This is a genomic window from Aliivibrio logei (assembly GCF_001691055.1).
Lineage (GTDB): Bacteria > Pseudomonadota > Gammaproteobacteria > Enterobacterales > Vibrionaceae > Aliivibrio > Aliivibrio salmonicida.
Map to the genome: position 1 here is coordinate 112,620 of NZ_MAJU01000031.1, position 115,343 is coordinate 227,962.

The window sequence follows — 115,343 nt, forward strand, 5'->3', positions numbered from 1 at the left end:
GTAGCACTTTTTTGCTGTGGTTTGGGTTGCCTTAATGTAAAAAATATAAGAATACTGTTAAGGGCTGATGAAATTAGGTGTATATACTTGATTATTCATCATAAAAAAGAACAATACTGCCACCACGAAGAGCACTCCCGACATTAAAAGTAAACCCAATGCCTACATTATCTACTAAATCGATCCATTTACGCGTATCGATTAACCATGCAATATTGAACTCATAGTAATAATCGGTTCCGAGTGGCTTATTTACATCGCCGCCAAGATCAACACGTTTGGCTTTTAGGTACAATACTTGAGCAAACTGGTTCCATCTGGTCATGTTGTAACGTAATTGTACGCTATTTACAAAACGCCACACCTCAGGATGAACCTCTGAGCTGTAGTTTGATGAACCACCAAAACCTTGTCCGTTAGCATAATGATAACTGTTGTTAAAACGCCATTCTCCCCATGGCGCGACTTTTTTATATTCGAAGCTCATTTTAGGTTCAATCATAAATACATTCGTGGATACGTTATAAAAGATACCATCTAAAGCGGGAGAAAACTTTTGACTGTACACACTATTGTAGCTGTGTGAATTACGGTAATGCATCAAGTGTAGTGCAGTACCAAATGAGATGGTCCAATTTTCTGCAAAAATATAATTTTGTGCGTATTCGGAATACAGTCCGAACACTTCATCAACATCTGAATCAGGGATCGCTTTATTTTGAAACTTGACATCAATGTCCGTATTGACGTAAGAGGCTCTTACCGTTACCTCATGAGACCATAAAGAATCTGCATCATCATTTAATGTGAAGGTGTACGGCAACGAATAAACCGTCATTTGATTTCGTAATTGAACGGAGTCTGAACTTCCTAATCCGTTATCTGGATTTTCATCTTTAGAAATATATCGATTGGGATTAAAATCTGCAATCCCAAAGGTGATCATGTTGCTGTCGGAGAGAACAAGAGCCGTGGCAAAAGACTCTTCAAACTGTTGTGCAGGCGTGAATTCACGAGCTGAGGCTTTATTTATTGTTTGAATAAACAGAAAAGCAATAAGTAAAGAAAATAGGCCTCGCGTCATTCGTGTACCCTTTAAAAAATCATCTCTATAATTTAGTCTAAAATAATGCTTTATTCCACTAAAAATCAGAGTGTTATTCCCTATTTTCCTAAAACTGATAAGACAATGTATAAATAAAAAAGCACGCCATTACATTTGCGTAAAGTAGCGTGCTTTAAGGTGACGTATTTATAACCTATTGCTTATTTTATAAAGCCACCAGTTTGATGGGTCCATAATTGGGCATAAATACCGCCGAACTCAACGAGTTCTTTATGAGTTCCTTGCTCAACAACTTGACCTTGGTCCATGACAATTAAGCGATCCATTGCGGCAATCGTTGATAGACGATGAGCAATAGCAATAACGGTTTTTCCTTCCATTAATTCATCTAGGCTGTCTTGAATAGCCGATTCTACTTCAGAATCAAGTGCAGAGGTTGCCTCATCTAAAATCAATAGGGGGGCATCTTTTAACAACACGCGAGATATAGCAACTCGTTGGCGTTGACCACCAGAGAGTTTCACACCTCGTTCACCAACTTGTGCATCATAGCCAGTACTGCCATAAGAATCCGTTAAGGTTTCTATAAACTCATGAGCTTGTGCTTGTCTGGTTGCTGCAAACAACTCTTCATCAGACGCATCAGGACGACCATATTTGATATTGTCACGAATAGAGCGATGAAGTAGGGAAGTATCTTGGCTCACCATGCCTATCTGACTACGTAGTGAATCTTGAGAAACATCGCGAATATCATGGCCATCAATAGAGATAGACCCTGATTCAATATCATGGAAACGAAGTAGCAAGTTCACTAATGTTGATTTACCCGCACCAGAACGTCCCACCAACCCTATTTTTTCTCCTGGTTTGATATCAAGGTTTAGATTATTGATGACTCCCTTGTTCTCGCCATAATGGAAGTTAACATTCTTAAATTGAATATTTCCATGCTTAACAGAAAGTTCTGTAGCGTCAGGTTTATCATTGATGGTAATTGGTTTGGATAAGGTATTCATTCCATCAGTCACTGTGCCTAGGTTTTCAAATAGGGAGCTTATTTCCCACATGATCCAATGAGACATACCATTGATACGTAACGCTAAACTGATCGCAATCGCGATAGCACCAACAGATAGTTCATTATCAATCCACAGCATGATAGAAACCGCGGTAATTGAGAAGACTAATAAGTAGTTAATGATCTCTACAGAGATATTAATGCCAGTAGCTAAGCGCATTTGTTTATGAACAGTCACTAAGAAATCGTCCATGCCTTCTTTCGCGTATTCAGTTTCGCGCTTACTATGACTGAACAATTTGATCGTATTGATGTTGGTGTAACTGTCAACAATGCGTCCTGTCATTGTAGAACGAGCATCGGCCTGCTTCTCTGAAACAGCTTTCATTCTCGGGACAAAGTAAAACTGAATCGCAATGTATGCCGCAAGCCAAATAAGCATAGGCAGCATAAGACGCCAATCTGCCTTTCCTACCATCACAATCATGGAGGTAAAATAAACAGAAATATAGATAAGCACATCAAGTAGCTTCATTACGGTTTCACGGACCGATAATGAGGTTTGCATGACCTTTGTTGCAATACGACCAGCAAAATCATCTGAATAAAAAGAAACACTTTGTTTTAAAAGGTATCGATGCGCTTGCCAGCGAATAGCCATTGGATAATTACCCAATAACGTTTGATGTGTAATGAATGAATGAATCAAGATTAAAATTGGCATCCCAATAACAACAAGAATACCTAACCACATTAAGGTTTGTCCTTCCTGTGCTAAAAAGGTGTCTCTGTTATGAGTGGATAGCCAATCAACTAATTGCCCCATAAACCCAAAAAGAGACACTTCAACCATGGCGATGATAGCACTAAGTACTGACATGCCGATTAAAGGAACTCCGAACCCTTTGGTGTAATGGCGACAAAAAGCATACAACCCTTTTGGTGGTTGTTCTGGTTCTTGTTCTGGGAAAGCGGTAGTGATCCGCTCAAAGAATTTAAACATACTTTAAGCCTATAATTATAAAGAAATTGTTTGTTTAATTTAATGAATAATTAAATCAGGAATACGTGTGCAGATTTTGCTTTCTACATGCCGTTAACATAACCTAAATAGCGTATTTATGTAATCAATTTTGTAAATTAAATCAACGTGTTTAGATAAATAAGTGGTCGCAAGGGATGTGAGAGAGGTATGATAAAAGAAATACAAATTATGATGGTTAAACCAATGAAAAAGATCCCAACAAATATTATCACCGGTTTCTTAGGGGTAGGGAAAACAACCACTATCTTGCAGTTATTGAAGAACAAACCTGAAGGAGAATCTTGGGCTGTTTTAGTCAATGAATTTGGTGAGGTGGGTATTGATGGTGCTTTCTTATCTGAAGCAGGGGCATTAATAAAAGAAGTGCCTGGCGGTTGTATGTGCTGTACTGCTGGTTTACCTATGTCAGTTGGGATTAATGCGCTATTGCGTCAAAAACCAGATCGTTTAATCATTGAGCCAACAGGCTTAGGCCATCCTAAAAAGATCATTGCGATTCTCCAATCTGAAAACTATGAAAAGTACATTGATTTAAAATCAACCATCGGGCTTGTAGATCCTCGAAATTTATCGGATGAGAAGTACATCAGTAATCAAAATTTTAATGACCAACTCGGTATCTCTGATGTGATCGTGGCAACGAAAATGGACATGGCTTCAGACTACGATAAATGTTTATTTTCTTCATGGGCAAAATCGTTACCTCACCAACCAAAGACCGCGACGATCAATCATGGTGAACTACCTTTGCACTGGTTAGATGAAGACAGAACGGTTGAATTGACGATAGAAGAGCATCATCACCATCATGCAGAGCAAGATATTGTGGAAATGATACTGGAACCTGGGCAAAAATTTCTTCGTAAAGAAAATAAGGGTCAAGGCTATGTTAGCTGTGGTTGGTTCTTTGGTGCGGAATCGGTATTTGATTTTGATGAGCTGTTTTCGATGTTGTCGGATTTAAATGCAGAGCGAATTAAAGCGGTAATGAACACGAACAAAGGCTTTTATGCTTTTAATGTGGCAAATCGTGTGGTGTCAGTCAATCAGTTAAGTCTTGATGGCATGGAATCAAAACTAGAAGTGATTGATACTCAATTATTGCCTTGGGACACGTTAGAAGAAGTATTACTGAGTTTATTGATTAACGATAAAAAGTAAAAATGTTGTTTTTATTAATATAAATGCATAAAAAAAGAGACCTATGATTGGTCTCTTTTTTATTGGATTTAAAAGAATTAACGCTTGTTTTTTAAGTAACGCTTACGACGTTCTTCTTTTTTCTTAATTTGTTGTTCAACTTTAAGCGCTGCTGCAATTTCAACTGCTTCAAGTTCTGCAGGGATCATTTCAGGAAGTTCTAGTGTTAATTGGCCTAATGTACCCGAGCGAAGTTCATGAAGTAGAATTTCAGACGCTTTATAGATATTAATTCGTCCACCAGCTTGTAAGCAACCACGGCTACGACCAATGGCTTCCATTAGTTCTACATCGTTATCAGGTAATTCATCCAAGTTATAACGCTCTTTTAAACGCTCTGGGTACTGTTTTGCCAAATACTCAACCGTATAGAAAGCAACTTCATCGTAATCCATTGCTGTATCTTTAACAGCACCTGTAGCAGCAAGACGGAAACCACTGTGTGGGTTTTCTACTTTAGGCCATAAAATCCCAGGAGTATCAGAAAGAACAACCCCATTTTGCAAATTAATACGTTGTTGACGACGCGTTACTGCTGGTTGGTTGCCGGTTACCGCAATCATTCGTCCTGCTAGTGTATTTATGATGGTTGATTTACCCACATTCGGAATACCCATAATCATGGTACGAACGTTTTTTCCCATCGCTTCACGGTGCGGAACTAATTTACGGCATCTTTCCATGATTTTATGGATTTCATCGGGATTACTGGTTGTCACTGCCATTGCTGTGACACCTTGCTCTTTCTCAAGATGTTCAATCCAAAGTTTAGTCACTTCTGGATCGGCTAAATCACGCTTGTTCAATACTTTAATACAAGGCTTATCTTGACGTAGAGAGGCGATCATTGGATTCTCACTACTGAAAGGGATACGAGCATCAAGTACTTCAATGATCACATCCATTTTAGGGATCACCTCGGCGATCTCTTTTTGAGCTTTGTGCATGTGACCCGGATACCATTGGATGGACATAGCGTGAATCCTTTAAAAATCAAAAACGCTATTTTAACGGCAAAGTAGCAAGAGTAAAGGGAAGTTACGCTGTGTGGTGGTTTTGTTGTTGTAATGACGCTAATTTGATTAAGTAATAACCTTGAAAATCAAAAATGGTAAAAATAAGGTGGCTGGTTAATCAAACGTTACTTATATTTCTGTAAGTGTCGCAATTAATGACTTAAATTATTAGTAAGTTATTGAAATGATGACATACAACTGGTTTACTTGTTACAAGTAACATTGATTGAGAGTTTTATGAGTAATTTACATACACAACGTAAAACGCGACCGACATTACAAGACATAGCTGACCGTGTTGGCGTGACAAAAATGACGGTTTCTAGGTTTATTCGTGATCCGAATTCGGTCGCAGAAAAAACGCGCGAAAAAATATCCGCGATGATTAATGAGCTTGGCTATATTCAAAACCGCGCTCCAGCAATGTTATCTAAATCTTCCAGTAAAGCAATTGGCATTATTCTCCCATCTTTATCTAACCAAGTCTTTGCCAATTTAGTTCAAGGTATTGAACAAGTAACGAAAGAACGTGGTTATCAAACACTGATTGCGCATTGTAATTATGATGAATTAGAAGAAGAGGAACAAATTGCATTTCTACTTTCATATCAAGTGGATGGTTTAATCTTAACAGAAACGAAACACACCGATAGAACTCGTCAAATGCTTAAGTCCGCAGGCGTTCCTGTTGTTGAAACGATGGAATTACCAGAAAACCCAATAGACATGGCGGTAGGGTTGGATCATATGGAGGCTGCATACCATGTAGTGACCCAAATGATAGCCAGTGGCAAACGTCATATTATGTATTTTGGGGCTCGTTTAGATACTCGAACCAAGCTGCGCCGACAAGGGTATGATAAAGCAATGATCGAAGCGGGTTTGCTTACTCGTCATATTTTGACTGATGAACATTCAAGTTTTACGTTAGGTGGAGCCTTGTTAATTGAAGGGCTTGAGCTTATGCCAGAGCTTGATGGTATCTTTTGTACTAATGATGATATCGCTATTGGTGCAATGATGGAATGTGCGCATAGAGGTATTTCGGTTCCTAATGACATCAGTATTGTAGGTTATAATGCGTTAGATATTGGTCAAGCTATCTCGCCAAGACTGGTTAGTGTTGATACGCCTCGTTTTGACATTGGTAAAAAAAGTGCAGAATTATTATTAGATGCTTTAGCGAATAAAAGACAAGATCAGAAAGTGGTCGATATGGGCTTTTCATTGACCGAAGGTGATAGTCTGTAATCAATGACAACGTAAGATAATCATAGATATAAAAGAGGGCTTATTATGAATAAGCCCTCTTTTATTTATTGGTGTTTTTTATTTAGAGACTCATTTAGCTATACAAGAATGAGGCGCCTTCATCAGCACCAGAGACGTTATCTCTAAATACTTTAAAAATGTCTCTTCCCCATGTTTGTTGGCTTAGTTCTGTATCACAGTGCTCAATTGCTCTAAGGTTCGTATCTGAAAGATTATTAACGGTACCTTGCGTTGCATCTAGACGGATAATATCACCTTCTTGAATTAAGCTGATTGCACCACCACGAAGAGCTTCTGGAGACATGTGAATTGCTGCTGGGATTTTCCCTGATGCACCAGAAAGGCGACCGTCAGTCACTAAGGCAACTTGGTAACCTGATTTTTGAATATTACCTAAAATTGGCATCAGTTTGTGAAGCTCTGGCATCCCATTCGCTGCTGGGCCATTGAAACGGACAACTACGATACAATCTTGATTTAGTTCTCCACGTTTATAGGCGGCTTCGACCTCATGCTGGCAATGAAATATTTTCGCTGGGGCTTCAATAATGCGATGTTGTTCAGCAACGGCAGAAACTTTGATAACAGATTTACCAAGGTTTCCTGATAGCATTTTGATGCCACCAGAACGTTGGAATACAGAACCTGATGAGGCGATGACCGCAGGATTGGTTGTTTCTCCACAGTCATGCCATTCTAGCTTATTATCAATTAAGCTTGGACGTTTCATGTAGTCAGAAAAATCACCAAAAGCGGGCAGTGCATCGGTATTTAGTAATCCATTTTCATTCAAGCGCTTCATTAGCATTGGTACGCCACCAGCACATTCAAATTCATTAATATCAGCGGAACCATTTGGATAAACATTAACAAGCAGTGGAACAATATCCGATAAATCGCTGAAATCTTGCCATGTAAGATGAATGCCCGCCGCGCGAGCCATCGCCACAAGATGAATAGTGTGGTTTGTACTGCCACCAGATGCGAGTAAAGCAACGACACCATTAACAACGCTTTTTTCTGTAATGACATCACAAAGAGGGCGATAATTTGATGAATCAGCGGTCATTGATGCAATACGTATTGCTGCGTGTTCTGTTAATGCGTCACGTAATTCGGTATGAGGAGCAACAAAAGCGGAGCCGGGAAGCATTAATCCCATCGCTTCAAAAACGAGTTGATTTGTATTTGCTGTACCATAAAATGTACAAGTCCCCGGGGAATGATAAGAACCGCATTCCATTTCTAATAAAGCATCACGTCCGATTTTACCTGCTGCATATTTTTGACGAACATCTACTTTCTCATCATTAGTGACGCCGGTAGACATAGGGCCCGCAGGTATAAAAGCGGTAGGTAAATGAGCATACGTTAATGCGCCCATGACCTGTCCAGGTGCTATTTTGTCACAAATACCGAGTAATAACGTGCCATCAAACATGTTATGGCTTAATGAGAATGCCGTTGCTTGTGCAATTAAATCACGAGAGAAAAGAGACATATCCATGCCTGCTTGTCCTTGTGTTACACCGTCACACATAGCAGGGACACCTCCTGCTATTTGAGCTGTGTGTCCATACTGCGCCAAGATTTGTTTAATTTGGTCAGGGTAAGTTTTGTAAACTTGGTGTGCGCTAAGCATGTCGTTATAAGCGGTAATGATCGCTAAATTCATGCTTGTTAAATTCAGAATGTTTGCTTTTTCAGTAGAACAAGACGCGGCAACGGCGTGAGCTAAATTACCGCAAGAGAGTGACGCTTTTCCTTTCCCACTTAGTTTTTGTTCTTCTGTTTTTTTCATGAAAGCAGCGCGAAGGGTTTGGCTACGCTCTGTAATTCGTTGAGTTACCGAAATAATCGTTTTATGAATCATAGTGCTACCTTTATGCTGTTGTTTTTTCTTCTTTTAGATCATTTAGCGCCACAATAGAATGCTTAACGATGGTATCAATGTCAGTGTCTATATCGACAACGGCTACTTGATCTTCATTATCAGGGCGCTCTAATGTATTAAATTGGCTTTCTACCATATTAGATTTCATAAAATGGCCCTTACGTGCGGTCATTCGACTCATGATCAGATCAAAACTGCCATCAAGAAAAAGGAAGGTTACATTTTGGTTTCCATCGCGGATTTGATCTCGGTAACTTTTTTTCAACGCTGAACACACAATAATGCCTTGTTCATTCTTACTTTCTAAACTGAATGCAGCGTCACGGATACGCTCTAACCAAGGCTTACGATCATCGTCATTAAGTGGCTCGCCACGTGACATTTTTTGTATGTTAGCTTTTGGATGTAGGTCATCGCCGTCAATAAATTTTGCGCCAAGGTGCTGTGCTATTTTTTCGCCAATCGTACTTTTACCACTTGCACACACACCCATTACTATAATGCTGTTACCACTCATACTGACTCCTGTTTAGTAATCTGAGCGAGATCTCATTTTTGATAGATACTGATAAATTTAACTTTATATTATTTAAGTTACGGGTAACATGTTACCCGTAACTCTTAGGGCTGTAAACTAAAAATAACCAATAATAAATACAATATTTAGGTGGATAAAATGGAATTGATTAGTCAAAGTAGTGATCCTGTTTACTTGTTATCAATCGCGGTATGTTCAATTATCGCGTTGCTAATATTAATAATGAAGTTAAGAATTCATGCGTTCGCAGCATTGACATTAGTTAGCTTGGGTACCGCTCTGGCAGCGGGTGTTTCTGTTGATAATGTTGTACCAACAATGATGTCTGGTTTTGGTGGCACTCTTGCTTCTGTAGCTCTGCTTGTTGGTCTTGGGGCGATGATTGGTAAAATATTAGAGGTGACTGGCGGGGCGAAAGTGCTGGCAGATACACTGATTAATCGTTTTGGTGAAGATAAAGCGCCACTGGCGTTAGGGGTTGCCTCTTTACTGTTTGGTTTTCCAATTTTCTTTGATGCAGGCTTAATCGTAATGATGCCTATCATCTTTAGTGTTGCCAAACGCTTTGATGATTCTCCAATAAAATACGCATTGCCTTCTGCGGGTGCATTCGCGGTTATGCATGCGTTTGTTCCCCCTCATCCTGGTCCTGTTGCTGCATCTGAATTATTGGGCGCGGATCTTGGCTTACTATTAATGGTTGGTATTCTTGTTGCGATTCCAACATGGTATTTTGGGGCGTACTTATTTGGTCTATACGCAGGTAAAAAATTCAATATTCCATTGTCGAAAGGAATATTCGGATCAGACGTTATTATAGATGAAGATAAATTACCTAAATTTACGACAGTACTTGCGATTCTAGTGATGCCAGTATTGCTTATTTTTATGGATACCGGATTAAGCACGCTTGCCGTTGCTGGTGTTATTGATGGTAAAGCACCATTAGTTGAATTCTTGCGTATGCTAGGTAAAACCCCGGTAGCACTTCTTATTACTCTATTAACTTGTTTGGCTGTATTTGCAAAAGATTACGGTATGAAGCAATTAGAGAAATTATGCGGTGATTCTTTAGCTCCAATCTGTGCTGTTATTTTAGTCACTGGCGCTGGTGGTATGTTTGGTGGGGTTCTACGTGCAAGTGGTATTGGTGAGGCGCTTGCGGGTGTTTTATCTGACACAGGAATGCCAATTATTCTTGCTGCATTTTTAATATCTACTTGTTTACGAGTGGCTCAAGGCTCTGCAACTGTTGCTCTTACGACAACGGCAGCTCTTATTGCACCTATTGTTGCTCAAACGGCGGGCTTAAGTGAATTTGACTTATGTTTCATTGTCATCGCGATTGCTGGTGGTGCAACGGTGTTGTCTCACTTTAATGATTCAGGTTTCTGGTTGGTTTCTCGTTTGCTTGATATGGATGAGAAAACAACACTTAAAACATGGACAGTAATGGAAACATTACTTGGAACGATTGCATTTGCGATTGTGGCTGTCCTAAGCGTTATCTTATAAGGTTAAAAAATGAAAACTATTGAACAACGATTGAAAGAAATAAAAATTGTCCCAGTTATTGCGATTAACAGTGCAGAACAAGCCTTGCCATTAGCTAAAGTGCTTATGGAAAATGGATTACCTTGTGCTGAAGTGACGTTTAGAACAGAAGCCGCAGTTGAATCAATTCGTTTAATGCGTGAAGCGTATCCTGATATGTTGATTGGCGCAGGTACAGTATTAACCGCTGCACAAGTTGATCAAGCAATTGAAGCTGGCGTTGATTTTGTTGTGAGCCCAGGGTTCAATCCAACAACGGTAAAATATTGTCAACAACGTAATATGCCGATCATCCCTGGAGTAAATAATCCAAGCTTAGTCGAGCAAGCAATGGGAATGGGACTAAAGACATTAAAATTCTTCCCAGCAGAACCATCTGGTGGCATTCCAATGCTAAAAGCATTAACAGCGGTTTATCCTGTTAACTTTATGCCTACTGGCGGAGTGAGCCCAAGTAATGTAAATGATTATTTGGATATTAAATCGGTTGTTGCTTGCGGTGGTACATGGATGGTACCGACAGATTTAATGGATAAGGGTGATTGGGATAGTATTGCCGAATTAATTAAATCTCTATAAGTAATAATGCTAAAACTCACGATACATTTTATCGTGAGTTTTGTTCCATCTGTCCGCTATCAAATAATGATTAAATATTTATTTGAATGTATATTCATTATTTGATGAGTTGTAATGCACCCATCCTCTATTTCTTTTCTATTGTTCATTAAGTGTTTTTATGTTTATGAAATCTCGACCTGAACCGATCTTAATCATCACCACCTTTTTAGCCGCTGCTGGTTGGGTTTTTTCAAAAGAAGCGATTCAAGGATTACCTCCGTTTGGTTTTATTGGTATTCGCTTTATATTCGCTTCATTATGCCTTTTACCTTTTTGCTTTAGTGCACTAAAAAAAGCCGATGGACAAGATTGTTTTCGTTCAATGGGGGTGGGAGTATTACTTGCGGGTTCCATTTTTTGTTGGATCTACGCTATCTCTATCAGCGATACGTTAGGTGAGGGCGCGTTTATAATGAGCCTCTCCATGCTGTTTGTTCCTTTATTGGCGTGGCCATTGTTTGGTTCTAAACCACCACGTGCATTTTGGTATTCATTACCGATTGCATTTGTTGGTTTGTTTCTACTGTCATGGAGTGATGGATGGAATATTGCAACGAGTCAACTTTGGTTTATTGCCGCCGCTGTTGGGCTTGCTACGCACTTTAATTTTAACAGTAAATATTCGGCCAGTTTACCGACGATATTACTCACTACATTACAGCTATTTACTGTTGGTTGCTTGGGCGTAGTCTTGTCGTTTTTCTTGGAAACCTGGCCGGAAGAGGTAAGTTTAATTACCTGGAAGTGGGTATTATTAAGTGTCTTACTTGCTACAAGTTTACGTTACTTAATGCAAACTGTAGGTCAAAAGTTAGTCAACCCAACGAATGCCGCTATATTGATGTTACTTGAACCTATTTGGACAATGATGTTAAGTGTATGGGTATATAATGAATCGATGCCTCTTAATAAAATCCTCGGATGTGTATTGTTATTGCTGTCTTTATTTTTCTACCGCTTTAGTCAGGTTAGACCAAAATTCCGTCTTTGAGGCTATGCGGCTTTATGTGTTTGCTGCTGTAGTGGCAGAGGCTTGCCCAAATGAAAACCTTGAAAATAATCAATGTTCAAGGTTTTCATCTGTGTGTATTGGGCTAGTGTTTCTACGCCTTCAATCACAATTAATGCATTCTCTTTTTTGGCGAGTTGGATAGCAGATAACAAGGGTAATGTATTTCCTTCCTCATATTGTATCAAAAGCGTTCGGTCGATTTTTAAAATACTTGGTTTTAAAAGAGAAACTCGATGCTCACAAGAAGCTTCTGAACCAAAGTCGTCAATAGCGACATTAAATCCGTGCGATTTTATGTTTTCTATTGCGGAACGTAATTTTTCTTCATCATTATAATGAAACTCGAGTAACTCAAGAGTGACTTGTTGTGGGGAAAGTCCTAAATGTTTAATTCGATATTCAAGTAAAGAGGTGTTCATGTTTGGTATCTTATCAGCATGAAAATGGATTGCTGATTCGGGCAGTATATTAAGAAAAAGTAAGCTATTGCTTTGGGAGAAGAGGGCAAAATTACGAATATGAATAATACGACTAAGGCGTTCGATGTTTAGTTTTTGCTCGATAGTTTTAGTGGTGTCCTTAAAAAATAAATCAGGTCTTATAGAGAGCATGTTTACATCATAAATACGTAATAAAGCTTCATAACCAATCGCTTGTTGGTTAACATTAAAAATAGGCTGAAATACGCTTTGCAATAAATAGCCTTCATATTTTGAATAGAATGAACCATCCTCGTCCAAAAATAAATACCCTTCAAATTGCTCCTGAGTGACTAATAACATGCTTTACTCCATAAAATAGCATCTGTTATTGATATATTAATCACCCTTGCTTATCAAGTTATGGTTTGTTATTTACGAGATGAATCACAGAATGAATATTCTGTAAGTAGCTTATTTCTATGATTAATTAATTATTTTTATACAGTTTAATATCCATATAGAAATGGATTCATTAAACAATGATTTAGCATTTCTATATGTTATTAATTACATACTGCCTACAACTGCTTGATTTTATCAACTAAGCTGAAGAGTGGTTTAGATTTCATGATGTTTCATTGAGAGACATCATGATTATTCATAATATAGAGTGGACAAATTTTTTATAATGAAACGATTTTCTCATTTATCATCTCTGATGTTTAACTTATTTGTATTAGTAGTCAGTACTTTTAGTAGCAGTTATGTTTCTGCTGCTGATATTACTATTGATATTACTTCCGATGAAACGGTCTATGAGAATAATACGAATGTTACGTATCAAATTACGGTAACAAATATTAGCCCGAACACAATTAATGATATATCAGTTCAATCTAATTTTATGTCCGTAAAATCAGGGACTGAAAATGCTTTCGAGTCAACTTCTATTTTAGGAACGTCTACTTTTTTATCTAACGAAGGTGATTATAATTCAGCTGGGGATTTAAACGTTAGTAATGCGAGATTAAGAAGTGGAGGGGTGTTAACTTACACAATAAAAGCATTAACCTCCAATATAATAACGGGCGATATTTCGGTTATCGCAACAGTGACTACACCAACAGAAACGGTGAATACCCCTCCAATTACCGTAACGCCTGCACCTTATGCGTACACTCTTGATTTATCTGTTAATAAAACAAATTACATTATTAATAATACGTTGACCTATACATTAAAAGTGGAAAATATTGGTAGTTACAAAGTTCAAAATCTTTCTATTAATCAATTATTTTCATCTCTGACTGGTGAATCGATAAGTGGAATGGTTATTCCTAATTTTTCTAGTGTTGTTATTAATGCTACGACGAGCGGGGTTGAAACTAATGCTGGTTTATTTTTACCTTCTGGTGATTTAGCGGTAACTGAGGCCACAATAGATATCGGTGGCAATATAACTTATACCATTCAAACCGTTGTTTCAGACAGTCTTGTCAGTGACATTGTCACTTCTGCGGCGGCGCTGACTAAAGACGGAAGTGTAAATAGTAATGAATTAATAACGCCTCCAGCTATTGGGGAGTTAGATATCACATTACATGAATTTGAAAGCACCAATAGTTATCTTGTAAACAATGAAATGAGAATTGAGTTAACCGTTAAAAATACTGGTTCAGGCATTGTTAGCGATTATGTGGTTCAACATAATATTAACGCTCTGATTTCTGATTTAGGCAACGATTTAGATCAAGCTCGATACGATAGCTCAGATGTGAGATCTAATCCTTATATTTCTTGGACGAGCAAAGTTACGTCGATAGGAAATAAATCCATCTCGACGTTAAATACAAGTGGAGAAGTGGCGAATCAAATCTTTGATGATACGGTTTCTGTATATCCAGATGAAGATATTAGTTATTTAATTACGGCTAAATTAACCCCTGTTACTATCGGTGAAATAGAAAATTTAACGGCAAGAGTACTTAAAAATGATGGTTCTTTGGCTGACCCAATTAATACTATTTCTGGAGTTATTAAGCCTGAATATGTTTTAAATTTAAGTGATCCTGAAATTAGAATATCAAAAACAACAGCGGAAAGTGAGTATATTCCCGGAGGAGAGGTTGTTTATGACATTACGGTTGATAATACGTCGAACAAATATTTTGCGAACAATCTGATTATTGTTGATAAATTATCTTGTATTCAAACAGAACAGGCAGGAGGTGTTGGTAAAGGTAGCGCCTTTAGTTCGTGGAAGTTAGATGTTGTTAATGGATTTGATTCAGAAGGTACTGATGCAGGTGACTTCAACTATGGCGCAACTAAAACAGGTGATTTAACCATATCACCTGATATTGCGCCTGGTAAACAAGTACATTATAAATTAACCGCGACAGTTAGTGACACCAGTATCGGACCGATTATTGATAATAATCTGACTTGTAATGATGATATTTCAGAGACGGGAACTGGGGTTCAAATGCCAGATGACAGCTTGTCAGTTACCAAGGATGTCGATGATTACTATTATTCTTCAGGGCAACGATTAACTTATACTATTAAAGTCACTAATAATGGTGATGGTTTCGCGGATCAAATATCGGTAATAGATGATCTAGCATCAATAATGGTAACGGATATTTATGGTCATAGTGTGCCTGCTTATTCCTCTTGGAGCATCACGGCCAGCGCGAAACATATTGATGGTACCGCCGCAAGTTCAACAGATACAGGGTTTTCAGGAGTCATTACCTCGCCAACGATTTTAGATGTGAAAGCAACCATTGAACCAAAAACAATAATAACTTACACGATAAGAGCGAGAACGATACCAACAGCTAACGGTGAAATTAATAACCTCGTTACTATTGATGAGAGAATAATTGCTGACAGAGCATCTGTGCCTAAAGATTTTGCAGTTTCAATTGAAAAATTTGTAAAGGTTGATGGTGCTTCTGCGTTTAGTCGTGAGCAAACGTATTACTCTAAACCAGAAAATACGGTGACTTATCAACTCGTGGTTAAAAATGATAAATCTAATGGCTATGCGACTAATGTAAATATTACTGATGAAATATCGAGTATTGAAGCAGATATGTTAGAACCCGATAATACGCCTATGACGGTGTTCAGTAGTTGGACGATTGAGAATGAAGTTAATATTATAGATACATCGGATCTTTCTGCTCAAGAGCAAGCAAACTTAATTGCAGCTACCGATACAGAGGTTGCTGTTGATAATCAAAACTTAGATACGACAGCTCAAATCCCGCCTAACGTTGAAATTATTTATACTATTACCGCTAATATTGATCGCTCTGATGAAAATAGAATAGTTTGGGGTCGATTTAATAATATTGCGACTGTAGCAACACCAGATAACGGCCGATCCAATTCAGAGAATGCTTGGGTTATACCTAAAGATCCTGATGTGTTTGTCACAAAAACAACCAGTAACGATAATTTTGAAATTGGTAAAGAAGTTGTTTTTAATATTTATGTATTTAATAAAGGCGCAGGGTTTGCTAACGATGTAGATGTTTTTGATGATATTGATGGAATGGGAGTATTTAACTCTGGTTGGACAATTGAGGCACTAACAGACTCTCATTTGAAATCGGGAAGCTATGCCGATAATAAATCGACATGGCCAGACGGAGGCAATATTCAATCAAAAGTGGATATTGATCCTAAAGAGTCATCAGGTAGTTTTGATGGCATGGGCTATGTTGCTTACAAAGTTACTGGAATAGTTAAAAATGACTATTCTCCTTCTGAAATATCTAATACCGCTGAAATTCATGATCCTGCAACAGGTACCGACCACTCTTCGACTGCCGAAGTGGGTAAAGATATTGTACTTAGCCGATTTAATGTTTCCATATTGAAAACGTCGGATAAAGTAAAAGTTACCCCAGGGGAAGACATTACTTACAGCATTACGTTATACAACAATAGTAAAACGGTTACGGCTAATAATTTAACCATAGTTGATTATATGGCGGATATTAAAGCGGTATTAGCGAATGATAAAGATGATCATTTTGAAGATGATAAAGAGCAATCTCCATTTGAATATTGGTCTATTAAATTAGATGGTGAAGCAACCTTTGGTGCACAAAATAACGATAATTTTATTTACCCTGAAATTGGGTCGTCAACGACACTTAATTTAAACCCTCAAGAATCAAAAACATTTCAAATTAAAGCCAGAGTAAAAGATAATTTTGTGGGATCTGATAACCTTTCTGGGACACGAACTAATTTATTACCTAATGATGCGTATGTTTATCGTGATATTGGTGAAGTAACTGAAGCTTCACATGTTTCACATCATGAAAATGAGCGAGTGTGGCAAGGCTCTGATACGATTCGAGAGCTTTATGTTAATGGCAGCATTGAACAATACTACACCCCAGGTGACACATTAACTTATACGATTAAAGTACTTTCAACGACCGGATATTTAAATGATCATAATGTTGATGAGAATATAAAAGGACTTAGTGTTCAGTTAATGGATGGAACCTATGCCAATCCATTCTCTGATATTTTTAGTGTAAAGGTTGAAAAAGAAGACAGTGATGGTGGTGCAGGAACAACAGACGGCACATTAGATGGTGTAGTTGAAGATGATAAAAATATAGACACAACGATAGATGTTGCTGGTGGTGATTATGTTTTATATACGGTTGAAGGTATTGTTAGGGATGATGCTGTTGGAAATATTATTATTGGCGGAACAACATTAAGACCGAATGAATTCCATTTAACGTTTTCTAAAGAAGTGGATGAAATTAATTATGAGCCAGGTGAGACATTAACCTATCATTTGATTATTACGAATAATGGGAAAGGTAATGCTTATGATATTCCTGTACTAGATGAAATATCAAAAGTAGAGGTTGAATTAATAGATGGCTCTTTTGGACCTGCATTTGAGCCTAATTGGACGATAGTAACTCAAGTCAGTGGTGGTGCGGTTGGAGGTAACGCCCAAGTTGGTACAGTTGAAGATGGAAAAGACATAGATACCAATGCATCGATACCAATGGGAGCTACGATTGATTATGTTGTTACCACAACTGTAAACCCTGCTGCTGTCGGAGATATAACTAATATTCTGACAGTTAATGGGGATCATGTAAGTGTATTGTCAAAACCAAATGCTCAGAAATTTGATGATGAAAAAACGATCCTTGCTTATTATGATACTGATGGAGCAACGATATTGCCAAGTGGATTAGATGGTTATAAGCCTGATGGGTTTATCGAGTATCAAATTGAAATTCGTAATGATAATAATGTGCATTTGAATGATATTTCTATTGTTGATGAAATCAGCAAGATAAAGACTCAGTGTTACGATTTAAGTAATGGTACAACCGTTAGCTGTAGTGCTTTTGACCGTTGGACCATAAGTTCAGAATCAGATGGAAGTTCAATTTCTAATCCCGGTATTGTCGAGAATAATAAAGACATAAATACAGAATTTGATTTAGCTTCAACAGGCTCAACATTACTTCAACCATTTGTACGTTATACAATTAAAGCACATATCAGAAAAGAAGCGGTTGGCAGTTTTTATAATTCAGCTAAGATCGACAACAAATACAAAATAACTTCTGATCGTTCAATTATGTTACCTGTGAATCTAATTAAAACTCACTTAGGTTATACCGATAGCTCTTTATCAACGAGAAAAACAACTTATAACCATACCGTCAATGGTGAACAAGCGGTTTATCATTTACGTTTAGAAAACACAGGTAATGGTCTCGAATATGGTAAATCTCTGATTGAGAAGTTTTCTGATTTACAAGTTAAGTTAGCTCAAACGCTAACAAGCCAAGCTGATAATCAGCAGGGACCAGTGTATGAACCGAATGGTTGGAAGGTAACCGCGACAACCTCTAATGAATCAATGACATCAATTGGAAACTTTATTGGAGGGAATAATGTTGATATTGATTTACCATTTATATCTATTGCTCCAGGTGGATGGATTGATTTTGTTATGGAATCTCGAATCCGTGAGGAGACTTTAAATGACTTTAGAGTGGTTCCAACTTATGGTTCGAGTGATCTACAAGCGGTTCGTTTTAATGTTGAGCCATCAAATTTAGTGGTATCTAAAAAGATCATTTCTATTGATGGTAATCCTTATAGCAGTGGTGATTTTTATAAACCGGGAGATACCGTAGAGTACCAATTTATAGTAAATAATGATCAACCAGTCTGGAATGATAACACTGTTATTCAAGATTTAATTTCTAACATAAAAGTAGAAGTGATTGGTGGGTCAATAGAATCAGCATTAATGAATACGAATATTAGTCATGTAATAACAAGAGGCTTAGACTTAAATGTTGATACGAAGCCATTGAGTTACGATCCGAGTAGCAATCTAGATATCCAAGAAGCGGACGGTCTTGATATTGGCCCAATGGAAGAAATAACATTTACGATAACCGGTGAAGTTCGTAAAGATGCGGTTGGTATTATTGACGGAAATACTGCCATTGGTGGAACCGACAGTGTCACCACCAGTACTATTCCACCAGCAGAGCCTATATTGGTCTTTGAAAAAGTCGTTACGAATACAACCGCAGATGGAGGTTCATGTTCATTTCCTTCAAATACAGGCAGTGGGTGTGAGTATAACCCTAATGGTCAGGTTACTTATCAAATAACCGTAACAAATGAAGGAGAAGGTATTGCTAACGATGTTCTGATTAAGGATCTTATTAGCACGATAAATACGTCGGATGGTGTGACTGCATTTTCTTCAAACAGTGTGAATTTGATTGATAGTCCGAGACCCTCTCGTTTTTCTATTAGTGGAAATTACAACGGTAACGGTGATTTAAATGCGACCTTTGATCTCATGCCAACAGATACTGTTGTATTCGAGATTAATGCGCTAGTTACAGGGGTAGCCACTGGTTCAATAACAAATACAGCAACCATTAATAGCGATACGACTAATAGCGTTATATTAAACGCGGGTACTGCAAAAATAATAGCGACAAAACAATCAGATATTGCCACCTATACACCGGGACAAACTATTAATTATACGATAGGGATTCTGAACAATTCGGATACTAACTCTGAAGTTGCCATTATCGACGAAATTTCCAGTTTTTTAGTGGAGACAGCAGACGGTTCAATGCAGCCCGCATTAGATTCATGGTCAATTTCTTCTCGTGTTGTTACTGATGGCGATCATGATTCTGTTCCTAGTTATACCGATATCAGTAGTTTATCGACCTCGGGAAATATTAACTCAACGATCAAAATGGCCGGAGAAAATGCCGACTCAACAAGAACGTTAGTTGAAATTATAATCACTGGTACCATTCGTAAAGACGCTATCGGCCAGTTTACGAACATTGTTTCAATTAATGGTAGTAATTATCGCGTTAATGTGGGGTACGTTGTTCCTGAAAAAGGAGAACTGTCGGTAACCAAAAGTACGACGAAAATGCCAGCAACCTACATTCCGGGAGAATCCATTGGGTTTGATGTCGCCGTTGAAAATACGGGGTTGGGTTATTTAGCCGATGTAAATATTTCTGATTTAGTGAGCAATATTACCACTGATTTTGCGGCTCAATCACGATTAGGTAACGTATTTGAGCAATGGGACGTTACCGATATAGTTATAACGGGTGTAGACCCAGCATTATCTCAACCTATTTCAGGCACTGAGATCACGGGTACGAACGGATATGCTATTGATTACAATATTGCCCCAATGCAAACGGTCAACTTACATTTAGAAGGTAAGGTTAATGACAAAGCAATGGGTGACATTACTAATGAAGTGGTTGTCACAGACAGTGATGGAAATAAAAAAACAGCACAAGCAACGTATACACCAGAGAAGGCCGCGTTAGTCGTAACAAAAGTCGTAGATAAACCAATATATGAGGCTGGCGATACACTGACTTATACGATTGAAATAACAAACACGACGGCAGCTTGGGCAAAAGACGTAAAAGTAACCGACTTCTTATCAACGATAGAAAGTACAACTATTGATGGTTCAGTCGTCACTGCATTTGTTCCTAATTCAATTGATATTATAGGGACGTCTTCAACGGGAAATTCGGTAATACCGATCATTAATAATCATGATATTAATGGCACGATTGAAATTGCGCCTAATGATACCGTGACTATTATTGCGAGTGGTCAATTGTTGGATAATCTTCATGGTGAAGTTAAGAACATTGTTACCGTTGAATTAGATGGCATCGTAAGTATAGCAGAAGCGATAAGCATTCCTATTATACCAACGGTTACTTTAACAAAAGAAGCACCTATTGAGTTCTATGTCCCAGGAGAAACGTCTGATTATGTTGTTACGGTAACAAATGAAACTAATGGTTTTGCTGATGACATAAAGCTACAAGACATTATTTCTGGCCTTACGGTTGAAACGGTTGATGGAACCATTGAATCTGCCTTTGATTTTTGGACTCTTGATGTTGAAGTGTTGGACCCAAATACCGTCATCACAAGAACGCGTTCGACTTTTAATGAAGACATCGATGTCAATATCGACCTGGCACCGTTAGATACAGTGACATTTACTATTAGTGGCGATGTTAATAAAAACGCAGTTGGAGTGATTAAAAACACCGCAACGATGGCGTTTAATGGTATTTCCGTTGATAAAGGAGCTGAACTTAAACCTGAAGAACAGAAAGTGACTTTTAATAAGACACTTAAAGACGGTTCAAAAGAAGGTGCATATAAAGCCGGTGAAGAATCAGAGTTTCATATTACGTTAATAAATGATGCTGCGAGTTTTGCACAAAACATTCAAATAACCGATTTAATCACGGATCTACAAGTCGAGACTGTTTTTGGTGCTACAGAACAAGCCTTTAACTCATGGAGCATTGATTACCGTATTTATAATGACAAATACGATACGACAACGATTAGTTCATTACCTATTGGGGATGATATCGATGTTATTGTCGATTTAGCACCAAGTGCAACGATTGAATTTATTGTTAAGGGGATCGTAAACCCGAAAGCATTAGGAGAAATCAGCAATACGGCCACAATGAATGACGGAATTTCAAATATTGATTCAACAGCGTTATTGCAACCAGAAAGTGTTGTTTTGGTCGTGAAAAAAATCGCAGATAAAAACGAATACACGAACGATGACAATGAAATTACCTATACGTTGGCGGTGACCAATAGAGGTTCATCAGATGTGTCTGGTGTTCAATTAGTTGATGAAATTTCGACGCTTCAAGGGGCAAATGGAAACCCTTTATTTACTGAATGGACAACCACGATTAAAGAAGTTCCGGGCTTTTCTGTGGTGGCGACTGAAAGCTCTATTGACCTTAATTCTACTCAAACTTTAAAAGCGTATGAAGGTAACGGATTTATTATCACCGTTGTAGGAAAAATAGGTAAAGGGCTTGATGATGATATTACAAATACGTTTATCGCAACAGCGCTTGGTGGAGAAACGGCTCAAGATAGTGTGACCGTTCATGTGAAAAAATTTGCAGATAATGAAGGTCAACTAGAGGTAACAAAACAAGCACTTAAAGACTCCATTCAGGTAGGAGATGTCGTTGAGTATGAAGTGGTTATCGAAAATAATAATGAAGCTGAATTTAAAAGTGTCAAATTGGAAGATCGATATCCATCAGGCTTTCAGTATGTAGAGAATTCAACGGAGGTTACAAACAGTGGCCCTGACGGTGTTTTTGATACCGCAGATGACGTGTTTACTAATCAAGAGCCAGCAGTAACTCAAGTTTTATCATTTTCTATCGGCGATATGCTTGCGTATGGCGCGAGTGGTTCAACCGTGCAAGAAAATGTCAGAGTCCGTTATCTATTACGAGCCACGGTAGGTACTACATTTGGTCAATATGTCAATACCGCTTATGCAATGACCCCTGCGGAAGGAATGACAACAGGACCGTTAGAGATCAAATCGAACATGAGCAGTGCGACTGTTGAAATTACACCCGATAAAGTATTCGATACAGCATCGATTATTGGCAAAGTTTTTGAAGATAATAATGGAGATGGATATCAAGCTGATGCAACCGCTTTTGATATTAAATTAACCGCTAATATCGCTCATAGTAATTACGTCACAGGTTCTACGACGATAGAAATTGAGGGTGAAGAAGAAAGCCTAAAAGAAAAAGGCATTGTTCCTATTAATCAAAGCATTGTAATTGATCATCTATTTGGGTTATCGAGAAATAGAACGCTACCAGAAGGGAATATAGCGGTTGTCCAATTTGCGACAAAAAACAAAGATAAATTCGATTTTACCGTAACAACGGTTGACGGTTCTCATATCTCATTCAGTAAAGAGGGTGTGATAAACATAGAGCATTTAGGAAACAAAAAAGATCAGCTTGCTGCAGAAAATCTGAAAATAACCCGTAATCTATACAAGGATAATAACCAGTATTTATGGGAAATTGTCATTGAAAATATGGGGATCTATGAGGACGGTATACCAGGTGTAAGATTGCTTACGGTTGAAGGTATCGTTATTGAAACCGATGAATATGGGCGTTATCACGTGCCAGATCAATGGGTTCTCAATAAGAAGGGAAAACAATTCTTAGTTAAAGTTGACACTGATTCATTACCGACAGGAATGAAAGTAATCAGTGAAAACCCGAGAGTATTAAGAATTTCACCAAATCAATTAACGAAATTTAATTTTAGTGTTCAAAAATAAATAACTCAAAACTATAAAAATAAAGAAGTTATTAGGAGAAGTATGAAGTTATTCAATAAGAGTCATGCAACGTTATATGCACTGTATGTATTCCCATTAATGACGCTAGCAAAAGAAACAGATGACTTACAACAGCTGGATTCCAACGCGATGGATATTTCAGTGGATGTTAGTGAGCAAACAGACAGTTCTCGTATTTATTTAGATGAGGGGGCAATCTGGGCGAGTCGTGATATTACCAAGTTTAATCCTGTTTTAGATTTAAGTGCGACGGATGAAGTTGAAGTCGACGACGGGAAACTTATTAATCCATTAAACTTTTCCGTTGACACTAATTACAGCTATTACATTAGCTCTTGGCAGCTTGAAGTATATCGTGGTGCTGATCGCCACCTGTCTCAGCCTTTATCTGTGATGAAAGGTGAAAAGCTTGCCAACAGTACCGATATTGAATGGGACGGCTCAACAGATATTAATTACAGATTTAAACTTGGGCAGCAATTGTTATTCCGATTAAAAGTGTGGGACAAAGATGGAAATATGGATGTGACAACCATAGGGGTTGTCGATACCGTGCGTCCGGATAAAGAATTGTCTATCGATAAAAACAGTAATGAATCAGAAAATGGTCGTCACTTTGGTCGCTCTACATTAATGCGTCACAATATACCGACGTCTTCCGGTTTAGCTAAGTTTATTGGAACGGGGCTAAACGGGGTAGATAAAGTTATTATTGGAGAAGATGAGTTTGATGTTGTCGAAGGAGGTTTATACGCTGAAATATTCCTTCCAACAGATGCATATCGTTTTCCTACGACCGTTGTTTTTGATTCAGGAGAAGAACGTCGTTTCTCTCTTTATGCTCGTATTCCAGACACTTATTATGCACAAGCGGGTCTAGCGGATTTTTATGTTGGGAGAAACCGTGTTGGAGGCAGTACAGGTGCTCTTGAGGTAAATGATCAGTACGTAAAGGATATTTATAATCAAGGTCGAATTGCGTATTTTGGACAAGGTAAATTTGGTGATAAATTGCGTGTTGTTGCCCATGTCGATACTCAAGAAAATACAGTGAAAGATATGTTTAAAAACCCTTTCGCGGCAAATGATACCTCAACTGTTTTTGATATCGTCGATGGCGATGATGAAATGATGTATGGGAATTATGGCGATGGCGCTAACATTCAGAAAATTGTTAATACCAAAGGCAAAGTGTATTTAGATGTTCAATACGATAAATCTCAATATTTATGGGGTAATTTCAATACAGGAATAACAGGGACGGATAACGGGGATTACAACCGAAGCTTATATGGTTTTAAAGGCGACTATCGTACACGGGAAACCACGAAATTTGGTGAAGACCGTTTAAATCTCGTAGGCTTCGCTTCTCAATCTGATTCACTTTACTCTCACGATGAATTTTTAGGTACAGGTGGGTCTTTATACTTCCTTCAACACGGTGAAGTTATCCCAGGTAGTGATAAAGTGTTAATCAAAGTGATGAATAAAGACAGTGGGATCGTTGAAAATGAAATCCCATTACAATCTGGTCGAGATTATGAAATTGATGAATATCAAGGCCGTATTATCTTAACAAGGCCGCTGTCTGATATTGTGTCTGATAGCTTTGGTTCTGTTATTGATGATTCCCCTCGTGGTGGCTATGAAAACTATCTTGCTGTTGATTATGAATATGTCCCTAAAGGTAAAGATGCCCGTGATGCGCTGGTTTATGGTGGACGAGTAAAAGGGTGGTTAAATGATTACATTGGTATTGGTGCCACTTACGCATCAGAAGAAAAAGACACGCAAAATTATGAGCTATATTCAACAGATTTAATCTTGCGAGCGACTGAAGGAACATACTTAAAAACGGAATTTGGTCGAACAAAAGGAACCCAAGTAGATAGTAACTTTGTGTCTTTTGATGGTGGTTTAACTTTTACTCCTATTTCATCTGGCATGGCTGATGATCGTGAAGGCGATAATATTCAAGTTCTTGGTGTCGCAAGTCTTTATGATTTAGCCCCTGATCTTTTCGGTGCCGTTGGTAATGATGTGAAAGCTTGGTACAAATCAAAAGATGCGGGTTATTCATACGCAAGCCAAAGTGACGATCTTGAACAAGAATCTTATGGAACAGAAGTTCGCTTACAAGTTAGTGATAGAGTTCAAGTGTCTACCCGATTTACATCAATGGAAGAGACTGAAATTGATGGAACGTTAGAAACCGACACAGAGCAAGTTGAAGTTGAAACTCAAATTTTAGTGACTGAAAATATTAAAATTTCGCTTGCTGGGAAACATATAAAAGAATTGAATCAAAACAATGAATCAGGCACTGGTAACCTTGCTGGTGCAAAAGTTGAATACCTTTGGGATAACGAAAACAGCGTTTATATTAAAGGTCAAAAAACGGTTGATGCCACTGAAACTTATGATGATAACGACAGTGTCACTGTTGGTGCAGAAACTCGCGTATTAGATGACTTGAGTCTTGGTGGTGCCTATACCGTCGGGAGCCGAGGAGATGCAGCAGAAGCAACCGTTACTTATGATGTAACTGACGATTACTCAACTTATGTTACTTATGTTGATGATAATTATGAAGACCAAAACAACGTCATTTTAGGTCAACGAGCAACATTGACGGATTCTGTTGATTTCTATCAAGAAAATCAGTTTGTTAATGAAAATAACGGAAAAGGCCGAGTTGATTCTTTTGGCTTTGATAATGAAGTTACTGATGATATTGATATTGGAATTGCTTATCAACAGGGGGAGATTGATTATAGCGATAATCCTGAAAACACCATTACAGGTATCGTGAATCGAAGAGCTGTTAGTTTTAATATTGGTTTGGATCTCGATGACATCGTTCTAAAGCATAAAATTGAGTATCGAGTAGATAAAACTGAAGAGACAAATGAGAAAATTGAACAATGGGTAACTACCAATAGTTATACACACCATTTAACGGAAGAATATACCTTATTTGGTAAATTTAATTATTCTAAAGCGATGAATGATACGAATAACGAATTGCTTGAGCGTTTTATTGAATCAAGCATTGGTCTTGCTTATCGACCTATTTATAATGATAAATTAAACCTATTAGCTCGTTATACCTACTTGGTTGATTTTGATAATTTAAACCGCGATGTCGAATACTCTGATACTGAAAGCCATATTGTAGAAACAGAAGCGATTTACTCATGGGATGCAAATTTAGATTTTGGTACTAAGTTCGCATATAAAGATAAATTTGAACGATTTGATAGAGCATCAGGTGTCGGTGTTGATGTAAATAGCCAAATTTACCTTACTGGTCTTAGCGCTTCTTACAGAATAATGAAAAACTGGGATGTAACGGGTGAATATCATTGGAAAGTCGATACTCAAAATGATGAGTTAGAAGAAGGGGCTTTACTCTCTTTTAATAAATACGTTACCGAGAACTTTAAAATCGGGGTTGGTTATAACTTTTCCAATTTTGACGATAATTTAACGAATGATGATGACTATAACGCGAGTGGGGTCTTCATTAACCTCATCGGTAAGATTTAGGGACGATGACGATGACGATGAAATCATTACTGCTAGGGTTTAGTTTTTTTTCTCTCTTTGGGTGCAGTACAGATACTTATGTAAGTAAAGAGAACATAGACAAATACGACGAAAGAGTTCAAAAGTTTTTGATTGCAGAATGCTTAGTCCCTCAACGAGAAATACAAATGGCAGTGGCGGAACACTTTGAATTTGATAAGTCAGAACTAAAAGAAACAGATTATGCCTCTTTAAATCAATTTGTTAATAATATTAAACGATTTAAAGGTCGAATTGCTATTGTTGGGCATACGGATTATCAAGGCTCTGTTAGCTACAATGAAGAGTTGTCTCGTCAACGTGCAGAATCGATTAAAGCGTATTTGTCAGAGAAACTCGTTGTAAATAATTATGAGTGGGAAGTCAAATATTATGGAGAAAAACGCCCTTTTATTAAAGGACGAAGCTTAGAAGCAAATGCCGCCAACAGACGTGCTTATTTAGTTTTTGAGCAAACTATTGATAAAGAGTTGAACCCGGCTTGTTTGCCTCCAGAACCTAAAAGAAAAGTATATGTAACAATGGCATCTCATTTTGATTTTGATAAAGATGAACTACAGAACACTGATAAAGTAGAGTTGGATGAACTAGCATTGAAGCTCACCGGATTAACGGGGCGAATTTTAATTGCAGGGCATACGGATTACCAAGGCTCACAAAGTTATAATGAGCAATTAGCAAAAGAACGTTCCATTGCTGTTCAAAACTATTTGAAGAAGAAGGTCGACCCATCTCAATTTATCTGGGAAATAAAATCGTTTGGTGAAGATTCTCCTATTATTGAAGAGCGTTCATTAAAAGCCAATGCCGCTAATCGACGTGCGTTTGTCGTTTTTAAAGAAGGCCCATTACCAAAAGAAAAGATCGAGTCACTAACAGAGAAGTAATTATTGATTAGTTGATAAAAGAGGAAAGGGCGTTCATTAATTATAATAAACGCCGTTTTAGTTACGCTGTCACTGTTACTTCGTAAGAACCAAATTTACGGATATTAATGACACCCGTATCAAACAGAAGATATTGACCTTTAATGCCATTTAAGATACCGGTTACTTCAGGATTCTTATCAAAATTATGACTGATGATTTTGACCGGGAACTCGTTAACAGGAAAGTGAATATTTAAGATATTTTCATCCAATAACTCCACTGAATCGTCACCATGTTCAGCTTGAATTTTTGCGATGGCTTCTTCAACTTGAGGTAATAGCTCTAATGCGGCTTCTTTTAAAGCAAGGGGGTTATTGTTACCTTTTAATAACGTGCGCCAATTTGTTTTATCGGCAATCAATTTAGCTAATTCAATTTCGACTAAACCTGAAATCAATCGATTCTTTGCTTTCGCAATTGGTAACCCTTGTGTTGCACCTTGATCAATCCAACGAGTTGGAATTTGAGTATGACGCGTGATCCCAACTTTTAGACTAGAGGTATTGGATAGATAAACATAATGGTCAACAAAACAGTTTTCTTCGCCCCATTGAGGTTGACGGCAAGTTCCCTCCGCGAAATGACATGTTTCTGGTTTCATAATACACATGTCGCAGCTTGCCAATTTCTTCATACAAAGAAAACAGTGGCCTTGAGAGTAACTTTTTTTCGTTTTCTTACCGCACGAACAACAAAAAATATTGCCTGTATGTGTCAGAGTTAATGTTTGGCCGATGAAGGCATTAAGCTCTATTTCCTCATTACCAACAGGAAGTCGATATTGAACCGCACCATCAAGTAATGACGCGCGCATTTTTGCTAGTGTTCCAGTGATTTGAATGCTCATAAACTTTCTACTTTCTTCTTATTAGGTTAAAACCATTGTAACAAAGTCATGAGAGACTGTAAGAGCTCAAATGAAGATTTATGTGCAAGGATAAACGACACTTATGCTATAATCCGCCGCATTAGACCAGATTGACTGGTTATTCATCAATAATACTCGAAATTGGAGTGGCAGCTTTTGCAATTTAAAGATTTAGGTTTAGATAATCGCCTATTAAAAAATCTCGCTCATCAAAACATTAAGAAACCAACTGAAATTCAACGTAAAGCCGTACCTGTTGCCATGGCAGGGAAGGATGTTCTTGCGTCGTCTAAAACTGGTTCTGGTAAAACATTAGCATTCGTATTACCGATGCTTCATAAATCACTTAAATCGAAATCATTCTCTAAGAATGACCCTCGTGCTGTGATTTTAGCACCAACACGTGAACTAGCAAAACAAGTGTATATGCACTTGCGTGCAATGTTAGGTGGTTTAACTTACGATGCTGCATTGATCACTGGTGGTGAAAACTTTAACGACCAAGTGAACGCATTACGTAAATTCCCTAAATTTATTGTCGCGACACCAGGACGCTTAGCGGATCATCTTGAGCATCAATCTCTGTTCTTGAATGGTTTAGAAATGCTTATTCTTGACGAAGCTGACCGTATGCTTGATTTAGGTTTTGCTGAGCATTTACAAAAAATTCATGCGGCAGCAAATCACCGTCGACGTCAAACGCTTATGTTCTCTGCAACATTAGACCATGAAGCCGTGACTAAATTTGCAGGCAACATGCTAGATAATCCTAAAGTTGTTTCTGTTGGTTTATCAACAGATCAGCATGCAGATATCACGCAAAGTTTCTACTTGTGTGATCATTTAGATCATAAACAAGCGTTGTTAGATAAAATCATTGAAACGGAAAAATACTTCCAAATCATGATATTCACAGCAACACGAGCAGATACCGATCGCTTAACTGATTTACTTAACGAACGTAAATTAAAAGCGGTAGCATTAAGTGGTGATATGAACCAAACCGCTCGTAATAATATTATGAGCCAGTTTGAACGTCGTGCACATAAAATCCTAGTAACGACTGATGTTGCTTCTCGTGGTTTAGATTTAACCAGTGTAACTCACGTTATCAACTTTGATATGCCAAAGCATATGGAAGAGTATGTTCACCGCGTTGGTCGTACTGGTCGTGCTGGTAAGAAAGGGACAGCAATTTCTCTTGTCGGACCAAAAGATTGGGAAAGCTTTAAGCGTATAGAGACATTTTTACAACAAGACTTGGCCTTCTCTGAATTCGAAGACTTGAAAGGTAAATTCAAAGGTCTTAAGCCAAAACATAAACGTGAGTTTGTGAAAAAAGGCGATGATAAGAAAACGGCTGCAAAACGTGGTTCTTATACTCCTAAAAAATCGAAAAAACGCGATAACACATTCCACACTAATGTGGCAGTGGGTGAGCAAGTATTTATGCCAAAGAAAAAACCAAAGCAAATTGTTGTTGATGATGAATAATCATTAAATGATTTGATAAAAAAGGCACAAGTAACTAATTACTTGTGCCTTTTTTTATTTCTAAATAAAGCATCATTGATCAGCACAAGATGCTTTACGTTTTATATTATAAATATTCGCAAAGGTAAGCAGTTTCAATTTCAACATTAACATCGAAAGAAGAACTTCCTTCAACAGAGAAGAATTCACCCGACGAAAAGGTAACCCAATCTGTATCAGAGCTACGCTTAATTGTAAGTGACCCTGTCACTACAGTCATTTTCTCTGCGGTATTTGTACCAAACGTATACGAGCCTGGTAACATAACACCAACAGAGATGGCGTTTTTATTTTGCTCAAAACCAATGGATTTTACACTTTCATCAAAATAACTATTAACGGTTAACATGTTACATCCTTGTTATTAAATTCATCCAGACAATATGATATATAAGTGATTTTTTCAACTGTTAGTTTTATTATTTTACGTAACCTAACGCTTGAATTTTTTGACTTGTTCCAATCGTTTGCATGTATTCCATAAAGTCATTTGCTTCTTTAGAAATAGTATTGGTTTTATATACAAACAAGAATGGGCGAGATAAAGGGTACTTGTTCTTTATAATCGACTCCGGTGTAGGTAAAATACCATCAATCTTAACGATATTAAGCTGGGCAAGATCGCCAATAGAACCGGCAGAAACATAACCAATGGCATGAGGGTTACGTGATACGATGCTTTTTACCATGCTTGTGCTGTTAACAACAATAACATGGTCACTAATATCAGATACCGTAAATGAATTCACTTCTTGTGTTAGGCCTAAATGGTTTTCAAAAGAAAAACGAGAACCAGATGCGATTTCTCTAGTAATCACGGCAATTTTCTTATCCTCACCTCCTAATTCTTTCCAATTAGCAATATCACCATGATAAATTTTCCAAATGTTGTCTGCAGAAAGTGTTGTAATTGGATTATCAGGATGAACGACGATAGCGATAGCATCATAAGCGATTATTTTTGAAGACAGTGTACTTTTCTCTGAACTTGATAACTGTCGAGAACTAATAGCAAGATCTACGGTATTGTTTACTAACATATTAATACCAGCACTAGAACCGATACTTTGAAGATCTATCTCATGAGATGACGTTTGATTGTATTGCTCAATAAAAGGTTCAAGTAAGGTAGAGACAGAAGTAGAACCTGCAATTGTGGTATTCGTATTGGCGGCAAATGAACTTGAGCTAAGAAGTATACCTGCCACAAGTGAGGTGTAAGAGAGCGCTTTCAACATATTTTTATCCATTTAGAAAAAAGAGCATAATAAAACGGCAGTGTTACACCATTGTGACAAAAAAGAGTTAAGCTTGTATTTGTTCTCTGAACTCTTTAGGGGTAGAACCATTAACTGCCTTAAAAGTAGTACTGAAATGAGCGGCGGTTTTAAATCCTGTTTCGTAAGCAATTTCTGTGATCGTTTTCTTTGTCACCCTAAGCTGAGTTGCCGCATAATTAATTCGTTTTACTTTGACTAGATTGGCAAAAGACAATTTATCGGATTGTAGTTTTCTTTTTAATGTTGATGCCGACATACCTAATTTAGGAGCTACTGCATCAATGGTTAAATCTGAAGCGATATTTTGTTCGACATAACGGATTAGCTGTTGAGATATGGTTAAAACAGAAATTCGGTGTATGAAATCTAACAGCTCTTGATGTTGGTTGACCATTTCGCTTAAGACTGCCAACGTCATAAATTCAATCGTTTCAGGAGAGGGTTGCCCTTCGAGTTGTTCTCTTAATAAAGAAAGCAGTTTAACAATAAAGGTATTTTCTTGTGTGAAGATGAAGGACTCACGAGTGGAGCGAAAATGGTCGTCAGTATTAATATAACTAATAAATTTTTGGAAAACAGACACATCAATAACAAGAGACTCTGCCTGGAAATTCCCCGATGATGTTGAAAGGTCAATTTTGGATATATCACCAGAGCTGTATAATAAGAAATCGCCACTTTTTAAAATGATAGATTCACCAACTTTATCTTGATAGGTGAGTTCTCCAGATTTAATCATAAAAATGCCATTACGAACAACTGGATAACGATCTGATTTTCGTCTCGTTTGAGAATTGAATTCATGTAATTGAACTGGAACCATCTTGAATTTCCTCTTATATGCTCGATATTTAGTGTAAACTTACTTATTGAAAAATCAAGATTATTAGCCATCAGTATCGATAATTGATTGAATTATCGTGATTAAGTCTACATTAACAATCGGTGTATTATGAGCAGTCCTCGTTTACGGAAACAATTTGATAAATTATACGATCGCTATATTAATAATACGTCTGGTACACAGATTGATGAGATAGCTGATTTGCTTTGCTGTACGCGACGTAATACCCGTATGGTATTAAATAAAATGAGTGACGAAGGTTGGATCTCATGGACTCCAGCGGTTGGACGAGGAAAAAGTTCAGCATTAGCGTTCTTTTCTTCTCCTGAATCAGTAAATTATGGGCTTGCGAAGAGATACATTAATGAAGGTAAGCTAGATGTTGCTCTTGATATTTTAGAAGGCAATCAAGATGTATTGCTTGAATTGATCCATGGTGCTTTAGGGGTTTCTCATGAGAAAGGAAAGCAAGTTGTTAAGCTTCCTTATTATCGTCAGTTACAAACCTTAATGCCATCTCTTGCAATTCGTCGTTCAGAGCAGCATTTAATGCAGCAACTATTTAATGGATTAACTCAATTAAATAAACGTGGTGATATTGAGGGTGATATTGCCCATCATTGGGATATGTTAACACCAACACATTGGCGATTTTTCTTAAGACCAAGTATTGCTTTTCATGATGGAAAACCATTAACGTTTCAGGATATTAAAGATACATTTTTCGCATTGTCGTCTAATTTCGTGTTTAGTCACATACAAGAGGTTACGAATCCAAATCTTAATGTGGTTGATTTCATTCTGACGACTGATGATTATTACTTTGATAGTAAATTAACTCAGTTTAATGCGAAAATAATTCCAAATACGGCTCATGAATCAATCACCTATGCTCGTTCTCCTATTGGAACCGGGCCATACAAGGTCAGTGAAAATTCAGACAAAAAACTTACGTTAATTGCAAATGAGCATTACTTTGGTTATAGACCATTGATTGATTCTGTTGAAGTATGGACGTTACCTAATATAGCACCTATTCAATTAAAATTAGGCTTTGAAGTTTATGAAGGGGATCACTCTGTTAGTTATGGTGAACAAGTAGATGCAGATAGAGGGTGTACTTATCTATTATTAAATCGTCAGTCAGGATTGGCTGCTGATTCGGATTGGAAAGAATACTTATCGCAAACCATTACGCCGTTACTATTATTAAATGAATTACAAAATGCGAATATGAATGGCATTGGATTATTTAACGCTTACGGGTTATTACCTGGGTTACAGCATTGTTTGAATAGAAAGAAAATTGCTTTTATTCAACCAGAGAAAGGAAGCATCGTCAGATTAGGGTATGAAACAGAACATCCTCTCTATCCTTTACTTGGGGCGATTATTAAAAGACGTCTTGCATTAGACGGTATCAAACTCGTTATAAAAGAGTTTGATACGATGGAATTATTAGATTCCGAATGTACAGCACACATTGATATTTGGTTACGCGGTATGAGTCTAGGAACAAATAGACCAGAAGCACTATTGTCGTGGTTATTTGCTTTTAATGAAATAGAAAGAGCAATGCCTAAAAATGAATTTGAGCATATTTCACAATTGATATCAGAATGGCAATCAGAACCACATCAATCTTTCCCGGTGAATCAAATTTGTCGATATTTAGTGGAAACAAATCAGATAACGCCTTTATTTCATGGATGGATGGGGATCAGTGAAGATGCAACAAATAGCATTCAAAATGCGTCTTGTAATGGACTTGGTTGGTTTGACTTCGAAAAAGTGTGGATTAAACCGGAAATGAACTAAATAGTCCGTACTCATACATTGAGTACGGACTATTACGTTAAGTACGCGAGCGTTACTTCTTAGGTTGGTAAAATGTACGAATTGCTTGGGCGAGAGCGGCTTTTACTTCAGGAGTAATCGTACAAACAGATGTTGTTGGTAATACGTCAAGCAATTTACCAACTAATTGATCTAAAGGTGCTGGTGTTTTTGCTTGCCAAGAGGCTAATAAATCACGATTTAGATGAGAAGGAAGTGAACCTAACGTTCCGACATCATTTTGATTATGAACTAATAATCCTGCGGTTGTGCCTTTATCAAGAGTTAATACTTGATAAAAGTAAAGCGTATGATAATCAAGTTGTAATTGATGTTCTTTTTCTGTTGTTTCTTTTTTTGATACTAAATGTGATTGGAGAATATGAACGTAAGTATCGATGACTTTAGTTACGAATTGGTTCGCAAATTCACTCCCATCTGCCGATGTTGGATTAAATCCTTCTAAATAGAAGTGACTTACGCCACGGCGTTTTTGTAATGCAGGGATATCGAAATAGGTATTTCCCAATTTTCGTCCAGAGAGATAGTTTTCTTTGGCTGCTACTTTTAATGTTTGATCAAAATATTCTTTGTCGTCTTTATCTATGATTGACGGATTGAGATCTGCCATAATGCGCCAATAGCTTTGACCGTCTTTATGTGTGGTCCAGCTGATATGGATGTGAATAGAAGGTGCAAAGGGAAGTGAAGGGTGAATGATAGTAGAAAGAGCCGTTGCACTATCATAGTGTTTTGTGTCGTCGTTCTCATAATGGATTTGCGATACATTTATAGAGGCGCGATTAAAAATACCATTGGGCAATGCTTCAAAGCGCATACCTCCCCCGTGCAGACCTTCATCTCTTAACCATTCCACTTCTTTAAATGTCGTATTGCTATTTATGCTATCACTAACGTTAAGTAATTTAGTTTTGAAATAAGTTTGTACTTTAGTCAGTAGACTTAACACTTCTTGAGCTTTTTCATTAGTTGCATTGCTTCGCATGTGACATCCTGTAGACATAGTTCATAATGGGTAATTAATTTGACGCCGCTAGTGTAGAGTATTTTGTTCTTGTTTTCTTCTTATGAATTCACTTCACACCACTATTAATAGAGGTCCAAATGGCAAAACCAAATAAGAAAGGGCCGTCTAAAACGGTTCAAATTTATTGTATAAAATGTAAAGCCAAACTGTATAAATACAGGAAAGGGGGAAAAGGTGCTTTAATGAAATGCTTTGTAGAGAGGATAGTTGATGATTTTACCAGTGTTGCTGGAGAGTGCCCTAATTGTAATGCAGTTTTTGCTAGAGAAATGTTAATTCGGGGAGTGCCTGCATATAAAATCATCGGTGGAAAAGTGTCAATGAAATAAAAGTCGCAGATGTCTCATTAAAAGAAAAGATTCGTATTCGATTCAATTTATAATATACTGATTCAATTAGCCTTTATATCAATCATGAATGCTAGCAACCATTAAGTAGGGGATTTACAGTGTTATATCAACGTCTTTTTATCTTCATACTTATGATGGTAAGTTTTTCATCAAACGCCGCTAGTTTAGCAAATAAGATTGATAGTTTTAAAAAAGAATTTCAGAAAAAAGACGCCGTTGAAATTTATGATATACGCTTGATTCAAAAGGAATACCCAACCGTTTTATTGTCTCCAGACACCTTGTTACCCCAAACTGCGTCGTACCCTTTTAAGTACATAAAACAGTTATATAAAAGTGCGAATAAGTGCAGTGGCCCATGGCCGGTTAGCCCATTAGTAGGTGAACCTTTAGTTCTTGTTAGAGCCTTATGCCAAGGGATTAAATTGCCTACAAGCTGGTTTGCACGATCTGGCATGATTCATCCTGGTGGCGGTTCTTATGCTTATCGTTATGCTCAAATGTATCCCTCACGTAAAGATTCATTGGCTAAGTTCATGCACATTAAAGAACGAGTAGTCGCGCCTAAAGGCACGTTATTGCACCATTTACAAACAATGGATGATAACGCGATTCGAGCGATCATTAGTGGTTCAGATACCATTATTGCCGATGGGCTTCTTTGGATAAGAAAAGGAAGTCGTTATTATCTCTATCCAATGAAGCTAAAAGAACAGAACCTGAATAAATTTGATTTAGAAATGTCCTTATTTCAACAAGATTCAAATTGCTATGTCCGAAATGGTAATGTGTGTTGGACAGAAAAAAGTGATTCTCAAACGTTATCTTACGTTGTGTTATGTTTAGTGTTCATCAATTTATGTTTGGCGATTGGTTGGGGTATTTCTCAGTGGAACAGCAAAAGAAGAGATATGAAAAGTCGAATGCTGGTTCTTCAGATATTAACGCACGAACTTCGTACTCCTATTGCAAGTTTGGCATTAACTGTTGAAGGATTTAGGCGACAATTCGAATCATTACCAGAGTCTTTATACGATGAGTTTAGGCGTTTATGTGAAGATTCAAGACGACTACGTCAATTAGCAGAAGCAAGTAAAGATTATTTACAATCTGACGATAAAGGGTTTTCTACAGAGTGGATCCCATCGGTAGAGGAGTGGCTAGGTTATCGCTGTGAAGAATACAGAGAAGCCGTCACCTTTAAAATTAACTATGATGCATCAGTAAAGGTAAATATTTATTGGCTAGGTAACTGTATTGATAACTTAATCAGTAATGCGCACAAATATGGTGTGCCACCGGTGATATTAAATGTCACAATAGAGTCAAAGAAATTAATAATAGAAGTCATTGATAGCGGCTCTTTAACAAAAGCGAATTGGAAAGAACTTAAAACGCCATTTGTGAGCAAAGCTGGTTTAGGTTTAGGCCTAACAATTGTTGAGTCAATGATAAAAAGAATGGGGGGAAGCATGACATTGCAAGGACCCCCAACCACATTTATTTTGGAGATACCGTGTGAAACAAACAATCCTACTTGTTGAAGATGATCGAAATTTAGCTGATGGCCTATTGGTCAGTTTAGAAGAAGCTGGGTATAACTGTATACATTCTGATAATGCAACGGATGTATCAAGCTTTTGGGCAGAGGCCGATATCGTTATTCTTGATCGCCAGTTACCAGAAGGGGATTCTTTAACTTGGTTACCTGAATGGAAACAAATTAAAGACATACCAGTGATTTTACTCACTGCGCTTGTTTCAATAAGAGATAAAGTGACCGGTCTTGATTCAGGTGCAAATGATTACTTAACAAAACCTTTTGCAGAGGCTGAGTTACTTGCTCGTTTACGTGCACATTTACGCTCTCCTGAATCAGAAGCTGAAAATAAAACGCAGTTGGTTGTGGGTGTACTTTCAATCGATACGTCAACGCGCGATGTCATCAATGGTAGTGACGCGGTAACGTTAACCCGTACTGAATTTGATCTATTATTATTCTTAGCATCCAACTTAGGTAAAGTGTTTACGCGTGATGAGTTGTTAGACCAAGTATGGGGCTATAATCACTTCCCTACAACTCGTACTGTTGATACGCATATCCTCCAGCTTCGTCAAAAAATTGTAGGGATTGAAATTGAAACCCTGCGTGGTGTTGGTTACAAAATGAAAGCGTAATATGTTGAATAAAAAAGTTGCGTTACTTTTAGGTTTTTTATGCATCGCTCACAGTAATGTGAGTCAATCTGCTGCGTGGTTTAGTGACCAATCAGCACTTTCAAGTGCGCATAAACAATTTTTAGAAGGTAATGCGACCAAAGGTTTTTCTACTGCTATTGAAGTCTTACAAAATACTACGGCTGATAATATTAGGCAGAATATAGACAAACTGTTGAGCGCCTCGATTTCTTCGAATTGTGGACGAGATTTATCGACGATAGTGATCCCTCATTGGCTCACATCGGTAAGTGTTCGACGAATGGTTATTCAAACCCCTGGTCGAGTACACCATAGATTGCTTATTCAATTTGATAGTGAAAAAGACATTGCAGCATTGTCTTTTGTTCGATGGCCAGAAGAAGAGTTACTGATCAATCCAACAAAAACGGTAACACCGACACAAGATACCGATATTAATCAATATTCATATTCTAGTGAATCATTGAATAATCGGGTCAAAAATGGCTTATATAAATTGACCATTATTTCTAATGAGCCTAATGTTCAGTGGGATACTTGGATTGTTCTTAATACACCCAAAACGGAAATGGAAGTATCCTGGTTAGGTAAGGAAAAATGGAAAACGACTCAAACGGGATTATTAAATAGAAATTGCCCATTACCTGAAATGGCTATCGGAATTTATGACCACCAAGATAATGAATATATTAAATTGTGGGAAGATCTGTATGAAGAGCGGTTCCCGCAAAGTTTACCTGAAACAAATGTACTACCCGGTAGTTATATTTTAAGCGTTTCTTTTAACCATAAGCGATTTCAAGGTCCGATTTCTATTCAAGAAATTCAAGCAATTACAAAAGTCATCAATTTCGGTGCAGAAGACAGTGTAGAGAGTAACTGATGTCAGATTTACCAACGTTAACCCATGAAGAGCAACAAAGAGCTGCTGAGCAAATTCAAGAAATGATGCGTCAAGGCATCAGTACTGGCGAAGCCATTAAAATTGTAGCGGAACAAATCCGTGCAGAGATAGCTGAAAAACAAAAGAAATAAACAATTAGAATAAAGATAAAGCCGAGACACAATATCTCGGCTTTTTTATGAAATGACCTTTCTAAATATGTCATTTTTTTGATAAAAGTTCGTTATTTTTCTTAAAGTAATCATTCAACGTGTCGATAAGATAAGTAGTTAATTATTTTAGGTTTATAAAAATGAAACAGTGGATAAAAATTGGCTTACTTTCGAGTACAGCACTCGTGTCGAGTCAAGTACAAGCAACCAACTTTAGTGTTGATGGCCGTATTGATGCGATGGGGGGAGCGGGTACTGCTTCTGCTGATTATTTAACCGGTGTTTTTTATAACCCCGCCCTCGTCGCTATTTATAGCCGTAAAGATGATGCAGGCTTATTGTTACCAAGCATTGGGCTTCAAGTTGTCGATAAAGACAACATGATTGATGATTTAGACAATTTAGTTAAAGCTTATGATAAATTAGATACAGTCGGAGCATCTCAAGCATTGGCCGATTTATCTGGTGACGCAGCACAAATCCAAATGGGTACAGCGATTGCTTTTGCTATCCCTAACCGTTACTTATCGATGAATTTCTTTGCTAAGGCAACATTAGAATCTGTTTCTATTGCTGATGTTGAAAAGCAAAATTACGGTTCAAGCATAGATCCTGCAATGGCGAATGTATTTGATATTAGTTATGCGACGGTTGATGCAGCAGCAATAGGTGTTGCCGAGTTTGGTGTTGCTTTTTCTGGCTATACAAACTTTTTAGGACAAAACTTTACTGTAGGTATTTCACCAAAAATCCAAAAAACGTATACATTTAACTACAGCGCATCAGCGGTAGATTTTGAATTTAAGGACATGAAAGATAACTATGAATCGGGTGATACTAGCTTAAATTTTGATGTTGGTACTGTTTGGTTTAATGGCCCTTGGCGTTTTGCTCTAGCAGGTAAAAATTTAATATCTCAAGAAATACAAACCAAAGAAACGTCTATAACGGTAGGGCTTACTGATGCCGATATTGGTAGACTTAGTGGAGATACGAGTTATACCGGCGGACCAGGAAAGCAAACACGCCTTAGACAATACACGTATAAGATGGAACCTATTTATACGGCAGGTATTGCTTTTATGACTAATTACTTTGTCTTAACCGCTGACGTCGATCTTAATGAACAAGAACGATTTGTAGAATTAGATGACAACATGCAAATGTTACGAGTTGGTGCTGAGTTTGATTTACTTTATCAAATTCAATTGCGCGGCGGCTTTAAGAAAGACCTCGCTGGTACTTATGATGATGCATTAACCGCTGGTATTGGTTTTTCACCATTAAATATGTTCCATTTAGATCTTGCTGCTATCTATTCAAAAGACTCTACTTATGGTGTTTCGGTTAATATGGCTTATGAATACTAATCTTTACTAGATAAATAGGTAACCACTTGTAATAATAGGGTTACCTTACTTAAGATAAGAATTGTATTATGACAGAAAAAGCAAAGATAGGCATAGTAACGGTAAGTGACCGTGCTAGCGTTGGTATTTATGACGACATTTCAGGTCCTGCAATTATAGAAACATTAAATGATTATTTAACATCAGAATGGGAACCCGTGTATGTGGTCATTCCTGATGAACAAGATATCATTGAAAAAACGTTAATAGAATTAACGGATAATGAAAACTGTTGTCTAGTCGTGACAACTGGCGGAACGGGTCCATCAAAACGCGATGTAACCCCTGAAGCTACTGAAGCCGTATGCGATCGTATGATGCCTGGTTTTGGTGAGCTTATGCGTGCCGAATCATTAAAGTTTGTTCCGACCGCTATCTTGTCTCGTCAAACTGCGGGTTTACGTAAAGATTCATTAATTGTTAATTTACCAGGGAAACCTAAATCTATTCGTGAATGTTTAGACGCCGTGTTCCCTGCAATACCATATTGTATTGACTTGATGGAAGGTCCATTTCTTGAATGTAATCAAGACGTAATCAAGCCGTTTCGTCCAAAAGCAAAATAAAAAAAAGCCAACTCACTTGAGTTGGCTTTTTAACATCCTTTCTCTTTTCTCAACTTCATTAGTGCTTTTTTCTCTTTTAGCTTTTCTTTGTATTCCTTTCCATCACTAAAACTGAGTAATTTATTCACATGTGATAATGAACGGTTCAAGGTTTCACATCCTTTAGGTTGATGATACTTATAGTATTTAGCCATCGATTTTGCATGTATGTTTGGTGAAAACAGCAAAAAAATTAAAGTGTAACCAATAGCCTTCATATTTATACCCCTTTAAAATATTGAATATTACGTAGTCTACCCACAATTAGGGAAAAGTGGGCTAATATGTGTAAATTTTAGAATTATCTCTTTAATTAAAGAGCACTTAAGTAATTAACAATAATATAAGTGTTATGTAGATCACTTTGTAAGCTATTTTTGACTGTCATTATAACCGTATAGAGTATTTCAAGTTATACTTCATTAATTATGAACTGTGTACTACGAATATGAAAAGCATAAGCGGTTATCAATGGTAGATCTTTATATAAATAAAAAATTATTTGGATGCTATGTATCATTGTTATTCACCAGTGTACTGATAAATACGAGTATTATTAAATGTCATAAAAGAACCTATTTTGACTTTTCTGTTTTTTCTTACGATTCAGGTATATTTTATATAATGCATACGAATACCCCTTGGTTTTCATTAGTTAAAGAGACGGATCAGCACCAAAAGGAACGCATCATAAAATGGGGGCATAATAAATGAAATGGATAGAGGGAGCCTCATTAAGGCAGAAATTATCATTTCCAATCATTGCCTTTACAATGATTCTATTTGTTGTATTTCAGGGCTATCATTACGTTAATACCTATAATATACAAAAAGATAACTTAATTAATCGAATTAAAGTATTAGGCAATGGTGTTGGCGTTAATTTACAATCAGCCTTACGGCTTAATGATGATATTGCAGCCACAAAAGTTCTTCATGCTTTCAGTGCAGACAGTGAAATTCTACAAGTATTACTACTTAAGAATGACGGGACGTCATTTGCTGAATATAGAAAAAACAATCAGGTTGCCCAAGCTCCAAATAAAGAGTTACAGCGTCGTCTTTCTGTGGATGGCTTTGCTATTGGAGACCATTCAGTTTACCTTTTTATGCCTGTGTTATTAAATAATGAAAAAATAGCAAGTATACGATTAATTGCATCCAAAGATGAATTAAATAGGACACGAGATGAAGCCTTAAATATTTCGTTTACTATGTTTAGTTTAATTATTGTTTGTGGGTATCTTTTTATTGTTAAAATTCAACAATGGATAATTACCCCAGTAACGAATTTAAATAAAGCGATGCAAGGGATTATAAATCGTGGAGAGTTTACTGTTAGGCCTTGTGTAACTATTCATGATGAAGTCGGTGACCTAACTTTATCATTTAACAAAATGGCGGATAGATTAGAAGAACGACAAAAACAGCTCAGTTTTGTTTTAAATAAAGTAGAGCAAGAAAGGGACTTTGGAGAGCAAATAATTACCGCAGTGCAACATGGATTGTTTGCCGTGGATAGACAAGGGAAAATACTTTTATCAAATGATGCATCAAAAAGATTATTTTCGACAATAACATATCATCATTTAGTCGATCAGTATTTTTTAGACATTGTTAAGCCGGTAGAAAGTAAAACGCTTCTAACTATTATTGAAAATTGCACCGAAGTGGATGACGTATTAATCCAAACAACGAGCGGAAGTGCATTACAAATAACGACTAGAATATTAGCAAATAAAAACGAATTGTTATTTTCTATCATAGATGTAACAGAAGCAATTAAAAGTCGTACTCAGCAAAAATTAGCGGCTAATGTATTTAAAAACAGCCAAGACGGTATTCTTATTTTTGATGTCAAAGGGAGCTTAACGCTGATGAACCCAGCATTTACGGAGATGTTTGGTTATGAGATGAGAGAGTTAAGCGATTTATCCATGAAAGTTCTATTTGATAGTTATCTCTTCTCGACGTTAACAAATTTGATTATAGAGTCTTTATATAAATTTGGGCAATGGCATGGTGAAGTATTAGAAACCAATAAATTTGGGGTGAAATTACCTCTTTATATAAAAGCATGCAAGATTCTAGACGACGAACAACATGATCAAGAAAGTTATATTTTCATTTTTACTAATTTATCCGACATAAAAGAAAAAGAACGCTTAGATCACCTAGCACATCATGATTTATTAACAGGACTTCCTAATCGTTCTAAGTTTTATAATGAGGCTAATCAATCACTTATTATTGATGGTGATGTAGGGTTATGCTATCTTGATCTTGATGGTTTTAAACATATTAATGATACTTACGGGCATGATGCTGGTGATGAAGTATTAAGAGTAATCGCAAAAAGATTAGAGAATATGGTCAGAGCTAAAGACATAGCATGTCGACTTGCCGGAGATGAATTTGTCTTGTTCATTAATCCTGTAATCGATAAAAATCAGTTAATTGAATTGGCTGATAAAGTCATCACTTCAATCCAGTTACCTATATATCATCAAGGTACCATTTTATTTGTAGGAGCAAGCATTGGTATTACCATCGCAACTTATCAAGAAAACAGAAATCTGGATAAATTGCTAAAAGAATCAGATCGTGCGATGTATGAAGCAAAGCTTTCAGGAAAAGGGCGTTACGCATTTCATATTATGTGACAAAAACTTAACAAATTTGAGTGAAAGCTATTTAACTTATTATTTAAAATGTTATATTAGGCCGTCATTCACTTTTAAGTTAAATAGGATTATGTAATGGAAATTTTATTATTGGTTGCTTTTGTCATCGCGGGCGCAATTATGGTAAAAAAAGAAAAGTCAGAGCAATCAAAATAATATAGATATCCCTTTAAAACACATTTTTATATCTATTGTAAACCAAGATAAATAGTTAATTTATCTTGGTTTTTTATTTTTATCTCTACAAATTTAATGTCATATCAACAACACCATCAGCCATCTGAACATCAATCAAGAATCCAAAAGACTGCGCAAGACCGATCATTCCTTGATTAGAAGGCATTGTCATACCCGTCATTATTCTCGTACCATGCTGTTTACTGTAATTAATGATTTTAGTCATGAGTATCTTGCCCAATCCTAACCCTTTTAAATCTGATCTCACTAAGACTGCAAATTCAGAATTCACATTATTTGGATCAGAAAGGGCTCTAACGACAGCTAAAATGACTTCTTCACCATCAATCTGTTTTGTGGCAACAAAAGCCATTTCACGATCGTAATCAATTTGAGTAAAATTCGCGAGAGCTTCATGATTAAACTCACCGACCTCAGAAAAGAAACGTTTATATAAATCGTCATGAGAAACTAGGGAAATGAAGTGTGCATGTTTCGGTTCATCTTCAGGAAGAATAGGGCGAAGTAAAACGCTTGAGCCATCTTTCAATTTCGCAAATTCTTCAAGCTCATTTGGATAAGGTCGAATTGCGAGACGTTTATGAATATCCCCACTAAAATGTTGAACTTTCATTGATGAATCAACAATTGTCAGATCCATTCCAGAAATAAGCAAAGGATGGATATCTAGCTCTACAATTTCAGGACAATCGAGTACCATTTGGGATAAGCGAACAAGAAAGGCACTCAAGTCAAAGATACTCATTTTATTTGGTGTATTTCTATGTTGAATAATGTTTTCTTTAATGGCGTATTTAATTAAGTTCTCAGCAAGAGCCATGTTTAATGGAGGCAGGGCAACCGCCGCATTATTATTGAGATCCCATTCAGATCCTCCCTCCCCCAATAAGATCACAGGACCAAAGACGGGATCTTGACACACTTTAATTCGTAATTCTTGAGATCCAGAACGAGTTGCCATTTTCTGTACGCTTAAACCAGAAACTCTTGCTGCTGGGTAGCTTAGCGACACTCTATCTATTATAGATTGAGCCGCGTTAATCACTTCTTCACGTGTATTTAAGTTCAACATAACCCCCTGAACATCGGATTTATGGGCAATATCTGGAGATCTTAATTTTACAGCAACAGGGTAACCAATTTTATCGGCGACATAGGCTGTTTCTACTGGTTCTTCAGTGATCCAAGTATCAAGCGTTTTAAATCCATAACATTCATAAAGCGTTTGAACTTCATGAGTATCTAAACTAACAATATTTTTAGTTACGCAGTTATCTAACCATTTTCTTGCCATTATGGCATCGTGTTTACTGATATGGCCGGATGAAACGGGCGTTTCTATCAGTAATTTTTGATTTCTATGATATTCAACAAGATGCAAGAATGCAGAGACACCACTTTCAGGAGTTCTATATGTTGGTATTCCCGCTTCTGTAAACAATAAACGGGCTTCTTTAGAAGAGGTTTCTCCAGACCAATTGGTCAAAATAGTGAAATGAGTCTTTCTTTTATGATCGCGAATTAATTTGATCAACGTTTTGGCTGTTTTTTCTGCATTAGAAACGGCAGAGGGGCTGTGCATAATTAAAAGTGCATCACAATCTTCATTATCTAATACGGCATTAACCGCATCACAATATCGTTTTTCATCAGCATCTCCACCAATATCAATAGGGTTTGAATGGGACCAATTTTGAGGTAATACATCATTTAATTGAGATATCAGTTTCTCACTTAGATTGGCTAACTGTCCTCCTTGCTGCATCAGGCTATCTACTGCCATAATTGCGGGACCACCGCCATTTGTGACAATCGCGAGGCGATGACCTCGAAAAGGAATAGGGTGTGCAAGCGTTTCAACCGCAGCAAACAATTCATGAGTATTCGATACACGAAGCATACCTGCGCGTCTTATTGCTGCATCATAAACAGCATCTAAACTTATCTCGCCATGAGTGTGCAATTGAGCTGCTTCACTTCCAGCGACAGATCGCCCACTTTTAACTACCAATATACGGCGATTTCTTGCCGCCGCCCTTGCAGCAGACATAAAGCGTCGAGCGTCTTTGATTGAATCGATATAAAGTAAGATAGCTTCTGTTTTAGAGTCAGTGCAAAGCGTGTCAAGTAGCTCGCTAAAATCAATATCAAGCCCATCTCCCAGTGAAACAAACGCAGAGAATCCAATGTTTTTCTCATTGGCCCAATCTAATATCGTTGTACATACCGCAGCTGATTGAGAAATAAAAGCAATGTTCCCTTTTTTGGCATTAATAGGTGAAAATGAAGCATTTAGGTTTATCCAAGGAAGAATAATCCCAAGGCTATTTGGCCCCAAAATACGCATATCATATTTGGTTGCGATACGTAATGCTTGAAATGGTAATGGCTCGCCAATGCCATTGGAGTGTAAATTCATATCAGAGGATAAAATAATAACGCATTTTACGCCTTTCCTCCCTAATGCTTCAAGCAACGCTATATTCCGTTGAGAGCTTGTACAAAGCACCGCAAAATCAGGGGTAATCGGGAGCTTTTCTATTGAATCATAAGCGAGAATCCCACACACGGATTTATAATTCGGATGTACGGGCATTATAGGACCATCAAATCCACCTTCTAAAAGGTTTCTCATGACAATATGCCCAGCTCGATTAGAGTGAATAGAAGCACCAATAACGGCAATTGATTGAGGACGTAAAAGCTGTTTCAAATCCGACATGTTTACTCCTTTTATTTCTTTATAAAGAATAAGATAGCTGAGTAAATTTGATTTGACTGTCTTAATGTGAATAAACAAAAGATAGCGCACAAAAAGGACTTAATTTTAGTTAACACCAAGGTATTTCTTGGTGTTGAGCACAAAGATAACAGTTATTTAAGTGGTTTTATGGTTTGTACTTGATTGTGAGTAGCATCAAGTGCAGAATTAAGGCATCAGCATGACTATATATGTGAATTTAAAATGAAAAGAATCATTCCGATTACGTTAACCGCGCTACTTGCCGGATGTACCAGCAGTTCGTACACAACAAATATTACAACGGATTCATCAGAAGAAGTGTATCAAGTTACTCAACCGATTGAGCAAGAAGACACAACATTTGATGAGACTGAAATTACAGTAGCCTCTGAGACTGAGAAACCAGTAGTAAAATTGACACCTGAAGATGCGGTAGTTGAATCATCTGACAACGCAGTGAAAATTTTACCACCTACATCAAAGCAAGATGAAATGAATAACCGTTATGGGTATACACTTCAAATCTTAGCGTTGAGCCGTAAAACAGATTTATCTTCATACGCTGCAAAATTGCAGGGTGAACAACCAGTATGGATGAATAGAAAAACAGTGAACAACATGCCTTGGTATACCATTTTATATGGTGACTTTTCTACACCGGCAGAAGCACGAGAAGCCATAAAACAGCTACCTGCTGAGATTCAGGCTTATGGTCCTTTTGTTCGTAGTATTAAAAGTATTAAAAATTCAGAAAACCCTGAATTACATAAATTAAATTAATTTTAAATAGGTGCAGTTAATTGCACCTTTTCTTTTTGCAGAAGATATTATGACTCACATTCTTTTACTTTGTGGCGGTAGCGGTACTGAACATGAAGTTTCATTGGTTTCTGCCAATTATATAGCCCAACAACTGTCTGAACTCAATACATTTCAAATCACACATCTTGAGATTAAAGATGGCAGTTGGTTTCATATTGAATCTGGTTTGAAATATGAATTACGCTCAGACAAAACGTTACTTTGTAATAATGAAGCGACAGCCCCTGTTGATTATGTAGTTCCCTGTATCCATGGTTACCCTGGTGAAACAGGCGATATCCAATCAATGCTTGATATGTTTGCAATTCCTTATTTAGGTTGTAACGCAGAAGCAAGTACAAACAGCTTTAATAAGATAACATCGAAGCTTTGGTACGACGCGTTAAGTATTCCAAATACGCCGTATTTATTTTTGACTGAAAACAACCAAACCACCCATGATGAGGCATTAGTTGCTTTTGACCAATGGGGCAGTTTGTTTGTCAAAGCGGCATGCCAAGGTTCATCCGTTGGTTGTTACCACGTAACGTCAAAAGAACAAGTAGTTGAAGCGGTAAACAATGCATTCACTTACTCAGAGCAAGTATTAGTAGAAAAAGCAGTCAAACCAAGAGAACTTGAAGTTTCAGCTTATGAAATTGATGGCGAACTTTATACTACTTTACCTGGTGAAGTTACTGCTCCTGATGGTGCTTTCTATACGTATGAAGAAAAATATGGCAGTGGTAGTCATTCAACCACAACATTAGACGCTAAGAATTTAACCGATGAACAAATCGAGTTAATCAATAAATACAGTCGAAAAGTATTCACTCAAATGAAATTGAAAGACTTATCTCGCATTGATTTTTTTCTTACCGATGAAAACGAAATATACTTGAATGAAGTGAATACCTTTCCAGGTATGACACCAATCTCAATGTTTCCAAAATTGTTAGAACATAATGGCCATTGCTTTAAAACCTTCTTGCAAAAAGCCATACTGAACGCATTAAAATAAAACAAATAGCCTGATTTATATCGGGCTTTTTTTTGTTTGAAATATTTTCTTCTGCTCTTCAGAGCGCTTAGTTTGACCTATATATTGATTCGGCATCGCCGGGCTTATCCAACGACCCATTTCTTGAATCTCTTGAATTGAATATCCTTTCTTTGATAGTTCTTTTGTTGCCCCAACACGAGCAGAAAGGCCTGAGAAATTAACCGTATGATTTAATAATATATTCGCACGTCTAAAGATACGATAAATCGAAGAGTCATTGAGATGGTTTAATGAGAGGTTTTCATGACGATCCATTGATCGAAATAGGTAACCCTCTAGAATTTGTGATGCTTCTAACCACCTAGTTAGTAACTGACTTATTTTGATTGAAAGCGGATAATAATATTCTTTCATTTTAATCAACCCCAAACCTTCATCATTAAAACTAACGTCCGTAACTTTCAAGTCTCTAAGTTCCCCGCGTTTTAATAATAATTCGAACATTAAATGCCAGATCGCTAGGTCACGAATGTCTTTCAATTCAACTGACTCAGAAAGCTGATACTCTAATTTCTTCAGCATTTGAGATGTTATTCCTTCGGTCTGTTTACTGTCATCTTTTTTTGCCAACCTAATGCTTCCAAGGGAGGCTTTAACTTGTGCATTTTTTGTTGGATCTTTAAATTCAAACGCGATGTGAATATGAGAAATTGAAATTAATGACCGACGAATAGAAGACATTTTCTTTTCTTTCGCTTGTTTCTCTATAAATATACGAATTGCAGTAGTCGAGGCGGGTAGAGCATTCACTTGATGAAGTTGACAAAAATGAACAAAATTAACCCAATCATTTTTAAATGAGACTAAACTATTATCTGAATAGTCTTTTTTCAATATTGACTGTAATTCTTGAATTGTTAATTCATCATTTAAAAAAGTAACGGTATTCATGATGTTTACCTTATAGTAACTAATCTAATGCACTATAACACGATAATTTAATCCACATAAGATCACGGTTCTCAGTTTTTAATGTATTTTAACTAGAAAAAAGGCACTATTTATTAGATGCTTAATCTATAAATTATCATCAACATCCAAACAAGAGTAATGAGTATGCATAAATCATTATACAGAGGATTTTTCATTGAGAACAAAACAGGAATCCCTGATGGTTGGAAGGTCTTGATTAAAAATAAAGTGCTACAAGGCCACTTAAGTGCAGTAAAGAAAAGCATTGATTGGTGGAATGAAACCGGCTCTATTATTCAACCGAAAGAATTCGGTGATATGGGTGAGGCGACTCTCAATGAGAAAAAAAGCAAAACTCAAACAGAAGAATATAAAGGTTATGCTTTAAAAAATGACACTGGTGAAATGAAGGAATGGTATTGCCTGTACCAAGGTAAATTAGCAAAAGGCAGTATCAAAGCAATAAAAACCTTTTTGGATAAACGAGTAAAATAATTTACAATCAGTCTATTACGAATTTATTCATATCGAGATTATTATGTCTTTAGTATATTCAACAGATATCGGCCGCATTAAACAAGAAGAACCTAAACAAGAACGCCCTAAAGGTGATGGAATTGTTCGTGTACAACGCCAAACTAAAGGCCGGAAAGGCAAAGGTGTTTGTATTATTTCTGGGTTAGATATGGAAGATGCTCAATTGAAGTTATTAGCAGCTCAATTAAAAAAAGTATGTTGTTGCGGTGGCGCGGTTAAAGATGGTGATATTGAGATCCAAGGCGATAATCGTGAAAAGATTAAAGAGTTTTTAACTAAGCAAGGACATACCGTTAAATTAGCTGGTGGTTAAAATAATCCGTAGCTATCAACAAGCTAATAATCGATAGATAGATACGAAGTATTATTTAATGATTATTAGCTATTTTATGGTAAATACGATTATAGTTAAATAGCTTCGTTATGAACATTGGGATAGTACAGGGCAGAGAAAGCAGACAGATGATGATCCATTACATTAACCCCAAACCATATTTAACATAATATACATAATGCGCACTCGTATAGTGATTCTTCAGACCCTGAAAACACACCAAGTAAGCCCATAAAACTAATGCTAAGCATCTGTAATCCTTGGTGATTCAACTTTTTTGCTAAGTTCTCCCATAGCTGTTTTGCTTGGGACGTTTTACATTTATCAGCCGCTAAATAAATCATTACCATTTCTGGATCTAACTTTGTTTCTTCTGCTAAATAAAGTGCTTCATTTTCAGATAGATACAATCTTCCACTTCTAATTCTGCTTATCTTTGCCTTATCAATATTCAAATCCGCTGCTATTTGTTTGTCTTGTATGTAGTTTTTTGCAGTTTTATAGGCATCTAATAGTTTGCTGGCATACATAAAACGTCTCCTTTTTTCTTCATTCTAGCTCATTACTTGTACTTTTGTGCATCTTGCGGTTGCACAAGAATACAATTACAGTTGCACAAAGATACAACTTATTAAGTATTTACACCGTCATGCAGCGTTCTACCTTGTCTTTATTGCGTGTCGGTCTTTTATTTTGCTCGGCTTGGCTCTGTACCGTAACTACGCGGTTGAGTCGAGCCTCCCAACTTTCGCAATCTGTTACGGGGTTTGTTATGAGTAAGAAATTTGAATTATCTGAGCCGTTTGATTCGGTTCCCACGCTTTCATGTGATGGTGTTGAGTTTGTTAAATCACCAATTGATTCATCTTATGGGCTTTTGCTTTGTGGTGTTGATAATTCGGGGCTTTCTCTATCTTTTACATTTGATGTGTCACAACTGACTTTTTCTAAGCAAACTATTGCGCATGAAATCTTTGATTACGTTTTATTTTCAACTGCTTCTGGTGAGTTTGAATACGTATTTGATAACGATGAAATGCTAATTCAATTCTGTGAGTTTTACGGATTGGAGCGTTAATTATGAATCATTTAAGCGTTTATCTAATCAAGGGGCTTTTAGAGCTAGAGATTGACAATGATGAATCTATTGTAAATAGATACGTTTCTTTCTGCGGTTATGACATCAATAGTGAGTTTGTTCTTGATACAAGTATGTTTAATGAACATCATTTGCAAATTTCAGAAAATACAAATTATCTTCCTAGCTCCCTGACTGTTTCGTCATTTCTTCATTACTTATCGTTTTTTTCAGATAAATGCACTCTTCGTTCTGAGTTAGGCCATCACCTAAGATTTATTAAAGTATCCGGCCCAACGGTTCCAGTTCGCTTTGATTTTGAAGTCATTGAAGAAGTTGAGGGTTAATTATGCTTAATATTATTGATGAACCATTTAATCTACTTGTAACCCCTGTTAATCCTTGGAAACCTTGGCAAGTTGGTGATGAATCAGTTTTACCTGCTTCTTACTTTCAAACGAATGATAGCAAGCTTCAAGATTTTGAATTGCCTTGTGGCGGCGTTGGTAACTCTGATTATTACAATCTACGTCAAACTGAATGGCGTAAACCTGTATTCTCTGCACTTCGTAAACACCGTGACTTCGGTAATCATATGCTGAATACGTTCATTTCTGTTTGCAAAAATAAAGACTACTTTGAATCACTTCGCTTGGTTGAATCTGCAAACGATCGCCTTTGTAAAAATGGCTATAGTTCTGCATTGTCTGACGATGAAATCAAAGATTTAGCGTCTCGCAAGTCCCAAGAATTTAAAAAGCTAATTGGTGAAACTAAATCTGATTCTCTTCGATTTATGACTATTTGCTATTTAATAGATAATTTAGGCTTGGCGTTTTCTGACCTGACAATTGTACGCGCAATGAATGCGGGTGAAATATTCGCGCTGGTCAATCGTGGTTGTGATGAAATTTGGCTTCGTCGTCAATTAAGAAAAAAATGTGCTTATGAGGTTGAACAAGTGGCGCGTGACTTGTCTCTCGTTCAACGTCATAAGCAAGTATATTGTTCTGATTTCTCTGTAGCTCGTCAACGTTCGCGCAAGGCATCAAACAGAACGGCATTAGAACAAACAGTCGCTTATGATTCAGAGGATATGAGTAATAATTTTACTCTTGCTGAATTATCAGATAAGTCTGTATCCAATCCTAAAGTTCGACGTTCTGAGATGTTTGTTCGTCTGCGTGGATTTGAAGAAGTAGCGCAAGAGTCTGGGCATCAAGCCGTGTTTTATACGCTAACCTCGCCTAGCCGTTTTCATGCGGTATCTAAGGGTGTAACAAATCAAAACTGGCTTGATGCTGATTCGCCAACCGCAAAGGACACTCACGCTTATTTACTGGGTGTTTGGCAAGATTTAGGACGTGTTTTATCTAATCATAAAATTAAAGTTTATGGTATGCGCATTGCTGAACCGCATCAGGACGGCACGCCGCATCATCACTTTTTGTTATTTATGGAACCTAAAGACCGTCAATTCGTAACGTCTCAATTTAACCGTTTAGCTTTGCTAGATTCGCCAAATGAAAAAGGCGCGAAAAAGCACCGCTTCACATTTGAAAATATTGATTTTTCAAAGGGTTCGGCTGTGGGTTACGTGGCTAAATATGTAAGTAAAAACGTGGATGGTCAGCACATACAAGATGATAAAAATTCGTCATTGAATGGTGTTGATGCTGCTGAACGTGTTGTGGCATGGTCTCGAGTTAATCAGATTAGACAGTTTCAGTTCATCGGTGGCCCTAGCGTTTCCGTGTGGCGTGAAATGCGTAGATTGAGAAATGAATTTAATGAGGATGACGTCATGCTAAACGACTTGAACGACACTGAGCATTATCTATTAGAAAAGGTTCGTCGCGCTGCTGACGTAGGTGACTGGAAAGATTTTTGCTTTGCTATGGGTGGCGTGTTTGTGAAACGTGCTGACCAAGAAGTGAAAATCCATTATTCAGTTCAAGAAACAATTCAAAAAATGCTTGAGTCTGGTGAAATTTCGCCTACTCGTTTCGGTGATATGGCTCAGGGTCAAATCAACGGTTTAATGTTTAGAGATGTTTTTCTTCTTACTCGCTTCCGTTCGTGGAAGACAGAGAATAAAGAAAAGTTTGAATCTGCACAAAGACAAATTATGACAGGCGTTGTTGATTGGTTTGACGCGCTTGAAGCTGAAAAAGAATATGAACGTATGTGTGATGCTCAATATTCAGAGTATGAAGCGCATATGCAATACATAGATGAATGCGAAGCTATTATGCTCTGCTCTTCTGAAATCTATGATGCGTGTTCGGTCGGCGCAGCCGTGCCGGATACGTATTATTGATTTCCTTGGACTTGTGTCAATAACTCCCCGTTCAACAAATTACTAATTATAAGGTTACGAAAATTATGAAAATGGAAGGCTTAATTTTAGATGTTTCTGACATCATTCAAGAAACAAAAACAGTTCACGGTGGTACTGACAAATTTACAGTCGGTAAAATCAAACTAATTACAACCAACCCAACGGCGACTATTGAAGTGAAAATCAATAAAGAACTTTGGTCTGACGGTAAAGGTGGTGAAGCCCTTACCGCTTGTGTAGGCAAGCGTATGGACTTTCAAGTTGAATATAAAGAGATGGCTTTTGGTAATGACCAAAACAAGCACGTTGCTATTAACGGGTTCCATTTATTCGCCTTACCAGTGTTAAATAAGTAATTAGGAAATAAACATGACTGTAGAGCAATTTGACCAACTTTGGTTATTGGTATTTTGTATCGCCCTAGTTCAACTGGTTGCTCTCGGTTGTATATTTGGGGGTCAAAGATGATTGACGTTCAATTCATTGTTGGTGCTTTGTTCACCGCCTTTATTATCGGCTTCTCGATTGGTAAGCAATTATTAGTCTTCCGTCAAGTCGTCGAAAATATATCTTAAATAAAAGTGAGTAAATATTATGAAAGTTTCAAATAAAGCGTTATTAGTTACAGCCGTTCTTCTTGGTTCTTCTTCTGCTATGGCTGCCGACCCTCTTCCGTCTGCCGCTATCGCTGCAATGGGTGAAGTAAGCACGTTAGCCGATTCTATGATTGCATTAGCATGGCCTATCGTTATCACCATTACATTAGCGATTATCGGTATTTCATTGTTTAAAAAGTTCTCTAAAAAATCAGTATCATAATTTAGTTCTTGGTGGTTACGGCACCAATTCTTTATCTTCCATCCTTTCAGTTCTTGAGCATTCACTATGAACATTAAAAAAATACTCTTACCTTTAATTCTTATCATGTCGGGTTATTCTTTTAATGCTTTCGCTTTATCAAAAGTTACCTCTGTTCATCCTGTCGCTACTTCTTGTTATAACGTTGGTGACATCATTAATCCAAGTATAGGCGCATCTTGTCTTGTTGGTTTAGAGTATGAAAGTGGTAGTGATAAATATGTTATAAAGTCTGTTTCTTCAATTTCATCTACTCGTATACATATGAATTATTCTCGTAATAACTCATATCATAGCTCTCAGTCCTATGTAAGTATGTCTTCTGGTGCGTCCTGTAATGGCAATATTGACCCTGACACTGGTGTCTGTGAATCGGCACCTCCTTTTTGCTCAAGTCCTATAGTTGAGGAACTTCGTCAAGAAGCTCAAATGTCTTGCGCACTTCAAAATGGTACGTTTTCAGAGGATTGTAATCCAGAGACAGAATCATATATTCCTTATTGTGATATTCCGCCTCCACCTATTGATAAGTTCTGTGATTCTCCAGAGGTTGCAGCAATGAAATCAGACGGGCACGCGTCTTGTGTTGCTCAAGGTGGTTCGTATGCCTTCGAGTGTAGTAATGAACCTGAGTCTTTTACTGATTCATGTAGCAATATTCCACCAATACCGCCCGACCCTCCCATTGACCCGCCGGAGTGTGTACCTGCACCTGAGAATAATTGGTGTGATAATCCAGAGCCCGATAAATGCATTATTGGCTCCCCATCTTGGCCTGAGTGCGAGCCGTGGCATGGTGATGACCCTACAAGTCCTCTTGACCCTGTTAAGCCTCCGACAGTTGACCCAATTAACCCAACGCCACCCAAGCCCGTTAATCCAGTAAATCCACCCAAGCCACCAGTGGAAGGTGTCCCGTTTAATGATTCTCGTGTTGTTGATGCAATTCAGAATCTTAACCTAGATATGAATTTTGGTTTTTCAGATGTTAACAACGCGCTTCAACTCCAGACAAATATATTAAGCAGTAGTAACGAACTTATATACCAGGGCTTAAAGCAAGATTTAGAAATATATGAAAATAACAAATTGCTTCAATTGAAAAATACAGGTGACATTGTTGATGCAATTGGTTCTATTCCTGAGCCTGTTCCCTATGATGATTCCGGGGTAATAATGGCCATTGAGGAGCTTGGTAATAAAATTGGTGCCGGTGATTGTGTGCCGACTGAGGATAATAATTATTGTGAAAATCCACACGGTTTAGACCAAGAATATATAGCAACAATGTTTGGTCAACTTAATGAAAAGCTAGATTCTGAGCTGTCGGCTGCTGACAGTACAATTTTAGACTCTATGTCTGAGCTTGCGACTAAGCCCCCTGTTGATGAATCTACAGTAAGCCCTTTTCTTGATTGGAATATATCAATACTTACATCTAATAATCAGTGCGTATCAATGGACTGGTACGGTCACGAATTGACCTGTGAATTTTCTGATAATTTTAAATCTATATTTGGGTTTATTCTTTTTATGATGACATTGCACACTGTGATTGGAATATTAATGGAAGACATCACACCTAATGTATCTGAATATAAGCATAGACGGAGATAATTTATGCCTGCACCAGTATTTCTATTACCTTTGATTGCCGCAACTTCTAAAGTACTCCGTATCCCTGCAATAGCTGTTTTTTTTGGTGGGTTGGCCGCTCAATTGGTCGCTTGGTTCTCTGTTTTTGTATCAAGAAATATAGCCTTAAATCTTGCGGTGATTGCCTTTGTTGTTGGTTTGGCGGTTGCTATTGCTGCCAGTTTTTGGTTAATGCTTGAGGGGATTAGCTACGTTTTACCTCCTGAGTTTTCGCGTGCTATGGGGATGATTACACCATCAAATGCGATCCCTTGCTTGTCTACTGTTGCCTCTGCAAAAATCGCTCGTTGGGTTTGGATGTGGCAGATATACGCTATTCACAGGGTTACTGGCTAATGGCTGTTTGGTTTGTTACTGGAAAGTTGGGCGGTGGTAAGTCCTTGGTTTCGGTTCACCGCATTAGATTAGCACTTGAAAATGGTGCACCTATTGCAACGAATATTGATTTAAACCTTAAAAATCTGATAGGTAATAAATCAAAAAAGTGTCGGGTGTATCGTATGCCTGATAAGCCTACTCTTATTGATTTTGAAACTATAGGCAATGGTAACAAATCATATGATGAATCAAAGAATGGCCTTATCGTTTTAGATGAATGTGGTACGTGGTTTAATTCGCGTTCTTGGGCTGATAAGAGCCGCCAGTTTGTTATTAACTGGTTGCTGCACGCTAGAAAACTTGGATGGGATATTATTTTCATCGTTCAAGATATATCTATCGTAGATAAACAGGCGCGTTTAGCTCTGGGTGAACACGTTGTTTATTGTCGTCGAATGGATAGATTAACCATTCCATTTTTAGGTGCTATTTATCGCATGGTTACAGGTAGTAAATTGCCATTACCTAAAATTCATATGGGTGTTGTTAAATACGGTGACGGTCAAAATGCAATGGTTGTTGATAAATGGACAATGATGGGTCATTCCCTCTATTCCTGTTATGACACTAAACAAGGGTTTTCTGACCATTACGATAGTGGTGTTTACACGGTATTACCGCCCTATTACACACACGGTAGATATTCAATTATTTGGACGGCTAAAAATCAAATGAGAATGACAAAGATATATTTTAAAAAGTATTCAAAAATAATGATGTTTACTGTTGGCGCGTTGCTTTCTTATTCTTATGCGTTGCTTACCGCTCCCGATATTGTTCCCGACCAAGATATTGAAATAGTAGATACAACCGCAAAGGATAAGTTAAGTAATTTATTGAATGGTTACAAAATTACCAGTTATTCAAATTTTCCCAATCAACCCGTTAAATTCACGTTAAAGAATAAAAAAGGTGAACCACTTTATTCTGACGATTTAAATTCAATGGGGTTTGATTTCGATGTTAAGTCACGTTGTCACATAATAATTATTCAAGGTGAAAACAATGAAAGCCTTTATTGCTCTTAGTTTATTAACACTTTCTTTTTTCTCTACCGCATCAACTCCAGTTCAAAACTTTGAGACGGTAAACTCTCCAATCAGTGATTTTGTACGTTGGTTTTCTATTGAGTCAGGTCAAACGATTGTTTTGGGTAATGGCGTTAATGCGCTGGTCTCCGTTAATGCCGTTGGCCTAACTCGCGAAGAATTGGCACCGTTTTTTTCTGCCGTTCTTACTGCTCACGGTTATGAGCTAAAAAAACAGAATGACTTTTATACCGTTGTTGTTGATGCTGAAAAATTAGAGCTATTAGAACCAACGACAGCAAAATTATACAGATTACTTCATGTTCGTAATAATACGGTCACGCAGTTAATACAATCAACGTTAAACGGCTCATTAGCTCAAACAAATACAGAATCAAAGCAACCAGTTAATAACTCAAGCGTGGACATACTACCGACAACAAACGCGATCATAGTGACAGGCACAAAGAAACAAATAGACATACTCGATGCACTTATTCAGGCGATAGATAAGCCACAAAGACAAGTCTTTATTGAATCCGTAATATCTGAAACTGAGATTAATGACGCGCAAGAAATTGGCATTGATATGTCTTACCTTACCTCGTCGGGTTTTCAGTTGGTATCAAGTCCTCTAGGCGCGTTTGATGCCCTTACAGATAGTCACGCAATATATAAAGGTGGTAATTTTTCAGCATTAGTAAAGGCCGTTTACCAGTCTCAAAACACAAAGTTATTATCAAGGCCGAATATGCTTATTTTAGACAGGGAGCGCGGTTACATTACAGTCGGTCAAAATGTCCCTTTCCTCACGTCTACAGAGACAACGGACGGGGGTAATGTAACACAACAAATTGAACGTAAAGACGTGGGTGTATCGCTTACAGTGACGCCTCACATAGTTGGTGAGCATATTATCTTAAATATCAATCAAGAAAGTTCGAGCGTGAGTAACTCGGCCATTGCCTCGGACATTATTACAAACACCAGAACGTTGCAAACCTCGGTTAAAATCAAAGACGGCCAAACCATTGCATTAGGTGGTTTAATCTCAAATGAGGAAAAGAAAAGCGTATCAGGCGTACCGCTATTGATGGATATTCCGTGGCTTGGTGAGTTATTTAAAAGTACTTCGACGGATGAGGTTCAAAAGGAATTGAAAATAATAATGAAAATTACCGTTATAAATTGATGCTATCATTTTCTTGCCAGGATTAACCGGTGATTTGATTTATTGCTATCTTTTTTCGGTTATAGATTTTTCTCGAGATAAAATAATGCTATCATTTTCAATTTAAACCAAGCCGGTGATAAGGTGTAAATGATGGCAATTACAATAAGACATACAGAAAAGCATGAAAAAATGATAGATGAACTCAAGTTGCTTACTCAGAAAAATACATCATCAGGTGCGTTAATTGATGGTGGTTACTTGGCTTTGAAATATCAATCTTTATATCAAAACGAGCGTGTTAATTCTCAAGAGCTACAATCTAAATTATATAAACTTCAAAGAAAAGTCGATGATTATTTATCCTCGCTTGATTCCTTGCGCGGTTAATATGACGAACTGCGTGAGGAAAGGTCTTATTGCGTAGCAATGTAAGCGGAGCGAAACGCTGTTCTTTCACTCTGCTTGAAATAATTTAAGACCTAAACGCCCCCTCTTAAACCTAAATTTAAAAAGACCGCCACCCTGCTAGAATCGCTCTTAGTATTTATAGCTAACACTTCATTGATAATTCTATCCATTAAATCACCATAACCACTTGTAATTATTGATTTTTGTGCGCTTAACATCAAAGTTTAAATACATATACTGTTTTTATGGAGTTACAGTGAAACATAAGCTATTTTGTCCAGTTAAGTGTTAAGTTGACTTGGAGTACGTATTCATGAACAAGGTTTTATATACAGGTAAGATTAGAATTAGGCATCTACTTATTTTAATCACTAGCTTACTTTTCTCGTTCAAGTTACAAGCAGATTCATTAATTATGTGCCCTAATGGGAGGGTGAATAATGGTGACAGTTATGACCATATCAAAGCTAAATGTGGGCCTTATTATGGTACTTCTATGGGGCTTAGAACTATTGATGGCAACAAATTTGAGTATAAGATTTCAAGGTTTAGATTTAAAGATGGCACTGAAGTAGCATTTATTTTTATAAACAATCAGCTACTTGATCTAATCATAATTAAGTAAGAACCTAACTGATAATTATGTTATTAACATGGCGTACCCCCGATTTGTATCACGGGGGTAAATTCCACCTAATTTCGTTAACTCTCCATTTCTCATAAAAGACGATTTCATATAGAATATGAAGAAATTAAAATAATGATATAATTAAAATGACTAATGATGAACTATTTAACCTAACTGATTGGTATCATGAAAATGTTATAGATAACAATTTAGTTTCCATAATCAATCAATCAAACTCTCATATTAATAATTTACTAAAAAATCCGACTAACAGAAAAACGACTCTTGAAGTTGTCTTTAATGACATAACAGAGGCATTAGTTAAAATGGATCTAAGTACTTTATCAATTGACGATAAAAACATCTTGATAAAACTAGGACTTAATAATATTATTTTAGACCCTGCTTTTTTCTCATTATCAAACTTATTATTAACTAATGAATCAGATCTTCATACAATATCTGCACGCTTTATTTCAATGTCAAATATAGTTAAAACAGCAGATGCCAATTTTCGTTCACTAAAGCATACGTTACCTCAACTTTTTGAACCTAAAAAACCTGATGATATTAATCCTGAAAAAGTATTTACTCGTTTAACTTTTCATAATGATGCATCTATAAATAACGTTGTTAACTTAAAAGAATGGTCATCTAGTTGGAATACAATTGCTAGAGGTTATTCAATGACTTTAGGTAAAACGCCTGAAGAATTTGAGATCATAAGCGCTTCCAAAGGCTCAATTATATTTGATCTCCTTTTAAACCTTGAAACTGTCAATATGATTGGTGAAACATTTAATCATATTGCGGATTTTGCATTTACGATGATTGAAATTAAAGCTGCTTTAAAAGGACTGTCATATTTTAAGAAAAACGACGTTCAAATGTATGAAGATTTAAAAAAGAAATTGGATGCAGATATGGATAAGAAACGCGATAGTATGGCAGATGATATTGCTCAGCGTTTATTTGATAAGCATGCAATTGACAAAGAAAATAACGAAGTAAAAGTAAATTTAAAACATGGTGTAAAAGAATTATCAAAATTTGTAGATAAAGGTGGAGATGTTTCTTTCAAATCTAATAATGTTGAATATGACGAACAAGTATTATTAGTAAATGATGCATTACTAATGTTACAAAACAGTTCAAAAGAACAAAAACTTATCGAAGATAAAACAACAGATATCGAATAAATTTCAAGCACTCATAATTAAATGAGTGCTTTTTTTAGTTTATTTTAATATTTGCTATTGCTCTAGATAATTTCAATAACTTAGTTAAAGTTCGTTTATCCATATCACTTTCTATTTCCAATAAAGCAACAGCTGTTAAAATCTGTTGTGGCTCTAGTTCTCTACCTGTTGGTAATCTCAATCTACCTTTCACAATAGAAAAACCTTGCCAGTTATCTCCTACCCCTAATTTACGTTCACAATACATACGCATAAGCCTACGACACTCAGGTGGGATCTCTGACCCTTTGTCCCAATTGTTGACCTGCCTCACAGTTTTAAAACATAGTTCAGCTGTCTTTTCGACGCTTAAACCACACTTATAAAAACGGAAAAAGTAGTTATTTGTCATCTGGTTATATTTCATTAGCCAACCTTTCATTTCTGAAAGATTGGCGATGATATTATAAATGAGACAAATCAGAGCTTGATTTTACATAAGCACTCATAATGCGCATTGACGCGATAAACAACATTGATTGATAAAATACTGTTGTCTCTGAATTTTGTCTGATTAAATGCAAAATCTGATGGTTCTCTTAATGTGTCTTCTAATTTTCTAGTATAAACCTAAAACATAAGATACTTTGTCACCTTAAGTTGGTTAGATGTAATTTTCAAAAAAAGGAAATATCGTATATGAATAATCCAAATAAATTTGAATATGTTGGTTTTTGGCCTCGTGTCGGTGCATCACTACTCGATACCATTATTCTATTGGCAATTATAATTCCACTAATGTACCTGTTCTATGGGGATAGATATTTCTATTCAACGGATTCATTTTTAGGCTCTGCTGATGTGCTAATCAATTACATTTTTCCTTTGATTGCTATCCTTCTATTTTGGACATACAAATCAGCGACTCCGGGAAAAATGGCAATTAAAGCCGTTATCGTCGATGCCGATACAGGAAAACAACCAACAATGAAGCAATACATTATTCGTTATGTTGGTTATTTCGTTTCAATGCTTCCATTCTTCGTCGGTATTATGTGGGTTGGCTTGGATAGTAAAAAACAAGGATGGCATGATAAAATGGCAAACACGGTGGTTATTCGCCAACAAAACCACAGCGTTAAAAATGTGAAATTTAGTCGTTAATCATCATATTCAACATAAAAAGCCCTCGTCAAGAAGGCTTTTTCATTTGATTATGATTAACCTGCGGTACATAATTTGGACTTCATTATGCCGTTATCATCATCCATTGTATTAGGATCTCTAAAGCTATCATCGTTTTCAGACAATGAGTATTTTGATTTTAACTCTATTGCATTTAGAAATAACCTTGGATCATTAATGTTACTCAGTATTAAAGTATCCGGTAAACAATCATCATCAATATAGTCAACAAAATCAGCCGCTGAATCGAAAGTTAAAATATCCAAAGCTAATCGATCTAATCCATACAAACCACGATGTATCATATCCGCGGAAAAAACCAATAAATCACCGGCTGCAAGTCCAATCTTTTTTCCTCCGGATATATCCTCATGGCTTTCGTGTCCATTTTCTTCTTGTCGGATATCAAACTCTTCAGCATTATCCCAACGTTTATGTGTTCCTGGGATGATCTCCATACCGAGTTCATCAAACAAAGGAATTCGAAGATGTACGACTTGTGTATCGTGAATTACTTTTTTTTGTACTTCTACATCATGATCATACTGACAGTCACGATGCCAAAAATCTTTTTGTTGAGGGTTTACTGGATTAAAGAACAATTGAGTATTCATAAAAACAGGATTTGTGGGGATAACCACATCGACTGCACTCATTATTTTCTTTGAGCTAATAAAATTAAACAGTTTTACCCTATCGTTGAATTCTAAGTATTGGCTGCCAGTAATTAAAGACGAATTGAATGCTTCTTCTTGATAAAATTCTGCGTTGTCTTCTTTCCATAACTCATGAAATTTTAATATAACGTCTCTAAGATATGACATTTCAGATGCCGTAAAATAATTTCTAATGACAAAATAACCTTGCTCTTCATAGCTACTTTGTAACTGACTTTGATTATCTACCATTTAACAACGATGACCTCTATTAGATTATTAGAACTGAACTGCCATTCAAAGATACCAGCCTTATTCTTCGCTGCTGCATAGTACTGGTTAATTTTGGTCATTCAAGCTTAATCACACAAAAAGTGCAAAATAGAATCATCGCTTCTTTTTTTATTCAAAGTAGGATAGCTGAATTAGCCAATATTATCGTTTTAAAGTAGCATTTAGCAGATTTATTCTGTCGTGATTACTGGTAAATAATGGGAATTTTAACGCCATTTACGATTATGTTTTACCTCTTTGAAAAGCTATGTTTACTCCAGTGATACCAAACCTCCGATTAAGAAGAAAAATTACAGTATTCTCACCGCATTCCTTCTTCTTATGGTATAAACTTGGCATAATATAAACACAACTAAATAAACAGGCATAATTATGAGCACTGCAAAAACGCTATTAACTCGTTGCGATTCTAAATGTGAACTATGTGGTTCAACCTCTTCACTTGCACCATTTGCTGTGCCGCCAATGACAGATATCAATGTAGATAACTGTGTAATGATTTGTGATACTTGTACTGCACAAATTGAAGACCCAGCAACTATGGATGTAAATCACTGGCGTTGTCTAAACGACAGCATGTGGAGCCAAGTTCCTACTGTTCAAGTTATTTCTTATGTTCTTTTAAGCAAGCTTGTTTCTGAGTCTTGGGCTCAAGATTCTCTAGATATGATGTACGTTGAAGAAGACGTTAAAGAATGGGCTGAGAAAGCACTTCTTGCTGACGGCGAAAAACCACGTGATATCAACGGCGTTGAGCTTAAAAAAGGTGACGACGTAACCGTTACTAAAGATCTTCCAGTTAAAGGTACTAACCAAGTTATCAAACAAGGCACTGTTATCCGCGGTATCAACCTTGGTGACGACCCTCGCCTAGTTTCTGGTAAAGCTAACGGTGGTCAATCTATGTATGTAATCGCTGAGTTCTGTCGTAAAAAGTAATTCGTTACTTCACAATCGATAGACTAAAAAAGACGCTTAATTGCGTCTTTTTTTATGTCTGAATTCCACTGATTTTAAGTGCAAATAGTCGAAAACGGCGTTATTTAACCTTTCATTTTGCCCCAAAATTGCCCCAAAACAGAATTTTCAAATATCGTTTTGCCCCAAAATGAAATATATCAAAAGAATACCTGTTTGTGTGTCTAAGTTATTTCGTAACTTCTACAGTACAAGTATAAGAAGGCACTTCTGTTGTTAACTCTTTATTATCTAAAGAACTATCCATTATATAAAGCTCATACCCAATCAACCCAATAGCAGAAACACTTAAAACCACGGGAATTAACACATCAAGGATAACCCAGCGCCATGATTGACTCCTCACCAAGCTGTGATACCAATTATCGAAACGATGCATAGAAGCAGAGACTCTAATATTTTCTATTGTTTTTTGTTGGTTATCAATTACGTTAACCAAGTTATTAAAGCGGTCAGAAATAACACTTGCCGTTGTACCTGGTGTTGATTGGTCATCTAAACCTTTTACCCAATCTTCTATTTGTTCCCATTGATTCTTATTGTTTTCAACGCCAGATAAAAACTGTCGTTGATTTTCTAACATCCAAATATAAAAGTTAGAATTTTCCTGTTTTCCTCGATTATCTTTCGGATCATTTCCCATGCCGGCAATCATACCACTTGAGCCACGGTGTTCTTCATGTTTAGTTCCAGTTAATCTAACTCTCCAAAGTTGAAAACTATTTTTTACCAGCCAAAAATAATGTATCGATTCATAAATGACGACGGCAAGCAAAATCATATATACTAGTTCTGAAGTTAGCTTGAATAACCATACAATATGGATTGCCTTTCTTCTGAAGACAGATAGCATTCCTACCAAAATTCTTCAACTTGAAGGAAGTGTAATCGTTCGAACTCCTGCAGCTTCTGAAAATAAAAAAGCCACATGGAAATGGTTAAAATACCCAAAACTAGAAAGTAGAATACCCGATAAAGAAAAAGCATTTATCGAAGCTTGCCAATTCAGAGAACAGCTAAACAATAATGTAATGAGATATTTATTAAGCTCAGATAAATTATTTAAAAAAGACTACTCTAAGTGGGCTCTTTGGATGAAAAAAAACAAATTATTTGAAGCTACACCGTCACAACGTAATCCAAAATTACCTCGATGTTTAGTTCACCATAAAGAATTGCTATGTTTATGGGTATTTGATAGCTGGTATATTTTAACTCTCAGCTACCTAGCTGAGATTATAGATAGTAAACCTAAAGGTACTATGATTTATTATTGTGATATTTTTGATGAATTATCAATGCGATTACCACTGCACCCTAACTTCTCACAACTTGAACAATCCTTATCCTCAATCGTTAAGACTCCTGAGGAAAAAAGTACAATTATCAAGGAGCATATTATTGAAGAAGCTCTTATGCCCTTTAGAGAAAGTGCACAAGTTATTTGTTTAAATGGTGGATTCCAACGCTTAGAGAATTTATTATTATCAATCAGCTTTAAGTAGATTCCTTATAATACTTGAACTCAACCCCACCCGTTAGCTGCTGCATACAACTACGAGTTAAGTAATACTTCTTCAACAACGAACTTGCCCAGCTTGATGACAAACCGCACCTATCCGCAATTTGTGACGGCGTCACCTCTTCACCCTCTTTAATCGACTGCAGAACAATTAACTGTGTCTTGCTCAATTTAAGCAGTCCAACTTGATGTGGTACTGAACGTGCGCATTTCAATAAATTTTCTGAAATATGCTCATTTTTGGCTAAATTTGGCATGATTTTACTACCCTCTGTAATTAACAATGAGAATTGAACTTTCGATTTGATTTGAATGATCTTTTAAACGATCTCTTAAACAACAAGATCAGCACTAAGACAGTGGTAACAGCAATTATGGTGACGACCCTCGTCTAGTTTCTGGTAAAGCTAACGGTGGTCAATCTATGTATGTAATCGCTGAATTCTGTCGTAAAAAGTAATTCGTTACTTAATAATCAGATAGACAAAAAAGACGCTAATATGCGTCTTTTTTTATGTCTGAATTTTCTTCATGTTAAATGTTAATCACGACTCCATTCATAAACATCAGCCTCCCCTCTATCTCTAAAATAGGTAGGATGAAGCTGCATGAATTGATCTTTCTTTAAATCACCTAGAGGCCAATTTGAGAAATCTTCGGATAATGAAAAATCTTTACTTTTAAGATATAAGTTTGATAACTTTCGCCAAACTTGCCTAAATAAATAACGAGTTCCATCGTCGTTGCAAATCAATGATGTTGTTTCTGGTGTTAAATCACCGACTTGAAGCGTTGCTTTTATTTGCGATTTTGGCTGACAAACCGCTTCATGAATAACAACAACCTCAAATGTATTGGTATACGTTGTATCAACGTAAATGGACGTATTGTTAGCCCTATTTACCCTTCTTAATATTAATTGCTTTGTATCTTTTGTTCTACCAACCTGAAGACCATTTGAAAGTGGCTCGTAATAACTCCAAGACCAGCTCCAATCAATATTGCGAGGAAAATAGTTTAATTGTGATGAGGAATGCAACCATAATCCTGCTGGTAATACGATTGAAATTAATAATATAAATACCGCTACTGCTTTGTACATAGGATGACCAACAAGTGATAATACTTTTATTTCCATGATCTTATCCTATATTAGCTTTACTTTCAAAAAAGCCAAACCATTCACAAATACGCATAAATACGCAAATTGATTTGTATAACCCCCGTAATATTTTTAATAATGTGCGTATTTATTGAATTAAATAAAACAAGAATGTCTCTTTTTTATTTAAACGTTAGATTCGATAATGTTACAACACAATCATTAAACCCCTAGATATAAAAAAGCCGAGATATTAAATCTCGGCTTTTAATCAGAATATCAACTCGCTACATTAAAGATGCTTACTGATTTCAATACAAGTTGCTTTTGCATCACCAAAAAGCATCTCTGTATTTTCTTTGAAGAACAATGGGTTTTGAACTCCAGCATAACCTGTGCTCATTGAGCGTTTGAATACGATAACATTTTTCGCATTCCACACTTCAAGAACTGGCATTCCCGCGATTGGACTGTTTGGATCTTCCATCGCTGCAGGGTTAACCGTATCATTCGCGCCAATAACAAGAACCGTATCAGTGTCAGATAAGTCATCGTTGATCTCATCCATTTCAAGAACGATATCGTAAGGCACTTTTGCTTCTGCAAGTAGTACGTTCATGTGGCCAGGTAAACGACCCGCTACTGGGTGAATACCAAAACGAACATTGATACCTTGTGCGCGAAGTTTTTCTGTAATTTCGTGAACTGGGTATTGAGCTTGTGCTACCGCCATTCCGTATCCAGGAGTAATAACTACTGACTTAGAATTCTTTAGCATCTCAGCAACTTCTTCAGCTGTTGTTTCACGATGTTCACCTTGCTCTTCGTCATCAGAAGAGATAACCACGTTTTGGCCAAAACCACCCGCGATAACACTAATGAAAGAACGATTCATTGCTTTACACATAATATAAGACAGAATCGCACCAGAAGAACCAACTAACGCACCAGTAACAATCAAAAGATCATTTGAAAGCATGAAACCCGCTGCTGCTGCTGCCCAACCAGAATATGAATTCAGCATTGAAACAACCACTGGCATATCTGCGCCACCAATTGAAGCAACTAAATGGTAACCGAACGCAAAAGCAATTAGAGTGACTAGAATAATTGCAAACATGCTGCCGCCAACACTAACAAAGTAGTAAAGGAGTGCAGCTGAAGCAATTAATGCCACTAAGTTTAATTTATGACGGTGTGGTAATTGAAGTGCAGACGAGCTGATCACGCCACGTAACTTACCGAATGCAACCAAAGAACCCGTAAAGGTCACTGCACCAATAAATATACCTAAGAACACTTCTACTAAATGGATATTTAGCATTGCGCCAGTAAGTACACCGTGATCGATGTAGCTGTTATAACCAACAAGTACCGCTGCCATACCAACAAAGCTATGAAGAATTGCCACAAGTTCAGGCATTTCTGTCATTTCAACTTTCTTAGCGTAATAAAGACCGATTGCAGCACCGATTGCCATAGCAACGATGATCCAACCTGTTCCCGCTGAATCAGGACCAAAAATGGTCGCAATTAACGCGATAGCCATACCTGTCATTCCGTAATAGTTACCAGAACGAGCGGTTTCTTGTTTAGACAATCCTGCTAAACTCATGATAAATAGAACGGCAGATACAATATAGGCTGCTTGAACTAATCCTGCTGACATTATTCTACCCCTTACTTATCTTTACGGAACATTTCAAGCATACGCTTGGTTACAGCAAATCCGCCAAATATATTAATACTTGCGATAAGAACTGCAATAAATGCTAAAACAGAAACAACGCCATTACCTTGACCAACCTGAAGTAATGCACCAACAATGATGATACCTGAGATTGCATTAGTTACTGACATCAGTGGTGTGTGCAGTGAATGACTTACATTCCAAACAACATAATAACCAACAACACAGGCTAAGATAAATACAGTGAAGTGAGCTAAGAATTCAGCAGGAGCGACAGAACCAACCCAACCAAAGGCTGCGATACCAGCACCAATCATTCCATATTTCTTAACTGGAGACATTGGAACTTCAACTTTTGGTTCAACTTTCGCTTTTGGTGCAACTTTCGCTTGAGGCTGAGCTGAAACTTGAATTGGTGGCGCAGGCCATGTTACTTCGCCTTCTTTAACCACAGTGACACCGCGAAGAACGACGTCTTCAAAATCGATGTTGATGTTGCCATCTTTCTCTTTGCATAAAAGCTTAAGAAGGTTAACTAAGTTTGTGCCGTAAAGTTGTGATGATTGCGTTGGTAGACGACCAACCATATCAGTGTAACCTACAATTTTCACGCCATTGTCTGTTGTAATAACTTGGTCTTTTACTGTGTACTCACAGTTACCACCATTCGCGGCAGCCAAATCAACAATTACACTGCCCGCTTGCATGCTATCAACCATTGCTTTAGTAATTAGCTTTGGTGCAGGACGACCAGGGATCAGTGCGGTTGTAATGATGATATCAACATCTTTAGCTTGAGCTGCATATAACTCTTCTGCTTTTTTGTTAAACTCATCAGACATTTCTTTTGCGTAACCATCACCTGAACCTGAATTTTCTTTGAAATCTACTTCAAGGAATTCAGCGCCCATTGATTGCACTTGCTCTTTTACTTCTGGACGAACATCAAATGCTCGCACAATAGCACCAAGACTACCAGCAGCACCGATAGCCGCAAGACCAGCAACACCTGCACCAGCAACAAGTACTTTCGCAGGTGGAACTTTACCAGCAGCGGTAATTTGGCCAGTGAAGAAACGACCAAACTCATGGGCAGCCTCTACAACAGCACGGTAACCCGCAATATTAGCCATTGAACTTAATGCATCTAACGCTTGCGCACGAGAAATACGAGGAACTGAATCCATCGCCAAAACATTAATGTTTTTAGTCGCTAATTTGGCTAAAAGTGCTTCATTTTGAGCAGGCCAAATAAAGCTAATTAAACTAGCTCCATCTTGAAGTAATTCAAATTCATCAACACCTGTGGCGTCATTGATTTGAGGTGCGTTTACTTTAAGAATGATTTCTGATTTCCAAGCATCATCTGCAGAAACAATAGTTGCGCCTGCTTTTTCAAATGCTGCGTCATCAAAGCTTGCTAAAATACCAGCGTTTGATTCTACAGCAACTGTAAATCCAAGCTTTAATAGCTGCTCAACTGTTTTAGGAGTGGCAGCAACACGGGTCTCCCCCGCGAATACTTCTCTAGGTACACCAATTTGCATAGTTATTCCTTGGCTATTGGCATGAATTGATACCTTCGTTTTATCTAACATAAGGTATTAATTCAAGTGTTTTGTAATAAAATGACATGATTTCATTACATAAAAATTGTTATCTGTTCATTCTCACTGTATTTCAGTAAAAAAACAACATTTTGATGACAAATAGAGGTCAAACCACTTTCGCTTACTTATTGATTTTAATCACAAGTATAGAGTAAAAAACATACGGAAAAACAATCTATATCAATTCATTAACACTTATTTGAAAATAGAATCGCCCATTTGGTCTATTAACATTTTGGATTTCCTTTCCATCAGTTCATCAGCGTTAGTTTTTGAAGAAATCACATCAGAACGAATAAAACGGTGCTCTTTTATTTCACCATTTATTTCTTTCGTTATTTTCCCTGCAATGCGAAATTGCCCATTATCAGGTTCTGAATTTGGATAGATGAGAAAAGAGTGATACTCAATTGGTGTGATTGTTGGCTCTTTTTTAGAAGAAGATGAGCCGAATATACGAGAAAAAAGCCCCATTTAATTTTCCTTTTTGAAATAAGGCTTATTATACCTCAACAGAGCATAGATGCAGTAGGATACTGAGAGCAATACTCTGATTAAGTTTATGTAATGTTAAGTGTTATAGTACTATTCTTCGTCAGTGAATAAATCAGCGACTGGCGTGATACGAATTTCAATTCGGCGGTTTTTCTTTCGTCCATTGGCATTCATATTCGAGGCAATAGGTTCCGCTTCACCAAAACCATACGTATTTATTCGATTAGCATCAACGCCTTTCTGCTCCAGTAATGCCAAGACTGAATTTGCTCGCTTATTGGATAATGAGGTATTAAATTGCTTGCTGCCACTGCTGTCAGTATGACCTGCAATAAATACCTCTGAACGAGGCTTATCATTCAGTAACTGTGCTAATTGAGTCAGTGCGTCTTTACTCTCATCTTTAATGACAATACTGCCTGAATCAAAACTGGTATCACCACTTAATAGCACAATGATTTCATCATTCACTTGTGCAACACTGCCAATATCATCTGTGATAATCGCATTCAGTTCGTCGTGATGGTAAGTAATAAAACTTTCAATGGTAGGTGTCGATTTAATTGCTGTAGTCTCATCTTCTGATGTACTTTGACAGCCACTAAGTAAGCTCCCTACTATAATAACTCCGAGTAAGTGTTTCTTCATTATAAGTATCCCTAGTCCAACTTGGCGTTAATTTATCAGACTTCGTTCGCTTATACATGATTAGTAAAAATAGAATAGAGACACTTCACGTACCTGTGAAATTGAGTTGTCACTCAGTTTCAATATTAATACGATTCTTTACTTTCTTTAGATAAATCAAAGAATAAACTAATAAGTAAAAAGCACTTAATCCATATAATCCAAGAAGATTCTTCATCACGCCTTGTAACCCACTTCCTTGTTGATTCAATAATAGGAAGCCATTGATAGCAAAATCACTCGGTAATAAGTGCATAACACTGACCAATAAGCTTGGGATCATTTCTACAGGCCATATAAAACCAGCACTAAATACAATAGGCATAGAGCTAAACAACACGACTAAAAGAAGACTTTCACAGTTAGGAAATAATTCACCGAGAATGAATCCAAGTAAGATAACGGAGGTTAGAAAAGGAACCAATAAAATCAATAGCTCTAATGGGTGACTAAAACGACTAATATCATAAAAATCAAATACAGAACCAAAATAGAAACAGGCAAGAACCAGCTCAACACACAAAAAGAGACTGAATCTAATCAGCATTATTTTTGGTGATTTCTCATGAGGTTTTACGATTTTTTGCCTTACACCAACGGCCATCAATAATGTTTGTTGCAAGATCAAAACAAATACTGCGGGTACAACATATTGCTGATACCCCATATTATGATTAAATACAGGGATATAATTAGAATTAAAAGGCTGAAAGGTCTTCACCGCTTGAGTTATTGGTGTCCCATCAATTGTCATGTTAGCGACTCTTATTTCAGCAGAAATAGTTCCTCCTGTCTTCATTAATCCTTCGATAATGGTGCCATAGACTAAAAAGTAAGAGGCATCCCCTGCATAAGCGACAGTTGGAGATTGTCCTAACAATAAATTTTTAGAAAACTCGGTAGGGATAACAAGAAAACCACTGACTTTCTGCGACATGAATTGATGTTTAGCCTCAGTTACGCTTTCGGCTTGATCAACCACATTTACTTGTTGTGAGCTATTGACCATTCGAATGAATTTTCTACTGAGATCTGATTTATCTAAATCCACCACCGTGATCTTTTGCTCTTCTGGACTCTGGTGTTGATAAGGTAACGGATAAAGGAATGCATAAAACAATACACCTCCAACCATCGCCATTAAAATGGTGCTGTTAGTAAAGATGGCTTTTGCTTCAGTCCCAATTGCGCGCCATAATTTATGCATTTGATTTCCTTAATCGCGCAGTCAGTATTAATAAAGGCACTAAAAATAACGATAATGCCATTACATTAGGAATTGATTGAATCAAGTTATACCCATAATTAGTCTGCTCTATTTGAGCTCTAACAAAATGACTCGCCGGTAAAATTGAATGCCAAAATGTTGCGATGGTATTCATGTCTGTCACGGGGAACGTCACCCCTAAAAAAGCAAAGCTTGGTGCTGTATATGCGCCAGAGATACTCATTGCTTTTACTATATCATTAGTGACGTAGGCAATAAGTACACCCAAGCTAATACAGGCCAATGTCATTGCACTCATGATCAATAAGAACTCAGGGATATTCGCCAAAAATGGAAAGCCTAAGATCTTATATAAGAAAACAAATAAAATGGAACCTACAAACATAAAGATGAAAAAATAAAACCCGACAAATTGCATCATCGTATTTTTTGTTTGATGGTCAAACCAAGATCTCAACGACGATTGATTCTCAATTTTCATGGCATTATTCATTGCCCATATCATGCCAACAATCATCGCCATTTGCCAAATGGCAGGAAGAATTGCAGACAACAAAAACTGATTATAATTACTGCCTAAATTAAATAAAGGCGTGATTTGTACATTAATAGGAACGGCCGTATTAATGGCTTGAGTCCATGTTGTTTCATGGGTACTTAAGGTTTTAATTGTGCTTAATTGAGCTTGTATCGTCATGTCAGTCTGCAATAACGCTGAACTGATTTGTTTCGCAATCAAAATATACTGTGCATTGTAAAAACCTGATATCTTTGGGCTTTTACCGAGTAATACGTCTTTTTCAAAATTAGCGGGAATAATGACATACCCATAGTTATGTCTATCTTTAAGCGCAGTATTTGCAAAAGGAATGCTTTGTTGAATCGACCGAACTTGCAATGTGGGTGTCGCATCATAATTACGAGTAATCATGCGCGATAAGCTAGATTGGTCAAGATCAACAACATCAATAGGCAACTCACGAACGACAGAGGCTGAGAATACCCACCAAATCATCAAAGATAAAATAACTGGCAACCCAAACGTAGCTGCTACTAGCCAGTAATTAGAAAGATAAGAACGCCATAATGTTTTCATAGTAGTACCCAAAGTAGCGTTGTATTACTTTTCAATTCGAACAATAGCACTCATACCAACTCTTAGGTTTGGTATTTTTTTCGTTGGATGCGCTTCAACTTCAAATGTTTTTAAATCAAATCCTTGACTGTTATCCGTTGCACGCCAAGTCGCATAATCCCCTAATACAGAAATATGAGTAATGGTAAAAGGAACCGTCGCATCAAGGGCTGGTAGATAAACCGACAATTCATCACCTTTGTTATAGTGCTTTAGGTTATCTTCTCTTACATGAAAAATAGCCCACGCATTATTCATGTCAATAACCGTCACAACAGGAAACCCTTGAGGCGCAATCTCTCCGGCGTTTAGTAAGACTTGTGACACCTCTCCTTCATACCAACTGTTTATTTTGGTATCTGCGGCATAAGCTTCAACTTCAGCAACCGCACCAGAGGCCATTTTTACTTTTTCATTAGCGGCTCGTTTTGTTTCTACTCGAGCCCCTTCTTTTGCCATTTGATACATTTGGTATGCTGCATTTTCAGTGTATTTAGCGGCTTGCCATTGAGTGTATGTTTCATCTTTCTTTTGTTCAGCAACCACACCATCGTTGTAAAGGTTATTTACACGAGCGTATGTTTTCTCTAATAGTTGATTCGCAGCCTTCGCTTTTTTCCACTGATCACGAGCGGCCGATATTTGTTGTTTTCTTGCTCCTTTTTCCGCTTCTTGAGCTAATGCACTTGCGGCGGCTTCCCCCGCTTTTGCTTGAGCCAATTTCGCCTCTATTTCAGGACTGTAAAGAGAGAAAACTGCTTGGCCTTTTTCTATTTCATCGCCTTTTTTTACAAAAACACTTTCAATACGCCCAGGGACTTTTGAAGAAACATTGTATTGCTCCGCTTCAATTTGACCTTGTAGTAACTCTGGACGAGGCTGATAAGCTGCCCAAAAGCTGTATCCAACCCAAGAGACCACTGAGACGGCAATAAGAGAACCGATAACGTTAGTTGCTTTACTCATGATGATTACCCTTGTCTTGCTTGCAGTTGATATTGATTAAATGTATCGGTTTGATTGCTTAATGCGAGTAACTTAACTAGCGAAATCACATAATTAAACGAAGCAAGCGAACGTTGAGTTTTAATACTGGCTAAATACAGCTCAGCATCGACGACATCAAGTGATGTAGATAATCCTTGCTTAAACGCTTTTTCACGAAGAAACACGTTTTCAGTTGCCAATGTAACACTCGACGCTAATCCATTATATTCATCGATGGCTTGCAGTGCTTGGCGGTATGTTTTTTCAACAAGTAAAGAGAGATCTTGCTTCGCCTGTTGTTTTAAATACTGAACTTGTTGTATTGCACTGTGTGCCGCCACCACTTTCTCTGAGCGACCTTTGTTATCTAATAAAGGGACATTCATACCAATACCTACCATCCAATCGGGAGCTATCTCAGCAGATAAGCTGTCACCTTCATATAAATTGTAGTTACCATAGAGGTAAACTTCTGGGTAGTATCGTCCCTTTTCTGCTTTTACCAAACTTTGAGCTTGAACTTCTTTCGCGTCTAATAAAGCTAAACCAGGGTATGTATCTAAAGTACTATCAACAAAAGAACCTAATTCTGGGAGTGTTGCATTTATAAATAACATAGTCTCAGGCGTTACCGCGTCACGAGTTTGAAGCATTTGAGATAATGCGGCATTGGCAATATCCCGATCTTGTTCCGCTTTACGTAAATCAACCTTTGCTTTGTCATAAGAAGCATCCGCTTGAAGTCGTTCAACTTTTGCTATTTGCCCTTGTTGTTGAAGTTTCACAGCATTGCTACGGTGTTTAGCGAGTCCTTGTTCCACTTCTGTATAGGTATTCACAACTTCATTGGCTAAAACAACACTAAAATAATATTTAGCGAGATCTTCATAAGAGGCTTGTTGTTTCATTAATAGCTTACTACGAGCTTCTGTTGTCTTTCCTTCCGCGGCACTCTCTGCTGCCGAAATCCTACCGCCAGTAAATATAGGCCAAATAGCACGAATAGAGCTGGTAAAAATGTCTCTTTCAGTTAGCGTCGATGTAATAGGTCCACCGAGTTTATTGATCAACCCAGATGCCGCACCGGCAAAAGCAGGGTTAATATCGGTACTATCGAGTAGCTGTTGGCTACTTACGGTGACATCATCATCTAAATAAGTGTAGTTTGCTGTCAGTGAAATGGAGGGAAGATTTAAGTCACTCGTAGCAGAAGCTAATGATTCTTGGCGCTGAACATTCATTCGTTCCGCCGCGATACCATTATGATTATTAAGAACGTTTTTCCATGCACTATCAAAGTCGACCGATTTAGCCTGAACAGAAATAGATAATACAGCGGTTAAAATAATTGATAAGCGAGTCATTTTTAGCATAAGCCCTCCGTTGCGTAGAGTATATACTCTAGATTGATCCATATGCAAAAAAAAAGCTTACCACAATAGGTAAGCTTTTTTAGAAAAAGAAACGATTATTTAGTCATACGGACAAGAGACAAACCAATTAGCCACTCTAAATCTTTACGGCTTTCTTCGCCGTATAAATCTTCAACCAAACCGTATAAACGCTCAATACCATTGTGCGCAAATTCGTGAGCGTTAGCTGACGTTACGATGTGGTGGAATAAAAGACGTAAAATTGCGCGGAATTGTTCATCTTCTAGAGAGGCAATCCAGCTATCAATGAATGCTTGTTTATCACCTTGCATTTCAAGACGTTCTGCAAACAAACGGAAGATACGACCATCTAATGCTGCTGTAAAATCAGTTTTCTTTGGAAAATGATGGCTAATACCAGTTCTTGATACACCAGTCTGTTGACTTAGTGTGGTATATGACATTTTGTCATAGCCTAGGCGTAATAGTTGATCAATAACTGCATCCATGATCTTCTGGATGGTGATTTCAGTATCTTCTTTACTTCTTTTTGGCATAATAAAGCTCTTCTAATGTGGTTAGTCCATTAAGAAATTAATCATAAAAATTTACTAATGACAATTATGTAAGTAAATTTATAGGATTCAATTCCATTTGTATAATTGTTTTTATAATATTTTGCACAATCAGTGATGTCGCGCAAACGGTTCGCTTATAAAATACCTCTTAAATATGAGAAATAAATTTATTAAGGTAAAATAAGCAAAGACTTACAGCAAATAAATGCACACTTTATATGGGCAGTCTGCGTTATACAGTATGGAATTACAATACACTACACTGCATTATGACAAAGAATTGTCATAAAGGTTCATTTTTTGGGAGAGTAGTCCCAGGTTACAAGCTTGAGTTTGAAAGATTGAAAGATTGAAAGATTGTTACTAAACGAATGCATTTTAAAGAAGCCAATAAAATGGTAGTTTTCTTACATAAAGCGTCATAATATAAAGACATTACTACTATTGAGGATATAACTATGAGTTCTGATGTTGAACAAAATGTACCTTGCGATGCCTGTGGTTGCAGTGCAGAAATGGGCTTTATCATTAAAGAAGGCGATGATGTAGCTGAAGTAAGTATCTTTGCGGATAATAAATCACAACTTAATGCAGAGTTTGCTAATTATCTGACTCTTGCAAAAGAAGTGTGTGCTGAAGTAAAAACGGACATTGAAATAACAGAAAACGAAAAAGAATTACATGCACGCCTACAATTTTCATGCAGTGCAGAAAAACTGATTTATGAATTAAAAACACGTTCACTTCGACGTTAGTTTTTATTTTTGTATAAAAAAAGGCTCCAACATTATTGTGTTGGAGCCTTTTTTATTAAATTAGAGAGATTAAGCTGCTTCGATTTTTGCAGCTTGAGGGCCTTTTGGTCCCTGCTCTACTTCAAAAGTTACTGCTTGGCCTTCTTTTAACGTTTTAAAGCCTTCGCTTTGAATCGCGCTGAAATGAGCAAACACATCAGGACCGCCATTCTCTTGAGTAATAAAACCGAAACCTTTATCTTCATTAAACCATTTAACAGTACCAGTTGCTTTAGACATTACGTCTCCTTAACACTTAAAAAATTAACTACCAGTGATTCAATATGTTTATCACTGCGACAATCAATGCCGAATTTCACTATATCAAATGTATTTTGATAAATGAAACGCTAAATCATGACCGATATCACTCATTTAACATTAAACTTATTTACGCAGTTGTCGATAATACAGTAAGTCTTTTATTCAACGTTGTGTCTATGTTCATATTGAATCGCTCTATTTTCTTTATCTTACTATCTGTGTTGCTCAGCGCCCCTGTTTTAGCTGAAAAATTAAATAAACACCGTTTGATTAATCATATCGATAGCTACGGAAACATTAGTTTGAGGAATACCGGCTACACCGAGTTACCTGACGATTTGGTGGTTAATGGCGATCTTAATTTAGCAAAAAGTAAAATAACAAAGTTACCCCAAGGGCTCGTTATTAACGGTAATCTAAACCTCGCTAATACCGCTATCACTAGAATACCAAGAGGCACAAAAATTGTAGGATATTTAAATTTAGCGGGAGCGACTCAATTTAAACGTTACCGCCGTGGTGTCAAAGTGGCTGGATTTATTAACTTTGCAGGTTCAGGCTTAACCGAACTGCCGGCAAGACTGACAGTTAATGGTGATTTGAGTGTCATTAGAACACCGTTAGCAACATTACCAATGCAGCTAACAATCAAAGGCAACCTTTATCTTGGCTATTCAAAAATAACGACACTGCCTGATGATCTCGTGGTTAATGGCAATATTTACCTTGGTGGCCAACAAATAACTGATTTCCCTAAATCAATAAAAGTGAATGGCTATATTTTTAAGTAACATTACAATAGCAACAATCGTTAATATTGGGGCTGTGTAATGCTAGACAATTTACATCAAATGGTAATTTTTGCTACGGTAGCAAATGAACTTAATTTTACGCGTGCGGCTGAAAAACTCGGCATTTCAAAATCGCACGTATCAAAACAAATCAAAGCATTAGAATTACGATTAGATTGTCAGCTGGTTCAACGTAATAACCGTTCGGTATCAATCACTGCGCTTGGCAGTCAGTATGCCGAATACAGTCAGAAGCTACTCGATATTGCCTATGAAGCCGATGCCCTTTTAGATGCTCACCACGGGCGTATTTCAGGCGTATTTAAGGTCGGTATTGCTCAGTCTTTTGGGAATCGTCACATCACACATGCGTTGGCTGTTTTTCAAGAACTCTATCCAGAATTAGAGCTTGAAGTCAGCTTGTTTGATCATAAACCAAAACTACTTGAAGATGGCTTTGATTGCTGGATCGCCATTCACGATGATTTACCCGAAGGTATGGTTGCAAGAAAAATTGCCGATTGCCGATTCATTGTTGCAGCAGCACCAAGTTATTTAGAAAAACACGGTGAACCAAGTAGACCCGCAGAGCTCTCCCAACATAAATGCATTACTTATCAAAGTAATGAAAGAAAATTTAACGAATGGGAGTTTACTCGTGATGGCGTTCATCAAGTCGTTAACGTGCACAGTAACTTCAAGATTGATAATGCGTCTGCGATACTAGACGCAACCAAAGCCGGTGCAGGTATATCTTATTTAGCGAGTTACTTACTTGAGAATGAGTTTGCGAATGGAAGTTTAGTTCGATTATTAAGTGAATGGGAAGCGGATATGAAATTGCCTATTTATGCGGTTTATCCGAGAAGACAGCATTTACCTCCAAAAGTACGAACTTTTATCGACTTCTTATCCCAACAAGTTGGTAATCCTCCTCATTGGGATAAGAAACTGTTTAACTAAATCACTACAGCGCGTTCTTTACTGGGTTAGCATAAAGAGCGCGTAAAAATGGTTTTTCTTCTTCAGTTAATACCGATAATTTTGCATTTAATTCATTCTTAACACTATCCGTTACAACATCAGAATCAATATTAGCGGCGGCATAGTTAATAGGGAACAAATGATAGTTAGTATGGATTTGCACATCAATACTTTTGGCTAGTTCGTCAGCAGAGTCAGAATCCGTATTCACTACGTCACCAAAGTGAATATGAATACGTTTTTTATTACCGATAATACCTTTAATGATACTGTCGATGTCTTCAAACTCCCCTTTCTCATATGATCCAAGTGTCGCAACTGCATTTAGTTCTTTTGCTTTTTGAATATCCAAAGGATCATTTTCGTATGAAATAGACACAGGAACGATATTCAACCCATTCATATATTCAGAAAAAGTTTCTTTACGTTTACGACCTTCAACATGAAACATTTTTAAAATTGCAGCATCAGTAAAGTCATTCCCATCTTTAGCTCGACCTTCTTTTTGTGCAATCCAAATTGAATTATTTGTTTCAAGAGAATGCTTGATATAAGAAGAGAGTAAGCTAAGCGCTTTTAACATCTGGCGAGGGGCTTTTGCTGAACGCTTAACAATGAAACTCTTATTCAATTTCATTAATTCAGTACTGCATGCTTTTTTAAGCAAGTTATCGCCAATAGCAATACGTACTGTCTGCATCTTATTGTTGTATAGAACCCAATTCATCAAGGCTGGGTCCATTGCAATATCACGGTGGTTAGAGATAAATAAATAGGCTTTATTTGAATCTAACTTATCAATACCGCTGTAGGTGATCCCATCCGTGGTATTTTTTACTGTTTTATTGAGATAAGTCGCCACTTGCAGCTGTACATCTTCAACTGTTTTGATCTTAGAAAGGCTACGACGAAGTTTGCAACGAATTAAAGGCGCGAGAAACCAAAACAAAATTTTGGATGCCGAAGGAAACTTATAATGCAAAATAGCATTAATGAATTCATCATCAGAAATTAAACGTTCAATTGCCTCAGGGACTTCACTGTCATTATACGGGCGAATTTCTTGATAGATATCTTGTGTGGTCATGTGGGTACTTATGATTACCGAACAGAATTAATAAGCGCGTATTCTACTCGATTTTATCTCTGTTGTACGTGATCTATTTAAGAGGTCGTACCATTCAGGCCATAATATAGGTTAAATTCTTAGAATACTTTGATTTTTTAGCGGAAAGCAGTAAAGTGACGGACTTCAAAGTAAGAGGTTTTTATGAAAAGCGCAATCACATTCCACTCAAAAACATACGAACAGCTTTTTTATACCGCTCGTAAGAAGAAAAACTATTATGAACTGGTTTATGTCAATACAGGTACCGCTCTCATCCGTTTAGGGAAATGGGAATACGTAGTATCAGCTGGAGAGTTTTTTTGGTTACCGTTTGATTCTTTAACTTCAATCACTATTGTTCCAAACTCTCAAATTGCTCACATTGCTTTTTCTATTCGAACTCGCGAAGATTTGCCGACACAAGGTGGCTTTGTTAGCCAAACAAGTTTGCTTAACGCGTTAATAGAGAAATTGTTCACAGCCTCATTAAATGAACAACAAGAACAACGCTTACTGGCTGTGATTCAAGATGAGTTGTTACTGGCAACGTTTCACACTGATGTGTCTAAAGAATCAATGCAGGTTAATAATTACATTAGCGTATTAAGCGACCAAAAAACGACAAATGAAAGTAATATTATCTCTGCTGAAATGGCATTAATGCTAAAAGTAAGAGAGGCTGATAAAATGCGAAAATCAGGCGTGAAAGATGTGATGATAGCAAAGCGCTACTTTTCAGATGACATACAAGCAATGAACAGCTCATTCAGTATCTTTCTATAAAAAAAGTAACGTCCGTAATAAAGTCGATGATTATTGAAAAGGAATTTCAAATTGCATGAACACTTGGTCATCCACTTGTTCATGCCATCTATAATCGATTCTAAACCTAGGTTCGTTACCCTTTTCTTCTCCACCAAAAGCCAAACTAAGCTGTAATCCATGGCTTTCAATCCAATCGGTATAAGAATCAAATTCTTCTATCTTTTTGTCGTAATACTCTTCTGGTTGCCAAACCGTAAACCCGACAGCACTGTCACTAAGATAACCGGTAAGTAATGGGTAAGGTTCTTCACCACTACTGTATTCCCATTTATCCCAATAACTTTCTTCAAAAAGCTCAGACTCTAACTGATTAGTAATATCGTATAACTGGCTAATAAATTGATTTACTTCAAAAAGAGGTATCAAACAAGTAGACGATGACGAGTAAACCTCGCGTGAATAAGAGGCATAACTGTCTTGCAAACAAGTTGCTTTTTCTTCTGCACTCAATTCAATAGGCAGAAGCAGGGTTAAACTAAAAAAACCAACTTGTTTTTTCATCACGCGTTACTCGTATAACTGGTGAGCCTTAATATATTGACTCACACCTTTGGTTGTTAGGTGACTTATGTCATGACCATTTTTTATGGCATGTCTTATGTCTGTACTTCGTATTGGCAAGGTTTCAGGGCAAGCCATTACATTCCACTTTTTTGCTATTTCATCCGCTTTAAAGAATTGGCTAAACTTCATTAAATTATCTGGTCCGATGATAAAGGTTATATCGGCGTCTGGATTTTTTTCTTGAAGATAAGTCAGTAAAGAAAATGTGGTTACGCTTTGTTTTGGAACGTAGAGCTCACTTTCGATGCAAGACAACTCTACATTACTATTAAATTCATCAATAAAAGTTAACACCATGTCAATACGAGTGTCAAAAGGAAGCATTTCTTTCCCCCAAGCATGAGAAATACTTGGGACTAATAGCACCTTATCAAAATGACTAAGGCGTTCAATGACACTTTTATGCCCTAATGATGGTGGATTAAAGGCGCTACCAAATACCGCTATTTTCATATATTACTCGATGTTGATACTATTATTAATCAGCATAAGTGAAAAATTTGTCAATCACTATGCATTAGCTCATTACTCTGTTATTAATTCTTTAAATTCAGTATTATATTAGGACTAATTACTCGTAATCACAACTCCAATGAATGATTTGAAAGGAATGAGAATGCAGAAACAGATTGTTGAAGAAATGAAAGTTAAGGTATCAATTGATCCCCTTAGTGAGATTCAACGCCGTGTTGATTTTATCAAATCCACATTGACACAATCAGGATGCAAATCACTGATTTTGGGGATCAGTGGCGGTGTTGATTCAACAACATGTGGACGCTTAGCTCAAATAGCCGTTAATGAATTAAATAAAGAATCGAATTCAGCTGATTACCAATTTATTGCGGTACGCCTTCCTTATGGTATTCAAAAAGACGAAGACGAAGCACAATTAGCTCTTGAGTTTATTAAACCAACACATTCAATTAGTATCAATATTAAAGATGGCGTTGACGGTTTACATAAAGCAAACCATCTTGGTTTAGCTCATACTGGTTTACTGCCTACCGCAAATGATAAAATCGATTTTGTAAAAGGTAACGTAAAAGCACGAGCTCGTATGATTGCTCAATATGAAGTGGCTGGCTATGTCGGTGGTTTGGTATTAGGGACGGATCATTCGGCAGAAAACATTACCGGATTCTATACAAAATTTGGCGATGGTGCTTGTGACTTAGCTCCTTTATTTGGATTAAATAAGCGTCAAGTAAGAGACGTTGCCGCAGAGCTTGGCGCACCAGAACAATTAGTAAAGAAAGTACCAACGGCTGATCTTGAAGAATTAGCACCACAGAAAGCCGATGAAGATGCATTATCTGTCACTTATGATGAAATTGATGATTTCTTAGAAGGCAAAAAAATTGATGCTGAGGCAGAGGCTAGATTAATTAAAATCTATCAAACGTCCCAGCATAAGCGCAAACCTATCCCAACTATTTATGATTAATCATTGATACTAGGTAACGCTCTTTGATCACTGACTAACGCTTCTTTTGAAGCTTTAGTCAGTTTTTTTATTCGATATTCATACTTTAACGCCAAGGATTTATTTTCTACTTCATAAGACCATACCAATTGTAATGGCCCCTTCCCTTTTAAATATTTAGCCCCTTTCCCTTGCTGGTGAGCCAGAAAACGACGATCTATATTATTTGTGATACCACAATATAGTGTATTTAATTTGGTTCTAATTAAGTAGATAAACCAAGGTGAATCAGTTGTTTTCATTATGCTAATAAATCATTAACTAGTTGAGTCAGCTGAGCCATTTCGGCTTTTAGCTCCGCAACTTCAGATTCTAACAAAGTGATGCGCTCATCATTCTCTGTTGAGTTTGAATGGTTAGCCACGTTTGTTTTATCAACAACAGTGACATCATTAAAAACCTCACCACAAAATAAATGGGCATAGCGTGCTTCTCTCTTACCTGGTTCTTTTTCTAACTTAGTCACCATTGGAGATGCTTCACTTAAGCCTAATGTCGTTAATACGGACTCGACTTCTGCGACATTATCAAACTCACATAAACGTTGGGTTCGAGTACGCAGTTCCCCTGGTGTTTGAGGTCCGCGTAAAAAAAGAACGCACAATACAGCCATTTCTTGTTTTGACAATTTTAAACTACCAAACTCCGTATTACAGAAACGATGTTGGTATTTTGCCACTCTTGAATTTCCACGAGTTTCATCCGTAACCACACGTTCTGACACTAATGTATTTAAACTATCTAAAACATCCGAATCAGACATCGATGTGACAGGGTCACGGTTACTTTTTTGATTACATGCTGTTGTTAGTGCATTCAGTGTTAATGGATATTGCTCAGGGGTGGTAACCTCTTTCTCGATAAGGCAACCTATAATGCGGATCTCGGTTTGATTGAATATTCTCATTTGTTAATTCCTTCTGACGTAAATATAACCATTACACGGCATAAAATGCGAAGCCTGCAAGCAAATCACTGTATTAGCATTGAATTAGTAATCTAACCTCTTAATATCCATGATAGTATTCCTTCGTTAGATTAATATCAATTGGAGAAATAACCATGGGCCTTTTTAGTAGTCGCTCTTCCTCATCCTCTTTATCCATCATAGCAAAAGGTTGCCGAGTTATCGGTAATATTGAATCTGATCAAAGCATTCAAATTGATGGGTTTGTTCAAGGTAATATTACAACGGATGCTGAAGTCATTGTGACGCCGACTGGCCGCGTTCAGGGGGAGATTAAAGGAGGCTTAGTTCTTATCAACGGATTAGTTGAAGGAATGTGCCAAGGAAATGAAGTCAGCATTCAAACTCAAGGTAAGTTTAAAGGAACGATGCAAACTCAACAACTTACTATTGAGAAAGGCGGTTTATTGATCGGTGAAAATCGTGAAATTGAAATCGTAGAACAAGTATCTAAAGTTATTTCAAAAGAAAAGCTAAAAACGCAAGATAATGTAGAATCTATAGCGTAATTTTGTTTTTTTAACACAGTATTGATCTTGTTATTGTTTTCGCTATTACATTTGTGATTTAATCAAGAAAGTAGCTATTGAATATTATAGGAAGTTTAAAATGAACAACGTATTCGAAATTATCAACCAAGCACGTCGTAAAAACAAACTGAAACGTGAATTGCAAGATAACCAAAAGAAAATCCGTGATAACCAAAAGCGTGTTGTACTATTAGAAAACATGCTTGATTATATTGACCCAAGTATGACTACTGCTGAAGTAATTACTATTGTTCAAAACATGAAAGGTGATTACGAAGATCGTGTTGACGACCACATCATTAAAAGTGCTGAGATCTCAAAATCTCGCCGTGACATCAGCCGTAAAATCCGTGATTTAACGGAAGCAGATAAAAAAGCAAATAAGTAATATTTTACTGAATTAATAAAAAATGGAGGCTAATGCCTCCATTTTTGTTTCATGCCTTCAGCTAAAGCTTCAGCGGTAACGTCTTCAACAGCCAGAAACATCGATTTGATCTCTCCCGTTGTACTCCTCATCGGATTTAATGTGACGTTTTGGTACATAAATTTTGTTTGTTGGGTAATTGGACGAACATTGCGACAATGAAAAAGGTACGGTTTTTGACGCCAAATGACAAAACTTCGAGAGCCAAGCTCAAACACTGGCTTAGATTTCGCTCTAAACCAAGCTTCGTTAATTTCAGGAAAAACATCAAAAAGAGACTTCCCCATCACATCATGCGATTGCTTACCGCTATGGTGTGTCATAAATCCATTCCACAAATGAACCGTAAACTCTCTGTCTACAACAATTAAACCGACATCAACATTTTGTACAATATCAACCATCCAATGAAATTGTTCAAACTCTGCAGGAATACCATTCATTTATTCATCATCCAGTAAATACGCTAATTTATTATCTAAAATCGGCAATGATTCATCTACAATCATCAGCAACATATCGCATTTTATATCAGTACCATCGATATTATAGCTAACTTCAAAAGACATTATTTTATTAAAGGTTCCTTTGGTTGATTCAACGACACTGTCTACCGATACATGCTGGCCAAGCAACACGGGAGCGCTTTGAAAAAATCGGACTTCCGCTTGCTCTCCAATCCCTTTAAGAAAAGCACCAACCAAAATATTAGAAACATCCATTAATAATTCAAGTTCTAAACTATCAGAATCGGTTTCTGGGTAGTCCATCAATTTCGTTAAATCGGACACACTAGAGTCACTTAATAAGACTAACGCCTCTCCAGCAATACCTTCACCGCTAAATCCTTGGCAAACCCCTGACATATGTTCGTTACTCGCTAAATGCCTTAGCGTCATTTGAAGCTCACTCATTTCAAATAAGTTTACATTAGGTAATGGCATATTAACGAATACATCAAAATGACGAGCTAATGAATCAGCAGCTCGACCTATTGCTACGTTGGCAACTTCTAAATAGACGTCACGACGTCGTAATTGAGCATTATTTACCTGAACAGGTACATAACTTTGCGGTCTTTCTGGTGTGATATGCAAAGACTTAAGCGTAGATAAAAGTGTTGCTTTATCTACTGGTTTTTTTATGAATGCTCTTGCACCTAATGCTAATACTTTCTCTTGAGCTTTAGGTTGTATGTCACCAGAGACAACGATAACTTGTGTTTTAATGTCTCGGGAATTAATTTCTTCAAGAGTCCCATAACCATCCAATTCAGGCATAGTAAGATCAAGAAAAAGAAGATCAAAAGAAGAGGATTCAAGTTGGTTGATTGCATCCCATCCATGCATTGCAAATTGAATATTTGCTCCCCACGATTGAGGAATAACTCGAGCTAATTGCTTTCGAGCTAATGCTGAATCATCACAAATCAGGATGGATATAGCCATCTGTGTTACCTTTTTAAATAAAACTATCAATACTATATCAATTATTAATAATCTTAGATACGGTACACTATAGGTAAATAAAAAAAGGAGCCCTAAGCTCCTTTTCTATTAATTCGATTTTTACTCAGTTACGCTGTTTTTACGTACTTTTTAAGTAATGGTACTGAAATTTTTGCGTCTCTAATTTTGAACCAAAGATAAGTGGCAACAATAGAGAAGAATAAATACGACACTACAAAAATGAATGGTGAGCTAATTAATTCAGCTTTCATTCCAATGACAACACCAGTTATAGTCACTGTCATTTTCGCAAATAGACCTAACACTAACATTAACATAGCAAGCTGTGGATATTTCGTCGTTCGAAATGCAAACCAATGACAACAGCCAACCGCTAATGTTGCGATGCTTAATCCTAAAATAAACGAATGAAAATGCTCGGCCGCGGCGACGCCACCAAGAGTTGATACTAAAAATATAAGTAATAATTTCATATAAACCTCAACAAACTAAACTGAGAGCATCCTTTCAATTATGGAATCTTTGTTTTCAACCTATTCTATCGCTTTTTATATCTAATTCAACTAGGTAAAAATTCATTTAATGTGAATTAATTGTTACCAATAATTATGGTGTTCAACTACTTAATACTAAGCATCAGATAAAAAAGAATACTTTTTTACATCTCACACAATATTTGTTACAAAATAGTTAAAGTCAACTATTTATTTTTTTAAAAAAGTTTTTACTTTTTTGATGATTTTATGAACTTAACCACTTTACAGGCATAAAAAAGCACTCTAGTGAGTGCTTTAGAAATTAAAGAGACAATTAAGCTTCAGAAGCAGCTACATAGTTCTCTAATTCATCAACTTGTACTGTTGTGATGTATTGACCATCTAGGTAGAAAGCAACGCTGTCTTCTACTTTCTCTCCGCGAAGTGTTTGCACTGTTCCATCTAATAATGCAACGTGCATTTCAAGAGTGTTTGCGTCGATTTGTTGGATAGTAGTACTTTCAACATTATTGTTTACTTGAAGTGGAGCAATTGGTGCTTTAGTCATCGAAGAATCAATTTTATCGTTAACTTTAAATACTGCACCGCCAACATCAGTATCAACGACTGCTGGGCTCTTTCCTGTAATGATGTTTTTACCAGTCCAAAATTCAATTGAGTTAAAAATGAAAAGGTCCGCAAACGCTGCTACACCGTATACTGGTGCAAGTAAGATGTATAAGCCTTCACGAGCATAACGGTTATCTACAGCTTTAAGGTTACCAAAAGCAACTAGCTTTGATACGCCCATTTGACCCATACAACCCGTAAGAGTTGTAATGCCTAACGCTACTGCCACTGCTACTTTAATTTTTTTAATGTTCATAATTTTCTCTAATTGTTTATTTATGTATTGTTTAACGCCGCGGATATTACCAAGTAACACATTGTAAAAATAGGTTAATATTCATGATTTCACATAAAAATGACATTGAGTCGTCAAAAAACTGGCGCCACCATATTTAAAATCTTATATTGCAAAAATGTGGTGTAATTTTCATACAGAGTATTCCAATGCATTCAGAGTACTGATAAACTCCGCGCAAATTTACGTGACTCATGTCATATATTTAAGAAACAAACCATACAATTAAAATTTTAGATTGTAATAAACTTTCAATTCACTGAGATAACGATGAAAAATATCGATAAAGCAATGCGCATCCTGCTTGCAGGCTTCTGTATTAACCTATGTTTGGGGATCCTTTACGCTTGGAGCGTATTTAACAAAGCTCTTGTTACTGATATGGGTTGGACCGCATCACAAGCATCGCAACCTTATGCTATCGCAACAATCACATTTTCACTTTGCCTTTTAGTTGCTGGTATTTTACAAGATCGTATGGGTCCACGCTTGATCCTTATCTTCGGTACTATCCTCGTTGGCTTAGGTATGATTTCATCAAGCTTTGTTGATACTGTGTTTATGCTAAACATTACTTTTGGTGTAATGACGGGCGCCGGCATTGGTTTTGGTTACGCATGTCTTGCTCCTTCTGCAATGAAATGGTTCCACCCTTCTAAGAAAGGTATGGTTAATGGATTAATTGCTGCCGGCTTTGGTCTTGCCGCAATTTATTTAGCGCCCGTAACTTCAGCGTTAATTTCTATGTACGGTATTCAAACTACATTCTTAGTTCTTGGTATCGCGATTCTGATTATTGCTACGCCATTAGCGACAACAATTACAAACCCACCAGAAGGTTACACTCCTGAGCTACCTAAGGTTAAAGCAGGTAAAGCACCGCTTTCAACTCGCCAGCCTCTTGATTTGAACTGGAAAGCAATGCTGAAAACACCGCAATTTTATTCTTTATGGATAATGTATGCATTTGCGGCTTCTGCTGGCTTAATGATCATCGGTAACATAACAACGATTGCCAGCATGCAAGCGAACTTACCAAATGCGGTTTACTTAGCGTCTATCCTTGCAGTATTTAACTCAGGCGGTCGTGTTGCTGCTGGTATGCTATCGGACAAAATTGGTGGTGTTAAAACCTTACTTATCGCTTTTGTTCTTCAAGGTATTAACATGGCTCTATTCAGTACATTCGACAGCGAAGTAATGCTTGTTGTTGGTACGGCAATTGCGGCGATTGGTTACGGTACATTGCTTGCTGTATTCCCATCACTAACGGCTGAATTCTACGGTCTGAAAAACTACGGTACAAACTATGGTGTTCTTTATACATCATGGGGTATTGGTGGTGCTATTGGTGCCGCTGTAGTTGGTTATTCAATGAGTCAAGGTGGCGATTACAACCTTGCTTATACAATCTCTGCCGCTATGGTGGGTGTTGCTATTGTATTAGCTATCGTGACGAAACCAATATCTGAAGAAAAAGCGCAGCAACTAAGCCCTGCTAACGTTTAATTTTTTCAATTAAATTAAAGCCCGTTTACTGTTCAGTAAGCGGGCTTTTTTATGTTTATTGAACCGATTTGAACTCAAATGAAAGGGAGTCGATACAAGTCACATTTATTGGCAACGTGAAAACAATATATGTCTAAATACGGTGTCAATTAGAAGGCGTTATAAATAGAAGAAGATTATAATTAGTTCGAGAATCGTGTATTCTTAATTTTGGTCATTGAAAAGTAAGTGCACAAAAGAGACACTGGCTTTTTTAGAAGGATATTTATTGTTGGATCAATTATTTACAGAATGCCTTGAGTCATTTAAATATGACTACAAAACGCTGTGTGAGCACCATTACCCTACTATTCACAATAGAGGAATGTCACCCGTTCACCTAAGTGCTGCATTTAACCGTAGATTATTGTCTGTTTTAAAAAAGAATGAGAATCCTGAAAATTCGCAATTGCATATTATTCAAGCAGAGGCGCACCGCTACATTTGTTCATTAGATACCAATAAAGGACATTCTGATAATAAAAAACTGTGGCTTTTGTATCCTCAATTTCTGAATGCAAAAACGGAGGCAAAATCTCAAATATCAGCCTCAATAGCATTTCTTTTTGAATCACACGAAATACAACAGTTAGACTATATCTGTATCATTTGCGATCATTGGTTTGATAGAACAACCAGCAGTAAAGAGTTGTACTATTGGTGGAAAGGCATATTACCAAAACAAGAAACAGATTATGAATCACAAGGCATTCATAATCTCATTTCAAAAACGACGTTAAACAGTACCTTAGAAAGCCGATTCAACCTCAGTTGCGTTAGTAATCATATAATCCACCCACTAGAATCGAATTCTCGTCAATGTGAATTATTAAAATACTTATTATGTACCGCGGTGTTTCAATTAAACCAAGATTAAGTACAGCCCTAGCCTAACGGATCTTCGCTGCTTTTTACATGTTCAAGATGAATCACACCTTTACAGCCAAGGTTTTCAAGCTGAGTCTTGCTAAGTTGAGTGCTTAAATAAAAGCCATAATGATAAATGCTGTCGCCTTTATTATTAGCAACCACTTTTCTATATACAATATCACCGACTAAATTCGGAAAAGAACGAATCCTCAGTTCACAACTGCCTTCTTGTAATTTTCTCTCACTTGTAAAGCCAAATCCTTTTTTAGATACATCCATTAACTTTACAGTAACAAAAGGCATTAATTTATGCGCCCAGAACACTTTAGCATTCACAGATTTCGGACATTCGAATCTAGGCCATCGGCGTTTAAGTAAAAATTCCACGTTTCACCTTACAGAAATTACGATCGGCCTATTCTCAACAAAAAAGCGAGACAATACAATAAAATTATCCACTTTTACATGTCCGTACGCCATAATATATCTTGGGTTATCTTTGTTTTACCACAAGGCATATACACGATAACTGTTACGCTTCAAAAACATACGATCCCATTATAAAACCTAACTTCTTTCATATTTATACAGATTAGGCTATAAGATGATAAAATGGCTTTAATGCAATGAGGTTCAACAACAGATTTAATTGATAAACCAATTAATACACTTCGGCTAATTCAATCGGATAATGACGTTCAAAAGCTAAAGAACGAGCTAATATTATCACCTCATTTTCATTTAATACCTTAAGAGAAGACGTCTTAGTGGTAAAGTTAAGCACCCTAGCAATCTCTTTTGCACATTCGATCCCTGAAGACGCTTTAACAATCTCAGCTCTGAAGTAACCATCTGCGGTATAAGAAATATTTGCTGCTCGTAACGTCACATCAGTACCAGGAATTTGTTGAGCTCCATATAACGGTTTTCCAGCTGATGTCGCGGTTTTAAATGAAGGGATAAATTGAGCAATATGCTTTATCGCTTTATCAGTTCGTTGCTGCTGAATCGAGAGATCCCAACCTTTTACAATTTTTTTAATTAATGCTTCTGATAATTTAGGCTGTGCGGACTCATTGCTTGATTGTGACAAACCATTTTTAAAAAGCGTAATATCTTCCGTCATACCATGCAATTGAATATATCCATTTGGATATGGCGTGAATTGAGCCATTCCCTGAGGTGTCCCTCTCTCACCATGAAATATAACTTCCGGCCACTTCCCGTAGTCTGATTGATTCCATTGAGTAACATAAGCGGCTTTAAACTCAACTAATCGATGAGTATGCTTTTGTACTAAATCATCAATAATCCCAGTTCTAAATCCAGCACTATTAATGACACAATCAAAACACTTATTTTTTTCTTTCCCAGATTCAGCGTAGTTAATCACCCATTGCTGGGCGTTTTTTTGAATATTATGAACATGTGAATTAAAATTAAGTACTGTATTTGACTTATTATTTAACGTGATCTCAGCGGTTGCTGCCATACGAAAAACACTAAGGCCATATTCTTGAACTAATACCACGGGATACTTTAGTTGATCTAAATCGACACTTTTTACGAAAGGAATTAACCAATCATCTAAACACGTAGGCGCTTCAGTTGGAGTCAACTGGGATATTAGCGTTAGCTGTTCACGGCTATAGATTTTGAAGTAATCAGAAGAAGGACCAAAGAATTCATTTTTAGGGTTGTCATCAATGAGTGTTTGATAAGCATTTTTTAACAGGATTAAACGCGGTAATAAATCAGAGGGTTCACCGCTGTCGGTTTTAGGCACTGCAATAATGGTTGGCCGTTTATTCATTGTATGAGGAAAATAGCGAACAGTATCGATAGATTCTTTTAATAACGTTAAACACTGTTCATCAGATATCTCACGATATAAGTTGCCTCCAGCATGCAAATGACAGATAGGAGGTCCGTTCACTAAACTAACGCCCTGTTCAAAGAGTTCAATATCAACATCGAACTGAGATAAGTACATCGCAATACTCGATCCGGCTATCCCACCACCAATAATGGCAATCTTCTTTTTAGAGTGTTTTTGTTCCATCTTTTTTATTAATCCAAGCCTAAATATGATTGACTTAGCTATTTTACTTCGCAGTACAAAAAAATAATAGTTTATCTAAAGAAAAAGCTTGATCAGGTGTTAATTTCTTTAATAATCATTAAGATAACTGGTTATACCTATAGTTACCCACAGAAATTGTGGATAAGTGTGGGTAATTTCATCCCCATAAGGTTAAATTGATAATACGCACAGTAACTCCAAGGATAAAAGTACTAATACCAAGTCGGTACCATTTATACTCTTGGGCGCTCATTTCTATACGTTTAACAAATAATGCACACGCACCACGCCAATCTGACGTTCGTTTTCCATATTGTGTGATCGATAAACATAAAAAGATGATCCCAGTGCCAATCAATAACAGTTCAATACTATTTAAAACCAATTCCATATTTACACTCCTTTGTTAATAGTAAGTATTTTATTGTTAGTAACTCAGGGATGTAAATTAGCCAAAGGTCTTAACTTGCTTCTTTGTTAATCATTACTCAACTTAAACAAATAAGTTTACTTAAAGAAGTACGTCTTCTTCACGGTATTTTGTTATACTGCTCACAACTTTATTTTATGATGTGAATGTAATGGAACAACTTGAAGCCAAGCTAAAAAAATTAGAAAAAAGAAATTACCGTAGTTACACTGCTATAAAGGGTAAATACGATTTTACAGACTTCACTTTGTACATCGATAATGTTCAATCTGACCCATACGCGCCGCCTTCTCGCCTTCGTGCAAAGCGTGCTTGGTCATTAACACACCTACAATGGTTACAAGAAACCTCTTTAGATTATCAACGTGCTGCAAGAGACTTCCTTGCTCGTCACTTTAGCCAGCTTCTTGAAAAAGACGCAACTCTATCTATTGCGCTATCAGGTCAAACGGTTTTAGACCATACATCGGTTGTTTTTGATGATGAAGGCATTGAACTTCGTTATAACATGAACTTGCCTGCTGATGGCCGTGAAATTTTAGCAAAGAGAGCCATTAACATTCTGACTTTCCACATGCCAAAATACGTTCGTAGAACACTTCTGGCTCGTGAACTTCCGATTGAAGAATTAAAAGAACATTGTAAAGTTATTGTCGATCAAGTTGCCCTTCGTCGTCAGCTTGCTGAACATAATTTAGTCGCGTTTGTTGCTAATGGCAGTATTTTACCTCGTATTGCGGGTAACAATGATCGCCCAATGAAAGAAGCCATTGCTTTTCAAAGCCCTGCATCTTTAGAAATTGAGTTATCTACACCAAACAAAGGCCTAATTAAAGGCATGGGGATCCCAAAAGGGATCACGCTTATTGTTGGTGGTGGTTTCCACGGTAAATCAACGTTACTTAATGCACTAGAGCGCTCTATTTATGATCACATCCCAGGAGATGGTCGTGAATATATCGTTACAGAAGAATCGACAACAAAAATTCAAGCAGAAGATGGACGCTGTGTTCATAGTTTGAACCTGTCTAACTACATTAACCATTTACCGATGGGTAAAGACACGACTTGTTTCTCAACTCAAGATGCATCAGGCTCAACATCTCAAGCCGCTTGGTTACAAGAGTCTCTAGAAGCTCAAGCTAAAACATTACTTATTGATGAAGATACGTCAGCAACTAACTTCATGATTCGTGATGAACGTATGCAAGCACTTGTAAGCAATGGTGCAGAACCTATTACGCCGTTAGTTGATCGCATCGGTCAACTTCGTGATGAATTAGGCGTTTCTACGATTTTAGTTATGGGCGGTTCTGGTGATTACCTTGATGTTGCCGATACTGTAATCCAAATGCATGATTACCAAGCCGTTGACGTAACAAAACAAGCGAAAGATGTTGTTTTAAGTCACCCGACAACAAGAAAGAAAGAAGGCTCTGAACATTTACTTCCTACGATGACACGCCAACTTAATCGTTCATCATTGCAGGCAATTCTGCAAGAAGGTAAATTCAGAATTCAAACCAAAAACAAAAACTCTTTACGTTTTGGTCGTGAACTTATTGATATTACAGCGATGTCTCAACTTCAATCATCAGCACAAGTACATGCTATTGGTTGGGTATGGTTCCAGTTATCGCAAGATCAAGGTTGGGAATTAAACCCAGTTGAGTTTATCGCTCAACAGCTGCATGACAATTGGCACGAAATCATGCCAAAACATGGTGATCTAGCGAAGCCACGAGTCATTGAAGTGATGGCCGTATTGAACAGAATGCGTGTTGCTGAGTTCAAATAGAACATGATTCAATAAAAAGCCTCCTTTACTGGGGGCTTTTTAGTATTTACCACTTCATTTTTTCATCATAACAAACAAAATCACTCTATAATCGCCCTTCTAATATTCATATCCCCTGTATAAAAGTGAATAATTACTTTTTTTTAATGAATACTATTCCACTTTTAAAAAAAACAGTGTAATCTCCACTTTACTGAATGAATACGGAAGTTTAGTGAATAATAATGCTAAGGATTAGCTTTTTATTAACTAGTAGTAATTTGAGAGATTTATGCAAAATTCAAGTGAGATTACCCCTATGAGCAAAAAGAAGAATCTTCTGATGTTCCTTATCCCATCATTAATTGGTCTGATCCTGTTTATGGCTCCGATCACTTATAATGGTTCTATTACCATCCCTGTTGCTGTTTTAGCAAAATCAATCCAGGTATTATTTGGTGAGCACCTAGTAGCAATCGTTACTGGTATCATTATGTTTATGTCTGTCATTACTATTTTAGCTAAAATAGTTAAACCTAAAGTTATCGCAAACAACGCATTTTTATTTGGCTTACTTAATCCAAGCCCACTTTGGTTTGTGGTACGCCTAGTTGGTGGTATTGCCGCTGCAATGGTTTACTTTCAATTTGGACCAGAAGTTATTTGGGAACCAAACACGGGTGGCTTAGTTCTTAACGATCTTCTTCCTGTTCTATTTTCTGTATTTATCTTTGCAGGCTTATTACTTCCTCTATTACTAAACTTTGGTTTATTAGAACTATTTGGCGCCCTACTTAGCAAAGTAATGCGCCCAGTATTTAACTTACCGGGTCGTTCAGCAATTGACTGTATGGCTTCATGGCTAGGTGATGGCTCTGTTGGTATCTTACTAACGAGCAAGCAGTACGAAGGTAAATTTTATACACAACGTGAAGCGGCCGTTGTCGGTACCACTTTCTCTGCAGTATCGATTACTTTTAGTTTAGTTGTGATTGCTCAAGTTGAACTAGAAAGCTACTTCTTACCATTTTACTTAACGGTTTGTTTAGCGGGTGTTGTTGCTGCAATCATCATTCCTCGTTTACCACCTCTTAGCTACAAGAAAGATTTGTTTATTGATGGTACTGAACGTGATGCCGATGCTGAAGTTATCCCTGAAGGTTACACAACTTTCTCTTGGGGTCTTGAGCAAGCAATGAAAAAAGCAGCAAAAGTCACTTCAATTAAGAGCGTATTTGGTGAAGGCGTTAAAAACGCAGTAGATATGGTCTTTGGTGTACTTCCTGTTGTAATGGCACTTGGTACCATTGCTTTAGTTATTGCTGAATACACATCTGTATTTACAACACTAGGCCAACCTTTTATTCCATTCTTAGAGTTACTTGGTGTTCCAGAAGCAGTTGAAGCCTCTCAAACGATTGTTGTTGGTTTTGCTGATATGTTTATTCCTTCAATCCTTGCTGCATCGATTGACAGTGAAATGACTCGTTTTGTTATTGCAGCAATGTCAGTAACACAATTAATCTACATGTCTGAAGTTGGTGCTCTACTACTTGGTAGTAAAATCCCAGTAAATATCTTTGAGTTATTTGCAATCTTCATTCTACGTACATTAATTACTTTACCCGTTATCGCAGGTATGGCTCACTTGATTTTCTAATCTTGTAGAATCACCAAATACAGGAAAGCCCTAAGTATGATGAACAATCTATTTAGGGCTTTTTATTGTATTCAATAAATAACAGCATTATCTATAGGCTCATATCAATCTGGGTATTCCCTTCTAATTGCAATAAACTGTTCTATTTCTTGCAAAAACATCTGACATAATCGAGGATCAAATTGCTTTCCGCATTCTTCATTAAATAAAGTAATGACCTTATCTAATGGCCAAGCGTCTTTGTAACATCGTTTACTCATTAACGCGTCAAACACATCGGTAATTGCAGTAATACGAGCAAAAATATGAATTTCTTCTCCTACAATTTGGTTTGGGTATCCCTTTCCATCCCAGTGTTCATGATGTTCTAATGCAATTCTAGCGGCAGAATGCATGATCTCACCATCACCAGACATTAATAATTTATACCCAATTTCAGTATGTGTTTCTACGACAATACGTTCAGCAGGGGTCAATTTACTTGGTTTATCTAAAATGGATTCCGATATCCCAATTTTTCCAACATCATGCATCGGACTAATAACTTCAAGTAGCCGGTATTCATTCTTTGGTAAACCATAAATTTTACCGAGTAAAGATGACATTTTCGCAACTCGACGAACATGATTCCCAGTTTCTCCAGAGCGAGTTTCAATCGCCTCTCCCAAGACTTCAATCATTTCTTTTTGAACGTTTAATGTTCTTTTTTGCAAGGCAAGAATATGGGACTTATTTTCACTTAATTCTTTTTTACGACGAATAGCAATTGATTGAGTAATAATTATCCCAAGCAACATAGCGATAAGTAACAATGTGACGGTAATGATATTTCGATTCTCATAAAAATAAGAATGGGGTTCGTTTACGATAACTGACGTATAAGGCAGTGTGCTTTTACTAATATTAAACTGGTTAATAACTTGGTTATCGAATACATACCCTTCCCAAGCCTTAGGGAAACCAGCAATCTGTTTATTAATCGTAAAGTTTAACTTTTTTGTAAGGCTTATTACCGACTGAACTCCCAATGCATAAGATCGATTAACGTAACCACCTAGTACACCATGTCCAAGGTAGTGCTCCCAAAATACGAAAATAGGGATTTGACTGTCTTGGGATAATTTAGAAGCAACTGTATTATAGTCGTAATAATGCCCATCACTTAACTCTGTATTATAGTGCGTTAGAAACGCGACTGAATCAGAACTCGCTTCAGATAATAACTTAGCGGCATCAGCTAAACTTTGATGACTCACAACCTTAATATTCAGGCCTTTAAATGCAACGGCTTCTTCAATAAAGCGTCGACGAATAAGCTGTGACGTTAAGCTATTATCACTTAATAAATAGACCGTTTTTAAATTAGGATAAAGTTTTTGAGCCAATTCTAGGTTTTTAGTAATGTGATCTTTTTCATAAAATACCGTGGTACGGTGCTCTATGGTCGATAAATTAACAGACAGGTTATTAATACCTACCGCAATGATAGGGATTGAAGGGAATAAATGGTCGCCATAGCGAATTAAAAAATTAAGCGCATTATCGTCTGACACAATGATCGCATCAAAATAGTGAGTATTATATTTACCGTTAAGGTAACTCTCGTACTGTGACGTATATTTACTGCCATCAATACGCTTTGAATCCATGTATTCTATAGATAAACGAATGTTTCGCTCAGAGGTTGCTGTCGCGTTCTTAATTCCCTCTTCTATTTTCTCAGTCCATTCATAAGAAGGACTGTAAGAATGAAGAACGAGGATATTGATTGGCTTTTTATTCAAATCATTCTGCGAGTGTGCTATCGCAGGATTGCACAAACACAAAATAATAGTGACTAGAAAATAAAGAGAACGGAACATATTATTTCTACGGAGCTCAACATAAGAAAACAATAACTAAGTTTATAGCTTCACACATGAAGTAAACTTAGACCCAGAAAGGCTAGATTGTTGTTCCATAACTGCGCTAATAAATCCGTTTTCATTAATGCTATCCCCATTAACCACAACATCAGAAACATACATTGTTCCATCAATGATTTGTGATATACAGGCTGCAACAGGTTTCATTCCATCTAAAGCAACAAATAATTGATACTCATCAGAAACATCGACTTGAGTCAAAAACTCGAGAACATCGTCGTAAGTATTTTCCCACTGACTTGCTACCGTCATTGCCCAGCGAATCGTCAATCGGTGTTCAGTTACTTGTAATACAGTAACCGTATCGCTAATTAATCCGGCATCCGGAGTAAAAGTAAGCTGCTCGGTTAGTGATTGAGATAAATAAACGTCTCTTCCTTTAATACTTTCTGGCGTAGGAAATTCCACGTCCACTTGACTGCTTAGCCAATCCATTTTATTTTTATAAAATGCTTCATTATTGATCATTTTGGAACCTACAAATAAAAAAGGATGGCTAAGCCATCCCTCTATCAATTAAAAATTCAAGAACGCAAAGCCTGTTTCATAAGCTTCTTGTTGATAACCTTTTAAACCAATTTCTTTCACGCGAACCATTTCAGGAAAACGTTTTAAGCTTGCTTTTTGATCAGCAGCAGAAAGCATTTCAACTTCAACTGTATCAATTAACTGAATAGCTGCTTCCAGTTTAAAACCAATAGCACCACCAGCAAACTTACCTTTCATTAAGCGTTCTTTGATTACCACAGTATCAACTTGGTAATCTTCCATCAATTTTTTAAACTTAAACTGAAAATCACGAATTGATTCAGCTTTTGATGGATCAGTAAAATCAAACTTAGATACTCGACAATCAGGCAAATCAATCATGCCATCTGATGAGTTGATTAAACAAATAATTGCTTCACTACCTTTTAGCTCAACGCCACATACTTTCATTATAGAATCCTAACAATATCTTGAACTTAACGATTATAGCTTAATTATAATAAATAGATACGTTGAATCTTATGTGATGACGCTTTATCTACCACCACAATTATAGACAATAGCGTTAGATCACTGACCCCAGATATTGCAAAAATCAGGCACGCACATTTTTGGTTGTGCTCCTGAGCTGCAACCACCTAATACTAATGCGATAATAATGGCCGCAAACATTTGTTTTTTCATGATAAATACTCACAAATTCATACTATAAAATAAACTCAAGTTCACTTTACAACATGTAATAAAAGAAAAATTGTTTTTTAATACAAAAGCACTTTTTTAGATTCCTATGCTAAAGTGTTCATATTGCTCAATTTAGGAATCTATTATGTTTAAGAAGGCCCTTCTGCTTGGTGTTATCACTTTAACACTTTCTGGTTGTGATAATAATGAAGTCGGTGATGTTTCTCTTGGTTTATTTACAACAAAAGACATCAAACTTAGCGTATTAACAGACCCTGAAATTCCAGGCGTTACCTGTCATATTGCAAACGTAGAAGCCGATCTTGATTTCGCAGACCCAAGTGACATGTCTATCTCTTGTCGCCAAACTGGAGAAATAACACCAGATATGATGGTTAATATTGACCGTTCTAAATCTGGTGAAGTCGTTTTCAAAAAATCAAAAAGTATCTTATTCAAAACATTAAAGATTCGTCGTATTTTTGATGAAAAATCACAAACCATCATGTATTTATCTTATTCAACAAAAGAAACGTCTGGCAGTTACAAACACAGTCTCTCAACGGTACCATTATGGGGAACGAAAGCTTACCAAGAACAGCCTATCGTACCCGTAGAATAAAATAGCTGGGTGAATTCCCCTTTTAATAAAGAGAATTCACCCACTGCGTTACCAATGCATTTTTAATACAGTAATTTCTACTCGACGGTTACATTTACGTCCTAGTGTGGTTTCGTTATCACACAAAGGTAAATATTCACCAAAACCACGAGAATAAAGCTGACTCGCATTAAGATTGTTATCAAGTAAATAACGACGCACTTCATTTGCGCGTTTTTCTGATAAATTCTGGTTTTTTATCGCGTTACCACTGATGTCAGTATGTCCATCTAAAACCAAAGCCAATTCAGGTTTTGTTGCCATTACCGAAATAAGTTGATTTAACAATGAGGTTGCTAGTGGTGTCAATGTGGCTTGTGCTGATGCAAAATGCACTTTTTCTTGAATCGTAATAACGAGTTGGTCATCACTCATTTCATGATACACGATCCCCATTTGAGTCAGTTGCTCTACAACCTTTCGCATATCATCATCTTTAAGCTCACCATTTGGCCCCGTAAGTGCAGAAGTCACTTCCTTACTATCCACAACATCAATCACCTTTTCTTGAGACTCAACATATGGATCTTCAAACGTAGGATATGGTGCATCTTCTTTCGTTTTTGGCGCCGTATCTAATAAGTTATTACTATAAGACGTACAGCCAACCAATAGAACGGAAAAACATAACGATAGAACTCTTAACATGGGTTACCTGAATAATATGGATTCTTAGATACCTTATCGACAAAACCAATAACATCTTTAGCTAAAATATAGGGATTTACATGAGTAATGTGAGCTTTGTTCCGTCTTATTGACTCAAAATAAACCAATTTATACCTTAATTTTCATTCATGCGATTAATAGAATTGACATTTTTTCTGGTCTGGTTACCATTTCTCTTTTATATGACGAGAAATCCCTATGTCTGAAGTTGAAAATACACAAAAAGAAGCAATTGATCTAGAAACGATCTCACCAGAACTTAAAAAAGTTATTGAGTTTGAAAGCGTTCCTGAAGAAATGTGGCACATGCTTGTTTCTGTACACGAAGTAGCTGAAATTGCGGTTCGTGAATCTTGGGATGGCATGCCAGTAAGTGCTCAACGCGTACTGGACAACTTTGAGCAATTTCACGCACTAGTTTCTTTAAGCCAAAGCTACGCTGGTTATGATTTCATGGCAGAATTCGAAACAATCGATTTGCCAGAAAACATGGATGATGATGCAAAAGCGGAATACCGCTCTCAACTGCTTGACCAAGTGTTACACAACTGTGTTAAAGACTTAACGAAGCAAATTAAGAAAGCACGTCGTGATCCAATCATGAAACGTGAACTAGCTGAAATCTTCAAAAAGTAATTATTGATAAGGATGGAGACTATCCATCCTTTTATTGAGGAATAATAATGGCTCGTACTGTTCGTTATACTTATAAATCAAAAACGAAAGAGATCCCTTTTTCGTTCCGTGAATTTCACGGTCCATTTGAAGCAGCAGCGGCGGCTGAAGGTATTGATATCTCTAAATTTGATACCATGCTAAAGCAAGTAGAAATGGCATCATGTGATGCAGGTGCAGTAAAAGATTTTCGTTACAGCTATTTTGCTAAATTAGGTTTTAGTAAAGTGAGTTTTGTAAAAGACGAAGAATAACGCCTCCATTATCGGATTTGCGTTAACCTGCCTAGCATTGATGGATGATATGACCATGTGTGATCAAACATCTCCATTAATGCTGGATTACCATATTTAGACAAGCATACCGCATGAAAACGATTTTGATGCTTCTTTAACTCCTCGACCATTCCATCAATGCGCTCAGAGTGCGTAGGTGCAATAAAGTCAGATAAAACGACTAAATCCGCATTCTTATATTTATCACCCCGCATAAGCTCTATAGACTGCTCTAATACGGGTTCAAGATCCGTTCCACCATGAAATTGATACGATAAAAAATCAGCAACTTCTTTCAGTCCGTCTTGTTTACTTAACTCATAAGTAATTTGTTGCGTAGAAAACAAAATAACATAGCAATCTCGTCCTTCCGCTAACGCTATCTGCATTAACCCATAAGCCAGTGCTTTTGCACATTGTTCAGGAAATCCGCTCATCGAGCCTGAGGCATCAACACAAACAACAAAAGGGCCTTTATCTACCATCACATCACCAGAAGCTCTCGATTGTGTGGTTATTTTCCGAAGCTTTCGATCCGCCCCTTCCATTCGATAATTCATTAACCGCTTATCAACGAGATGTTGATAAAAGATAACTTCTAATTCGGGATGAGATAAAAACAAAGTCTCGTTAGGAAGTAAACGACTTAAATCATCGCCTTCTTTTATTCCAACAATATCGTCGGTAACAAAATCACTTTTCTCTTCAATGACTTTAACTTCTTCAGCCATTCCTTGTGAAAGATTAGGATCCTGAACATCGTTGGCCATTCGACCAAGTTTAGAGGCGATGTCTTGCAATCCTTTATTCTTTTTCAAAAAACGCGCGTGTAGCTTCATGATATCAACATTGGATTTGGTTAACTTAGCCGAAGCCATGTCCCATAATTTTCCAATTTGAGTATCGTCACCTTCCGCAGTGACTGACTCCATTGTTTTTAACGTTTCTATCCGTTGATACAAATCAGCCAGTAGCTTTTCTTTGTCTTCTTTTAATTCGGTTATTTGTGCTTTTTTGATCGAGTCAGATAAACTTTGATACCACCGTTCGCAAAAGAATCGTGGAAACATAGGATTCATTAACCCTTTGTTATTATTTACTAACTCTTTTGCTTCTACGTAAAATGCAGAATGCCATCTCAACTTAGCGACGACATCATCAACATTCGTGTAAAACTCAGATTCACTCCAATAAATCACTTCTTGATATAAAGCGAGTTCATCTTGAATCCGTTCCGTTTCACACACTTTAGTCATCTTATGTTTAACACGACTACTCCACTTAAGAATGTGATTCTTAATGGTCGGTTTGATGTTGGGGTTTGATTTTGCTGCCGTCAAAAATTGTGGGCGTGACAATATCTCTGTTATGGATGAATCAATCATCCCAGATTCCGCAACCATCATCACCAAATTTAACGCATCAACACCTAACATAAATTTCCTTATACCTACGAATACACGTTAAGAGTAATAATCACTGAATTTCAACATACGACGACTCGCGTTTTCAAATTGAGTTTTACACCCTTCAATTCGCTGAGACAACAACTGTAAGCTGTTTTCAATCACTGATGGCAAACTCTCTTCTATGAAGTTATGAGGTAAAGCAGCATGGAATTGAGTACGGCTCATACGCAATTGATGATCCGCTTCGTTTAGTTTTTTCTTGTTCTCTTCAACTTGCTCTGCCCATTGAGTAAATTGAGCGTCTGTTGGATTATTATGACCAACCATACCAACGAGTACGGAACGATTTGCAATGTCTTTAATGACAAGACGAGAATCCGCATCCAATTCAAAGTGCAGCATGCACAAGCTTGGATTTTGGTTAACATAACCATAAACCTCGGCTTGCCCCTCCTTCATTTGTTTTGCTATATCATCAGGATTCACATACACCCAACGACTGTCGCCTTTTTCACCTTCAGATACAGACATATTAGACTGTAACATTACTAATTTAATTAATTGATGGGCATTGCCTACACTATAACGCTTACCTTTTGAAAAATTAAACTCGTAGCTCTCTTTCTTAATGAGACGATTTCCACCACTTTCAATATGTAATTCGATGCTTTGTTTCACCAATACCGCGGCTTCCATGTCCGCTATATCAGCTTGAATCATCTCAATATTCATTGATACGTCTTGTTGCTCAAAAGCTTTTTCTGACGCGAAACGTCGAATGGTTTCTCTGACTTCTTCGCGGTTTGCTGGAGTTGTCCACAAGCAATCTTGAAGCAATAACAAATCCATTGGATTAATTTCATTACGGCCACTAAAGAAAGCCGCTGCTTTAAGCAATTTTACTGATTTTTTCCAACGACGATCGGAAACATACAATCCATCACCAGATTGCAAATCAATCATATTCTTTAATTCAAACAGCTTTTCAAACACAGAATCGGTCAATGCCAATCCATCCAAGTCTTTTTGCCATTGATGATATTCAGCATCAGTCACAACAAGGCTAGGATCAATTTCAGTTTCCTGAATCGTGCCCGTCATTAACATGGATTTAAAGTTGTTTTTATTTTGAATGCGATTAACGAAAACACGAACCAGCATTCGGTCATATAGCGCATCTAAGCCACTGTCTTCGTCTGGTAATTCATTGGATGCAGATATCAGTAATCGCATGGGTACAGGAAGGATTTCATTGCCGTTTTTAAACGTTTTTTCATTCACTACGGTAAGCAGCGTGTTTAATATTGCTGGTCCCGCTTTCCAAATTTCATCGAGAAAAACCACTTGGGCATCAGGAAGGTAACCATCAGTTAAGCGCACGTATTTACCGTTGTCTTTCAATTCTTGGATAGACAACGGTCCAAAAACTTCTTCTGGTGTTGAAAAGCGCGTCATTAAATATTCAAAGTAACGACTGTTATCAAATGCTTTTATTAAACGTTTCGCAATTAAACTTTTTGCAATACCCGGAGGGCCAAGTAAGAAGACACTTTCACCAGAGAGCGCGGCAAGCAAACAGAGACGCATTGTATCTTCACGCTCATAGACGCCATCAGACAATGCCGTCGTCAGTTTTTGAATTCGCTCAGACAACAATGCGCGTTCTGCACTGGTTTTAATTGAGGTACCTTGCATTACATTCCCTTACATTTCAGATATCACATTTATCTTGAGTATAATGTAATTTCAATAGTGGTTATAGTTACATATTTACATAATTGTTTGATAAACAATCATTTTAACTACCTAATTAGTCGTATTTCCCAATTTATGACCTTTTTATTCGTTAATAATAATGCTTAACCGTTGTTATTTGATCATGGGAAGGATGTGAAAATGAGGTTTATTTTCGTTGAATCGAATTAACGATTATGACATTAAATTCCAATACGTGTATTTTTAGTGATGGATTGTTACATTTATAAACACTATTATAGCGTTGTTGAAATATATAATAATGGCAAGAAATCCTCTCTAGTAATAAATGGTAAGCAAGGAAGAAACATGATTGATTTTCGCTCTGACACTGTAACCCGCCCAACTCAAGCTATGCGTGATGCAATGGCTAATGCCCTTGTTGGTGATGACGTTTATGGTGATGATCCGACTGTAAATGAGTTAGAACAATGGACCGCAGAGCGTCATGGATTTGAAGCGGCATTATTTACCTCTTCAGGTACTCAAGCTAATTTGCTCGGCTTAATGGCGCATTGTGAACGTGGTGATGAGTATTTATGTGGGCAACAAGCGCATAACTACAAATACGAAGCTGGCGGAGCGGCTGTTTTAGGTTCAATCCAACCTCAACCGATTGAGAATAATCCAGACGGCTCGTTGTGTTTTACAAAACTAGCAGCCGCGATTAAAGCCGATGATTTTCATTTTGCTCGTACAAAATTGTTAAGTCTCGAAAATACAATTAATGGGAAAGTGTTGCCATTGTCTTATCTTGCTCAAGCTCGTGAGTTTGTTAATAAGCATAATTTAGCGCTTCACTTAGACGGCGCTCGTGTTTATAACGCAGCAACAGCACTTAATGTTGATATTAAAGAGATCGCACAGCATTTTGATAGCATGACTATCTGTTTATCAAAAGGGTTATCTGCACCCATTGGTTCTTTATTGTTAGGCCCGAAAGAGTATATCCAGAAAGCACGCCGCATTAGAAAAATGCTAGGTGGTGGCATGCGTCAAGCCGGTATCCTTGCCGCCGCAGGTAAATTGGCGTTAACTGAGCAAGTTCCTCAGTTAGCTATAGACCACAGCAACGCAAAATACCTTGCTGAACAATTGAATACCGTGGATGGTTTTTCTGTCAATGTTGAACATATTCAAACAAATATCGTATTTGCAAAATTAGACGCGAACGTTGATATACACCACATTGAACAAAAAGCTCAACAGCAAGATATCTTAATCTCTGCGGGTAACCCTATCCGTTTTGTGACACATAAAGACATTTCAAAAGATGATATCGATACGTTTATTGCCTTTTTAAACGCATAGCCCGTTATCGATAACAACAGTCTTAATACAAAAAAAGAGCATTCTAATGATGCTCTTTTTTGTTTATACCCACTAAACTTATTCGTTAAAATAAATAGAGCTAAGAATTACCCTTCAATCACTCTCATTAATAACGAGCCATCAAACATTGCCTGTTTCACTAAGGCTGCACCCGGCATCGTCGCTTGAGTGTAAAATCGACTTTCTTCTAATCGTGTATCTTTCGCGTATAAAGGAAGAACCTGATTCTGGATACAATCCATGATTGCTGGATATAAAATGTGTTTAGAAAGGTTAATTTCTCCACCAATCAATACAATTTCAGGATTAAATAAGTTCACCATAATGGCGACCGCTTCACCTAAACTGTGCCCAAGCTCAGTGATCACTTCTTTCGCCAAGATATCACCTTCGTTCGCGGCTAAACAAATATTCTCTATCGTGATCACTTTGTTTTTCAATGACGTCTGGTGTCCACTATTGATTAAGTTTTGAACTTGATCGCGCAATGCTTTTGCACTAGCAATGGTTTCTAAACACCCAGAGTTACCACAGTGACAACGTAACCCAAGTTTGTTAATTTGAATGTGCCCCATTTCACCGATATTACCGGTTCTCCCTTGCAGCACCTCCCCATTCATAATGATTCCAGCACCCACCCCATGATGAATAGAAACAAGAATCGAATTATCAAATTCTTGTGAATTACCAAAGAGTTTTTCAGCTAAGGCCCAACTTCTGGTGTCATTACCAACAAAAACAGGCAGACCTGTCGCTTCATAAATCTTAGGACCAAGAGGGAGATTATTCACATTATAATGTGGCATCTGAATCACTAGCCCTTGAGACGACACAATTAAACCAGGCAGTGAGATAGCAATGCTGGTAATTCGCCCAAGAATACGAGCATGCTTTTGGAAAAAACGTTCAATTTCAGTCAACAATTTGGCTAACAGTTCATCTTGCTCTATTTCTTTGATGTTCTGCTTTTCTTCAATGATTTGCTGACCGCCTAAGCTGTGCAAAGCAATGGTTAAATACCCACGGCCTAAACGAAGTGAAAGGAATTGCCACCCTTCATTATCAACTTTCAACCCAATCGCTGGACGACCGCGACTATTTCCTTCTTGTACCTGCGTTTCTTTGATAAGGTGTGCATCAAGCAGTTCACGCGTAATTTTAGTTATGCTTGCAGGCGCTAAATGACTCTCTTTTGAGAGCTCGATTCGAGAGATAGGGCCACGTTGGTCAATTAGTTTATAAACCCGTCCTGCATTTACTTGTTTTAAGTGATCAATCTGTCCGGGCTGTGCCACGTACATGGGTGTCTCCAGTAAAAAAATGTAGCAATAAATCATTTTTTTACTTTGCGAAGTAATTGTGAAGCTTAAGAGTTAACCTACGTGACTTTAATCACGAAGTTTATGAAATATTTACTGAAAATGCGACTTTAACCCGTATTTCATCCACCGAATTTTATAGTTTTTTATTTGAGTAAAATAATTATGTCATCCGCGTTATTTAAAATTAATGAGTTATTTGAAACCATTCAAGGTGAAGGCACTTTTACAGGTGTACCCTCTATTTTCTTACGTTTGCAAGGTTGCCCCGTGGGCTGCTCATGGTGTGATACCAAACAAACATGGGATGTGGAATTAAGCGATAAAACAGACCTAGCGACCATTCTAGCCAAAACTGAAGACGCACCAAGCTGGACTGAATTAACGGCGTTACAAATTATCGATATGTTAGTTCAACAAGGGTATACCGCAAAACACATGGTTATCACCGGTGGTGAACCTTGTATGTATGATCTCACCTCATTAACAGAAGAATTAGAAAAGAACGGTTACCGCTGCCAAATTGAAACCAGTGGCACCTATCCTATTCTTACTTCAGATAACACTTGGGTGACCGTGTCACCAAAAATAAACATGAAAGGTAAGCTTCCAGTATTAGACGAAGCCCTAATGCGCGCCAACGAAATCAAACACCCTGTAGGCACCACTAAAGACATAGAACAACTAGAAGCGCTATTGGATGGCGTTAATCTATTAACTGATGTAACGATTGCATTGCAACCGATTAGCCAGAAACCACGCGCTACCGAACTGTGTATTGAAACCTGTATTCAGAAAAACTGGCGACTTTCTATACAAACACACAAGTATTTAGCGATTGCGTGATAAAGTTTTACAATTTCCTTGTTTGAATCATGGAAATGTCATCATTCTCGATATATGTTTATCTAATAATGAAGTAAATACAATAACATCCTCTTGGAGATAATATGTCTAACAGACTACGTAGAACAAAAATCGTTTGTACTCTTGGCCCTGCAACTGACCGTGATAACAATCTTGAAAAAATCATTGTCGCTGGTGCAAACGTTGTTCGTATGAACTTTTCACACGGTAGCGCAGAAGACCACATCGAACGTGCAAAAAAAGTTCGTGAAATCGCAGCAAGACTAGGCACACACGTAGCAATCCTTGGTGACCTTCAAGGTCCTAAAATTCGCGTATCAACGTTTAAAGACGGTAAAATCCACTTAACTATTGGTGATAAATTCACCCTAGACAGCGATTTACCAAAAGGTGAAGGCAACCAAGAAAGCGTTGGCCTTGATTATAAAGAATTACCACGTGACGTTGTAGCAGGAGACGTTCTGCTTCTTGATGACGGTCGTGTTCAATTAAAAGTTACCGCCGTTGAAGGCAATAAAGTTCACACTGAAGTAACGGTTGCGGGTCCTTTATCAAACAATAAAGGCATCAACAAACAAGGCGGCGGTCTTTCAGCTGAAGCACTAACAGATAAAGACAAAGCAGACATCATCACAGCTGCTGCAATGAAAGTAGATTACCTAGCCGTTTCTTTCCCACGTAATGGCGAAGACATGAACTACGCTCGCCGTTTAGCGCGTGACGCAGGCCTTGAAGCGAAATTAGTCGCTAAAGTAGAACGTGCAGAAACAGTAGCAACAGAAGAAGCAATGGATGACATCATCATGGCTTCTGACGTTGTTATGGTTGCTCGTGGTGACCTAGGTGTTGAGATTGGCGATCCTGAATTAGTCGGCGTTCAAAAACAACTGATCCGTCGTGCTCGTAGCCTTAACCGTACGGTTATCACAGCAACACAAATGATGGAATCAATGATCACAAGCCCAATGCCAACTCGTGCTGAAGTGATGGACGTTGCTAACGCCGTACTTGATGGCTCGGATGCGGTAATGCTTTCTGCTGAAACAGCGGCTGGTGACTTCCCTGTTGAAACCGTAACTTCAATGGCAAGTGTTTGTATTGGTGCTGAAAAAGTACCAACAGTGAACGTATCTAACCACCGTTTAGACCGTCGTTTCACTACGCCAGAAGAAACGATTGCAATGTCTACTATGTATGCAGCAAACCACATGGAAGGCATCACTGCGATGATTACGCTGACTGAGTCTGGTCGTACACCATTAATGATGTCTCGTCTAAGCTCTGGTTTACCAATCTTCGCATTATCACGTAACGAAAGCACACTGAACCGTGCAACACTTTACCGTGGTGTTACGCCAGTGTTCTTTGATGAAAGTGCAGATTCTGGCTTACCATCAACACACGCCGCTATCAATGCACTAAAAGACAAAGGTCTATTAGTAAAAGGCGACCAAGTTATTATCACTCAAGGTGATGTAATGGACATCGTAGGCTCAACTAACTGTATGCGTATCATTACTGTTGAGTAATAAAACACGCTAAATTAAGTTATTAAAAAGCCCAGAGAGTCGTGATGACTCTCTGGGCTTTATTTTTACGCACAATTCAGTGCTTGCCGCTTATCATTTAAATTACTTTTGGATTAATACAACGCGGCATTCATACGGACGCAGTATTCCACTCTCTTGCGGTGGTGTATATTCGACATCACCGTAGTTAGCTAAAATGTATTCCGATTGCTTCCCTGTTAAATCTAAAGTAACAGGAACGTCATTACCGTAAAAATTATGTACCGCAATCAAACGATGCGTCGTATTTTCACGCTGGTAACAAAATAGAGATTCATGCTCAGGCATAAGATCGCGATAATCCCCAGTAGTAATGACATCAATACGCTTACGCAACTGAATCAATTTCTGATAAAAGTAAAACACGGAGCTTGAATCACTGACTGCTTTTTCTGCATTTATACTCTTATAGTTAGTCGCAATCGACAACCACGGTTTTCCTTGAGTAAACCCAGCATTTTCCAAATCATTCCATTGCATTGGGGTACGGGAATTATCTCGTGATTTCTGGTCTAAAATCTCAAGCATCTCATCGTCTGAAACTGACTTATCTTGGTTCACCATGATGTTGTACATATTGGTACTTTCAAGATCACGATATTCATCAATAGAAGTGTAGTGTGGGTTGGTCATCCCAATCTCTTCACCTTGATATATATACGGTGTTCCTTGCATCATGTGTATTGAGGAAGCAAGCATCTTGGCTGATAATTCACGATACTCACCATCGTTACCTAAACGACTAACTATTCTTGGTTGGTCGTGATTACACCAGAACAATGCGCCCCAACCTTTACCATTCAAACCTGTTTGCCAATGATTAAAGATGGATTTCAATGATAAGAAATCAAACGGGAATTTCGTCCATTTATCGCCATTTTTATAATCGGCTTTAAGATGATGGAAGTTAAACACCATCGACAGCTCTTTGCCTTCTTTCGCTGAATATTGTTGGCAATGCTCTAATGTGGTCGATGACATTTCACCAACCGTAACAGAACCATACTTTTGAAAAACAGCGTCACTTATCTCTTGTAAATATTGATGTACCTTAGGGCCATCAGTATAAAATCGGCGGCCATCTCCCACATCGTCATTCAGAAATTCTTGTTGTTTTGAAATCAAATTAATGACATCTAAACGGAATCCATCAATGCCTTTTTCTGCCCAAAAGCTAATAATATTTTTCACTTCTTGACGAACCTTTGGATTCTCCCAATTTAAATCCGCTTGTTCTTTAGCAAAAAGATGCAAATAATACTGTCCAGAGGACTCATCTAACGCCCACGCATTACCACCAAATTTAGACTGCCAATTCGTTGGTTCTTTACCATCAACGGGATCTTTCCAAATATAATAATCTCGATATTCGCTGTCTTTATTTCCCAATGCCGATTGAAACCAATGATGTGTTGTCGATGTATGATTAACAACGATATCCATAATAATACGTATGCCACGAGACTTTGCTTGTTCAAGCAATTCATCCAGATCATCCATCGTTCCAAAATCAGTATTAATGGAATAATAATCTGAAATATCATAGCCATTATCAACCATTGGCGATTGATAGACCGGCGTCAACCATATCGCATCAATTCCCAGTTTTTGTAAATAATCCAGTTTTGAAATGATCCCTTGGATATCTCCGGTACCTTTATCGGTACTATCACAAAAGCTTTTTGGGTAAATTTGATAAACGGTCGCTGTGCGCCACCACTCTGTATTTGTCATTCTATGTTCTCTAAACCACTAAAAAAGAGAACACCTTTGCACTATCTCAATCAACATAAAGACAAAGGTGTTAAATAATTACGCTACGGAAACGTACAGCTGTTCTTTTACTTGCGCTCGTTTATACAAGGCAAGCGTTAACATCGCAGGAACGACGATCGCGACAAGCATAGCTACGCCATAAATACCCCAGTATTGCGGCTGAATAGAAAGAATACCCGGCAAACCACCAACACCAATACCATTCGCCATGACGCCTGCACTCCCACAAATAGCCGCCGCCATCGCAGAACCAATCATCGCACTCAACATCGGAAATTTGTATTTCAAGTTAATACCGTACATTGCGGGCTCAGTAACGCCTAAATACGCAGAAATAGCCGCAGGTACTGAAATATCACGCTCACCGCTTTTTTTACTGATAATAATGATGCCGACAACGGCCGATGCTTGAGCAATATTTGATAACGCAATGAGTGGCCAAATTGGGGTTCCACCGAGTTCTTGCATCAATTGCAGATCAACCGCATTCGTCGTATGGTGGATCCCCGTGATCACTAATGGTGCATAAAAGAAACCAAAAATCACAGAACCAACAATTGCAAAGTCTCCTGTCATTGCTGCTTTTGCTGCCATTGCAACTCCGTCACCAACAATACGCCCAAACGGGCCGATGAAGGCGTGAGCTAAAATCACAGACAACAAAATAGAAACAAATGGCACAACAACAAGGTATAGATAAGAAGGAACGATGCGCTTCAAATTTGTTTCAATAAAGGCGAGAGCAACTCCAGCAAGCATCGCGGGTATTACTTGAGCTTGATACCCCACTTTCTCGATCACAAATAGCCCAAAATCCCATACATCAGGGACTTCTTTACCAATAAGGTACGCATTCATCAATTGTGGTGACACTAAAGTAATGCCTAGAGTAATGCCGAGAATTGGTGTACCGCCCAACTTTTTCACCGTAGACCAACACACACCAACGGGTAAGAAGAAGAAAATGGCTTCGCCAATCAACCATAAGAAAGAATGCACAGTGGCCCAAAACTGGCTAATTTGAACCAATGTCTGACCATCAAACATTTTGATGTCGCCAATGACATTTCTAAACCCTAAAATCAAACCACCCGTGATAATCGCTGGCAGTAAAGGAACAAATATCTCAGCAAGGTGCGATATTCCACGCTCAATAATATTCATATTTTGACGAGCGGCTAATTTAGCATTCTCTTTTGAGGTGCCTTTTTCACCCGTCAATTCATTTAAAATCGCAAAAACATCATCGACTTCAGTACCAATAACAACTTGAAACTGCCCTGCATTGGTAAAACACCCTTTTACCATTCGAATTTTTTCAATGCTTTTTACGTCGGCACACTTCACGTCATTTAATACAAAACGTAAGCGAGTTAAACAATGGCTTACACTCGCAATGTTCTCTGATCCCCCGACCAGTTCTATCAAACGTTGTACATCCTTTCTCTCTATTTTACTCATGCCTTTAATCCATGTTGATTATTGCTTTATATTAATGGGAATGTTCCCATTTTATTTTCGAGTATAATTACAAAGATGAAACAAGAAATAAATGAGAGTCTTCCCACAAGGTGAATTAGATCACAATAAAGTCTCTTTTGTAATAAGACTAAACCGTCAGTGACTGAGTAAGATGCGTGATCGTTACGTTGCCATCTAATTGCTGTAAAAGCTGCTTAGCGGCACTCTTTCCCGCTAATTGATAACCAGGGTTAATACTGATGATATTTGGAAATAAGAAAGAAAGTAGCTCATGCCCACCGACACCGGTTACTTGAATGTCATTACGGTGTAACTCCTGAAGCCGTTTTGCTACCCCAAGCGCTATCGTATCACTCGCACACACAATGGCCTGTAATTCTCGGTCTAAAACAGAATCAACTAACGCATACGCACTTTGGTGATCAAGCTGCCCTGTCGCAAACTTTGGGGGAAGGTTTCGCTCATGACACCACTCAAGGTAAGCCTCTAGACGCAATTTACCCGTTGTTTTGTCACTAGGATCAACGCCAATATAAGCAATGTTCTGCAAGTTCATGTCAGACAAATGGTAAAGCGCTTGTCGAATAACCCCTTCATTATCATAATTAATCGAGCTGACTTTATCCGTATCCATTGCGATCACAACCATGCGCTCATTCCAACGCTCAATCTCAGTCATATCACAATGTGTAAATCCGAAAAAAATCACACCATCAACGCTGCGTCGTCTTAATACCTCTAAATGTTCATTCGTTTTTTGAGCATCAAACTGACTTTCCATGATCACTGCATCATAACCATGTTGGTAGATAACCTCTAGAATACCGCTAACGGCTTTATTTTCAGAGGGAGAGTCAAGACGAGAAGTAATAACACCAATGACTTTCTGGCTGCCACCACGCATGCTTTGAGCCGACTTTGAAGGGATAAAACCAGATTCTTTAATTATCTGTTCTACTTTTTGACGAGTTTCTAACTTCACTTTAGGATCGTTCGTTAATACACGAGATACGGTTGATTTCCCAACGCCAGCCAGTTTCGCAACATCAAGGATCGTCAATTTCTTCGTCATATTTACTTCATCCATCTGTGTTTATTTAATTTACAATAATACCGTGATCTTCTTTTTTTCTGAATCTAATTCATCCAGATTTACGACCTTTCATAAAAAACGCACAAGCTATCTCGTGCGTTTTATTATTCAATGCGTCTTATAAAGAAAGATTAAGACTTCCAGCCATCATAAGCACGAGTAATCGTCTCGTTTGCGGCTTTCCACTCTTTACTGCTTCTCAGTGTTTTTCGATCAAAGCTTTGTGTTTTTAACAACGAATGAGCTTTCTCTACGGTTTGAATCGCGAGATTATCTAACACTTCAACCGCTGATTTTCTGTTATTACACATTAAAAGCATATCGCAACCGGCCTCTAATGCTTGCTGAGAACGTTCTGCAGGTCCCCCCATTATCGTTGCCCCTTCCATACTAAGGTCATCAGAGAACACCAAACCCGTAAAGTTGAGTTGTTTACGTAAGATCTCTTTTAACCAGAATGATGAACCACTGGCTGGTGATGAATCGTATTCAGGGTAAATCACATGGGCTGGCATCATCGCATCTAAAATACCGGCATCAATTTGTGCTTTAAAGATGGCCATGTCTAGCTCAAAAATGTTGTCGCGATTATCATAAGGGGTTTCTAAATGAGAATCGGCAATCACACCACCGTGGCCAGGAAAATGCTTACCTGTTGTCGACGTTCCTGCCGATTTCATTCCTTGCATAAAGGCGGTGCTGTACTTAACAATGGTATTAATATCATCGCCAAATGCACGATTACCAATCGCTTTACAATCAAAGCCGCTGTCTAACACTGGTGCAAACGTTAAATCGATGTCATGAGCGACTAATTCAGCACACAATAGCCAACCCGCTGTTTTCGCTAACTCGATACCATTGTTCATCTCGGCATACGCTTGAGC

General features: G+C 37.3%; 107 protein-coding genes and 1 pseudogene (1 of these 108 only partly in view). 55 read left to right on the top strand and 53 right to left on the bottom strand.

Annotation, left to right across the window (positions count from 1 at the left end; all coding sequences use genetic code 11):
- Positions 1–91: 91 nt before the first annotated feature.
- Together A6E04_RS19700 and A6E04_RS19705 are read right to left on the bottom strand one after the other, a co-directional pair.
- Complete coding sequence (locus A6E04_RS19700) at positions 92–1,084, bottom strand: Solitary outer membrane autotransporter beta-barrel domain (protein WP_065612180.1); 993 nt, start codon at positions 1,082–1,084, stop codon at positions 92–94.
- A 182-nt stretch (positions 1,085–1,266) separates the two neighbouring features.
- Positions 1,267–3,090: an ABC transporter ATP-binding protein gene (locus A6E04_RS19705; RefSeq protein ID WP_065612181.1), complete on the bottom strand. Its 1,824-nt coding sequence runs from the start codon at positions 3,088–3,090 to the stop codon at positions 1,267–1,269.
- A 225-nt stretch (positions 3,091–3,315) separates the two neighbouring features.
- Between A6E04_RS19705 and A6E04_RS19710 the strand changes: the two genes are divergently transcribed.
- The gene (locus A6E04_RS19710) at positions 3,316–4,293 is read left to right on the top strand and encodes a CobW family GTP-binding protein (protein WP_065612240.1); all 978 of its coding nucleotides are present in this window, start codon (positions 3,316–3,318) and stop codon (positions 4,291–4,293) included.
- 77 nt (positions 4,294–4,370) lie between these two features.
- On the opposite strand, the gene ylqF is transcribed toward A6E04_RS19710, so the two are convergent.
- Positions 4,371–5,306: a ribosome biogenesis GTPase YlqF gene (gene ylqF, locus A6E04_RS19715; RefSeq protein ID WP_017023186.1), complete on the bottom strand. Its 936-nt coding sequence runs from the start codon at positions 5,304–5,306 to the stop codon at positions 4,371–4,373.
- 279 nt (positions 5,307–5,585) lie between these two features.
- Between ylqF and A6E04_RS19720 the strand changes: the two genes are divergently transcribed.
- Complete coding sequence (locus tag A6E04_RS19720) at positions 5,586–6,599, top strand: LacI family DNA-binding transcriptional regulator (RefSeq protein ID WP_065612182.1); 1,014 nt, start codon at positions 5,586–5,588, stop codon at positions 6,597–6,599.
- Positions 6,600–6,693: 94 nt separating this feature from the next.
- Here the strand turns inward: A6E04_RS19720 and edd are convergent, their stop codons facing one another.
- The gene (edd, locus tag A6E04_RS19725; RefSeq protein ID WP_065612183.1) at positions 6,694–8,493 is read right to left on the bottom strand and encodes a phosphogluconate dehydratase; all 1,800 of its coding nucleotides are present in this window, start codon (positions 8,491–8,493) and stop codon (positions 6,694–6,696) included.
- Between the two features lie 10 nt (positions 8,494–8,503).
- A complete protein-coding gene (locus A6E04_RS19730) occupies positions 8,504–9,031 on the bottom strand; it encodes a gluconokinase (RefSeq protein ID WP_017023189.1) in 528 nt (175 codons plus the stop codon).
- Between the two features lie 159 nt (positions 9,032–9,190).
- On the opposite strand from A6E04_RS19730, the gene A6E04_RS19735 reads away from it, so the two are divergent.
- The 3 genes from A6E04_RS19735 (at position 9,191) to A6E04_RS19745 (ending at position 12,218) form a co-directional block, all read left to right on the top strand.
- Positions 9,191–10,567, top strand: coding sequence for a GntP family permease (locus tag A6E04_RS19735; RefSeq protein ID WP_023603964.1), 1,377 nt, complete (start codon positions 9,191–9,193; stop codon positions 10,565–10,567).
- 9 nt (positions 10,568–10,576) lie between these two features.
- On the top strand, positions 10,577–11,185 hold the full coding sequence (locus A6E04_RS19740; RefSeq protein ID WP_065612184.1) for a bifunctional 4-hydroxy-2-oxoglutarate aldolase/2-dehydro-3-deoxy-phosphogluconate aldolase: 609 nt from the start codon (positions 10,577–10,579) through the stop codon (positions 11,183–11,185).
- A gap of 160 nt (positions 11,186–11,345) precedes the next feature.
- The gene (locus tag A6E04_RS19745; RefSeq protein ID WP_065612185.1) at positions 11,346–12,218 is read left to right on the top strand and encodes a DMT family transporter; all 873 of its coding nucleotides are present in this window, start codon (positions 11,346–11,348) and stop codon (positions 12,216–12,218) included.
- A gap of 2 nt (positions 12,219–12,220) precedes the next feature.
- On the opposite strand, the gene A6E04_RS19750 is transcribed toward A6E04_RS19745, so the two are convergent.
- Positions 12,221–13,021: an EAL domain-containing protein gene (locus A6E04_RS19750; protein WP_023603961.1), complete on the bottom strand. Its 801-nt coding sequence runs from the start codon at positions 13,019–13,021 to the stop codon at positions 12,221–12,223.
- Positions 13,022–13,349: 328 nt separating this feature from the next.
- On the opposite strand from A6E04_RS19750, the gene A6E04_RS19755 reads away from it, so the two are divergent.
- The 3 genes from A6E04_RS19755 to A6E04_RS19765 are packed head-to-tail and all read left to right on the top strand — an operon-like array spanning position 13,350 to position 27,910.
- The gene (locus A6E04_RS19755; protein WP_065612186.1) at positions 13,350–23,414 is read left to right on the top strand and encodes a DUF11 domain-containing protein; all 10,065 of its coding nucleotides are present in this window, start codon (positions 13,350–13,352) and stop codon (positions 23,412–23,414) included.
- A gap of 42 nt (positions 23,415–23,456) precedes the next feature.
- On the top strand, positions 23,457–26,984 hold the full coding sequence (locus A6E04_RS19760) for a hypothetical protein (protein WP_065612187.1): 3,528 nt from the start codon (positions 23,457–23,459) through the stop codon (positions 26,982–26,984).
- A gap of 11 nt (positions 26,985–26,995) precedes the next feature.
- Entirely contained in the window at positions 26,996–27,910 is a 915-nt protein-coding gene (locus A6E04_RS19765) for an OmpA family protein (RefSeq protein WP_065612188.1), read from the top strand.
- A gap of 61 nt (positions 27,911–27,971) precedes the next feature.
- On the opposite strand, the gene A6E04_RS19770 is transcribed toward A6E04_RS19765, so the two are convergent.
- Positions 27,972–28,799: a DUF2797 domain-containing protein gene (locus A6E04_RS19770; RefSeq protein WP_065612189.1), complete on the bottom strand. Its 828-nt coding sequence runs from the start codon at positions 28,797–28,799 to the stop codon at positions 27,972–27,974.
- 177 nt (positions 28,800–28,976) lie between these two features.
- Here A6E04_RS19770 and A6E04_RS19775 point away from each other — a divergent pair, with 177 nt between their 5' ends.
- A complete protein-coding gene (locus A6E04_RS19775; RefSeq protein ID WP_026025588.1) occupies positions 28,977–30,314 on the top strand; it encodes a DEAD/DEAH box helicase in 1,338 nt (445 codons plus the stop codon).
- Between the two features lie 106 nt (positions 30,315–30,420).
- On the opposite strand, the gene ppnP is transcribed toward A6E04_RS19775, so the two are convergent.
- The 3 genes from ppnP to A6E04_RS19790 all read right to left on the bottom strand — a co-directional run bounded on the left by ppnP (position 30,421) and on the right by A6E04_RS19790 (position 32,456).
- A complete protein-coding gene (gene ppnP / locus A6E04_RS19780; RefSeq protein WP_065612190.1) occupies positions 30,421–30,702 on the bottom strand; it encodes a pyrimidine/purine nucleoside phosphorylase in 282 nt (93 codons plus the stop codon).
- A 70-nt stretch (positions 30,703–30,772) separates the two neighbouring features.
- Positions 30,773–31,591: a phosphate ABC transporter substrate-binding protein gene (locus A6E04_RS19785; RefSeq protein WP_065612191.1), complete on the bottom strand. Its 819-nt coding sequence runs from the start codon at positions 31,589–31,591 to the stop codon at positions 30,773–30,775.
- Between the two features lie 67 nt (positions 31,592–31,658).
- Positions 31,659–32,456 carry a helix-turn-helix domain-containing protein gene (locus A6E04_RS19790; RefSeq protein ID WP_017023203.1) on the bottom strand — a complete coding sequence of 266 codons (798 nt, stop codon included), beginning with the start codon at positions 32,454–32,456 and terminating at the stop codon, positions 31,659–31,661.
- 129 nt (positions 32,457–32,585) lie between these two features.
- Here A6E04_RS19790 and A6E04_RS19795 point away from each other — a divergent pair, with 129 nt between their 5' ends.
- Positions 32,586–34,295, top strand: coding sequence for an SgrR family transcriptional regulator (locus A6E04_RS19795; RefSeq protein ID WP_023603954.1), 1,710 nt, complete (start codon positions 32,586–32,588; stop codon positions 34,293–34,295).
- Positions 34,296–34,347: 52 nt separating this feature from the next.
- Here A6E04_RS19795 and A6E04_RS19800 read toward each other — a convergent pair whose 3' ends face one another.
- On the bottom strand, positions 34,348–35,319 hold the full coding sequence (locus A6E04_RS19800; protein WP_023603953.1) for a coproporphyrinogen III oxidase: 972 nt from the start codon (positions 35,317–35,319) through the stop codon (positions 34,348–34,350).
- Between the two features lie 119 nt (positions 35,320–35,438).
- Here A6E04_RS19800 and A6E04_RS19805 point away from each other — a divergent pair, with 119 nt between their 5' ends.
- From A6E04_RS19805 to mog, 7 genes are all read left to right on the top strand, one after another.
- Positions 35,439–35,690, top strand: coding sequence for a hypothetical protein (locus tag A6E04_RS19805; protein ID WP_065612192.1), 252 nt, complete (start codon positions 35,439–35,441; stop codon positions 35,688–35,690).
- A gap of 152 nt (positions 35,691–35,842) precedes the next feature.
- On the top strand, positions 35,843–37,255 hold the full coding sequence (vxrA, locus tag A6E04_RS19810; RefSeq protein ID WP_139078897.1) for a sensor histidine kinase VxrA: 1,413 nt from the start codon (positions 35,843–35,845) through the stop codon (positions 37,253–37,255).
- The gene (locus A6E04_RS19815; protein ID WP_017023207.1) at positions 37,230–37,889 is read left to right on the top strand and encodes a response regulator transcription factor; all 660 of its coding nucleotides are present in this window, start codon (positions 37,230–37,232) and stop codon (positions 37,887–37,889) included. The genes vxrA and A6E04_RS19815 overlap by 26 nt, the downstream gene beginning before the upstream one ends.
- Position 37,890: 1 nt before the next feature.
- Complete coding sequence (locus tag A6E04_RS19820) at positions 37,891–38,793, top strand: DUF2861 family protein (RefSeq protein ID WP_065612194.1); 903 nt, start codon at positions 37,891–37,893, stop codon at positions 38,791–38,793.
- Positions 38,790–38,945, top strand: a complete 156-nt coding sequence (locus tag A6E04_RS21025) for a YoaH family protein (protein ID WP_023603949.1) — start codon at positions 38,790–38,792, stop codon at positions 38,943–38,945. The genes A6E04_RS19820 and A6E04_RS21025 overlap by 4 nt, the downstream gene beginning before the upstream one ends.
- A gap of 161 nt (positions 38,946–39,106) precedes the next feature.
- Positions 39,107–40,336, top strand: a complete 1,230-nt coding sequence (locus tag A6E04_RS19825) for a conjugal transfer protein TraF (protein WP_065612195.1) — start codon at positions 39,107–39,109, stop codon at positions 40,334–40,336.
- Between the two features lie 68 nt (positions 40,337–40,404).
- Complete coding sequence (gene mog, locus A6E04_RS19830) at positions 40,405–40,941, top strand: molybdopterin adenylyltransferase (RefSeq protein ID WP_023603947.1); 537 nt, start codon at positions 40,405–40,407, stop codon at positions 40,939–40,941.
- 29 nt (positions 40,942–40,970) lie between these two features.
- Here the strand turns inward: mog and A6E04_RS19835 are convergent, their stop codons facing one another.
- Positions 40,971–41,198 carry a hypothetical protein gene (locus tag A6E04_RS19835; protein WP_017023212.1) on the bottom strand — a complete coding sequence of 76 codons (228 nt, stop codon included), beginning with the start codon at positions 41,196–41,198 and terminating at the stop codon, positions 40,971–40,973.
- Between the two features lie 492 nt (positions 41,199–41,690).
- On the opposite strand from A6E04_RS19835, the gene A6E04_RS19845 reads away from it, so the two are divergent.
- Positions 41,691–43,643 carry a diguanylate cyclase domain-containing protein gene (locus tag A6E04_RS19845; RefSeq protein WP_065612196.1) on the top strand — a complete coding sequence of 651 codons (1,953 nt, stop codon included), beginning with the start codon at positions 41,691–41,693 and terminating at the stop codon, positions 43,641–43,643.
- Between the two features lie 262 nt (positions 43,644–43,905).
- Here the strand turns inward: A6E04_RS19845 and A6E04_RS19850 are convergent, their stop codons facing one another.
- Positions 43,906–46,584: a bifunctional acetate--CoA ligase family protein/GNAT family N-acetyltransferase gene (locus A6E04_RS19850; protein ID WP_065612197.1), complete on the bottom strand. Its 2,679-nt coding sequence runs from the start codon at positions 46,582–46,584 to the stop codon at positions 43,906–43,908.
- Between the two features lie 243 nt (positions 46,585–46,827).
- Here A6E04_RS19850 and A6E04_RS19855 point away from each other — a divergent pair, with 243 nt between their 5' ends.
- Complete coding sequence (locus tag A6E04_RS19855; RefSeq protein WP_012551955.1) at positions 46,828–47,385, top strand: SPOR domain-containing protein; 558 nt, start codon at positions 46,828–46,830, stop codon at positions 47,383–47,385.
- 49 nt (positions 47,386–47,434) lie between these two features.
- Positions 47,435–48,427: a D-alanine--D-alanine ligase gene (locus A6E04_RS19860; RefSeq protein ID WP_039799191.1), complete on the top strand. Its 993-nt coding sequence runs from the start codon at positions 47,435–47,437 to the stop codon at positions 48,425–48,427.
- Between the two features lie 15 nt (positions 48,428–48,442).
- Here the strand turns inward: A6E04_RS19860 and A6E04_RS19865 are convergent, their stop codons facing one another.
- Positions 48,443–49,360 carry a tyrosine-type recombinase/integrase gene (locus tag A6E04_RS19865; protein WP_065612198.1) on the bottom strand — a complete coding sequence of 306 codons (918 nt, stop codon included), beginning with the start codon at positions 49,358–49,360 and terminating at the stop codon, positions 48,443–48,445.
- Between the two features lie 165 nt (positions 49,361–49,525).
- Between A6E04_RS19865 and A6E04_RS19870 the strand changes: the two genes are divergently transcribed.
- Both A6E04_RS19870 and yciH read left to right on the top strand, forming a co-directional pair.
- Positions 49,526–49,876, top strand: a complete 351-nt coding sequence (locus A6E04_RS19870; protein ID WP_012551952.1) for a DUF3319 domain-containing protein — start codon at positions 49,526–49,528, stop codon at positions 49,874–49,876.
- Positions 49,877–49,919: 43 nt separating this feature from the next.
- Positions 49,920–50,231: a stress response translation initiation inhibitor YciH gene (yciH, locus tag A6E04_RS19875; RefSeq protein WP_023603941.1), complete on the top strand. Its 312-nt coding sequence runs from the start codon at positions 49,920–49,922 to the stop codon at positions 50,229–50,231.
- Positions 50,232–50,413: 182 nt separating this feature from the next.
- Here the strand turns inward: yciH and A6E04_RS19880 are convergent, their stop codons facing one another.
- A complete protein-coding gene (locus tag A6E04_RS19880) occupies positions 50,414–50,782 on the bottom strand; it encodes a DUF3693 domain-containing protein (protein WP_065612199.1) in 369 nt (122 codons plus the stop codon).
- A 242-nt stretch (positions 50,783–51,024) separates the two neighbouring features.
- Here A6E04_RS19880 and A6E04_RS19885 point away from each other — a divergent pair, with 242 nt between their 5' ends.
- The 12 genes from A6E04_RS19885 (at position 51,025) to A6E04_RS19940 (ending at position 61,000) form a co-directional block, all read left to right on the top strand.
- Entirely contained in the window at positions 51,025–51,330 is a 306-nt protein-coding gene (locus A6E04_RS19885) for a hypothetical protein (protein ID WP_065612200.1), read from the top strand.
- Between the two features lie 2 nt (positions 51,331–51,332).
- Entirely contained in the window at positions 51,333–51,677 is a 345-nt protein-coding gene (locus A6E04_RS19890; RefSeq protein ID WP_065612201.1) for a hypothetical protein, read from the top strand.
- A gap of 2 nt (positions 51,678–51,679) precedes the next feature.
- On the top strand, positions 51,680–53,650 hold the full coding sequence (locus A6E04_RS19895) for a replication endonuclease (protein WP_065612202.1): 1,971 nt from the start codon (positions 51,680–51,682) through the stop codon (positions 53,648–53,650).
- Positions 53,651–53,715: 65 nt separating this feature from the next.
- Positions 53,716–54,027, top strand: a complete 312-nt coding sequence (locus tag A6E04_RS19900; protein WP_065612203.1) for a chemotaxis protein — start codon at positions 53,716–53,718, stop codon at positions 54,025–54,027.
- 238 nt (positions 54,028–54,265) lie between these two features.
- A complete protein-coding gene (locus A6E04_RS19905; RefSeq protein ID WP_065612204.1) occupies positions 54,266–54,490 on the top strand; it encodes a major coat protein in 225 nt (74 codons plus the stop codon).
- 66 nt (positions 54,491–54,556) lie between these two features.
- Positions 54,557–56,146 (top strand): hypothetical protein, encoded by a 1,590-nt coding sequence (locus A6E04_RS19910; protein WP_065612205.1) that lies wholly within the window; start codon positions 54,557–54,559, stop codon positions 56,144–56,146.
- A gap of 3 nt (positions 56,147–56,149) precedes the next feature.
- Positions 56,150–56,521, top strand: coding sequence for a DUF5455 family protein (locus tag A6E04_RS19915; RefSeq protein ID WP_065612206.1), 372 nt, complete (start codon positions 56,150–56,152; stop codon positions 56,519–56,521).
- The gene (locus A6E04_RS19920) at positions 56,521–57,591 is read left to right on the top strand and encodes a zonular occludens toxin domain-containing protein (protein WP_065612207.1); all 1,071 of its coding nucleotides are present in this window, start codon (positions 56,521–56,523) and stop codon (positions 57,589–57,591) included. Before A6E04_RS19915 ends, A6E04_RS19920 begins: the two co-directional genes overlap by 1 nt.
- Complete coding sequence (locus tag A6E04_RS19925) at positions 57,569–58,783, top strand: secretin N-terminal domain-containing protein (protein ID WP_065612208.1); 1,215 nt, start codon at positions 57,569–57,571, stop codon at positions 58,781–58,783. Before A6E04_RS19920 ends, A6E04_RS19925 begins: the two co-directional genes overlap by 23 nt.
- A gap of 129 nt (positions 58,784–58,912) precedes the next feature.
- Complete coding sequence (locus A6E04_RS19930) at positions 58,913–59,152, top strand: hypothetical protein (RefSeq protein WP_244886300.1); 240 nt, start codon at positions 58,913–58,915, stop codon at positions 59,150–59,152.
- Between the two features lie 334 nt (positions 59,153–59,486).
- On the top strand, positions 59,487–59,798 hold the full coding sequence (locus A6E04_RS19935; RefSeq protein WP_065612210.1) for a hypothetical protein: 312 nt from the start codon (positions 59,487–59,489) through the stop codon (positions 59,796–59,798).
- 149 nt (positions 59,799–59,947) lie between these two features.
- Positions 59,948–61,000 carry a hypothetical protein gene (locus A6E04_RS19940; protein ID WP_065612211.1) on the top strand — a complete coding sequence of 351 codons (1,053 nt, stop codon included), beginning with the start codon at positions 59,948–59,950 and terminating at the stop codon, positions 60,998–61,000.
- 34 nt (positions 61,001–61,034) lie between these two features.
- On the opposite strand, the gene A6E04_RS19945 is transcribed toward A6E04_RS19940, so the two are convergent.
- Positions 61,035–61,406 carry a regulator gene (locus A6E04_RS19945; protein ID WP_065612212.1) on the bottom strand — a complete coding sequence of 124 codons (372 nt, stop codon included), beginning with the start codon at positions 61,404–61,406 and terminating at the stop codon, positions 61,035–61,037.
- A 272-nt stretch (positions 61,407–61,678) separates the two neighbouring features.
- Here A6E04_RS19945 and A6E04_RS19950 point away from each other — a divergent pair, with 272 nt between their 5' ends.
- The gene (locus A6E04_RS19950) at positions 61,679–62,143 is read left to right on the top strand and encodes an RDD family protein (protein WP_023603940.1); all 465 of its coding nucleotides are present in this window, start codon (positions 61,679–61,681) and stop codon (positions 62,141–62,143) included.
- A gap of 56 nt (positions 62,144–62,199) precedes the next feature.
- Here A6E04_RS19950 and A6E04_RS19955 read toward each other — a convergent pair whose 3' ends face one another.
- Positions 62,200–63,072: a phytanoyl-CoA dioxygenase family protein gene (locus A6E04_RS19955; RefSeq protein ID WP_065612213.1), complete on the bottom strand. Its 873-nt coding sequence runs from the start codon at positions 63,070–63,072 to the stop codon at positions 62,200–62,202.
- Between the two features lie 414 nt (positions 63,073–63,486).
- Between A6E04_RS19955 and A6E04_RS19960 the strand changes: the two genes are divergently transcribed.
- Positions 63,487–64,053 carry a PhnA domain-containing protein gene (locus tag A6E04_RS19960; protein ID WP_012551946.1) on the top strand — a complete coding sequence of 189 codons (567 nt, stop codon included), beginning with the start codon at positions 63,487–63,489 and terminating at the stop codon, positions 64,051–64,053.
- Between the two features lie 208 nt (positions 64,054–64,261).
- Here A6E04_RS19960 and A6E04_RS19965 read toward each other — a convergent pair whose 3' ends face one another.
- The gene (locus A6E04_RS19965) at positions 64,262–64,873 is read right to left on the bottom strand and encodes a hypothetical protein (protein ID WP_065612214.1); all 612 of its coding nucleotides are present in this window, start codon (positions 64,871–64,873) and stop codon (positions 64,262–64,264) included.
- On the opposite strand from A6E04_RS19965, the gene A6E04_RS19970 reads away from it, so the two are divergent.
- Positions 64,851–65,597: a hypothetical protein gene (locus A6E04_RS19970; RefSeq protein ID WP_139078891.1), complete on the top strand. Its 747-nt coding sequence runs from the start codon at positions 64,851–64,853 to the stop codon at positions 65,595–65,597. The genes A6E04_RS19965 and A6E04_RS19970 overlap by 23 nt on opposite strands.
- Here the strand turns inward: A6E04_RS19970 and A6E04_RS19975 are convergent.
- Positions 65,590–65,871 (bottom strand): MarR family transcriptional regulator, encoded by a 282-nt coding sequence (locus tag A6E04_RS19975; RefSeq protein WP_065612216.1) that lies wholly within the window; start codon positions 65,869–65,871, stop codon positions 65,590–65,592. The two genes, A6E04_RS19970 and A6E04_RS19975, sit on opposite strands and share 8 nt — an antisense overlap.
- Positions 65,872–65,990: 119 nt before the next feature.
- On the opposite strand from A6E04_RS19975, the pseudogene A6E04_RS21030 reads away from it, so the two are divergent.
- Positions 65,991–66,074, top strand: a pseudogene (locus tag A6E04_RS21030) (alkylphosphonate utilization protein); the annotation flags it as partial.
- An 81-nt stretch (positions 66,075–66,155) separates the two neighbouring features.
- Here the strand turns inward: A6E04_RS21030 and A6E04_RS19980 are convergent.
- From A6E04_RS19980 to A6E04_RS20025, 10 genes are all read right to left on the bottom strand, one after another.
- Entirely contained in the window at positions 66,156–66,752 is a 597-nt protein-coding gene (locus tag A6E04_RS19980; RefSeq protein ID WP_023603935.1) for a hypothetical protein, read from the bottom strand.
- A 256-nt stretch (positions 66,753–67,008) separates the two neighbouring features.
- Positions 67,009–68,385 (bottom strand): Re/Si-specific NAD(P)(+) transhydrogenase subunit beta, encoded by a 1,377-nt coding sequence (gene pntB / locus A6E04_RS19985; protein ID WP_012551944.1) that lies wholly within the window; start codon positions 68,383–68,385, stop codon positions 67,009–67,011.
- A gap of 11 nt (positions 68,386–68,396) precedes the next feature.
- Positions 68,397–69,953 carry a Re/Si-specific NAD(P)(+) transhydrogenase subunit alpha gene (gene pntA / locus A6E04_RS19990; protein ID WP_017023237.1) on the bottom strand — a complete coding sequence of 519 codons (1,557 nt, stop codon included), beginning with the start codon at positions 69,951–69,953 and terminating at the stop codon, positions 68,397–68,399.
- A 258-nt stretch (positions 69,954–70,211) separates the two neighbouring features.
- The gene (locus A6E04_RS19995; RefSeq protein ID WP_012551942.1) at positions 70,212–70,490 is read right to left on the bottom strand and encodes an HlyU family transcriptional regulator; all 279 of its coding nucleotides are present in this window, start codon (positions 70,488–70,490) and stop codon (positions 70,212–70,214) included.
- 111 nt (positions 70,491–70,601) lie between these two features.
- Positions 70,602–71,159 carry an OmpA family protein gene (locus A6E04_RS20000; protein WP_017023239.1) on the bottom strand — a complete coding sequence of 186 codons (558 nt, stop codon included), beginning with the start codon at positions 71,157–71,159 and terminating at the stop codon, positions 70,602–70,604.
- A 109-nt stretch (positions 71,160–71,268) separates the two neighbouring features.
- Positions 71,269–72,405 (bottom strand): ABC transporter permease, encoded by a 1,137-nt coding sequence (locus A6E04_RS20005; RefSeq protein ID WP_065612217.1) that lies wholly within the window; start codon positions 72,403–72,405, stop codon positions 71,269–71,271.
- Positions 72,398–73,522, bottom strand: a complete 1,125-nt coding sequence (locus A6E04_RS20010; protein WP_026025596.1) for an ABC transporter permease — start codon at positions 73,520–73,522, stop codon at positions 72,398–72,400. The genes A6E04_RS20005 and A6E04_RS20010 overlap by 8 nt, the downstream gene beginning before the upstream one ends.
- Before the next feature lie 24 nt (positions 73,523–73,546).
- Entirely contained in the window at positions 73,547–74,527 is a 981-nt protein-coding gene (locus A6E04_RS20015) for an HlyD family secretion protein (RefSeq protein WP_065612218.1), read from the bottom strand.
- A gap of 5 nt (positions 74,528–74,532) precedes the next feature.
- Positions 74,533–75,921 (bottom strand): TolC family protein, encoded by a 1,389-nt coding sequence (locus A6E04_RS20020; RefSeq protein WP_065612219.1) that lies wholly within the window; start codon positions 75,919–75,921, stop codon positions 74,533–74,535.
- A 95-nt stretch (positions 75,922–76,016) separates the two neighbouring features.
- A complete protein-coding gene (locus A6E04_RS20025) occupies positions 76,017–76,478 on the bottom strand; it encodes a TetR/AcrR family transcriptional regulator (RefSeq protein ID WP_012551937.1) in 462 nt (153 codons plus the stop codon).
- 479 nt (positions 76,479–76,957) lie between these two features.
- Here A6E04_RS20025 and A6E04_RS20030 point away from each other — a divergent pair, with 479 nt between their 5' ends.
- Positions 76,958–77,254, top strand: a complete 297-nt coding sequence (locus A6E04_RS20030) for a YfcZ/YiiS family protein (RefSeq protein ID WP_012551936.1) — start codon at positions 76,958–76,960, stop codon at positions 77,252–77,254.
- Between the two features lie 69 nt (positions 77,255–77,323).
- Here A6E04_RS20030 and cspE read toward each other — a convergent pair whose 3' ends face one another.
- Positions 77,324–77,533, bottom strand: a complete 210-nt coding sequence (gene cspE, locus A6E04_RS20035) for a transcription antiterminator/RNA stability regulator CspE (RefSeq protein ID WP_012551935.1) — start codon at positions 77,531–77,533, stop codon at positions 77,324–77,326.
- 200 nt (positions 77,534–77,733) lie between these two features.
- Between cspE and A6E04_RS20040 the strand changes: the two genes are divergently transcribed.
- On the top strand, positions 77,734–78,348 hold the full coding sequence (locus A6E04_RS20040) for a hypothetical protein (RefSeq protein ID WP_065612241.1): 615 nt from the start codon (positions 77,734–77,736) through the stop codon (positions 78,346–78,348).
- Between the two features lie 39 nt (positions 78,349–78,387).
- Positions 78,388–79,311 (top strand): LysR family transcriptional regulator, encoded by a 924-nt coding sequence (locus tag A6E04_RS20045; protein ID WP_017023244.1) that lies wholly within the window; start codon positions 78,388–78,390, stop codon positions 79,309–79,311.
- Positions 79,312–79,315: 4 nt separating this feature from the next.
- Here A6E04_RS20045 and A6E04_RS20050 read toward each other — a convergent pair whose 3' ends face one another.
- The gene (locus tag A6E04_RS20050; RefSeq protein ID WP_023603926.1) at positions 79,316–80,419 is read right to left on the bottom strand and encodes a 1-acyl-sn-glycerol-3-phosphate acyltransferase; all 1,104 of its coding nucleotides are present in this window, start codon (positions 80,417–80,419) and stop codon (positions 79,316–79,318) included.
- A gap of 183 nt (positions 80,420–80,602) precedes the next feature.
- On the opposite strand from A6E04_RS20050, the gene A6E04_RS20055 reads away from it, so the two are divergent.
- Entirely contained in the window at positions 80,603–81,223 is a 621-nt protein-coding gene (locus A6E04_RS20055; protein WP_065612220.1) for an AraC family ligand binding domain-containing protein, read from the top strand.
- 30 nt (positions 81,224–81,253) lie between these two features.
- On the opposite strand, the gene A6E04_RS20060 is transcribed toward A6E04_RS20055, so the two are convergent.
- On the bottom strand, positions 81,254–81,766 hold the full coding sequence (locus A6E04_RS20060) for a hypothetical protein (protein WP_012551931.1): 513 nt from the start codon (positions 81,764–81,766) through the stop codon (positions 81,254–81,256).
- 6 nt (positions 81,767–81,772) lie between these two features.
- Entirely contained in the window at positions 81,773–82,282 is a 510-nt protein-coding gene (locus A6E04_RS20065; protein ID WP_017023247.1) for a nicotinate-nicotinamide nucleotide adenylyltransferase, read from the bottom strand.
- A gap of 163 nt (positions 82,283–82,445) precedes the next feature.
- Here A6E04_RS20065 and nadE point away from each other — a divergent pair, with 163 nt between their 5' ends.
- Positions 82,446–83,276: an ammonia-dependent NAD(+) synthetase gene (nadE, locus tag A6E04_RS20070; protein WP_017023248.1), complete on the top strand. Its 831-nt coding sequence runs from the start codon at positions 82,446–82,448 to the stop codon at positions 83,274–83,276.
- Here nadE and A6E04_RS20075 read toward each other — a convergent pair.
- On the bottom strand, positions 83,273–83,557 hold the full coding sequence (locus A6E04_RS20075; protein WP_017023249.1) for a GIY-YIG nuclease family protein: 285 nt from the start codon (positions 83,555–83,557) through the stop codon (positions 83,273–83,275). The two genes, nadE and A6E04_RS20075, sit on opposite strands and share 4 nt — an antisense overlap.
- A complete protein-coding gene (locus A6E04_RS20080) occupies positions 83,557–84,222 on the bottom strand; it encodes a YceH family protein (RefSeq protein WP_023603925.1) in 666 nt (221 codons plus the stop codon). The genes A6E04_RS20075 and A6E04_RS20080 overlap by 1 nt, the downstream gene beginning before the upstream one ends.
- A gap of 155 nt (positions 84,223–84,377) precedes the next feature.
- Here A6E04_RS20080 and A6E04_RS20085 point away from each other — a divergent pair, with 155 nt between their 5' ends.
- On the top strand, positions 84,378–84,791 hold the full coding sequence (locus A6E04_RS20085; RefSeq protein ID WP_012551926.1) for a bactofilin family protein: 414 nt from the start codon (positions 84,378–84,380) through the stop codon (positions 84,789–84,791).
- Positions 84,792–84,891: 100 nt separating this feature from the next.
- Positions 84,892–85,200 (top strand): DUF496 family protein, encoded by a 309-nt coding sequence (locus tag A6E04_RS20090; protein WP_012551925.1) that lies wholly within the window; start codon positions 84,892–84,894, stop codon positions 85,198–85,200.
- 29 nt (positions 85,201–85,229) lie between these two features.
- On the opposite strand, the gene A6E04_RS20095 is transcribed toward A6E04_RS20090, so the two are convergent.
- The 4 genes from A6E04_RS20095 to A6E04_RS20110 all read right to left on the bottom strand — a co-directional run bounded on the left by A6E04_RS20095 (position 85,230) and on the right by A6E04_RS20110 (position 88,070).
- Positions 85,230–85,682, bottom strand: coding sequence for a PAS domain-containing protein (locus A6E04_RS20095; RefSeq protein ID WP_065612221.1), 453 nt, complete (start codon positions 85,680–85,682; stop codon positions 85,230–85,232).
- Positions 85,683–86,687 (bottom strand): response regulator, encoded by a 1,005-nt coding sequence (locus tag A6E04_RS20100; RefSeq protein WP_026025598.1) that lies wholly within the window; start codon positions 86,685–86,687, stop codon positions 85,683–85,685.
- Positions 86,688–86,815: 128 nt separating this feature from the next.
- Positions 86,816–87,181, bottom strand: coding sequence for an NADH:ubiquinone oxidoreductase (locus tag A6E04_RS20105; RefSeq protein ID WP_065612222.1), 366 nt, complete (start codon positions 87,179–87,181; stop codon positions 86,816–86,818).
- Positions 87,182–87,518: 337 nt separating this feature from the next.
- Positions 87,519–88,070: a DUF3332 domain-containing protein gene (locus tag A6E04_RS20110; RefSeq protein ID WP_012551921.1), complete on the bottom strand. Its 552-nt coding sequence runs from the start codon at positions 88,068–88,070 to the stop codon at positions 87,519–87,521.
- 309 nt (positions 88,071–88,379) lie between these two features.
- Here A6E04_RS20110 and A6E04_RS20115 point away from each other — a divergent pair, with 309 nt between their 5' ends.
- Together A6E04_RS20115 and A6E04_RS20120 are read left to right on the top strand one after the other, a co-directional pair.
- Entirely contained in the window at positions 88,380–89,618 is a 1,239-nt protein-coding gene (locus A6E04_RS20115; RefSeq protein WP_017023253.1) for an L-lactate MFS transporter, read from the top strand.
- A 271-nt stretch (positions 89,619–89,889) separates the two neighbouring features.
- On the top strand, positions 89,890–90,534 hold the full coding sequence (locus A6E04_RS20120; protein ID WP_023603921.1) for a hypothetical protein: 645 nt from the start codon (positions 89,890–89,892) through the stop codon (positions 90,532–90,534).
- An 8-nt stretch (positions 90,535–90,542) separates the two neighbouring features.
- Here the strand turns inward: A6E04_RS20120 and A6E04_RS20125 are convergent, their stop codons facing one another.
- From A6E04_RS20125 to A6E04_RS20135, 3 genes are all read right to left on the bottom strand, one after another.
- Positions 90,543–90,914, bottom strand: a complete 372-nt coding sequence (locus A6E04_RS20125) for a PilZ domain-containing protein (protein WP_012551918.1) — start codon at positions 90,912–90,914, stop codon at positions 90,543–90,545.
- A 274-nt stretch (positions 90,915–91,188) separates the two neighbouring features.
- Positions 91,189–92,589: an NAD(P)-binding protein gene (locus A6E04_RS20130; RefSeq protein WP_023603920.1), complete on the bottom strand. Its 1,401-nt coding sequence runs from the start codon at positions 92,587–92,589 to the stop codon at positions 91,189–91,191.
- A gap of 178 nt (positions 92,590–92,767) precedes the next feature.
- Entirely contained in the window at positions 92,768–93,001 is a 234-nt protein-coding gene (locus tag A6E04_RS20135) for a hypothetical protein (RefSeq protein ID WP_017023256.1), read from the bottom strand.
- 190 nt (positions 93,002–93,191) lie between these two features.
- Here A6E04_RS20135 and A6E04_RS20140 point away from each other — a divergent pair, with 190 nt between their 5' ends.
- On the top strand, positions 93,192–94,838 hold the full coding sequence (locus A6E04_RS20140) for an ABC-ATPase domain-containing protein (protein WP_012551915.1): 1,647 nt from the start codon (positions 93,192–93,194) through the stop codon (positions 94,836–94,838).
- A gap of 271 nt (positions 94,839–95,109) precedes the next feature.
- The gene (locus A6E04_RS20145; RefSeq protein ID WP_017023257.1) at positions 95,110–96,477 is read left to right on the top strand and encodes a YjiH family protein; all 1,368 of its coding nucleotides are present in this window, start codon (positions 95,110–95,112) and stop codon (positions 96,475–96,477) included.
- A gap of 104 nt (positions 96,478–96,581) precedes the next feature.
- On the opposite strand, the gene A6E04_RS20150 is transcribed toward A6E04_RS20145, so the two are convergent.
- From A6E04_RS20150 to A6E04_RS20160, 3 genes are read right to left on the bottom strand one after another with little or no spacing between them, the layout of a single operon-like run.
- Positions 96,582–98,339 carry an HD domain-containing phosphohydrolase gene (locus tag A6E04_RS20150; protein WP_244886301.1) on the bottom strand — a complete coding sequence of 586 codons (1,758 nt, stop codon included), beginning with the start codon at positions 98,337–98,339 and terminating at the stop codon, positions 96,582–96,584.
- A gap of 42 nt (positions 98,340–98,381) precedes the next feature.
- Complete coding sequence (locus tag A6E04_RS20155) at positions 98,382–98,870, bottom strand: hypothetical protein (protein WP_012551912.1); 489 nt, start codon at positions 98,868–98,870, stop codon at positions 98,382–98,384.
- 48 nt (positions 98,871–98,918) lie between these two features.
- Positions 98,919–99,341, bottom strand: coding sequence for a DUF3010 family protein (locus tag A6E04_RS20160; RefSeq protein WP_012551911.1), 423 nt, complete (start codon positions 99,339–99,341; stop codon positions 98,919–98,921).
- Between the two features lie 379 nt (positions 99,342–99,720).
- Between A6E04_RS20160 and A6E04_RS20165 the strand changes: the two genes are divergently transcribed.
- Positions 99,721–100,197: a CreA family protein gene (locus A6E04_RS20165; protein ID WP_012551910.1), complete on the top strand. Its 477-nt coding sequence runs from the start codon at positions 99,721–99,723 to the stop codon at positions 100,195–100,197.
- A gap of 48 nt (positions 100,198–100,245) precedes the next feature.
- Here the strand turns inward: A6E04_RS20165 and A6E04_RS20170 are convergent, their stop codons facing one another.
- A complete protein-coding gene (locus tag A6E04_RS20170; RefSeq protein WP_065612224.1) occupies positions 100,246–100,884 on the bottom strand; it encodes an OmpA family protein in 639 nt (212 codons plus the stop codon).
- A gap of 219 nt (positions 100,885–101,103) precedes the next feature.
- Here A6E04_RS20170 and A6E04_RS20175 point away from each other — a divergent pair, with 219 nt between their 5' ends.
- Together A6E04_RS20175 and A6E04_RS20180 are read left to right on the top strand one after the other, a co-directional pair.
- Positions 101,104–101,541 carry a DUF3069 domain-containing protein gene (locus tag A6E04_RS20175; RefSeq protein ID WP_012551908.1) on the top strand — a complete coding sequence of 146 codons (438 nt, stop codon included), beginning with the start codon at positions 101,104–101,106 and terminating at the stop codon, positions 101,539–101,541.
- Positions 101,542–101,588: 47 nt separating this feature from the next.
- Complete coding sequence (locus A6E04_RS20180) at positions 101,589–101,834, top strand: DUF2960 domain-containing protein (RefSeq protein ID WP_012551907.1); 246 nt, start codon at positions 101,589–101,591, stop codon at positions 101,832–101,834.
- Positions 101,835–101,842: 8 nt separating this feature from the next.
- Here the strand turns inward: A6E04_RS20180 and viaA are convergent, their stop codons facing one another.
- Together viaA and A6E04_RS20190 are read right to left on the bottom strand one after the other, a co-directional pair.
- Positions 101,843–103,291 carry an ATPase RavA stimulator ViaA gene (viaA, locus tag A6E04_RS20185; RefSeq protein WP_023603912.1) on the bottom strand — a complete coding sequence of 483 codons (1,449 nt, stop codon included), beginning with the start codon at positions 103,289–103,291 and terminating at the stop codon, positions 101,843–101,845.
- Between the two features lie 27 nt (positions 103,292–103,318).
- Entirely contained in the window at positions 103,319–104,959 is a 1,641-nt protein-coding gene (locus tag A6E04_RS20190; RefSeq protein ID WP_023603911.1) for an ATPase RavA domain-containing protein, read from the bottom strand.
- 372 nt (positions 104,960–105,331) lie between these two features.
- Here A6E04_RS20190 and ltaE point away from each other — a divergent pair, with 372 nt between their 5' ends.
- A complete protein-coding gene (ltaE, locus tag A6E04_RS20195) occupies positions 105,332–106,330 on the top strand; it encodes a low-specificity L-threonine aldolase (protein WP_023603910.1) in 999 nt (332 codons plus the stop codon).
- A gap of 107 nt (positions 106,331–106,437) precedes the next feature.
- Here the strand turns inward: ltaE and mlc are convergent, their stop codons facing one another.
- Complete coding sequence (gene mlc, locus A6E04_RS20200; RefSeq protein ID WP_065612225.1) at positions 106,438–107,652, bottom strand: sugar metabolism global transcriptional regulator Mlc; 1,215 nt, start codon at positions 107,650–107,652, stop codon at positions 106,438–106,440.
- A 183-nt stretch (positions 107,653–107,835) separates the two neighbouring features.
- Here mlc and queE point away from each other — a divergent pair, with 183 nt between their 5' ends.
- The gene (queE, locus tag A6E04_RS20205) at positions 107,836–108,516 is read left to right on the top strand and encodes a 7-carboxy-7-deazaguanine synthase QueE (RefSeq protein WP_065612226.1); all 681 of its coding nucleotides are present in this window, start codon (positions 107,836–107,838) and stop codon (positions 108,514–108,516) included.
- Positions 108,517–108,620: 104 nt separating this feature from the next.
- Positions 108,621–110,066 (top strand): pyruvate kinase, encoded by a 1,446-nt coding sequence (gene pyk / locus A6E04_RS20210; RefSeq protein WP_023603908.1) that lies wholly within the window; start codon positions 108,621–108,623, stop codon positions 110,064–110,066.
- Positions 110,067–110,168: 102 nt separating this feature from the next.
- On the opposite strand, the gene treC is transcribed toward pyk, so the two are convergent.
- The 4 genes from treC to nagZ all read right to left on the bottom strand — a co-directional run.
- On the bottom strand, positions 110,169–111,839 hold the full coding sequence (gene treC, locus A6E04_RS20215) for an alpha,alpha-phosphotrehalase (RefSeq protein WP_065612227.1): 1,671 nt from the start codon (positions 111,837–111,839) through the stop codon (positions 110,169–110,171).
- A gap of 78 nt (positions 111,840–111,917) precedes the next feature.
- Complete coding sequence (treB, locus tag A6E04_RS20220) at positions 111,918–113,342, bottom strand: PTS trehalose transporter subunit IIBC (RefSeq protein WP_023603906.1); 1,425 nt, start codon at positions 113,340–113,342, stop codon at positions 111,918–111,920.
- A gap of 148 nt (positions 113,343–113,490) precedes the next feature.
- The gene (treR, locus tag A6E04_RS20225; protein ID WP_012551898.1) at positions 113,491–114,435 is read right to left on the bottom strand and encodes a trehalose operon repressor TreR; all 945 of its coding nucleotides are present in this window, start codon (positions 114,433–114,435) and stop codon (positions 113,491–113,493) included.
- Positions 114,436–114,587: 152 nt separating this feature from the next.
- Positions 114,588–115,343 carry the 3' portion of a beta-N-acetylhexosaminidase gene (nagZ, locus tag A6E04_RS20230; RefSeq protein ID WP_017023270.1) on the bottom strand. 240 nt of this gene lie beyond the right edge of the window, so 756 of the gene's 996 nt are visible here — the last part of the coding sequence; its start codon lies beyond the right edge, outside the window; the stop codon is at positions 114,588–114,590.

Bases quoted from the DNA above. Each gene is read 5' to 3' on its own strand.
- A6E04_RS19700 (WP_065612180.1), bottom strand. From the start codon at position 1,084: ATGACGCGAGGCCTATTTTCTTTACTTATTGCTTTTCTGTTTATTCAA.
- A6E04_RS19705 (WP_065612181.1), bottom strand. From the start codon at position 3,090: ATGTTTAAATTCTTTGAGCGGATCACTACCGCTTTCCCAGAACAAGAA.
- A6E04_RS19710 (WP_065612240.1), top strand. From the start codon at position 3,316: ATGAAAAAGATCCCAACAAATATTATCACCGGTTTCTTAGGGGTAGGG.
- ylqF (WP_017023186.1), bottom strand. From the start codon at position 5,306: ATGTCCATCCAATGGTATCCGGGTCACATGCACAAAGCTCAAAAAGAG.
- A6E04_RS19720 (WP_065612182.1), top strand. From the start codon at position 5,586: ATGAGTAATTTACATACACAACGTAAAACGCGACCGACATTACAAGAC.
- edd (WP_065612183.1), bottom strand. From the start codon at position 8,493: ATGATTCATAAAACGATTATTTCGGTAACTCAACGAATTACAGAGCGT.
- A6E04_RS19730 (WP_017023189.1), bottom strand. From the start codon at position 9,031: ATGAGTGGTAACAGCATTATAGTAATGGGTGTGTGTGCAAGTGGTAAA.
- A6E04_RS19735 (WP_023603964.1), top strand. From the start codon at position 9,191: ATGGAATTGATTAGTCAAAGTAGTGATCCTGTTTACTTGTTATCAATC.
- A6E04_RS19740 (WP_065612184.1), top strand. From the start codon at position 10,577: ATGAAAACTATTGAACAACGATTGAAAGAAATAAAAATTGTCCCAGTT.
- A6E04_RS19745 (WP_065612185.1), top strand. From the start codon at position 11,346: ATGTTTATGAAATCTCGACCTGAACCGATCTTAATCATCACCACCTTT.
- A6E04_RS19750 (WP_023603961.1), bottom strand. From the start codon at position 13,021: ATGTTATTAGTCACTCAGGAGCAATTTGAAGGGTATTTATTTTTGGAC.
- A6E04_RS19755 (WP_065612186.1), top strand. From the start codon at position 13,350: ATGAAACGATTTTCTCATTTATCATCTCTGATGTTTAACTTATTTGTA.
- A6E04_RS19760 (WP_065612187.1), top strand. From the start codon at position 23,457: ATGAAGTTATTCAATAAGAGTCATGCAACGTTATATGCACTGTATGTA.
- A6E04_RS19765 (WP_065612188.1), top strand. From the start codon at position 26,996: ATGACGATGAAATCATTACTGCTAGGGTTTAGTTTTTTTTCTCTCTTT.
- A6E04_RS19770 (WP_065612189.1), bottom strand. From the start codon at position 28,799: ATGAGCATTCAAATCACTGGAACACTAGCAAAAATGCGCGCGTCATTA.
- ppnP (WP_065612190.1), bottom strand. From the start codon at position 30,702: ATGTTAACCGTTAATAGTTATTTTGATGAAAGTGTAAAATCCATTGGT.
- A6E04_RS19785 (WP_065612191.1), bottom strand. From the start codon at position 31,591: ATGTTGAAAGCGCTCTCTTACACCTCACTTGTGGCAGGTATACTTCTT.
- A6E04_RS19790 (WP_017023203.1), bottom strand. From the start codon at position 32,456: ATGGTTCCAGTTCAATTACATGAATTCAATTCTCAAACGAGACGAAAA.
- A6E04_RS19795 (WP_023603954.1), top strand. From the start codon at position 32,586: ATGAGCAGTCCTCGTTTACGGAAACAATTTGATAAATTATACGATCGC.
- A6E04_RS19800 (WP_023603953.1), bottom strand. From the start codon at position 35,319: ATGCGAAGCAATGCAACTAATGAAAAAGCTCAAGAAGTGTTAAGTCTA.
- A6E04_RS19805 (WP_065612192.1), top strand. From the start codon at position 35,439: ATGGCAAAACCAAATAAGAAAGGGCCGTCTAAAACGGTTCAAATTTAT.
- vxrA (WP_139078897.1), top strand. From the start codon at position 35,843: ATGATGGTAAGTTTTTCATCAAACGCCGCTAGTTTAGCAAATAAGATT.
- A6E04_RS19820 (WP_065612194.1), top strand. From the start codon at position 37,891: ATGTTGAATAAAAAAGTTGCGTTACTTTTAGGTTTTTTATGCATCGCT.
- A6E04_RS19825 (WP_065612195.1), top strand. From the start codon at position 39,107: ATGAAACAGTGGATAAAAATTGGCTTACTTTCGAGTACAGCACTCGTG.
- mog (WP_023603947.1), top strand. From the start codon at position 40,405: ATGACAGAAAAAGCAAAGATAGGCATAGTAACGGTAAGTGACCGTGCT.
- A6E04_RS19835 (WP_017023212.1), bottom strand. From the start codon at position 41,198: ATGAAGGCTATTGGTTACACTTTAATTTTTTTGCTGTTTTCACCAAAC.
- A6E04_RS19845 (WP_065612196.1), top strand. From the start codon at position 41,691: ATGAAATGGATAGAGGGAGCCTCATTAAGGCAGAAATTATCATTTCCA.
- A6E04_RS19850 (WP_065612197.1), bottom strand. From the start codon at position 46,584: ATGTCGGATTTGAAACAGCTTTTACGTCCTCAATCAATTGCCGTTATT.
- A6E04_RS19855 (WP_012551955.1), top strand. From the start codon at position 46,828: ATGAAAAGAATCATTCCGATTACGTTAACCGCGCTACTTGCCGGATGT.
- A6E04_RS19860 (WP_039799191.1), top strand. From the start codon at position 47,435: ATGACTCACATTCTTTTACTTTGTGGCGGTAGCGGTACTGAACATGAA.
- A6E04_RS19865 (WP_065612198.1), bottom strand. From the start codon at position 49,360: ATGAATACCGTTACTTTTTTAAATGATGAATTAACAATTCAAGAATTA.
- A6E04_RS19870 (WP_012551952.1), top strand. From the start codon at position 49,526: ATGCATAAATCATTATACAGAGGATTTTTCATTGAGAACAAAACAGGA.
- yciH (WP_023603941.1), top strand. From the start codon at position 49,920: ATGTCTTTAGTATATTCAACAGATATCGGCCGCATTAAACAAGAAGAA.
- A6E04_RS19880 (WP_065612199.1), bottom strand. From the start codon at position 50,782: ATGTATGCCAGCAAACTATTAGATGCCTATAAAACTGCAAAAAACTAC.
- A6E04_RS19885 (WP_065612200.1), top strand. From the start codon at position 51,025: ATGAGTAAGAAATTTGAATTATCTGAGCCGTTTGATTCGGTTCCCACG.
- A6E04_RS19890 (WP_065612201.1), top strand. From the start codon at position 51,333: ATGAATCATTTAAGCGTTTATCTAATCAAGGGGCTTTTAGAGCTAGAG.
- A6E04_RS19895 (WP_065612202.1), top strand. From the start codon at position 51,680: ATGCTTAATATTATTGATGAACCATTTAATCTACTTGTAACCCCTGTT.
- A6E04_RS19900 (WP_065612203.1), top strand. From the start codon at position 53,716: ATGAAAATGGAAGGCTTAATTTTAGATGTTTCTGACATCATTCAAGAA.
- A6E04_RS19905 (WP_065612204.1), top strand. From the start codon at position 54,266: ATGAAAGTTTCAAATAAAGCGTTATTAGTTACAGCCGTTCTTCTTGGT.
- A6E04_RS19910 (WP_065612205.1), top strand. From the start codon at position 54,557: ATGAACATTAAAAAAATACTCTTACCTTTAATTCTTATCATGTCGGGT.
- A6E04_RS19915 (WP_065612206.1), top strand. From the start codon at position 56,150: ATGCCTGCACCAGTATTTCTATTACCTTTGATTGCCGCAACTTCTAAA.
- A6E04_RS19920 (WP_065612207.1), top strand. From the start codon at position 56,521: ATGGCTGTTTGGTTTGTTACTGGAAAGTTGGGCGGTGGTAAGTCCTTG.
- A6E04_RS19925 (WP_065612208.1), top strand. From the start codon at position 57,569: ATGAAAGCCTTTATTGCTCTTAGTTTATTAACACTTTCTTTTTTCTCT.
- A6E04_RS19930 (WP_244886300.1), top strand. From the start codon at position 58,913: ATGATGGCAATTACAATAAGACATACAGAAAAGCATGAAAAAATGATA.
- A6E04_RS19935 (WP_065612210.1), top strand. From the start codon at position 59,487: ATGAACAAGGTTTTATATACAGGTAAGATTAGAATTAGGCATCTACTT.
- A6E04_RS19940 (WP_065612211.1), top strand. From the start codon at position 59,948: ATGACTAATGATGAACTATTTAACCTAACTGATTGGTATCATGAAAAT.
- A6E04_RS19945 (WP_065612212.1), bottom strand. From the start codon at position 61,406: ATGAAATATAACCAGATGACAAATAACTACTTTTTCCGTTTTTATAAG.
- A6E04_RS19950 (WP_023603940.1), top strand. From the start codon at position 61,679: ATGAATAATCCAAATAAATTTGAATATGTTGGTTTTTGGCCTCGTGTC.
- A6E04_RS19955 (WP_065612213.1), bottom strand. From the start codon at position 63,072: ATGGTAGATAATCAAAGTCAGTTACAAAGTAGCTATGAAGAGCAAGGT.
- A6E04_RS19960 (WP_012551946.1), top strand. From the start codon at position 63,487: ATGAGCACTGCAAAAACGCTATTAACTCGTTGCGATTCTAAATGTGAA.
- A6E04_RS19970 (WP_139078891.1), top strand. From the start codon at position 64,851: ATGACGACGGCAAGCAAAATCATATATACTAGTTCTGAAGTTAGCTTG.
- A6E04_RS19965 (WP_065612214.1), bottom strand. From the start codon at position 64,873: ATGATTTTGCTTGCCGTCGTCATTTATGAATCGATACATTATTTTTGG.
- A6E04_RS19975 (WP_065612216.1), bottom strand. From the start codon at position 65,871: ATGCCAAATTTAGCCAAAAATGAGCATATTTCAGAAAATTTATTGAAA.
- A6E04_RS19980 (WP_023603935.1), bottom strand. From the start codon at position 66,752: ATGGAAATAAAAGTATTATCACTTGTTGGTCATCCTATGTACAAAGCA.
- pntB (WP_012551944.1), bottom strand. From the start codon at position 68,385: ATGTCAGCAGGATTAGTTCAAGCAGCCTATATTGTATCTGCCGTTCTA.
- pntA (WP_017023237.1), bottom strand. From the start codon at position 69,953: ATGCAAATTGGTGTACCTAGAGAAGTATTCGCGGGGGAGACCCGTGTT.
- A6E04_RS19995 (WP_012551942.1), bottom strand. From the start codon at position 70,490: ATGGGGCTTTTTTCTCGTATATTCGGCTCATCTTCTTCTAAAAAAGAG.
- A6E04_RS20000 (WP_017023239.1), bottom strand. From the start codon at position 71,159: ATGAAGAAACACTTACTCGGAGTTATTATAGTAGGGAGCTTACTTAGT.
- A6E04_RS20005 (WP_065612217.1), bottom strand. From the start codon at position 72,405: ATGCATAAATTATGGCGCGCAATTGGGACTGAAGCAAAAGCCATCTTT.
- A6E04_RS20010 (WP_026025596.1), bottom strand. From the start codon at position 73,522: ATGAAAACATTATGGCGTTCTTATCTTTCTAATTACTGGCTAGTAGCA.
- A6E04_RS20015 (WP_065612218.1), bottom strand. From the start codon at position 74,527: ATGAGTAAAGCAACTAACGTTATCGGTTCTCTTATTGCCGTCTCAGTG.
- A6E04_RS20020 (WP_065612219.1), bottom strand. From the start codon at position 75,921: ATGCTAAAAATGACTCGCTTATCAATTATTTTAACCGCTGTATTATCT.
- A6E04_RS20025 (WP_012551937.1), bottom strand. From the start codon at position 76,478: ATGCCAAAAAGAAGTAAAGAAGATACTGAAATCACCATCCAGAAGATC.
- A6E04_RS20030 (WP_012551936.1), top strand. From the start codon at position 76,958: ATGAGTTCTGATGTTGAACAAAATGTACCTTGCGATGCCTGTGGTTGC.
- cspE (WP_012551935.1), bottom strand. From the start codon at position 77,533: ATGTCTAAAGCAACTGGTACTGTTAAATGGTTTAATGAAGATAAAGGT.
- A6E04_RS20040 (WP_065612241.1), top strand. From the start codon at position 77,734: ATGTTCATATTGAATCGCTCTATTTTCTTTATCTTACTATCTGTGTTG.
- A6E04_RS20045 (WP_017023244.1), top strand. From the start codon at position 78,388: ATGCTAGACAATTTACATCAAATGGTAATTTTTGCTACGGTAGCAAAT.
- A6E04_RS20050 (WP_023603926.1), bottom strand. From the start codon at position 80,419: ATGACCACACAAGATATCTATCAAGAAATTCGCCCGTATAATGACAGT.
- A6E04_RS20055 (WP_065612220.1), top strand. From the start codon at position 80,603: ATGAAAAGCGCAATCACATTCCACTCAAAAACATACGAACAGCTTTTT.
- A6E04_RS20060 (WP_012551931.1), bottom strand. From the start codon at position 81,766: ATGAAAAAACAAGTTGGTTTTTTTAGTTTAACCCTGCTTCTGCCTATT.
- A6E04_RS20065 (WP_017023247.1), bottom strand. From the start codon at position 82,282: ATGAAAATAGCGGTATTTGGTAGCGCCTTTAATCCACCATCATTAGGG.
- nadE (WP_017023248.1), top strand. From the start codon at position 82,446: ATGCAGAAACAGATTGTTGAAGAAATGAAAGTTAAGGTATCAATTGAT.
- A6E04_RS20075 (WP_017023249.1), bottom strand. From the start codon at position 83,557: ATGAAAACAACTGATTCACCTTGGTTTATCTACTTAATTAGAACCAAA.
- A6E04_RS20080 (WP_023603925.1), bottom strand. From the start codon at position 84,222: ATGAGAATATTCAATCAAACCGAGATCCGCATTATAGGTTGCCTTATC.
- A6E04_RS20085 (WP_012551926.1), top strand. From the start codon at position 84,378: ATGGGCCTTTTTAGTAGTCGCTCTTCCTCATCCTCTTTATCCATCATA.
- A6E04_RS20090 (WP_012551925.1), top strand. From the start codon at position 84,892: ATGAACAACGTATTCGAAATTATCAACCAAGCACGTCGTAAAAACAAA.
- A6E04_RS20095 (WP_065612221.1), bottom strand. From the start codon at position 85,682: ATGAATGGTATTCCTGCAGAGTTTGAACAATTTCATTGGATGGTTGAT.
- A6E04_RS20100 (WP_026025598.1), bottom strand. From the start codon at position 86,687: ATGGCTATATCCATCCTGATTTGTGATGATTCAGCATTAGCTCGAAAG.
- A6E04_RS20105 (WP_065612222.1), bottom strand. From the start codon at position 87,181: ATGAAATTATTACTTATATTTTTAGTATCAACTCTTGGTGGCGTCGCC.
- A6E04_RS20110 (WP_012551921.1), bottom strand. From the start codon at position 88,070: ATGAACATTAAAAAAATTAAAGTAGCAGTGGCAGTAGCGTTAGGCATT.
- A6E04_RS20115 (WP_017023253.1), top strand. From the start codon at position 88,380: ATGAAAAATATCGATAAAGCAATGCGCATCCTGCTTGCAGGCTTCTGT.
- A6E04_RS20130 (WP_023603920.1), bottom strand. From the start codon at position 92,589: ATGGAACAAAAACACTCTAAAAAGAAGATTGCCATTATTGGTGGTGGG.
- A6E04_RS20135 (WP_017023256.1), bottom strand. From the start codon at position 93,001: ATGGAATTGGTTTTAAATAGTATTGAACTGTTATTGATTGGCACTGGG.
- A6E04_RS20140 (WP_012551915.1), top strand. From the start codon at position 93,192: ATGGAACAACTTGAAGCCAAGCTAAAAAAATTAGAAAAAAGAAATTAC.
- A6E04_RS20145 (WP_017023257.1), top strand. From the start codon at position 95,110: ATGCAAAATTCAAGTGAGATTACCCCTATGAGCAAAAAGAAGAATCTT.
- A6E04_RS20150 (WP_244886301.1), bottom strand. From the start codon at position 98,339: ATGTTCCGTTCTCTTTATTTTCTAGTCACTATTATTTTGTGTTTGTGC.
- A6E04_RS20155 (WP_012551912.1), bottom strand. From the start codon at position 98,870: ATGATCAATAATGAAGCATTTTATAAAAATAAAATGGATTGGCTAAGC.
- A6E04_RS20160 (WP_012551911.1), bottom strand. From the start codon at position 99,341: ATGAAAGTATGTGGCGTTGAGCTAAAAGGTAGTGAAGCAATTATTTGT.
- A6E04_RS20165 (WP_012551910.1), top strand. From the start codon at position 99,721: ATGTTTAAGAAGGCCCTTCTGCTTGGTGTTATCACTTTAACACTTTCT.
- A6E04_RS20170 (WP_065612224.1), bottom strand. From the start codon at position 100,884: ATGTTAAGAGTTCTATCGTTATGTTTTTCCGTTCTATTGGTTGGCTGT.
- A6E04_RS20175 (WP_012551908.1), top strand. From the start codon at position 101,104: ATGTCTGAAGTTGAAAATACACAAAAAGAAGCAATTGATCTAGAAACG.
- A6E04_RS20180 (WP_012551907.1), top strand. From the start codon at position 101,589: ATGGCTCGTACTGTTCGTTATACTTATAAATCAAAAACGAAAGAGATC.
- viaA (WP_023603912.1), bottom strand. From the start codon at position 103,291: ATGTTAGGTGTTGATGCGTTAAATTTGGTGATGATGGTTGCGGAATCT.
- A6E04_RS20190 (WP_023603911.1), bottom strand. From the start codon at position 104,959: ATGCAAGGTACCTCAATTAAAACCAGTGCAGAACGCGCATTGTTGTCT.
- mlc (WP_065612225.1), bottom strand. From the start codon at position 107,652: ATGTACGTGGCACAGCCCGGACAGATTGATCACTTAAAACAAGTAAAT.
- queE (WP_065612226.1), top strand. From the start codon at position 107,836: ATGTCATCCGCGTTATTTAAAATTAATGAGTTATTTGAAACCATTCAA.
- pyk (WP_023603908.1), top strand. From the start codon at position 108,621: ATGTCTAACAGACTACGTAGAACAAAAATCGTTTGTACTCTTGGCCCT.
- treC (WP_065612227.1), bottom strand. From the start codon at position 111,839: ATGACAAATACAGAGTGGTGGCGCACAGCGACCGTTTATCAAATTTAC.
- treB (WP_023603906.1), bottom strand. From the start codon at position 113,342: ATGAGTAAAATAGAGAGAAAGGATGTACAACGTTTGATAGAACTGGTC.
- treR (WP_012551898.1), bottom strand. From the start codon at position 114,435: ATGACGAAGAAATTGACGATCCTTGATGTTGCGAAACTGGCTGGCGTT.